Raw genomic sequence first — 109,343 nt, 5'->3', positions numbered from 1 at the left:
CCCCAGAGACGATGGGGTTGATAGGCCGGAGGTGGAAGCACGGTAACGTGTGGAGCTGACCGGTACTAATAGGCCGAGGACTTGACCACAAAGCATCAGCAACGCCTGAATGTGGCGGGGTTTCTTTGCAGCGCTCTGTTACTCTTCGCCGGGTCCAGAGCAGCGCAGAAACCCTCTATCGGGTCAGGTGTTGTGTTGCTCGCGTCCACTACGCAATTCTGAGACAGCAAACAGTCTCAAGAGGTTGCGGCGGTTATGGCGGGAAGGAAACACCCGGTTACATTCCGAACCCGGAAGTTAAGCTTCTCAGCGCCGATGGTACTGCACTCGGGAGGGTGTGGGAGAGTAGGTCACCGCCGCACAAACACATGATCGAGGAGGGGTCCGACCACTGGTCGGACCCCTTTTTCGCGTTCCGAAGGGGCTGCCCCGGCCATCGCGCGGGACGGCCCCTCTTTTGCGTTGCGGGCTTGCCCAGCCTCTGCCGCACGGCCCGGGCGGGGTGTCCCCTTCCGCGCACACCCATGCTTGTCGCCGGTACGGCGAGAACCTGGACGGGCGTGAACGGCGCAACGCGCACGGTGGCCCCGGCGGAGTGCTCTGCCTCCCGGCGCACACACCCACGCTCGTCTGCGCACACCACGCTTGTCTGGCGCCGGTGCGGCGAGAACCCGGGCGGGCGTGAACGGCGCAACGCGCACGGCGGCCCATACGGCGGCTCAGGCGGGGTGCTCCGCCTCCCGGCGCACACACCCACGCTCGTCTGCGCACACCACGCTTGTCTGGCGCCGGTGCGGCGAGAACCCGGGCGGGCGTGAACGGCGCAACGCGCACGGCGGCCCATACGGCGGCTCAGGCGGGGTGCTCCGCCTCCCGGCGCACACACCCACGCTCGTCTGCGCACACCACGCTTGTCTGGCGCCGGTGCGGCGAGAACCTGGGCGGGCGTTAACGGCGCAACGCGTACGGTGGCCCAGGCTCGGGCCCCGCGTGTTCTGGGCGGGGACGAAGCTGGGCCACCGTGGGGGGAGCGGGTGGGGGTGGGGCGTTCCGGCCGGGGTGGTCGGGCGGCCCCTTGTTTGGTTACTTGGGGAGGACTAGCAGGGCGTCGCCTACGGCGCGTTCGGCGCCGTCCGAGGGCTTGTTGACTACCTTGTTCTTGACGACCATCGCCGTAGAACCGCCTCCGTCCAGGTTGATTGCCTGGACGGCGCCCAGCCAGCGCATCAGCTGGGCCGCCTCCACCATGTTGGCGCCCACGGTCTCGCCGGGCTTGCGGCCGTCGACGGTGGCGAGGATGAGGCTGCCGTTCCTGGTGACTCCGGCGAGGGTACGCGGGTGCCGGCGGAGGATCATGTTGACCGAGTCGTGGCCGTCACGCTTGGCCATGACCTTGACCCGGCCGTTGCGGACCAGGCCGACGCCACCGGCCACGACGTTCAGGTTGGGGGTGAGGGCCAGGCGCTTGCCGGTGCGCAGGTCCACCAGCTTGGTGTCGATCTTGACCGTCCACGCCTCCAGGGCGTGCTGGCCCAGCCACTCGGCCGCCACGCCCGCACCGTGCAAGACTCGGTGGCCGGCCGGGACTGCCGCACCTGCGGCCCTTACCGTGACGACCTTGCCGTTGGCGTCCAGGACTACGTCGGCGCCGCCGTCGGCGGGGGTCTTGGCGCCCCACTCCTCGGTGTAGAGGACCAGTTCGTCGACGGCGGTGGGGCGGTTGATGCCGTTGACGTTGAGGTTCTGGCCGTCCTGGGACACCGCGGTGATGGTGGACTTCAGTTCGGTGATGCTGGCCTTGCGGCCTCGCAGGACGATGGCGGCGCGGCCGGGGACGGGTTCGCTCAGGAGCTTGCCAGCGACCACCGAGGCGCCGAGGGGGTCTCCGCGCAGTGCCTTCGAGGCGTGGATGTTGAAGAAGCCGCCGTTGACCGCGGCGAGAGCGCCGGCCGCCTTGGCCATGGCGGAGGTGGTCTCGCGCTTGGCGACGCTGGTGCCGAGGCTGGCGCCGTACGAGCCGCGGAACTTCTTGGCGTCGATCATGAGGACGTTCATGTTCCACGGGCCGGTCGTGTCGACGCCGTCGTCGCCGAGGTAGTCGACCTTGGACTTGATGCCCGCGTCCTTCAGGGCCTTGACGGTCTCCTCGGCCTTCTTCTTGTCCTGCAGGGACCAGAGGCCGACCCGGACCATGAAGATCTCCTGGGCCGGGGCGTCGGCCACGGCGGGGCGGGTGAACTGCTGGACGCTGGGGATCTGGCCGGCGGCCTCGACCTCGGCGGCTTTGGCGTCGGCGGTCGCGCGGGTGCCGTAGTCGCGGCCGCTGGGCATGAGCACGCTCACGCTGTAGCCCTGGGTGGCGCTGCCGGCCCGGACTTTGTACATGTCGATGCCGCCGGCGACCGCTTTCTGTGTCTTGGTCGGTACGGCGGCCGCTCCCAACGGGAACTTGGAGGAGGGGAACGTCACCGCCAGCTCCTTGGCGGCGACTGGCACGGTGGCAGCCGTGATCGCGGTGGCCAGGGACAGGCCGACGACGAGGGTGCGTCGAGACATCAAAAGACTCCAGGGTGCCGATAACAATCCGGACTATCCTGGCGCTCCCGCTTGGCCGGGGTGTGGGAACACGCCCGTGGTTACGAGATTGACATCAGCAACTAGCGAAAAGGCCCATGCCCGCAGCGATTGAATGGTCAAAATGGGGGAGTACATGGGATTCTGCTGCGCCAAGGGACCGGCCGGGGTTACCTTTCGGTAGGCCGTATTTCGAGCGGCACGAACTTTCCCCGAGAGGCAGCCGTTATGGGGCTGAGCATCCTCCTTGTGATCTTCGCGAGCGTCGTTCTGGGGTTCATCCTGGGCGCGTTCGTGGCGCGTCCCCGTCGGTGGGATCTGTACATCTGCGCAGACGACACCATCCACGCCGACATGTCGCACGATCACCGCACGTAGTCACGAGCCGGCGCAAGCCGTACAGAATCTGGGTCCTGTACGGCTTGCGCCTACAATGGAGCCATGACCCGAATCAGCATGTGGTGGCGGCCGCCAGACGGCCACTGACCTTCGCATGCGAAAAAGGCCGTCCCTCGGACGGCCTTTCGTGGTGTCTGGGGACGTCCGGAAAGGAAACCCAGAATGAACCACGTCGTGTTGACCGGCGATCGGCCGACCGGTCCGCTCCATCTCGGCCACTACTTCGGCTCGCTCGCCAATCGGGTGGAGCTGCAGCATCGGCACCGGATGTACGTGCTCGTCGCCGACTATCAGGTGATCACCGACCGTGACCTGCCGGGGGAGATCCAGCGCAACATCACGGAGCTGCTGCTCGACTATCTCGCGATCGGGCTCGACCCGGGCAAGGTGACGATCTTCCAGCACAGCGCGGTGCCGGAGCTGAACCAGTTGCTGCTGCCGTTCCTGAGCCTGGTGTCGATGGCCGAACTGCAGCGGAACCCGACCGTCAAGGACGAGATCCTGCACAGTTCGCAGAGCGCGGTGAGTGGGCTGATGTTCACCTATCCGGTGCATCAGGCGGCCGACATCCTGTTCTGCAAGGGCACGCTGGTGCCGGTCGGGCGGGACCAGTTGCCGCACGTGGAGGTGACGCGGCTGGTGGCGCGGCGCTTCAACGAGCGTTATGGGATGGTCTTTCCCATTCCGGAGGCGATGATGGGCGCGCAGCCCAGCCTCAGTGGCCTCGACGGCGGCAAGATGAGCAAGAGCCGGGGCAACGCCATCCCGCTCAAGGCCACCGAGGACGAGACGGCCGCGCTGATCCGCCGCGCGGTCACCGACTCCGACCGGCACATCACCTTCGACGAGGAACTGCGGCCGGGGGTGGCTGGGCTGCTCACGCTGGCCGGGCTGTGCCTGGACCGGCCGCCGCGGGAGCTCGCCGAGGAGATCGGGGACGGCGGCGCCGCCCGCCTCAAGTCCGTCACCACTGATGCGGTCAACGACTTCCTGCGCCCGATAAGGAAGCGCCGTGCCGACCTGGACGAGGGGGCCGTGCGTTCGGTCCTGCGCGAGGGCAACGCTGTGGCCCGGGAGCGCGCCGCCCTCACCCTTGAGGAGGTACGGCGGGCCATGGGCTTCTGAACTGTCCGAAACCCCGAGGGCAGACGCCTCCTAGTGACCGGCGGTGAAGGCCGCCGGGCACCCCTCAAGCCGGTGGTGAAAGGCGGCGAAGAGCTCAAGGTGGGGCCAAGGGCGGCTAAGCGGTGGCGGACGGGACGGGGCCAGGTCCTGGGACGGCTAGGGGAACCGGGCCCGGGGTGGCAAGGGGGCTAGGAGGTGGGGGTTAGCGGGATTGGTAGACCTTGCGGAGGGTTTCGTGGACGATCCAGGTCGTCTTCGCGCCGTCCGCCAGCAAGGCCACGTCTCCCGGCCCCACCTCGATCGTGGTGCCGCCTTCGACCGCGATCGTCGCCCGTCCCGACAGCACCACGAACATCTCGTCCGTCTCCACGTCGGTGACCACGCCAGGGGTGATCTCCCAGATGCCGCGTCCGTTGCCGAGGTCCATGGAGGAGGTGGCGGGGTCGCCGGCGACGATCTGGTCGGGGTGGAGTTCGTCGGGCGTCAGCCGTACCTCGTGGACGGGGACGGCGAACGCGCCCGCGGTGGCGAGCATGGGGCCCAGTGCGGCGGGCTCGGGCACGAAGAGGTCAGGCATGAACGTCCTTGGTCCGGTTTGCTTCAGCGATTCTCGCGACGGAACGACTCCAGCGCCAGCAACGCCACGTGCAGCGACAGGCACGACTCGACATCGTCCAGGTCGGTATCCAGGATGCGCTCCAGGCGGCGCAGCCGATCGTAGAACGCGGGCCTGGACAGGTGGGCCTTCTGGGCGGCGACCGCCTTGTTGCGGCCGGAGTCCAGGTAGACGCGCAGGATCCTGGTGAGGTCGCCGCCGCGCTGGGCGTCGTGGGCCAGGAGCGCGCCGAGTTCGCGTTCGGCGAAGGTCTGCATTCTGGCGTCGTCGCGCAGCAGGTGGAGCAGGCCGCGCAGGCGCAGGTCGGGCAGCCGGTAGTAGGCGCGGCCGTCGGGCTGGCGCACGGCGACGTCGGCCACCTGTTCGGCCTCTAAAAAGCTGCGCCGCACGTCGCGGATCGACTCGACGACGGAACCCGCCGCGAGGACGAAGGCGGAGCCGGGCTTCCACAGCATGCGCAGCCGGTCGGCCAGGGTGGTCAGCGCGGGTTCCGCGTGGGTACGCGGCGGCAGCGGCAGCAGGACGCCGACCCGGTCCTGGTCGAGGGCGCCGACCAGCGCGGGCAGCCGGGCGTCGCGGCAGGCGGCGGCGGTGGCCTCGGCGAGTTCGCCGAGCTGGGCCTGGCCGTCGAGTGCCTGGTCGACGGGTTCGGTGGGCCGGATGACGACGCTGATCAGCTTGCGGCCGGTGAGCGGGACGCCGACGGCGCGGGCGCGGGCGGCGGCCTCGTCGGGGTCGGAGTAGGCGTGGGTGAGGATGCCGGTGATGATCGTGCCGTGGGCCTGGCGTTCCAGGGATTCCTGGTGGCGTTCGAGGAGGCGGCCGAGGGCGAGGGTGGTGGCGGCGCGTTCGGCCAGCACCATGTCGCGCGGTCCCGGAGGCACGTCGCAGAGCAGGATGAGCCGGCCCCAGTCCTGGCCGCGGGCGCCGACGGTGGTGACCAGCCAGCCGGAGGCGGGGTCGTAGGCGGTCCGGTCGGCGGGGGCCACGGCGCGTGACCTGGTCTCCCAACCGGCGAGCAGCGCGCCGATGTCGCGGCCGGCCGATTCGCAGGCCAGCACCTGGTGGGCGAGGTTCTCCAGGAGGACGGGGCGGTTGGACAGCCGGGCGACCTGGGCGAGGACGTCGGCCGGCGAGGCGCCTTCGACCGACAGTTCGGTGAACACCTCGTGCAGTTGCTCGGAGGCGCGCAGCTCCTCCAACTGGTTGTCGATGATCCAGGCGTGCACCGACTCGGTGATCTGCACGAACGGCGTCTCGCGGGTCAGCACGATCACCGGCAGCCCGTGCTCCTCGGCGGACTTGATCACGGCCCGGGGCAGTTCGCGGACGAACCGGCGGCCGAGCTCGACGACCAGCCCCGACGCGCCGACCTGGGCGAGCTCGCCGACATAGTCGGCCAGCTTCTCGGGGTCGTCGGGCAGGGCCACGCCCGTGGTGAGGACGAGTTCGCCGCCGCGCAGCAGGTGCGCGATATCGGCGATCTCCCCGACGTGCACCCACCGCACCTTGGTGTCGAGCCGATCGGCCCCGGCGACCACACGCGGGTTCCCCCGGCGTACGGTCTCCAAGGCCAGGACATCGGCGATAGTGGGTAGCACGGGCCGAGCCTATCCGATCAGCCTGTAATTATGGACACCTGACCCCTTACAAGTTGTTATTGGGTAAATGGCGCTCTTCCTGGGATTTGTCCGTCAGGCGGCTAGCGGAAGGACTCCTCGGTGAACTCCCGATCCGCCGCCTGCTCGCGCAGCTCGACCCGGCGGATCTTGCCGGAGATCGTCTTGGGCAGCTCGCCGAACTCCAGCCGCCTGATCCGCTTGTAGGGCGCCAGTTCCCGCCGCGAGTGCTCGAAGATCGCCCGCGCGGTCTCCTCGGTCGGCTCGTAGCCGGGCGCGAGGGTCACATATGCCTTGGGTACGGCCAGCCGTACCGGATCGGGGGCGGGCACCACCGCGGCCTCCGCGACCGCTTCGTGCTCCAGCAGCACGCTCTCCAGCTCGAACGGCGAGATGCGATAGTCCGAGGCCTTGAACACGTCGTCGGTGCGCCCGACATAGGTGATGTAGCCGTCGGCGTCCCGGGTGGCCACGTCGCCGGTGTGGTAGTAGCCGTCGGCGGTGCCCGAGTCCTGGCCGACGTAGCGGGCCATCAGGCCGAGCGGGCGGCGCTCGTCCAGGGGCAGGCAGATCTCGCCGTCAGGGCCGGGCTCGCCGGTCACCGGGTCGAGCAGGACCACGTCGTAGCCGGGCAGCGGGCGGCCCATCGATCCGGGCTTGACCGGTACGCCGGGTACGTTGCCGATCTGGGCGGTGGTCTCGGTCTGGCCGTATCCGTCGCGGATCGTCAGGCCCCACGCCTTGGCGACCTGGTCGATGATCTCCGGGTTGAGCGGCTCACCCGCGGCCACGGCCGTACGCAGGGAGAGCTGCCACGCGGCGAGGTCCTCCTGGATGAGCATGCGCCACACCGTCGGCGGCGCGCAGAACGTCGTCACCCGCTCGTCGCGCAGCACTTCGAGCAGGGCCTGCGCGGAGAAGCGCTGGTAGTCGTGGACCAGCACGGTCGCCCCCGCGTTCCACGGCGCGAAGACGTTGCTCCAGGCGTGCTTGGCCCAGCCCGGCGAGGAGATGTTGAGGTGCACGTCACCGGGCTTCAGCCCGATCCAGAACATCGTGGACAGGTGCCCGGCCGGGTAGGAGGCGTGGGTGTGCTCGACCAGCTTGGGCTGCGAGGTCGTGCCCGAGGTGAAGTAGAGCAGCATGGTGTCGCTCGCGAGCGTCGGCCCGTCGGGGGTGAAGTCGGGCTCGCCGTAGGAGTAGGTGTGCCAGCCGTCGGCCGCGCCGACGGAGATCTTCGTGTACGCCCCGCCGGTGAACTTCTCCGCGTCCGCGGCATTGGCGATGACATGCGCCACGCCGCCCCGGGCGACCCGTTCCTCGATGTCCTTGGCGGTCAGCAACGTGGTGGCCGGGATGACGACCGCGCCCAGCTTGATCGCGGCCAGCATCGACTCCCACAGCTCCGCCTGGTTGCCCAGCATGAGCAGGATCCGGTCGCCGCGGCGTACCCCGGCCGAGCGCAGCCCGTTGGCCACCCGGTTGGAGCGTTCTGACAGCTCGGCGAAGGTGTAGGAGACCTTGCCGACGATGTTCAGGGCGACCGCGTCCGGCGACTCGGCAGCCAGCACGCCGTCGAACCAGTCCAGCGCCCAGTTGAACTCCGGAAGGTCGGGCCAGCGGAAGTCGCGGCGGGCGGTGTCGTAGTCGGACTGGAGCAGCAGGTCGCGCGCGGCTCGGAAATCGCTCATGACCGGAATCCTGCTACGTGACCAGGCGCGCCTCAAGACCGTCGAGCACCGTGTACAGGCCGAAGTCGAAACTCATCGCGCGGATCTCCTGGGGGTCGTGGGCGTGCATCTCCTCGACGCGTGCCTGCATCTCCGGATAGCCGGCCACCGCGGCCACCACGGCCTGGCGCATGCCGTCCATGTCGGGCTGCCGCTCGTTGATGTACTCGTTCCAGACCGCCTCGGGGATCGTCATCCCGAAGACGTAGGCGGTGAGGGTGCTCGCCGCGTAGTCGATCTCCAGGCCTCTGAAGCCCGCCTGGGTGAAGGCCTTGCGCAGCAGGTCGGTGGCGTGCAGCGCGTTGGGCCCGATGGCCGGCAGGCGGCCGATGAGCCGGGCCGCCCAGGGGTGCCTGAGGATGGCCTGCCGCATGCCCTTGCCGAAGGTGGCGGCGGAGTAGCGCCAGCTGATCTGGTCCGGGTCGGCCACCTCCATGTCCGCCCAGATCTCGTCGTAGGCGAGCTCCATGAGCTCGTCCTTGTTGGCGACGTACCAGTAGATGCTGGTCGCCCCGGCGTCGAGCTTGGCGCCCAGCTTGCGCATGCTGAGCCCTTCGGTGCCTTCGGAGTCGAGGAGCTCCAGGGCGGCGTGGACGATCTGCTCGCGGCTCAGGCCGGGCGAGGACCTCGGCGAGCGTGGTTCGCGGGTCCAGACGGAGGTGAACTGCTTGGTCACCACTCCAGGATAAATGCTCTCGCACACTGTGCGAGAAGTGTCGTACAGTGTGCGAGTGGAATCGAACACCGTGCGAGATCCCCGCCGCTGGTGGACGCTCGCCGTACTGTGCCTGGCCACGCTCGTGCTGGCCGTCGACGGGACCGTGCTGAACCTGGCCATCCCGACCCTCGTGCGGGATCTGGGCGCGACGCCCTCCGAGATCCAGTGGATCCTGGACGCCTACGTGCTGGTCTTCGCTGGGCTGCTGCTCACTGCGGGCAGCCTCTCCGACCGCTTCGGCCGCAGGAAGATGCTGGTCATCGGCCTCGCGCTGTTCGGCGGCGCCTCCGCCCTCGCGGTCCTGGTGAGCGAGCCGTGGCACCTCATCGCCATGCGCACGCTCATGGGCGTCGGCGGATCGGTGCTCATGCCCTCGACCCTGTCCATCCTCATCACCGTCTTCGACGAGGAAGAACGCCGCAAGGCCATGGCCGCGTGGGGCGCCACGTCGATGATCGGCGTCGTGGCCGGGCCCACGCTGGGCGGCCTCATGCTGGAGAACTGGGGCTGGTCCTCGGTCTTCCTCATCAACGTGCCGATCGCGCTGCTGGCGATCGTCGCCGCACTCGTTCTCATGCCCGAGTCGAAGGCTCCGGCCCGCAGGATCGACCCGGTCGGCGTGATCCTGTCCATCGTCGGCCTCACCTCGGCCGTCTACGTCATCATCGAGCGGGAGTGGAACGTCGTCGCGATCGCCCTGGCGGTGCTCGCGCTCGCCGCGTTCCTCGTCTGGGAGCGGCGCTCCGAGCATCCGATGATGCCGCTGGAGCTGTTCAGGCAGCGCAACTTCAGCGGCGCTTCCTTCTCGATCCTGCTCATGTCCTTCGGGGCGGGCGCGCTGATGCTCATGCTCACGCAGTACCTGCAGTTCGTCCTCGGGTACGGGGCCATGCAGGCGGGGCTGGCGCTGGTGCCGTACGTGATCGCGGCGGCCGTCTTCAACGGGGCCGGCGCGGCTCTGGGGCAGCGGGTGAGCAACCGGGCGCTCATCGCCTCGGGGATGTTCGTGCTCGCCGTGGGGTTCGTCATCCTCGCGGTCACCACCGGGTACGGGCCCATGCTGGCCGGTCTCGTGGTCATGGGAATCGGCGGCGGCCTGGCCGGTCCGGCGGCCTACGCGACGCTCATGGGCGCGATCCCGGTGGAGCACGCCGGTGTCGGCTCGGCCATGAACGACACCGTCCAGCAGGTCGGCATGGCCCTCAGCATCGCCGTGCTCGGCAGCGTCCTGGCCGGGGTGTACACCTCCGCGATGCCGGAGAGCGCCCCCGCCCAGGCCAGGGCGTCGATCGGGGAGGCGCTCAGGCTGGGCGGCTGGGAGGGCCCCGCCCGCGAGGCCTTCACCACCGCGATGCACGTCGGATCCTGGATCGGTGCGGTCTTCTGCCTCCTGGCCGCCGTGCTCGCGCTCGCGGTGCTGCGCACGCCCGCTCCCAAGCGGGCGGAGCAGTCCGTCGAGGCGGCCATCGGTTAGGCCGCCACGCGCGGGTCGCGCATGTTCTCCAGGCTGCCGAGCTTGTGCACCCGCTCGTCGTGGCCGATCTGGCGCATCAGGTCGGCCACCGAGCGGTAGCGGCCGTACTCGTCGGCGTAGGTGCCGGGGTCGGGCACGAACTCCAGGTCCGGGTTCTCGGCCACGAACGTCATGTACTCGTGCTCGGCGTGGTCCTCGAACTCGGCGTTCAGCCGGTAGCTCCAGTCGGGCTTGACCAGGAACAGCACCCACGAGACGTGGTAGTAGAACAGCGCGATCAGCCACGGCGCCGCGCGGTGCAGCAGCCAGTTGCGCTTGAGCCCCTGCCGGTCGATCAGGTCTTCCATGATCAGCAGGTGGAACTGCTCGTTGTCCTGGTCGGAGCGGGCCTCGACGATCCGCTCGAAGACCCGTCTGGCCAGCCCCGAGCTGGTGCGGTGACGGTGGACCGCCCAGTAGCCCATGCGCTCCCACGCCTGGTACGGCACGCGGGCGATGATCTCCAGCATGGCGAACTTGGTGAACGAGCCTTCCTTGCCGTACATGATGTCGACCGGCTTGAACATCATCTTCGCCAGCAGGCTGTACTTCATGCGCGGGGTGTCCAGCGTCTCCTGCTGGGCGCGGCGCAACTGGTCGCGGTCGAGCTTCGGCGGGCCGGGGTGGACATCGGGGCGGGGAAGTGTGGCGGTGTTCGTCATCGGATCTCCTTGTTCGTGGTGATGATCCGATAGTGGGTGATCGGCCCCCCTCCGGTCGTCGGCCCGCAGGCGGCACTTGCCGTGCCTCCGCCGCGGTAGTGGGTGGCGGCGGCGTACACCGACAGGTGCACGGGTTTCCCCCTAGGGGCTGGGAAAAATCTTGCTCGGAAATTGAACCGCCGGATGGGCCCGGTGCGTACAACGGGGCAGCCGAATTCCGTTCTGGGGGGATGGTCCATGGGTGTGCGGGAGGCGGTCGCATCGGGGGCTGGATCGGACCGCGCGTCCGCACACGCCGGACCGATCCACTACGCGACCGGCACGGTGATCCTGCCGCAACACGACCTCGACCTGCCCGGACCGCCCGCGCTGGAACTACGGCGCGTCCACCGGTCCGGCCACCGGGACGGGCGATGGTTCGGCCCGGCGTGGACCTCCACCTTCGACCAGCGGGCGGAGGTTCACGCCGACGGCGTGCACGTGTTCGCCGCCGACGGCGCCGCGAGCGTGTTCCCGCATCCGGGCGACGGCTCCGTGGCCGCCTGCCCGCCGCCGGGCGAGCGCGCCGGGCGCGTCCGCCTGCGCAGCATCCGGTACGGCTACGCCGTCACCGACCCCGGCACCGGCCTGACCGCGCACTACACCGGCGCCGGCGACCGTCTCCCGCTGACGTCGGTGGACGGGCCGGGCGGCGGCCGGATCGAGCTGCGCCACGGCCCGGACGGCGCGCCGGCCGAGGTGGTGAACGCCGTAGGCCGCGCCCTGGACGTCGAGACCGCCTCGGGCCGCGTCGTCGCGATCCGGCGGCGCAACGACCTCCTTGCCGCCTACACCTACGACCGGGCGGGCAACCTGGTCGAGGCCGCCTGCCAAGGACGGGTGCGGCGCTTCGCGTACGACAGGGCCGGCCGCGTCACCGAGTGGGACGACGGCGACCGGCACGCCTACGCCTACGACGCCCTCGGCCGGTGCGTACACGCGTCCGGCCCGCGGGAGCTCACGCTGGAGTACGAGTCGCGCGGCACCTCGGTCAGGGACGCCGACGGCAACCACACCGTCTACCTGTATGACGGCCTGTCGCAGCTGGTCGAGTGCATCGACTACGCCCTCGACCCCCGCGCCAGCTGAACCAGCACGGTACGCCCGGACACCGACAGATAGCCGCGCCCCGGCGGACCCGAGACGTGCTCGTCGTTCTCCAGCACGAGCCCGTGGATCAGCGCTGCGGCCCGGTCGCGGGGGTTCAGCACGACGCGGGCGCCGGACCTGAACACCTCGGTCACGACGGCGGCCAGCGGGTGCGGCCGTCCCTCCAGGATCTGCGTGGCGTCTCCCGCCAGGACCAGGACGTGCGCGCCGAGGCTGGAGGCGGCCTCGTCGAGGAGCGTGGGCCGGTCGGCTGCGGTGACGGCCACCTGCTCGAAGTCGTCCACTACCACGGCGAACCGCTGCCGCCCCGCCACCGCCGCGCGCAGCTCCTCGTCGGAGAAGGCCGTGCCGGTGAGGACGCGCGCCCCGGCCAGCGCCGCGACGGGCGAGCCCGGCGGGGCGATCACCAGGACGTCCACGCCCCGCTCCAGCAGGGCCCCGGCGATCAGGAGCGCGGCGGCGCTGCGGCCGGAGCCCGGCGGACCGGAGACCAGGACGGCGTGCGGCCCGGCGCCGAGCGGGTCCAGGCCGATCGTGGTCACGTCCTGGCCGCCCATGCCGATCGCGAGTCCCGTGACCCGGCCGAGCTCGCCCGGCTCCACGCTGCCGGGCATCGGCGGGAACGGCCGCGCGGCCGTCAACGGCGTGCGCGGCTCCGCCGGGACGGCGATCTGGACCGCCTGGCCGGTGGCCGCGTCCGCCGCCCGGCCCGGCGGCCCGTGCCCGAGCAGCAGCCGGCGGGAGAACAGCACGTTGTCGCGCCGGCCCGCGGCGACCGTGTGGATGCCGACCGACGGGCCCCTGGTGACCAGGCGGCGCAGGATCCTCATCAGCGAGCGCGCGTCGGGCCGCTCGAAGCGCTCCCAGCCGTCGACCACCAGGACGATCAGCGGGTCGCCCGGGCCGGCGGCCAGGCGGCGCTCGGCCTCGCCCGCGAGCCAGGTGAACACGCGGCGGATCCGGTCCGGCTCGCCGGGGGAGACGACGGCTCCGCAGTGGGTGGTGTAGGCGGCCAGCTCGCCGGGCTTGTCCTCGATCGCGTAGATCCAGGCGGGGTGCCGGGTGAGGGCGCTGATGAGGGTGCGGGCGAAGGTGGTGCGGCCGGATCCGGTGCGGCCCGCGACCAGCAGCCGGTCCGTGCCGCGCAGGTCCAGCGCCGCCACGGGCTGGGCCTGGTGCGCGGGGTCGTCGGCCAGGCCGTAGGGCACCAGCAGGCCCTTCCGCACCTCTGGGGTCAGCCCATATGGCGCCGCGAGGGGAGGGATTCGTCCGTAGGGCGCCGCGTACGGGAAGGTGGGCGGTAGCCGTACCGGATCGTGGAGGACGTCGGGGAGCGGCGGCGGGATGGGGCGGAACGGCGGCCGGGCGCCGCGGCGCTCGGCCGCGCTGACGATCTCGGCGACGGTGGACTCCAGGTCGGTGGGCATCGCGACGGGCGGGTCGGCGGGGCGGGGATCGCCGAGCTCAGCCCACGACACCACGCGCACCCGGGCGGGAGCGCCCCACGACGGCGGGGGGTGGCCGAGCCCGGCGGTCCTGAACAGGCGCGGCTCGCCGCCCGTCCGCATGATCATGCCGAGGCCGCGGCTGCGCGAGGTGAGCGCCGTCACCAGCACCAGGTGCATGCCGAGCTGGGCGGACTCCACCGGTTGCGGCGGCGCGTGCTCCTCCTCGGCGATCACCACCAGGCGGGGCGGCAGGTCGGCGTGCGCGGCGAGGAGCGCGGTGCGCCGCTGCGCCTCGGCGTTCAGGGCCGTGCCCATGCGCGTCTCCCAGGCCGGGAACCACCCGGTCACGTGCGGGCACGGCGCGAACGGGCGCAGGCTCTCGCCGACCAGGACGAGGGCGAGCGCGTCCGGCGGGTTGGCGAGGAGCAGCGCGGCCACGAGGGCGCGCGCGAGGTCCGGCCCGGCCCCGCCCAGGCGCAGACGGGAGTCGGCGGCGACGTCCACGCTGACGGTCCCGGACACCGCGGTGCCGACGACCACCTTGGTCACCGGCGCGTCCGGCCAGCGCACGGCGGGCGTCTCCATGCCGAGCAGGTCCAGCAGCCGCGCGGGCGTGTCGGGCTCGGCGCGGTCGCGCAGCGGCGCCAGCGCGCGGGCGATGCGCTCGGCCGCCTCCGCGTCCACGTACTCGGGCCGGATCGGCGCGGGCAGGCCGTCGCCGGCCCGGGTGAGCAGCAGGTCGGTGCCGTCGAGTTCGCAGACGGCCAGACACTCGCTCATGCCGCGGCGGTCGGCGCAGATCGTGTACACGCCGGCGGCGGGGCCGTCGCGCAGCACCTCGCGCAGGCCGGGCAGCTCCCGCAGCGAGCGCGCGCCGTCGAGCAGCACGACCACCTCCTCGCCCTCCGGCGGGTCGGCGATCAGCGCCAGGAGCTCGGCCACGCGTTCGGCCCGCGTCTCCTCGGTGGTGCCGATCAGGCACGGCACCCGCTCGCCGCCGCGCAGGTGCGGCAGCCAGCGCGTCCAGGCGAGATGCTCGCCGCCCTCCTCGGCCAGGATCACCAGCCGCAGCTCGGCGGGGGCGCGCAGGGTGGCGAGCTGCACCAGCAGCCAGCGCACCAGCCCGTCGACCGGCGGACGCGGCCCCACGACGCCGAGCACACCGGCCTCCCGCAGGTCCACGACAGCCGGTACGGCCGGCTCACCCGTCACCCCCACCCGCAGCACGAGCCCATCGGGGGAGGCGGCGTCGCGCGACCACAGCCCCGGCCCCTCCCGCAGCGCGGCCAGCGTCAGGTCCAGCTCGTCGGGAACCTGGTCGGACGGCGTCCCGGCCTCGCGGCGGGCGAGCCCGCGGTCGAAGGCGATCATGCCGTCGCTCCCGCGTACGGCATGCGGCCGGGCGGCCGGCAACGGCACCCAGCGCAGCAGATCGTCGCCCACCTGAAGAATCTCCCCGGGCGGCAGCCGGACCGAGCCGGACACCGGTTCCCCGCCCACCAGCGTGCCGTTGGTCGAGCCCAGGTCGGTGACGGTGAGCTCGCCGGTCACGCTCACCTCAAGCCGGACGTGCAGCCGGGAGACCCGGTGGTCGCGCACGAGCCGGACGGCGGCGTCGTGATCCCTGCCCACGACGTGCGCGCCGGGAGCCAGCCAGACGAGCCGCCCGGCGTCGGGCCCGCCGACCACCCGTAGGCCGCCGGTGGTGCCCGCCGGTCTGGCCCGCTCGTCGCGGGCCGGCTCGCCCACGCCGAGGACCATCCCGGACACCAGCGGCCCGTCGGCGAAGGTGGCCTCGGGATCGAGCTTGGCGGAACCGGCGTAGCAGGGGCGCGGCGGCAGCGCGCCGAGCAGCGTGGCGAGCTTGGTGCCCGGCTCGGCCGCCACTTCGAGGTCGTGGGCGGCGGCCAGTTCGGGGTCGCGGACGGTCAGTCGTATGATCATCGAACCCTCGCAGGGCGGGGACCTCCAGCGTGCCTCGCGAAGTGCCTTTCTGTCCTGCCTTCCGAGGGGTTACGACATGTAAGGCATCCGGCCCGCACTCCGACACATTGAATGTGTAAGGTGCTCCGGAATGCGGCGATACTCGGAACATGTCGGAGCTTCTCGCGCGCCACCGGGCAGTGATGCCCAACTGGTTGGCCCTCAATTACAACGAGCCCATCGAGATCGTCAGCGGCAAGGGCAGCCGCGTCGTCGACAGCGAAGGCAAAAGCTACCTGGACTTCTTCGTCGGCATCCTGACCAACATGATCGGATACGACGTCCCCGAGGTGCGCGAGGCCGTCGAGCGCCAACTGGCCACCGGTGTCGTTCACACGAGCACCGTCTACCTGCTGCGCGGCCAGGTCGAACTGGCCGAGAAGATCGCCCGGCTCTCCGGCATCCCCGACGCGAAGGTCTTCTTCACCAACTCCGGCACCGAGGCCAACGAGACCGCCCTCCTGCTGGCCACCTACGCCCGCAAGAGCGACCAGGTCCTGGCCATGCGGCAGAGCTACCACGGCCGCAGCTTCGGCGCGGTCAGCGTCACCAGCAACCGCGCCTGGAAGAACAACTCGCTCTCGCCGCTCAACGTGCACTTCCTGCACGGCGCCGACCGGCACCTGTCGCAGTTCAAGGGCCTGTCGGACGCCGACTACATCAAGGCGTGCGTCGAGGACCTGCGCCACGTGCTGGCCACCAGCGTCTCCAAGGACGTCGCCGCGCTGATCGCCGAGCCCATCCAGGGCGTCGGCGGCTTCACGATGGCGCCCGACGGGCTGTTCGCCGCCTACAAGGAGGTGCTCGACGAGGAGGGCATCCTCTTCATCTCCGACGAGGTGCAGACCGGCTGGGGGCGTACCGGCAGCGCGTTCTTCGGCATCCAGAACCACGGCGTGACGCCCGACATGATGACGTTCGCCAAAGGACTCGGCAACGGCTTCGCCGTCGGCGGCCTGGTCGCCCGCGGCGACCTGATGGACGGACTGCACGCGGTCGGCCTGTCCACCTTCGGCGGCAACCCGATCTCCATGGCCGCCGCCAACGCCACGCTCGACTACGTTCTCGACCATGACCTGCAGGCCAACGCCGCCCGCACCGGCGCGCACATCATCGACGGCCTGCGCGCGGCCGCCGAGCGGCTGCCGATCGTCACCGGCGTGCGCGGCAAGGGCCTGATGTTCGCCATCGAACTGGCCGAGCCCGCGATGACCGGCCGCTTCATGGAGCTCACCAAGCAGGCCGGCCTGCTCGCCGGCAAGGGCGGCCTGTACGGCACCGCGATCCGCATGGCACCGCCGCTCACCCTGACGATGGACGAGGCCGCCGAAGGCCTGGGGATCATCGTCGACGCTCTGGAGACCATCAACGATGAAGTCCGTTAAGCACTGGATCAACGGCGCGCTCGCCGACGGCGGCAGCCGTACGCAGGAGATCTACAACCCGGCGACCGGCGAGGTCAGCGGGGCCGTGGCGATGGCCACGGCCGCGGACGTGGACGCGGCGGTCGCCGCGGCCCTCGCGGCCTTCCCGGCCTGGCGTGACTCCTCGCTGGTCAAGCGGTCGCAGGTGCTGTTCCGCTTCCGCGAGCTGATGTACGCCCACCGCGACGAGCTCGCGGCGCTCATCTCCGCCGAGCACGGCAAGGTGCACTCCGACGCGCTCGGCGAGGTGTCGCGCGGCCTGGAGGTCGTGGAGTTCGCCTGCGGCATCCCGCACCTGCTCAAGGGCGGCTTCTCCGAGGGCGTCTCGACGCGGGTCGACTCCTACTCGATCCGGCAGCCGCTCGGCGTCGTGGCGGGGATCACGCCGTTCAACTTCCCGGCGATGGTGCCGATGTGGATGTACCCGATCGCGATCGCGTGCGGGAACGCCTTCATCCTCAAGCCGTCGGAGAAGGACCCGTCGGCATCGCTGCTGATGGCCAGGCTGTGGCAGGAGGCCGGGCTGCCCGACGGCGTCTTCAACGTCGTCCAGGGCGACAAGGCCGCCGTCGACCGGCTGCTGGAGCACCCGGACGTGAAGGCGGTCTCGTTCGTCGGCTCCACGCCGATCGCCCGCTACGTCTACGAGACCGGCACCGCGCACGGCAAGCGCGTCCAGGCGCTCGGCGGGGCCAAGAACCACATGCTGGTGCTGCCCGACGCCGACCTCGACCTGGTGGCCGACTCGGCGGTCTCGGCCGGGTTCGGCTCGGCGGGCGAGCGCTGCATGGCGATCTCGGTCGTGCTGGCCGTGGACCCCGTCGGCGACGACCTGGTCAAGAAGATCGTCGAGCGGGTGGACAAGCTCGTGATCGGCCCCGGCGACGACCCGCGCTCGGAGATGGGCCCGCTGGTGACCGGTCCGCATCGCGACAAGGTCGCCTCCTACCTGGATCTCGGCGTCTCCGAGGGCGCCACCTTGGTCGTGGACGGGCGGCGGACCGAGGTGCTCGGCGGCGCCCCGGCGGCCGAGACGCCCGGATTCTGGCTCGGCCCGACCGTGCTCGACCACGTCCCGGCCGGTTCGCGGGTGCACACCGAGGAGATCTTCGGCCCGGTGTTGTCGATCGTGCGCGTGTCCTCCTATGAGGAGGGGCTGAAGCTGATCAACGGGCTGGAGTTCGGCAACGGCACCGCGGTCTTCACCAACGACGGCGGCGCCGCGCGGCGCTTCCAGAACGAGGTGGAGGTCGGCATGATCGGCATCAACGTGCCGATCCCGGTGCCGATGGCGTTCTACAGCTTCGGCGGCTGGAAGTCGTCGTTGTTCGGCGACACGCACGTGCACGGCACCGAGGGCGTGCACTTCTACACCCGCGGCAAGGTCGTCACCTCACGCTGGCTCGACCCGTCCCACGGCGGCGTGAACCTGGGCTTCCCGACGAACGGCTGACACCCTCCCGTTGCGGTCTGCCCGGGTAAACTCCAGCGCAGACCGCAACGAGAAGGGGGCATCCTGTTGAACCGCCGCGCACCCGCCCTGGCGCTGGCCGCCCTGGCCGTGGTGGTGTCCTCGGCAGGTGCCGCACAGGCGACCCCCACCCCCAAACCCACCCCGGCCACCGCCAAGCCGACGCCCACTCCCACGCAGAGCGACGGCACGCTCCAGATCCTCACCTACCGCGGCTACGCCGAGTACGGCGGCACCAGCCCCAAGGTCAACTGGACCGGCACCTTCGAGAAGGCCACCGGCTGCCGCATCGCCAGGCTCGACCAGGTCCAGACCCCCGCGGAGATGGCCACGCGGCTCAAGGAACGCGCTTACGACGTGGTCTCGGCCGGTCCCGGGCTGGCCGGGAGCCTCATCGCGGACAAGCAGGTGCTGCCGATCGAGCTGGCCAAGGTCGACGGCTACACGGAGGTGGCCAAGCCGCTGCGCGACCTCACCACCTCCGGCGGCAAGGTCTACGGCGTGCCGTACCTGTGGGGCTCGCACGAGTTCCTCTACGACGCGAGCCGGATCAAGGCGCCCGGCATGGAGCAGGTCTTCGCCTCGCCCAAGGCGGCGCTCAAGAACGACCCGCTGACGATCGCCGACGCGGCCCTGGCGGCCGGGAAGTCCGGCAGCCCGTACTCGCTGACGGCGGCGGAGCTGGGCAAGGCCGTGGAGATGCTCGGGCGGCAGGACGAGCGTGTCTACTGGGACGATCCGCTGGACGTGGTGACCGGGTTCGCGACGGGGCGGCTGGACTTCGCGCAGGCGACGCCGTACCTGCGGCTGCTGTTGCAGACGGCGGGCAAGCCGGTGAAGACGGTGCCGTCCGCGCGGACCACGGGGTGGGTGGACTCGTGGATGCTGGGCGCGTCCGGGGCCAATCTCGACTGCGCCTACCGGTGGCTGAGCTGGACGGCGTCGGCGGACACGCAGCGTGCGGCGGCGGCGTGGGTGGGGCTGGCTCCGGCCAACGACGAGGCGTGCAAGGGCAAGGCCAGGAGGGTCTGCGAGGCGTACGGGGTGGGCAAGAAGTCGCGGTTTGACCGGATCGACTTTGCCGTTCGCCCACCGGGGGATTGCCGGCCGCAGGAGCGGGAATGCACTGAATACGACACCTGGGAAGACAGGTGGACCGATCTTGTGAGCTGAGCGGGTGAGGTCGGGGCCCCGCTCGCACATGCTGCGGGCGTGCCCGTCCCCCCGCTGGGCAACGCCTGCCTGAGGCGTCCCGGGCGTTCCCCCCGACCCGGGACGCCTCCCTTTTGCCCCTCCGATTGACTGAATGGCCAGTCAGTGAAAGAGTTCGGGCATGAGAATCCTCCTTGTCGGCGCCGGCGGCGTCGGATCGGCTGTCGTGCCCATCGCGGCCCGCCGAGATTTCTTCGAACACATCGTGGTGGCCGACTCCAAACAGGACCGGGCCGCGCGAGCGGTCGCCCAGGTCGACGACCCCCGGTTCAGCGCCATCCAGCTCGACGCCGCCGACCGGGCCCAGGTCGCCGAGGCGCTGCGGGCCCACGACTGCGACGTGCTGTTCAACGCCGTCGATCCGCGCTTCACCATGCCGCTGTTCGAGGCGGCGCTGGAGGCCGGGGCGCACTACCTCGACATGGCGATGTCGCTGTCGCAGCCGCATCCGCGCGAGCCGTACAGCAAGACGGGGGTGAAGCTCGGCGACCGGCAGTTCGAGCTCGACCCGCAGTGGCGCGAGGGCGGGCAGCTCGCGCTGGTCGGGATGGGGGTGGAGCCGGGGCTGGCCGACGTGTTCGCCCGGTATGCCGCCGACCACCTGTTCGCGCGCATCGACGAGATCGGCGTGCGCGACGGCTCCAACCTGGTCGTGGACGGCTACGACTTCGCGCCGACGTTCTCGATCTGGACCACGATCGAGGAGTGCCTCAATCCGCCCGTCGTCTGGGAGGACGGCGAGTGGCGCACGACCGAGCCGTTCAGCGAGCCGGAGGTGTTCGACTTCCCCGAGGGCATCGGGCCGGTCGAGTGCGTCAACGTCGAGCACGAAGAGGTGCTGCTCGTGCCGCGCTGGATCGACGCGCGGCGGGTGACGTTCAAGTACGGGCTCGGCGAGGAGTTCATCGGCGTGCTCAAGACCCTGCACAAGCTGGGGCTCGACAGCGCCGACAAGGTCAAGGTGGGCGGGGCCGAGGTCGCGCCGCGCGACCTGGTGGCCGCGAGCCTGCCCGACCCGGCCACGCTGGGCTCGCGCATGCGCGGCAAGACCTGCGCGGGAACCTGGGTGAAGGGCACCGGCAAGGACGGCGCGCCGCGCGAGGTGTACCTCTACCACGTGGTGGACAACGAGTGGTCGATGCGCGAGTACGGCTCGCAGGCCGTCGTCTGGCAGACCGCGATCCACCCGGTCGTCGCGCTGGAACTGCTGGCCGGCGGGGCCTGGAAGGGGACGGGCGTGCTCGGTCCCGAGGCGTTCGACGCGGTGCCGTTCCTCGACCTGCTCAAGGAGTACGGCTCGCCGTGGGGGATGCGCCAGGCGGCCTGAGGCCTATCGGGCGCGGAAGGCCACCACGGTGGCCAGCGGCGCGGGCCGCAGCGCCTCCGCGCAGTCGTGGCAGGCCAGCACGGCGGTGTCGTCGGGGAAGCGGCCCACCCGCACCCGGGGGCGCGGCCACCGCTTGTGGCAGACCACGCAGGCGTCCCCGTCACGCTGGGCCCAGCTCAGGCCGTCAGGGTCGAACGTCAGCATCGAACCCCAGTCCATCACTCTCCCCAAGGCGTTCGGCCACCCCTATACCGGATCCGTTATAGCCCTGCCCGCGCCGCCGATCGGCTAGCGCAGCGTCAAGCTCAGGTGAAATCACGGCCGGGTGGCGTGCGGTACACCAACAAAACAGGGCCATCCCCACCAAGGTGGATGGCCCGTTCTGTGGGGGTTCTTCTAGGAGAACGCCTTTTCCAGGATGCCGAGGCCCTCCTCCAGCAGGTGCTCGGGCATGACCAGCGGCGGCAGGAAACGCAGCACGTTGCCGTAGGTCCCGGCCGTGAGGACGACCAGGCCCTCGGCGTGGCAGCGCTTGACGATCTCCTGGAGGGCGGCCGGGTTCGGGTTCTTCGTCCCGGGCTCGACGAGTTCGATGGCGATCATGGCGCCGCGTCCGCGTACGTCGCCGATGATCGGGAAGCGCTCCTGCAGCGCCCTGAGGCGGGGGAGCATGATCTCGCCGATCCGGCGGGCCTTGGCGACCAGGTCGTCCTGCTCGATGGTCTCCAGCACGGCGAGCGCCGCCTCGCAGGCCAGCGGGTTGCCGCCGTAGGTGCCGCCGAGGCCGCCCGCGTGCACCTTGTCCATGAGCTCGGCGCGGCCGGTGACCGCGGCCAGCGGCAGGCCGCCCGCGATGCCCTTGGCGGTGCAGATGATGTCGGGCACCACGCCCTCGTCCTCGCAGGCGAACAGGTCCCCGGTACGCGCGAAGCCCGTCTGCACCTCGTCGGCGACGAAGACGATGCCGTTGGCGCGGCAGTACTCGGCGATCCTCGGCAGGAAGCCCTTGGCGGGCTCGATGAAGCCGCCCTCTCCGGCGATCGGCTCGATGACCACGGCGGCCACGTTCTGCGCGCCCACCTGCTTCTCGATCATGTCCACGGCCTGGGCGTACGCCTCGTCGGCCGGGTTCTCGCCGGGCCAGCGGAACGGGTAGGCCAGCGGCACCCGGTAGACCTCGGGCGCGTAGGGGCCGAAGCCCTGCTTGTACGGCATGTTCTTGGCCGTCAGGGTCATCGTCAGCAGGGTGCGGCCGTGGTAGCCGTGGTCGAACACCACGACGGCCTGGCGGCCGGTGGCGTAGCGGGCGACCTTGATGGCGTTCTCGACCGCCTCGGCGCCGGAGTTGACGAGGAACGTGCGCTTCTCGTGCTCGCCGGGAGTGACCTGGTTGAGCTTCTCGCAGACCTCCACGTACGACTCGTACGGCGTGACCATGAAACAGGTATGGGTGAAGTCGGCCACCTGCTTCCGCACCCGCTCGACCACCCGCGGAGCGGCGTTGCCGACGCTGGTCACGGCGATGCCGGAGCCGAAGTCGATGAGCGAGTTGCCGTCGGCGTCCTCGACCACGCCCCCGCCCGCGCGCGTCACGAAGACGGGCAGTGTGGTGCCGATGCCGGGGGGCACGGCGGCCTGCTTGCGGGCCAGCAGTTCCTGGGACTTCGGCCCCGGGATGGCGGTGACGAGACGACGCTCCTGCGGAATGCTCATGCTCCTGACGGTACGGCGGCTGGTGACCTGCGCCGATACGTCGATATGTCACACTTGAGGGGTCTTAATCTGCCGGACTGGACAAAATGCCGCCTTCTCTGGGAACCGTGGTGCGACGGATGGGCCTTCGGCCCCTTGCCGGGTCGCTGGACTCGGACGTGCGGTGGGTCGCGGTCAGCGAACTCGAGGACCCCACGCCGTTCCTGGAGGGCGCCGAGCTGGTGCTCACCACGGGGATGCGCTTGGGTGGGGCCGCCGACTTTTCCGGATATGTCGGGCGGCTGGTGGAGCGGGGCGTCGCCGGGCTGGGGTTCGGGGTCGGGCTGACCCACGACGAGGTGCCTGCCGAACTCGTGGCCGCCGCTGCCGCCGCCGGGCTGCCCTTGCTGGAGGTGCCGCGCGAGACGCCGTTCATCGCCATCGGCAAGGTCGTCAGCGAACTGCTCGCCGCCGAGCAATATGAGGAGATCACCCGTGCCTTCGCCGCCCAGGGGCGCCTGACCAGGGCGGCGCTCCGGCCCGAGGGGATGCACGCGGTGATCGACCGCCTGGCCAGGGAGGTGGGCGGGTGGGCGGCGCTGGTGTCGGAGACGGGGGAGATCCTGCACGCCACCGCCGGAACCCGGACGGACCTGGTGGAGTCTGCGCTCCAGCGCAGGAGCGGGCGGTTCCCGGCGAGCGTGGCCATGTCGGGGCCCGACGGGCAGGTGGTCGTACAGCCGCTCGGCGGCGGGGCCCGGCCGCGCGGGTTCTTCGCCGTGGGGGCCGGGCAGGCGTTCTCCCCGGTCACGCATACCGTGATCAACGCGGCAGGATCCCTGCTGACGCTGGCCGTCGAGCAAGGGGGCGCGCAGCGGGAGGCCGAGCGGCGGGTGCGCGGAGCCGTACTGGAACTGCTGCTCGCGGGGATGGAGGGCGCGGCCCGCGCGGTGCTGGCCCCGATCGGCGCCCACCTGCCGGACGAGCCGGTCGTGGTCGTCGCCGCCGACCCCGACGCCCTGGACCTCCTCGAACCCCACGGCTTCACCGCCCTCCACGATGGCGGCGCGGTCGCGGTGGTCTCCGCCGAGACGGCCGACCAGGTCGCCGGGCGCGTGGGGGTGAGCGGGCCGGGCCCGTACCGTGACCTGCGCGGCGGGCTCGACCAGGCACGACGCGCGCTACAGGCCAGCACGGGCACGCCGGTCCGCTTCGCCGACCTCGCCGGGCAGGGGCTGCTCGCCCTGCTGGATCCCGCCGCCGCCCAGGCGTTCTCCGCGGCACTGCTGGCCCCCCTCAGCCAGTACGGCTCCCGCGCCGACCTCATCGCGTCCCTGCGCGCCTACCTGGCCAGCAACGGCCACTGGGACGCGGCCGCCCAGCGCCTGGGCATCCACCGCCACACCCTGCGCTACCGGATGAAACGCGTCGCCGAACTCCTCGGCCGCGACCTGGACGACCCGGGGGTGCGCGCGGAGCTGTGGATCGCCCTGGAAGCTACTTGTTGACCAGGTAACAGCAGATCGTGGCCGTGGTGACCGCCTCGTAGGTGCGGCCGTCGCGCAGGTGGCCCGCCCGCTCCAGGCTGATGGCGCCCTGGGCGGCGGCCCACAGCGCGTCGGCGATCTTCCTGGGCTGGGTCGGGATGAGGTAGCCCTGGGCGATGCAGTCGGAGATCACCCGGTCGAGGATGTTGAGCGCCGCGCGGGCCAGCGTGCGGGCGCGTTCGCTGGGCTCGAAGCCGGGGATGGCCCGCTCGAACATCAGCGAGTAGTAGCCGGGCTCGGCATGGCACGCCTGGCGGTAGGCGGGGCCGAGCGCGGTGAGGTACTCGAAGGGGTCGCGCCGGTGCGGCACCGCGTCCAGGAAGCGGCGGAACCGTTCGAACCCCTCCAGGTAAAGCGCCTCGGCCAGGCCCTCGCGGTTGCCGAACATCGTGTAGATGACGGTGGTGGTGCAGCCCGCCTCGGTGGCGATCCTGCGCATGTTCAGGCTCTCCGGGCCGTCGCTGGCGAGCAGGGCCACGGCCACGTCGAGCAGGCGCGAACGCAGCTCGTCCTGCCCGGCCCGCTCGCCCAGAAGGTAGGCACCCTGAAGCCCGAGCGGAGCCGAAGCATGCTGCTCGGTCACGGGGCCCACGCCTTTCTAGCTCGGGGGCCCGCCGCGCTGGAGACCCGCACACGATGACTTAGCCATGGCGGCGATCGTTCAAACCGCTCCACACGGTAAACATCCCGATTTAGTACTACTTCTGTTACACAGCGGGTAAACATGAGGGCCACGTGGCAACAGTGGCCCCAAGCGGGAGGAGTCAATCCGGGACCAGGTCTTACGCGGACTTGAGGTTAGGGATCCTACCCAGGGCCTGATCCGCGCATGTTTCACACCGCGCCGCCGACGGGTTGTACTTAACGGCGGGAGCCGGAGGGGGTCTTGTGCACCCCGGTGTAAATCCCTGATCTTTCTCGTGGCATAACGTCATGGGTATGGACGTGCGTACCTTCTGGCTCGCAGGGCGCCCCGCCACCGGGGACGCCGAGCTCACCGTGACCAATCCCCACGACGGTCGCGAGGTCGGGCGATATTCGGTGCCGACCGCCGCGCAGGTCGAGGAGGCCGTGGCGGCCGCCGCCGCGGTGGCCGGGCAGGCCGCCGCGCTGCCCGTCCACGTGCGTGCGGAAGCCCTGGCCCATGTCTCGCGCCGCCTGGCCGAGCGGGCCGACGAGATCGCCCATCTGATCATGTCGGAGAACGGCAAGCCGATCATGTGGGCCCGCGGCGAGGTCAACCGGGCCGTCGCCACCTTCCGCTTCGCCGCCGAGGAGACCCGCCGCTGGTCCGGCACCACGCAGCGGCTCGACACCGAGCCCGCCGCCGCCGGCCGGCTCGCCTACGTCACCCGCGTGCCCAAGGGCCCCGTGCTGGCGATCACCCCGTTCAACTTCCCGCTGAACCTCGTCGCCCACAAGGTCGCCCCGGCCATCGCGGTCGGCGCGCCGGTCATCGTCAAGCCCGCCCCCGCCACCCCGCTGTCCTCGCTCGTGCTCGGCGACATCCTGGCCGAGACCGACCTGCCCGCGGGCATGTTCTCCGTGCTCCCCATCGAGAACGAGCGCGCCTCGTCCCTGGTCGACGACCCGCGCCTGCCCGTGGTGTCGTTCACCGGCTCCGCCCCGGTCGGCTACTCCATCGCCGACCAGATCCCGCGCAAGCACGTCACGCTGGAGCTGGGCGGCAACGCGGCCGCCGTCGTGCTGGCCGACGCCGACCTCGACTGGGCCGCCCAGCGCATCGCCCTGTTCTCCAACTACCAGGCCGGCCAGAGCTGCATCGCCGTCCAGCGGGTGATCGTCGAGCAGCCCGTGTACGACGCCTTCGTCGAGCGCCTCCTGCCCGCCGTCGGCGACCTGGTGACCGGTGACCCGGCCGACGAGAAGACCCAGGTGGGGCCGCTGGTCTCGGTGGCCGCCGCCGAACGCGTCGAGCAGTGGGTCCAGGAGGCCGTCACGAGCGGCGCCCGGCTGCTGGCCGGCGGCACGCGCGACGGCGCCACGGTCACGCCGACCGTGCTGGCCGACGTCCCGCACGACGCCAAGGTCAACGTCGAAGAGGTCTTCGGCCCGGTCATGATCCTGCAGCGCGCCGCCTCCATCGACGAGGCGTACGCGCTGGTCAACGACTCCAAGTACGGCCTGCAGGCCGGCGTGTTCACCCGGTCGCTGGACGCCGCCTTCCGGGCCAACCGGGAGCTGGAGGTCGGTGGCGTCATCATCGGGGACGTCCCGTCCTACCGGGCCGACCAGATGCCGTACGGCGGGGTGAAGGACTCGGGCATCGGCCGCGAGGGCCTGCACTCGGCGATGAACGATTACACCTACGAGAAGGTGATGGTTCTGACCGGGCTGACCCTCTAAATCCCGCAATAATCGGCGGCATGGCGAGGGAGTACCGGTACGCCGACGCCGTGCGGTTACTGGGCGGCGACGACCCGGCGGTCAGAGCGCTCGACACGGTTCTCGGAGCCGCCACCCTGGGGCTCTGGGACCTGATCGACGCCAAGGGCGAGCTGATCCGGGTCGGCAACGACCTGCTCGGGCGGTGGCGCGACTGGCGGGCGGGCAAGGAGTGGCGCGGCCGTACGGACCGCATCGAGGCCGCGCACACTATTCTGGTGCTCACCGCGTTCTTCGAGGCGCTCGACGGGATCGCGCTGCCGTTCAGCGCCGGTGAGCTGCGGATGAGCAAGTCGGAGCAGGTCACGCTGCTGCGCGGGGTGGATCTGGGCAGCCCGGTCTGTCCCTCGCCGCAACTGCCGTTCGAGGAGGCCAAGAGCGTCATCCTCGTGCGCTACGAACGGCTGCGCGGCGCGCTGCGGAGCTTCGCCGAAGGGCTGAGCCTCTGGGAACGGCTGCAGGAGCACCAGCGGGAGTGGGTCTTCGACAGCTCACTCGCCACCGCGGCCATCCGCAGATACGAGGACGGCTACCGTCGGCTGGCCATGGATGTGCCGGAGTTCGGGTTCTGGTCGGCGATGGTCGAGCACCAGGCCACCCGGGCGCGGCTGACCGACCTCGAACGGCTGCTCGACGGACTGGCCCCCGCCCGCGCGCAGGACGCCAAGCTGGCCGCGTTGAGCAAGTTGCACCAGGCGGCGCTGCGCCGCCCGGTCGCCGAGACCGGAGACGTGCCCGCCGGACTGGCACTGCCCAGCCTGGGCGACGCCTACGTCACCCCGCGCTTCCGCTCGGGCCGCCCGGAACGCGCGGAAGACCCCAGCCAGGAGGCCTGGTGGAGCGAGCGCGAGGTGCGCGACGGCCTGCCGCGCTTCCTCGCCGGCTACCTCACCTCGCCGGAGGCGGGCAGGACGCCGCTCATGGTCCTGGGCCAGCCGGGGGCGGGCAAGTCGGTGCTCACCAAGGTGCTCGCCGCCCGCCTGCCCGCCGACTTCGTGCCCGTCCGGGTGCCGCTGCGCGACGTGGCGGCCGGCGCGGACGTACAGGAACAGATCGAACAGGCCGTCTACCAGCTCAGCGGCGAGCGGCTGCAGTGGCCCGACCTGGCGCGGGCGGCCGACGGCGCGCTGCCCGTCGTGATACTCGACGGCTTCGACGAACTGCTGCAGGCCACCGGCGTGCGCCAGTCCGACTACCTGGTCAGGGTGGCCCGCTTCCAGCAGCGCGAGCTCGACGCGGGGCGCGCCGTCGCGGTGATCGTGACTTCGCGTACGGCGGTGGCCGACCGTGTCGACTACCCCGAGGGCTCGCTGGTGACCAGGCTGGAGCCGTTCGACCTGGAGGAGATCGAGCAGTGGCTCGAGGTGTGGAACCACGCCAACGCCGCCTACTTCGACGAGGCCGGGCTCCGGCCGCTGTCCATGGAGGTCGCCCGCGCGCAGCGCAACCTGGCCGAGCAGCCGCTGCTCCTGCTCATGCTCGCCCTCTACGACGCCTACGGCAACGCCCTGCGCAGGAACCTCGCCGACCGCATCGGCGAGGCCGAGCTCTACGAGCGCCTCATGCGCGCCTTCGCCGAGCGGGAGCTGGAGAAGAGCCACCCGCGTGAGCGGATCCCGGCCCTGGTGGAGAAGGAACTGCTGCTGCTGGGTATCGTCGCGTTCGCGATGTTCAACCGGGGCCGCCAGTGGGCGACCGCCGCCGAGGTGGACGCCGACCTGGAGGCGCTGCGCCTGTCCGCCCGCCGCCCCACCTCATTGGCCACCCCGCTGACCTCGGGCGAGCAGGCGTTCGGCCGCTTCTTCTTCGTCCACCAGGCCCAGGCCACCCGCGACGGCGGCGAGATCCTGCAGACCTACGAGTTCCTGCACGCCACGTTCGGCGAGTTCCTCATCGCCCGGCTGATCGGCAGGCTCCTGGACGACATGCTGGTCCAGGAGTCGCGCCTGGTCGTGGAGGAGGTCAGCGACGGCCTGCTCGGCACGCTGCTGTCCTGGTCGACGCTCTCCACGCGACCGCCCGTGATCACGTTTCTGCGGGAGTCGGCCGACCCGGCCTGGCGCGGCCTCGCCACCCGCCTGTTCGCGCTGGCCGACCTGCGCGACCAGCTCGCCCACCCCGCCTACCGCCCGTGGACCGCCGGACCCGCCCGCCGCAACGCCTACTACTCGGCCAACCTGCTGAAGGTCGCCCTCGCCTGCGACCCCGCCCGTCTCCTCTGGTCGCGGGTACGGCCCGGCCACGAGGACGCCTTCACCGAGTGGCGGCGCTTCGCGCTGCTGTGGCGTTCCCAGCTGGCCAACGAGGAGTGGGACAGCCTGACCAGGGTGGTGCGGGTCATGTCCGTCGCCGGGTCCGCCGACCTGGAGCTCGCCCTGGACACCGGCTCCACCTGGGACGTCACGCCGATGGACACCTCCTGGATCCCGCCGCCCGACGCCGGCGCGTACCTGCGGGCCCGCCAGGGTGTGCTGTTTTCGTTCCTGCCGCACGAGACGCTCTTCCTGCACGCGCTGGAACCCGTGCTCGGCGCCGCCCTGTCCTGGAACGGCGGCAGGTCGCTGCTGCGCGAGATCCTGGAGATCCTCGTCCTGCGCGGCCCGAACGCGGACGGCCGCGCCCGCTCCTACCTGGCGCTGGCCGAGTACGTGCACTACCTCAGCGACCACGTGATCACCGATGCCGTCATCAGGGCGATCGCCGGGGACATGGCCACGCTGCGGGAGAACGAGGCGGCCGAGGTGGTCGACGAGGTGTCGCGTGGCTCGATCGCCGGACAGCGGCTGATGAGCCGGATCCTGCGCCTGAATTCCCGCTAATACACCCCGGATAGATGGGATGTCAATAGCGGCTGACTCCTGTCAACTCTATCTGTCCGGAGCATTGAGCCTGCCCGCGATCGTGGGCGACAGTGGGCCCATGGAGCCGTCGTGGCCGGTCAGCCACGCGCTCTGGCCTGGGGGAAGCCGTTGACCGTGTGACACGGTCCGGCCTCGATGTGTGTGCCCGCGGGGTTGCCTGCCCGTACTGGCTGGACCGGCACGTCGGCCTGGAACCCGCTGAGAGGTACTCGATGACCAAGAAGGTGCAGAGTGTCCTGCTCGTCAACGCCGGCAGCGACGCTGACGTCTCCTCGATCGCGAACGACGGCACGTTCCCCGCTCTCGGCGTCGTCTCGCTGGCGACGGTGCTGCGACGCGACCATCCCGACCTGGAGGTGATCGCCGTCGACGGCCAGATCACGCCCATGGCGGAGATCGAACAACTCGTCAGGGACCTCGACCCCGACATCCTCGGCGTGGGCGTGCTGGCCACGTCCTACGGAAACGCGCTGCGGCTGGCCGAACTCGGCAAGAACGCCGGGGCCGTCACGGTCTTCGGCAACGACCAGGCCACCGCCATGGCCGAGCGGATCCTGCGGCACCGCGAGGTCGTCGACTACGTGTGCGCCGCCGACGTCGGCGAGTTCGCGCTGTCCGCCCTGGTGAGCGCGGTGAAGGGGGAGCGCCCGATCGAGACCGTGCCCGAGCTCATCTACCGCACGCCCGACGGGCTCGCCCACAACCGCCTGCCGGAGATTCCTCCTGACGTGATCAAGGGCAGCGGAGGCGCGTTCAAGACCATGATCCTGGACGCCATTCCCGTGCCCGACCGCACGTTGATGCCGGACAACAACTGGGAGCGCTATCTGGACAACTACCTGAACCGGTACGGCGGATTCCACGACGATGAGGAGATCACCGGCGTCACCACCATGAACCGCGCCCGCGGTTGCGCACGGGTGAAGGCGCCCTGCCATTTCTGCGGCATCATGGATCTGAGCCTGCGCTTCTCCTCCCCTGAGATGTTCTGGAACGACGTGCGCACCGCTCAGGAGCAGATCTCGGCCTCGATCTTCTACGAGGCGTTCGACAGCATGAGCAGCTCACCGCGCTGGATCAAGGCCGTGGTCGACGCCAAGCCGGACGACATCGGCGACCCCAAGTTCTTCGTCTACACGCAGGCCGCCGAGACCACGCCGCGCCTGGTCGAGCTCTACCAGAAGCTCGGCGTCTACCGGGTGAACATGGGCCTGGAGGCGGGCGACACCAGAATGCTCAAGGTGCTCAAGGGGCCGCGCGACAGTCTGGAGAACAACCAGCGGGCCTGCCACCTGTTCCAGGACGCCGGAATCCTGATCCACGGCTCGCTGGTCCTGGGCGGACCCGGCGAGAACCAGGAAAGCCTGGAGAACACGGTCGAGTTCGGGCGCTGGCTGATCGACAACGAGATGATGGCCTCGCTGGAAGCCCAGCCGCTCTATCCCGACTTCGGCGCGCTGACCGGCAAATGGATGATGAACCCCGACCTGGCCCGGCAGGTCGCCAAGGAGCGGGGTTTCGAGATCTACGACGAGGAGCTGCTCGACCTCATGCCCGCCAAGTACGGCACGAGCGACATCGTGGACTTCGACGAGGTCTCCAAGGACTGGTGCAAGATCTTCAGCCACTCGACCTGGGACGAGCTCATCGACGCCACCCACTCCATCCGCTCCTACGCGGAACGGGTCGGCACCGTCACCGGTTCCGGCCGCATCACCCAGGCCACCCTCGGATCGTTCTAGTGCTCTCACTGCTGGCCGCCACTGTCCTGTCCTGCGCCCTCGTCGTCCTGACCCCCGGTCCCGGCGTGCTGATGGTGCTTCACCTCGGGGCCAGTGGCGGCCGCCGCTCCAGCTTCGTCTTCGTGCTGGGTCACCTGGCCGGTGACCTGATGTGGTCGCTGCTGGCGCTGGTGGCGTTGCGATGGGTGCGGCTCATCTCGCCCGTCTTCTTCACCGCCCTGACCGTGGCCAGCGCCCTCTACCTGATCTACCTGGGTGTGCGGGCCCTGACCTCCGCCGGCGCCCCGCAGCGGGCGACGACCTTGGGCGGCAGGCAGGCGATGCTGCAGGGCGCCGCCTTCGGCATGACCAACCCCAAGAGCTACCCGGTGACACTCGCCGTCTTCACCGCCGTGCTCGGCGACCGCATCGAACTGCTCACCGTCGCCACGATCCCGCTCTTCCTCGCCGCCGGTCTGCTCGGCTGCCTGGCCTCGGGCGCGCTGCTGTCCTGGATCTCCGGCCTTCCGGCCTTGCGGCACGCGTACGGCAGAGCGGCCCCGACGATCAGCCGCCTGGTGGCCCTGGTCTTCTTCGGCTTCGCCGCCTGGTCCCTCGTCCACCTGTGGCTCCGGTGACGAGCCGGCTTCTACTTGCTCCGCAGCGTGCCCAGCGGGCTGGGGTCCTGCTCCAGGGCGGTGGCCGCCGCCTTCCACGCGGTGTCCTCCGGGAAAAGGGCACTGCGGAGGAAGGCCGTGGTGAGGTGCTGGATCAGCGCGACGCGTGCGGGGTTCTCGTCCGTCGTCTCGGCCGCCTCGTAGCCGGAGACGCCGCCGAGCGAGTGCTCCGCCCCGAACAGCGTCAGGAGGCTCTTGTCCGCCGGGCTGTACAGGAAGGGGTCGACGAACCAGTCCGGTCCGCGGGTGGACAGGTGGGACTGGTCGTTGTCGCCGGCGACGATGAGGGCGGGTGTGGTCATGCCGGCGAAGGACGGCCGCATGAAGGGGAAGTTCTCGGCGGCGAACGGGACCAGGGCGTCGCCCAGGCCGGTCAGCGCGAGCAATACTCCCGCCTTGACGCGGGGGTCGGACAGGTCCTCGCCGGGGAGGCCCGCGGAGTCCAGGACCCGCGCGCCCAGCAGCGCGCTGGCCGACTGCGCTCCCCAGGAGTGCCCGGCCACGGCGACGCGGTCGCGGTCGACGCGCCCGGCCAGGCCCGGCACCGCCGCTTCGAGGACGTCGAGCCCGTCCAGGACGCGGGTCAGGTCCTGGACGCGGATGCGCCAGATGTCCGGTGTCCTGGGGTCGTCGGCCGGGAGCCCGAGCGTTCTGGAGTCGAGGTGGGTGGGCTGCAGGACGACGAATCCACTGGCGGCCCAGAAGTCGGCCAGCGGGGCGTAGCCGTTCATCGACGAGCCGAAGCCGTGCGAGAGGACGATGACCGGCAGGCCGCCGCCGGTGGCGGGGGCCGAGACGCGGACCCGCAGGTGCTCGCCGCGGCCGGGGGCCGGCAGGACGACCGGGTGCGCGGATAGCACCGTGGGGTTGGAGTGGGACATGGAAGTGCTCTCCATTCGGGTTGGCCGGCAGGCCGCTGATCTGCCATCATGAGCAAAACGGAACACTGCTCCGCTAAAGATACGGAACACGGTTCCGCTTTGCAAGTGCCCCTTCGGGAAGGAGTCCGCCGTGAGCGACAGCGCGACCGGGTCCAAGCGCAAGGACGCCCGCCGCAACCAGCAGGCCCTGCTGGACGCCGCCGCCGCGGTCTTCGTCACCGCCGGCGTGGAAGCACCGGTACGCGACATCGCGGCCAAGGCCGGGGTCGGAATCGGCACCATCTACCGCCACTTCCCCACCCGGGCCGACCTCGTCATCGCCGTCTACCGGCACCAGGTCGAGGCCTGCGCCGAAGCCGGACCGGCCCTGCTGGCCTCCAGCCCGACCCCGTACGCCGCCCTCGAAAGCTGGGCCGACCTCTTCGTCGACTTCCTGGTGACCAAGCACGGCCTCGCGACCGCGATGCGCAACGACAGCACCGGCTTCGAGACCCTGCACGCGTACTTCCTCGACCGGCTCCTGCCGGTGTGCGCCCAGCTTCTCGAAGCCGCCGCCGCCTCCGGTGAGATCCGGGCCGACCTCGACGCGTACCAGCTCATGCGCGGCATCGGAAACCTCTGCGTCGGCGCCGAGACCGACACCCGCTACGACGCCCGCCGCCTGGTCGCGCTCCTCGTCGCAGGACTGCGCCGGCGCGTAGGCTGAGTCCCGCACGTGAGGAACAGGAGGCGGGAGTGGCCGAGACCGCGGTGGCCGAGGTGATGGCCGAGCTGGCCGAACTCGAGGACCCGAAGATCCGCGAGGTGAACGAGAGGCACGGCGACGACCACGGCGTGAACCTCACCAAGCTGCGCGCGGTCGCCAAGCGGCTGAAGACACAGCAGGAGCTCGCCCGTCAGCTATGGAAGACGGGCGACACCGCGGCGCGACTGCTGGCCCTGCTGATCTGCCGCCCCAAGGCGTTCGAACGCGACGAACTGGACGGCATGCTCCGCGACGCGGGCACGCCGAAGGTGCACGACTGGCTCGTGAACTACGTGGTGAAGAAGAACCCGCACGCCGAAGAGCTGCGCGTGGCCTGGTTCGCCGATCCGGATCCGGCCGTGGCGAGCGCGGGCTGGGCGCTGACCACCGAACGCGTGGCGAAGCAGCCCGGGCTCCTCGACCTGGCGGGCCTGCTCGACGTCATCGAGACGGAGATGAAGGGCGCCCCCGAGCGCCTGCAGTGGGCGATGAACCACTGCCTGGCGCAGATCGGCATCGAGCACGCCGAGCACCGCGCCCGTGCCGTCGGCATCGGCGAACGCCTGGAGGTGCTCAAGGACTACCCGACCTCGCCGGGCTGCACGTCTCCGTTCGCGCCCATCTGGATCGCCGAGATGGTGCGCCGCCAGAACGCCTAGCCGTCAGGAGTTCTGGGCGGTGGTGAAGAGGGCCCGCGCGGAGTCGCCGAAGTAGGGGCCGTACATGGTGCCCTGGTCGTCGGAGTATTTGAAGCTGCTCACCGAGGTCACGATGCCCTTGCCGGTCGCCGCGTCGAAGCGGGTCAGCCACGGGCCGCCGCTCGATCCCGCGGTCATGTCGCAGCCCAGGCCCTGGTCGCGGGTCTGGCCGTAGGGGTCGTTGCGCAGGCGGCCCGCGCAGTAGAACAGCCGCTCGCCGTCATAGGGCGGGTCCGCCGGGTAGCCGAAGCCATAGGCCTGGCCGCCTCTGCTGCCGTTGAAGGCGATCTCCTGGGTGCCGACCACGTCGGCCACGTGCTTGCCTCGCGAGGTGTTCAGCGCGACCATGCCCACGTCGTAGCTGTCGTCGCCGCTGCGCGACCACGGACCGGCGACGAACATCCGCCTGGCCGTGTACGCCCCGTAAGGCTGCCCGCCGCCCTCCTGATATCCGGGCACGAACGTCCAGTTGTCAGCCCATTCCCCGGCCCCGTCCTTCACGCAGTGGCCCGCGGTGACGACGACGTCGCGGTTGGCGCTCTTGACGGTGCCGGCCGAGCAGACGAAGTCGACGCCGCCCACGGTGAGGAAGACCCGGCCGGTGGTCTTGGACACCAGGCCGCCGGTCACCCAGCGGGAGCCGGAGGTCGTGGCCTGGGGCCTGGCCGACTGGTGCAGGGGAACAGCGCCGCCGGTCAGCCCGTGCTTCCCGGCCGCGCCGCCGGTCAGGCCGTGCACGAGGGGCGCGCCTCCCAGCCCGGGGACCGCCGCCTTGCCGGGCAGCTCAGGGGTGACGATCTTGGCGGCGCCCCCGGCCACCTCGGGCGCCGTGCCGACGCCGGACTTGCTGGACAGCCCGCTGAGCAGCCCGCCGTCCTTCATGACGATGCCGAGCAGGTCGATCGGCAGCGCTCCGGCCATTCGCTGAGGTGTCCAGTAGCCGAGCACGCGCCGCTGGTCCGCGGGTGTGCGGGCGGCGACGTGCTCGACAACCTCGGCGCGGGTCGCCGCGCGCTCGACGCTGGTGACGGACGGGCGGTCGGCTGGCTGCTGGGCGGGCGTCGCGCCGATGAGTGCCGGTCCCACCAGTCCCGCGACGAGCGGTGCCGCCGCAAGCAGGGGGGTGCTCAGGGTCATGAACCTCGAGTGTGCACTACGACGGGTGTTCTTGTGACTACTTTCGGTAAATGCGTCAGAGGGCGTCGCTGCTCTGGGCGGAGTTGTAGACGGCTTGGGCATCTGTCCCGAAGTATGGGCCGAACATCCAGTTGGGGGCGAAGTTGTATTTGAAGCTGTTGACCGAGTTGAGCGTGCCCAGCCCGGAGCTCTCGTTGAAACTCTGGAACCATGGACCACCGCTCGAACCACCGGTCATGTTACATGTCAGACCGTGGTCGCGGGAGAGCAGGAAGTCGTCGAAGGTCCGCCCGGCGCAGTAGATCAGCTTCGACCCGTCGTACGGCGCCGCCGCCGGGTAGCCGAACGCGTGCATCTGCACCCTGCGGCCCTGGTTGAAGGAGACGCCCTGCCCGCCCACCACGTCCGTCAGGGTCTTGCCGGACAGGGGCGCGACGACCGCCGCGGCCATGTCGAAGTTGATGTCCTCGCGGGCGTTCCACTGCGGTGTGGTGAGCAGCTTGGTGGCCGCCCAGGTGCCGTGGGGCCGCTGTCCGGCGTTGTAGCCGGGCACGAAGACCCAGTTGGTGTGGAAGGCGCCGCCCATCTTGACGCAGTGCCCGGCGGTGATGACGACGCTCTCGTTGGCGCTGGTCACGGCCGACCCCGAGCAGGAGGCGTTGCGGCCCTGGTAGGTGAAGAAGACCCGGCCGGTGGTCGCCACCACGGCGCCGCCGCCCGTCCACGGCGCGCCGCCGCTGGCCTGGGCCTGCTGCTGGGGGCCGCCGGTGGGCGGGACGCCCCAGGGGTTGCCGGTGGTGGGCTCGCCGGGGGTGCCGGGGCCGTGCTTGGCGCCGGCCTTGGGCGCGGGGGGCGTGAGCGGCTGCGCGTCCTCCATCTTCTGCGGGGTCCAGTAGGACAGGACCTCGCGCTGCTCGGACTTGCTGTCTGCGGCGGCCTTGGCGGCGGGCTTGGGGCCCGCCGCGGCTTGCGCCGCCCCGGCCGGGAGCAGGAAGCTCCCGGCCGCGAGGGTGACGAGGGAAAGCAGAGCGACTCTGCGGTGCATTACGTACCTCCCGAAACCGGACCTGGGGTTGGAAGGTAGCGGTGCCAATATCCCGATTTCTCAAGATTTACGCGAACAGATATAGCGATATTCGGGCATTAATATCGCTGATTATCTGGTGTCACATCTGTAGCCGGTATTCGGCGGTGAAACCCAGCAGCCGCTCCGCCTTCGACAGGTCCACCGGGACCGTCCGGCCGGGCAGCGGAGCGCGTACCTCCGTGCCGGGGTGGTAGCGGCGCAGCAGTTCCTCGGTCGGCTCCTTCGCCATCGTCTCGGGCGCGCAGACGTTCACCACCTCCACGCCGGGCCCCGGCACCCCGAGGGCCAGACGCACGCGCGGGCGGCGTCGCGGGTCTCCAGGTAGGCCCAGTAGCCGCGGGCGTGCTCGCCGGGATCGGCGGCGCAGCGCGCGGCGAACGCGTCGAGCCGCTCCTCGAACCCGCCCACGTACGGCAGGCGCAACGCCACGATCCCCATCCCGTGCCGCCGCGCCATCGTCGCCGAGGTCAGCTCGTCCACCTGCTTGGACAGCGCGTAGGGGTCCTCGGACTGCGACGGCAGCAGCTCGTCCACCGGCACGTAGGCCGGATGCAGCTCCCGCGCCGCGAACGGCACCCCGTCGGCCGCCATCGAGCTGGCCAGGCAGACCCGGCGCACCCCCGCCAGCCCGGCCTGCTCCAGCACGGTGAAGGTGGCCAGCGTGTTCAGCCCGAACACCTGCTCGGCGGGCAGCCACTCCGGCGTGGCGATGGCGGCGAGGTGGATCACCGCGTCCACGCCGTCCAGCGCCGCCCCGACCGTCGCGGGATCGGTCGCGTCGCCGGTCACCACCCGCGAGGCGGGCAGGCCGCCGGGGTCCGAACGTTCCAGCGCGACCGCCTCGACGCCCCGCGCGGCCAGCAGGCCGAGCACCGACCGCCCGATCCGCCCAGCGGCGCCGGTCACCAGCACGCGCTTCATCAGTAGGCCCTGACCGCGATCAGGTGCGCCGACGGCGCCCCGTTCGCCGACTCGACGACGATCCGCAGCCCCTCCGCCGTCACGGGTTCGGCGAGCGGGTGCGCGATCCGCCTGCGCCGGTTGTCGCGGGTCTCGGCGATCTGCCGCCACCGCCCGCCGGCGAGCGCCTCGACGCGGTAGTCGCGCACGAGCGTCGGGATGATCTCGAACGGCGTGCGGTGGTGATGCAGGTTGATCAGGTCCTCGTTGACGTCGTCGTCGGCGATGACCTCCACCCGCCCGATCGTCACCGGCTCCGGCCAGCGCAGCTCCAGCTCGGCCGGGAGCGTGGCCGAGACCCACATGTGCGGCCCGGCGTAGGGGCGCTGGTAGCCGTCGAGCGCCTTGTCCGGCGCGAAGGCCGTCGTCGTCCCGGTCTCCAGGCAGAAGGTACGGCGCAGCAGCCCGCGATCACTCCACTCCCGCAGCGGCTGCGGCGACTCGGCCTGGGGCGGCAGCGGCACCCGCGTGAAGCACAGCACGCCGGGGGTGGCCTGGTCAGCCACGTGCAGGGACACCAGCGGATTGGCCTTGACCAGCACGAAGGCGTTGCGCGCCGTCTCCGGGCGCCAGTCCAGGTCCAGCTCGGCCCACTGCTTCTCGCCCGCGGCCAGCGCGATCTCCCGGGTGGCGACCAGCTCACGCGGCACGTAGTTCTGGCCGAGCACCGGGTCGTGCAGCTCGACGGTGAGCGTGGTGTCGCCGGCGGCGTCGAGCAGCAGCCGCACCCCGGTGAGCGACGGGTCCACCGGCAGCACGATCCCGGCGTCGGCGTCCAGCCGCCACGCCTCCTGGGGCGTGTCGGCCACGAGCCTGGTCAGGGTGCTGGACGCGGTGGCGGTAGCCGTACCGCAGAGGTCGGCCGGATCGTCGTAGCGCAGGCCGACGACGGAGGCGTCCTCGCGCAGCAGGGTGCGCTGCAGGTCGGCGACCGGCAGGTCGCGCGGTCGCGCGCCGGTCGCGGCGCACAGGGCGGCGGCGGTTCCGGCGGCCTGGCCGATCGTCGCGCAGGTGGCCATGACGCGGGTGGAGCCGAAGGCCACGTGCGAGGCGGAGATGTTGCGGCCGGCCATGAGCAGGTTGGGCACGTCTACCGAGTAGAGCGAGCGGTAGGGGATGTGGTAGATCCCGTCGGCATATTGCTGCTTGGCCCCGGCCTCGGTGGCGTACATGCCCCGCGGCGGGTGCAGGTCGATGGACCAGCCGCCGAAGGCGACACGGTCCTCGAACGGCGTCTGGCCGAGCACGTCGTGCTGGGTGAGCACGTAGTCGCCGAGCAGGCGGCGGTACTCGCGCTTGCCGGGCAGCGCGCCCACCCATTCGAGTGTCATCGTGTCGGCGTCGAACCGGCCCGAGTTCTTGATGTGGTCCCAGATGCCGTAGATGACCGACCAGAGCTCGTCGCGGATGCGGTCGTTGTCGTGGACGGTGTCCAGTTCGCCGCCGAACTCGATCCACCAGTAGGCGCAGCCGTTGTCGCCGGCCTTGATGATGCGGCGCTCGGGGATGGAGGTCTGGGTGATGTCCTTGGCGAAGTCCGGCGGCACGTAGCGGACGGGCTCGCCCGCGTCCTTGGTGTAGAACAGCAGCGTGCTGCCGAGCGTGATGTCGTCGGGGACCTCCGGCGCCCACGGCTCGCCGTACTCCTCGCGGCCCTCGCGCCCGACGCGGTGGCTCGCGCCGGCGAGGTGGCCGACCAGGCCGTCGCCGGTGCAGTCGAGGAAGAGCCCGGACTCGAAGGTGATCTCCCGCTCCGAGCCCATCATCCAGCCGGTGACCGACGCGATGCCGCCGGGGCCGGCGGCGACGTGGCGGACGTCGGTGTTGAGGAAGACCGAGAGGTTCGGCTCGGCGCGCACGGCGTCGAGGATCGTGGTGTCCCAGAAGTAGGGGTTGCCGTGCGGGTTGCGGTACTGGTTCTCGACGAACAGCTCGCCCATGATGCCGCCCTCGCGGGCGTGGTGGTTCTTGCCGTGGCCGGTGGCGCCGCAGACCCAGACGCGGACCTCGCTGCTGGAGTTGCCGCCGAGCACCGGCCGGTTGTTGACCAGGGCGACGGTGCGGCCGAGGCGGGCGGCGGCGATGGCGGCGCAGGTTCCGGCCAGGCCGCCGCCGATCACCGTGATGTCAGCTTTTATGGTTTCTTGTCGCATTAGCACAATCCGTAGTAGATGCGGGGCGCGCCGTCCAGAGTCAGCGCGGCCTTGCCGTTCTTCACCGGGACCCAGGTCTCGCGGCCGATGCAGTCCACGACGTGCACGTTCGTGCCCTTGGCCGCCACCGTGAGGCGCGTCTTGGTCGGCCAGTGGTCCACCCACGCCTCCTTGTGCGGGTACCACTGGTCGGGGCCGTGGTCGGCGTTCTGGTGGTAGCCGTCCTTGCGGGTCCACAAGATGGCGAACTTGTCGAACCGCAGACCCTTGACCTGGTTGTCCTGGAAGGTCATCCACTTGACGAACCTGGCGCCCTCCAGCGTCCTGGTGGCGGTGGCGAAGGCCAGCAGGGCCGCCTTGACGCTGGTGTCGCGGTTCATCAGGCCGAAGTGGTACTCGGCGTTGTTCGGGTCGGCCTCCTGCGGGTGGTGGATGGTGCTGTCGTGCGGCTGGTACCAGTTCACGCCGTCCACCCCCTCCGACAGCGCCAGGGCCAGCGTGAGCAGCACGTTCTCCGCCGCCTGCCGGTGGTTGTCGTTCCACCAGCGGTTGGGGCGGGTGCAGGCGTAGGCCTCGGTCAGCCAGAGCTCCTTGCCGCCGCCGTGCGCGTCGACGGTCCTGCGCGCCTCGCGCAGCGCGCCGAGGAAGTTCCAGTACGTGCCGTTCTCGCCCTGCTGCCACTCCGACGGCGGCGGCGCGTAGTCCGGGGTGAAGTTGCCGCGCCCCGGGTGGAAGGCGAAGACGTCGATGAGCGGCCAGCCGCCCGCCTTGTGGAAGTTCGCGGTCCAGTTGACGTCCATGCCGCCGAGGCCGCAGTTCATGAGCTTGATGCCGGAGCCGCTCAGGCGGTCGTGGATCGGCTTGAGCCCGTCGCGCACGTACTCGGCCGCCTTCTGGCCGGACATCCACGGCTGGTTGAGCTCGTTGGCCACCTCGAAGTAGCGGGCGCCCGACGCGCGGGCGATCGCCGCCTTCTCATCGGCCCACGTGGCGATCTGCTCGGGCGTGCCGTTGAAGATGACGCCGCCGAGCTGCACGTTGTGCGGGATGCCGAGGGCGTCGAGCTCGGCGGGGGACAGGCCGGGCGCGCCGTCGTAGGCGATGCGCACCGACTTGACGCCGATCTTCTTCATCAGCTGCCCGACCGCCGCCTTGTCGGGGACGAGCATCCACGTGTAGTTCGCGATGCCGAAGCGGCCCTCGGACTGATAGGCGTGGTCCTTGAGCGTGGCCAGGTTGGTGCGGGCGAACACCTCGTCGGTCCCGGCGACCGCCTTGACCTCGGTGAAGACGATGCCCTGCGGGGCTCCGGCGACGGTGAACGACTCGTCCCAGACGGCGCCGGGCGCGAGGGTCTTGTTCAGCGTGCCGCCGCCGACCTGCTTGCCGTCGAAGTCGCGGGCCCACCAGGTCAGCGTCACCTGCCGTTGTACGGCGGCGCCGTTCACGACCTGGGCCTTCAACGCCATGGGGGCGGCGGTGCCGTAAAGGCCGAAAGGCTGCTCGCTCCAGACGTCGACGCTGAGCGGCGCGCCGGCGCCCAGCGCGTTGGCGGCGGCCGGGCGCATCGCGCCGAGCACCAGCTCGACCTCGGTGGCGCCGTCGGCGCCGGCGGGGGCGTGGATCCAGCTCGCGTTCGTGAAGCCGGGGGTGGTCTTGGCCAGCCGGAAGTAGGCCTGCGTGTCGCTCCACGTCTCCTGGTAGAGCGCGCCGTCATTGATCTCGTACGGCACGCCGCCCCGGGCATCGCGCGTCCACTTGGTCGCGGGCACGTAGCGCTCGGGCGCGGAGGGCGCCAGCAGCGTCCTGGCGAACATGTAGCCGCTCGGGGTGAGCGTCGTGGTGCCGGAGACCTCCCAGCGCAGGCGGGCCCGGCGGGCGGCGACCGTGAAGATCCCGCGCACCGTGACCGCCTGGGCCGAGGCGGACATGACGTAGGCGATCTGGATGGCCTGCCGCCCGTCCACGGTGATCAGGGAGGGCGTGCCGCCGAAGGTGCGCTGCTGCCCTAAGACGCTGTCCTTGATCATGAAGTGGGTGAGCTTGATCCGGTCGGCGCCGTCGCCGACCGTGATCGAGCCGTCGGTCCCGGCGGTGAGCACGATGCCGTCGGCCTCGATGGTGATCGGCGCGGTGATGGTCTGTGCGGCGGTGGTCTGCGCGGTGGTGGTCTGCGCGGTGCTCGCCCGCGCGGGTGAGGACGCGAGGGCGGGTGCGACGGCCGCGGCGGGTGCGATGGCGGCGGCGCCCGCGATCTGCAGGGCGTTGCGTCGTGAGATTTCCGGCAGGGGTGAAATTTCCGGCATGGGGGTGCCTTTCGCGAGTTGTCAGCCCTTGACGCCGGTGAATCCCAGACCGGCGACGATGTACTTCTGGAAGACCAGGAAGACCAGCACCGGCGGGGCCAGCGCCATCGCCATGGCGGCGATCAGCTCGTCCTGCGGCGCCTGCTCGGCCAGGTTGGCCAGCGCGACGCTGATCGGCTGCTTCTCCGGGTCGGTGATGGCCACGAGCGGCCAGATGAAGTCCTTCCAGCTGTGCATGACGGCCAGCAGGCTGATGACCGCCACGATCGGCCGGCTCATCGGCAGCACGATCTTGGTGAGCAGCTGCCAGGTCGTCGCCCCGTCGATGCGCGCCGCCGCGAACAGCTCCGCGGGCAGCGCGTCGAAGAAGCGCTTGGCCAGCAGCACGTTGAACGCGCTCGCCCCCGCCGGCAGCCAGATCGACCAGTAGGTGTCGACCAGCCCCAGGTCGATGACGGTCATGAACAGGCTGACCATCGAGACCGTGTAGGGGACGAACATCGTGGCCAGGATCGCCCCGTAGACGTAGCGGCCGAACCGGGGCCGCAGCACCGACAGCGCGAACCCGGCGGTCACCGCCACGAACAGCTGCACCGCCCACGCCCCGCCCACGACCTGCAGCGTGTTGAGCAGGTACCCGCCGACGCCCAGATCGGCCCAGGCGGTGGCGAAGTTCTCCGGGCGCGGGTCGGCCGGCAACAGCGCCAGCGGCTTGGCGATCAGGTCGGCCGAGGGCGAGACCGCGCCCTTGACCGTCATGTAGAGCGGCCCGATCCCCAGCGCCACCAGCAGCCCGAGCGTGACCCACTGGATCGAGCGCAGCGCGGCCCGTACGGCCGGCCGCCGCTCCTCCACCGGCGAGATCATCATGAGGCGCTCCAGCTCCGGGTGGCCCGCAGATAGACCGCGGACAGGATGCCCAGGACGATCGCCAGCAGCAGCGACAGCGCGGCGGCCTGGCCGTAGGCGCCGTCCTGGAAGGCGTAGCGGAAGATCAGCAGCAGCACGGTCAGGGTGGCGTTCTCCGGGCCGCCGCCGGTGAAGACGTACGGCTCGGTGAACACCTGCATGGTGGTGATGAGCTGCATGAGCAGCAGCAGCCCGATGACCGGGCGCAGCTGCGGCAGCGTGATGTGCCAGATCCGGGCGCGGATGGAGGCGCCGTCCATCTGGGCGGCCTCGTACAGCTCCGAGGGGATGCCGACGATGGCCGCCAGGTAGATGAGGACGGCCCCGCCCATCCCGGCCCACGTCGACTGGAGCACCAGGCTGAGCATCGCGCTGCCCGGCGAGTCCAGCCACGGGAACGGTCCCAGGCCGACCAGGCCGAACAGCTCGTTGAACAGGCCGTGCCCGGGGTCGTAGAACCACTTCCACAGCAGGATCGCCACCACCGGGGGGATGACGACCGGCAGGTAGACGAGGAACCGGTAGAGGCCGGCCGCCCGCCGTACCGTGGCCATGACCGTGGCCAGGACCAGCGGGGCCGGGAAGCCGATCAGCAGCGCCAGCCCGACGAACAGCAGGGTGTTGCGGATCGAGACGCCGAGCAGCGGGTCGGTGAACAGGGCGGTGAAGTTGGCCGGCCCCACCCACTCGGCGGGATCGACCAGGTTGGTGCTCTGGAAGCTGATCAGCAGCCCGCGCACGATCGGCCACCAGGAGAAGGCGCCGAAGACGATGAGCGCGGGCACCAGGAAGACCAGTGCCGTGAGCGTGTTCTTGCGGATCATCGCTGGGCGGCGGCGAGCTTGGCGTTCACGTCGGTCTCCGCCTTGGCCAGCAGCGCGTCGACGTCGGCGTCCTCGTCGGTGAGCACCGCCTGCACGACCGTGTCGAGCACCGCGTAGACCTGCTGGGCCTGCACGGGCGGCTCGGGCTTGAGCGTGAGCGCGGGCGTGCCCTCCAGCCAGGGCGCGAAGTGCTCGAGCTTGACGTTCACGTGCGGCTTGACCGCCTCGTCGATCTTGGCCTGCTGGGCGGCGTCGAACATCGGCAGCGTCGGCACCCCGACCGCCGACTCGGGATCGGCGGCGAGCTGCTTGGCCCGCTCGGCCGCCGCGGCCGGGTCGTAGGCGGGCTGGGCGTAGGCGAACAGCAGCCACTTCACCGCAGCCGCGGCCTTCTCCTTGCTCACCGACTTGGGCACCAGAAAGACGTCGCCGCCGGTCAGCGTGGCCTTGCCGCCGGCCTGGGGGAGCGGGCCGATGCCGAACGCGTCGGTGTTCTCCATGCCGTAGGTCATCTTGGCCAGCCGGTAGGTGCCCGGCGTGCCCATGTACATGCCGATCTCGCCGGCGGCGAAGCGCTTGATGACGTCGTTCTGGTCGTTGAGCTGATTGCTGCCCATCGAGTCGTCGCTCCAGCGCATCTCCTTGAGCAGGGTCAGCGCCTTCTTCGTGGGCTCGGCGTTGAAGGCGGCGACGTACTTGCCGCCGCTGTCCTTCTCGATCTCGCCGCCGTGGGTGTAGGTGAGCATGGTGAGCTGCCAGCCGCCCTGGTTGCTCTTCGACTCGTGGACGAACCCGGCCTTGCCCGTCTTCTCGGCGATCCGCTTGGCGGCCGCGCGTACGTCCTCCCAGGTGGCGGGGGGCTTGTCCGGGTCCAGCCCGGCCTTGGTGAACAGCTCGCGGTTGTAGACCAGGCCCTGGGCGAAGGGGGCCTGCGGCACGCCGTACACCTGGCCGGAGCCGTCGCTGAGCGGCTGCAGGACCTGCGGGTTGAACTCCTTGTAGTGCGCCCACTTGCCGAGCTCGCCGGTCAGCGGCTGCACCTGCTTGCGCGCGATGAGACCCTGCGGCTCGGTCAGCGGGACCTTGATGACCTCCTCGGCCCGCCCACCCGCCAGCTTGGCGGAGAACGTCAGCGGGTCGAAGGCGGTCGTCGAGCCCTGGACCTTGATGCCGGGGTTCTGCCGCTCGAAGTCCGAGACCATCGTCTTGAACTGGGCCAGGCCGGGCTTGTCCGTGGCGGGCGGCATGCCCTGCACGCGGATCACGACCGCGCCGTCGTCGGCGCTGGGTGATCCGCACGCCGCGAGCGCCGTGGCGAGGACGGCGCAGCCGAGAAGGGCGGCGGTGTGTTTCATGATGACTCTCCCGCGTTGGGGCAGGTGGGGATAGAGGTACGGCGAACGCCGTACCTCCAGGAGGGTGGGTTCAGCGCGGGGCGGGCCCCGTGGAGGCGCGCGGGATCAGGCGCGAGCCGATCTCCACCACGCGCCCCCCGCCCCGGCCCGCGATCGTGTCGATGAGCAGGTCGGCGGCCTGGGTGGCGACCTCGTCGGCGGAGATCCTGATCGTGGTCAGCGAGGGGGTGGACGTGGCGGCCAGCAGCGTGTCGTCGATGCCGATCACGCTGACGGCGCCGGGGACCTTGACGTCGAGCTTGGCGAGCTGGTGGAGCACGCCGAGGGCGACCAGGTCGTTGTGCGCGATGACGGCGGTGGCGTCGCCGGAGGCGACCAGGGTCGCGGCGTGCACGCCGGTCTCGAAGCGGGGCTCGTAGGGGCCGAGCTCGGCGAGCGAGAGCTCGTGCGCCTCGAACGACTCCCTTATGGACTTGCCGCGTTCGAGCTCGGGTCGCGAGCCGTTGACGAACACGCAGCGGGTGTGGCCGTAGGCCTTGAGGTGCTCGGCGGCCTGCGAGATGCCGGCCGTAAGCGAGATGCGCAGCTCGGGGATGCCCTCGACGTGCCGGTTGACCAGCACGAGCGGGATCTCCGCGGCCAGCTCGCGGAGCCTGTCCTCGCCGAGCATGGACGCCCAGAGCACCAGGCCGTCGACCCTTTTGGAGACGGTGGCGATGGTCTCGAGCTCGTCGAACTCCCGCTCGTCGGTGTCGGCGGCCAGGATCGTGTACCCCTGGCGCCGGGCCCTGGCCTGCATGGCCTTGAAGATCGGCGGGAAGAACGGGTTGTTTATGTCGGGGATGATCAGCCCGAGCGAGCCGGTCCTGCCACCGCGCAGGGAGCGGGCGGCCGGGTTGGGCGCGTAGCCGAGCTTGGCGGCGGCGTCGAGTATGCGCTGCAGCGTCTGCGGCTGCACCTGGTCGGGCGCGGTGAAGGCCCGCGAGACGGTCGAGACGGAGACCCCGGCGGCGCTCGCCACTTCCTTGATGGTTACCGCCACTCCGGCCTCCTCTTCGTTGGTAGGCAGGATGCTTGCAAACGTTACCGCCATGCGTCAAGAGTGATAAATCCAGATCTTTTGCAGATTACGCAGAGATGTCATGATGCGTTCTTGAGATTCTCGGGAACGTTTTCATAGGAGCACGCGTGAAGATCACCGGCTGGGAAGTGCTGACCCTGCCCGACCACGGCGACAGCATGATGCTGCTGGTCCTGGATACCGACGAGGGCCTGCACGGCATCGGCGAGGTGGGCATCCGCTCCCGCCAGAAGGCCGCGGCCGGCGCCATCGACCACCTCGGCGAACTGCTCGTCGGCGAGGACCCGGCCAGGATCGAGCACCTCTGGCAGGTCATGTTCCGCCGCGGCTTCTTCCCCGCCGACCGCTTCGTGTCGGCCGCCATCGCCGCGGTGGACGTCGCGCTCTGGGACATCAAGGGCAAGGCCCTCGGCGTGCCCGTCTACGAACTGCTCGGCGGCCGGGTCCGCGACCACGTGCCCGCCTACATCCACCTGGGCGACGGCTATGACGACCGCGAGCGCTTCCTCGCCAAGGCGCGTGACCTGGTCGCCGAAGGCTGGGGACACCTGCGCTTCGCCGTGCCCCACGCGCCGGACGGCGTCCTGGACCAGCGCGCCTCCATGCGGGCAGGAATCGAGCTGTTCCACCAGGTCAGAGCGGCCGTCGGGGATGAGGTCGAGCTCATCCTGGACGTCCACACCCGGCTCGACCCGCCGGAGGCGCTCACCCTGTGCAGAGAGATCGAGGCGGCGCGGCCGTACTTCGTGGAGGACCCGCTGCGCAGCGAGGGCCTGGACGCCTACCGCATGCTCCGCTCCCGTACGGCGGCGCCGCTCGCGGCCGGCGAGCAGTTCGGCTCCAAGTGGGAGTTCCAGCGCCTGGTGGAGGCCGACCTGATCGACTACGCCCGGGTCGACGTGGGCGTGGCCGCCGGGCTGACCGAGGCCAAGAAGATCGCGGCCATGTGCGAGGCCCACTACGTCAAGCTCGCCACCCACAACCCGCTCGGCCCCGTCACCGCCGCCTCCTCCCTCCACCTCAACCTCGCCTGCCCGAACGTGGCCATCCAGGAGCACCAGGAACAGCCGGAGCCCGAGATCGACGCGCTGTTCACCGCCCGGCCGAAGATCCACGCCGGCCGGGTGGAGATATCCGAGATTCCCGGCATCGGGGTGGACATCGACCGGGACGCCGCCCGCCGCTACCGGGCCGTCGCCGCCGAGCGGCCCCATCTGCGAAGCTCGGACGGCGCTTTCACCAACTGGTGAACGGGGCGGCGCCTCCTGGCGGGAGAATGGGGCCGTGCATGCAGACATCTCCCGCCCCGTCGTCGTCCTCGGCTCCACCGGCTCGATCGGCACCCAAGCGCTCGACGTGATCGCCGCCCACCCGGCCGGCTTCCACGTGGTGGCGCTGGCGGCCGGGGGCGGCAGAGCCGACCTGCTCGCCGAGCAGGCCGCCCGGTTCGAGGTCGAGGCGGTCGCGGTGGCCGACGCGGCAGCCGTACCGGCGCTGAAGGAGGCGCTGGTGGCGCGCGGCGCCCGGCCCGAGGTGCTGGCCGGGCCCGAGGGCGTCGCCGAGGTCGCCACCTGGACGCCCGGCGGGTCCGGCGACCTGCCCGGGGCCGCCTGGGCGCCGGGCGCCACGCCGCTGGTGCTCAACGGCATCACCGGGGCGCTCGGCCTGACCTCCACGCTGGCCGCCCTCGACGCCGGGCGTACGCTCGCCCTGGCCAACAAGGAATCCCTGATCATCGGCGGCCCCCTGGTCAAGCGGCGGGCCAAGCCCGGCCAGATCGTGCCGGTCGACTCCGAGCACTCGGCGCTCCAGCAGTCGCTGTGGGCCTCGGGACCCTCCGGCTACGACCCCGAGGCGGTGCGCAAGCTCATCGTCACCGCGTCCGGCGGGCCGTTCCGCGGCAGGCGGCGCGCCGAGCTCATCGATGTCACCCCCGAGATGGCCCTGGCCCACCCCACCTGGTCGATGGGGCCGGTCATCACCATCAACTCCGCGACGCTGGTCAACAAGGGCCTGGAGGTCATCGAGGCGCACCTGCTGTTCGACATCGGCTTCGAGCGCATCGAGGTCGTCGTCCACCCGCAGTCGATCATCCACTCCATGGTCGAGTACGTGGACGGCTCCACCATCGCCCAGGCCAGCCCGCCTGACATGCGGCTGCCGATAGCGCTGGCGCTCGGCCACCCCCATCGCATCGACGGCGCAGCCCGGCCGGTCGACTGGACCACCGCCCACACCTGGACGTTCGAGCCGCTCGACAACGACGCCTTCCCCAGCGTCGAGCTGGCCAGGCACGTCGGCACCGAGGGCGGCACCGCCCCGGCCGTCTACAACGCGGCCAACGAGGTCTGCGTGGACGCCTTCATGCGCGGGGCCCTGCCGTTCCTCGCGATCGTGGATACCGTGGCCGAAGTCGTCGCCGAACACCAGGTCACCCCGGCCGACTCGGTCGAAGAAGTGCTCGCGGCCGACGCCTGGGCCCGCACTCGTGCCGGTGAGCTCACCGGCGTTGCCTAGACTGGGTCCCGTGACTTCTGTAGCACTCGGCATTCCGACGGTCCGCCCGAAGCCGCTCGCCGAACGCCGGCACTCCCGCCAGATCATGGTCGGCAACGTGCCGGTGGGCGGCGACGCGCCGGTATCCGTGCAGTCGATGACGACCACGGTCACCGCCGACATCAACGCGACCCTGCAGCAGATCGCCGAGCTGACCGCCTCGGGCTGCCAGATCGTCCGCGTCGCGGTGCCGTCCCAGGACGACGCCGAGGCCCTGCCCATCATCGCCAAGAAGTCGCAGATCCCGGTCATCGCCGACATCCACTTCCAGCCGAAGTACGTCTTCGCCGCCATCGACGCCGGCTGCGCGGCGGTGCGGGTCAACCCCGGCAACATCAAGAAGTTCGACGACAAGGTCGGCGAGATCGCCAAGGCCGCCGCCGACGCGGGCACCCCGATCCGCATCGGCGTCAACGCCGGCTCGCTCGACCCCCGCCTCCTGCAGAAGTACGGCAAGGCCACCCCCGAGGCGCTGGTCGAGTCCGCGCTGTGGGAGTGCTCGCTGTTCGAGGAGCACGGTTTCCGCGACATCAAGATCTCGGTCAAGCACAACGACCCGGTCGTGATGATCAACGCCTACCGGCTGCTCGCCCAGCGGTGCGACTACCCGCTCCACCTCGGCGTCACCGAGGCCGGCCCCGCCTTCCAGGGCACGATCAAGTCGGCGGTCGCCTTCGGCGCGCTGCTGGCCGAGGGCATCGGCGACACCATCCGCGTCTCGCTGTCGGCCCCTCCGGTCGAGGAGGTCAAGGTCGGCGCCCAGATCCTGGAGTCGCTCGGGCTGCGCGAGCGCGGCCTGGAGATCGTCTCCTGCCCGTCCTGCGGCCGCGCCCAGGTCGACGTCTACACGCTGGCCGAGCAGGTCCAGGCCGGGCTTGAGGGCATGAAGGTGCCGCTGCGCGTGGCCGTCATGGGCTGCGTCGTCAACGGCCCCGGCGAGGCCCGCGAGGCCGACCTCGGCGTCGCCTCCGGCAACGGCAAGGGCCAGATCTTCGTCAAGGGCGAGGTCATCAAGACCGTCCCCGAGTCGCAGATCGTGGAGACCCTCATCAAGGAGGCCATGCGCATCGCCGACGAGATGGGCGTCGAGATCGACCTCGACGACGACGCGCCCGGCCCGCAGGTCACCGTGGCGCGCTGAGCCAGCCCCACACCACCTCGGGCGTCATCGGGGTGCGCGTCACCCGCTCGGCGACCTCGGGCAGCGCCGCGGCGACCGCGTTGGCGATCGCCGCGGGCGGACCGATCGTGCCCGACTCCCCGGCGCCCTTCATGCCGCCCGGCGTGATCGGCGACGGGGAACTCCACAGCACCACCGTGATATCCGGCACGTCGCGCACCGTCGGCGTCAGATACATGGCGTCCGGCTGCCCGTCAGCCGAGTAGACGATCTCCTCGGTCAGCGCCATCCCGATGCTTTGGGCGATGCCGCCGACCAGCTGTCCCTCGACGATGGCCGGGTTGACGACCACGCCGGAGTCGGCGACCGCCCAGTAGCCCTCCACCTCGACCTTCCCGGTCTCCGGATCGACGGCCACCGCCGCCGCGTGCGCGCCGTAGGCGTAGGTGGAGTCCGGCGGGTCGTAGGACACCCGCTCCTCCAGGCCGGGCGCGAAGCCCTCGGGCAGGTCCCAGCCGCGCCAGGCGTGCGTGGCGATCTCCCGCAGCGTCAGCGCCGCGTGCGGGTCGCCCTTCACCCGCACCGTCTCGTCGACCAGCTCCAAATCCTCCGGCGCCGCCTCCAGCCGGTGCGCGGCCAGCGCGAGCACCCGCTCCTTGAGCCGGTCGGCCGCCTGCCGCAGCGCGCCGCCGCCGACGACCAGCGACCGGCTCGCGATCGAGCCGATCCCCGAGTACGGCGTGGCCGCCGTGTCACCCAGCACCACCCGCACACCTTCCAGCGGCACCCCGACCCGCTCGGCGGCGATCTGCGCCAGCGTCGTCTCGATGCCCTGCCCCATCCCGGCCACGCCCGCGGACACGACCACCGAGGCGTCCGCCTCCATGCGCACCACCGCGGTCTCGAACCCGCCAGCCCGCATGCCCATCCGCCGCATCACCTCAGACGGGCCGAGACCGGTGCCCTCGACCTGGCAGGAGTAACCGACGCCGCGCCGCCGCCCGTCGTCCTTGGCGGGCGCGTCGACCAGCTCGCACAGGGCGCGGAGCGCGCCCGGGTAGTCGCCCGAGTCGTAGGCCTGGCCCATCCGGCTGGTGTAGGGCAGCTCCTCCGGGCCGATCAGGTTGCGCAGCCGCAGCTCGACGGGGTCCAGGCCGAGCCGCCTGGCCGCCTCGTCGATCAGCCGTTCCCTAGTCATCGCCGCCTCCGGCATGCCGAAGCCGCGGTAGGAGCCGGTCGGCACGGTGTTGGTGAGCACGCACCGCAGCCGCGCCCCCGCGCGCTCGAACCGGTACGGACCCGGCAGCATCGAAGCGGTCACCGCGAACGGCGAGGTGCCCACGTTGGACGGGTGCGCGCCCAGGTCGCCGAGCACGTCCGCGTGGATTGCCACGAACCGCCCGTCCGCGTCCAGCGCCAGCCGGGCCCGGTGCGCCGCCGCCCGCGCCGGCAGCGACGCCACCAGGCGGTCGCCCGGAGTCTCCGCCCACGCCACCGGACGGCCCAGCCGCATCGCCGCCAGGCACACCAGCGCCTCGTCCGGATACAGGTGCTCCTTGGAACCGAAGCCGCCGCCGGTGTCGCCGGCGACCACCCGGATCCGGTCGAGCGTGAGGCCGAGCGCGTGCGCCGCGTGGTCGCGTACGTGGTGGGGGGCCTGGGTGGCGGTCCACAGCGTGAGGTTGCCGTCGCTGTGGTGGGCGACGACGCCGCGGGGCTCCATCGCGTACGGCGCGGCCCTGCCGTAGCGGAAGGACATCTCCACGACGTGGGCCGCCTCGACCTCCAGCGCGTCGGCGTCGCCCAGCGTGAAGTCCGTGACCACCTCGCCCTCGGCGAGGTCCACGACGGGAGGCAGTTCGGCGAGGTCCAGGTCGATGAGGTCGGCGGCGTCGCGGGCGAGTTCGGGGGTGCGGGCCACGACCAGGGCCACCGGCTGGCCGACGTAGCGGAGCGTGTCGTCGAGCACCGGGTAGCTGGTCTGTGCCTGGCCGGGGGCGACGGTGACGCAGGGGAGGGCGGCGCCGGGGGCCTCGCGGGCGGTGATCACGTCCAGCACGCCGTCAAGGGCGCGCACCGCGTCAGCCGCGCAGCCGAGCAGGCGGCCGTGCGCGATCGGACTCCTGACCACGAACGCGTGGACCATGCCGGGCAGGCGCACCGCGCCCACGAACCGGCCCGTGCCCGTCAGAAGTCGCGCGTCTTCCCTGCGGGGTGTCCTGGAACCGATGACCATGTCGTGATTCTGGGCCGATTACAGAAGGCAATCAAGCGATTACAACATGGTAAGAGTTTCTCCATACCGAATGTAGTGGATCCGCCGCGGGCGGCACCATCGCAGTGCCGTACGACTAGAGCGGGGGAACAGCCGGGTGAAGCGGGTTGTCGGGATTGTCGCCGGACTGGCGGTGCTGGCCATGGGGGCCGTGGGGATGGGCAGCGCGGTGGCCGCGCCCTCCGAGGCGTCCTCCGGGCGCGCGGACGTCGTCTGGGAGAAGTGCGCGAACAAGAAGCAGGGGTCGGTCACCGGGAACGTGCTCGGCGGCACCGGGCTGGTCGACGAGGAGCCCGCGGGGCCGGGCGTCGAGTGCGCCACGGTGCGGGTGCCGCTCGACTACCGCGAGCCCATGGGACAGACCATCAAGATCGCCCTCAACCGGGTCAAGGGCAGCGTCTCGCGTGACCACAACCACCTCGGCACGCTTCTGGTGAACCCGGGCGGGCCCGGGGCCTCCGGGCGGGAACTGGCCGAGTACGTCGCCGCCGCGCTGCCGGGCAAGCTCGCCGAGCGCTTCGACGTGATCGGCTTCGACCCGCGCGGCGTCGGGGCCAGCGAGCCCGCGCTGCGCTGCGTCGACCCGGCCAAGTTCTACGCGCCGCCGCGGCCCGACGCCGTGCCGCGTACCGGCCGCGACCAGACCGTGCTGCAGGCCCGCGCCCGCGACTACGCCGAGCGCTGCGGCAACCTGTGGGCCTGGATGCTGCCGCACATGACCACCGAGAACGTCGCCCGCGACATGGACACGATCCGCGCCGCGCTCGACGAGCAGGAGATCAGCTACCTCGGCTACTCCTACGGCACCTACCTCGGCGCCGCCTACGCCACGCTCTACCCCGAGCGGGTCAAGCGCCTGGTGCTCGACAGCAGCGTCGACCCCGACGGCGTCTGGTACAAGGCCAACCTGGCCCAGGACCGCGGCTTCGAGCGCAGGCACCGCGACTTCCTCGCCTGGACGGCCAAGAACAACAAGGTGTACAAGCTGGGCCGTACCGCCAAGCAGGCGAGCTTCGCCTGGTACCAGATGCGCTCGCGCCTGCGGGAGCGGCCCGCCGGGGGAGTGGTCGGCCCGAGCGAGCTCGACGACATCTTCACCGTCGGCGGCTACACCGACACCATCTGGCCCTCGCTGGCGCAGGCGTGGGCGAGCTACGTCCGCAAGGGCGAGACGAAGGACCTGGTCGCGGCGTTCAGGCGGCACGGCGAGAAGGACGCGGAGGACGAGAACGGCTACGCCGTCTACCTGGGCGTCCAGTGCCGCGACGCCGCCTGGCCGCGCGACTGGAAGGTGTGGCAGTCCGACATGAGCCAGCTGCACCGCAAGGCGCCCTTCCTCACCTGGCCCAACGCCTGGTACAACGCGCCGTGCGCCTACTGGCCGGTGCCCGGCGGCAAGCCGCCCAGGATCCAGGGGGCCAAGGAACTGCCGCCGGTGCTCATGCTGCAGTCGAAGGGGGACGCGGCCACGCCGTACGTGGGGGCGTTGAACATGCGCAAGCTCTTCCCCACCGCCCGCATGCTCACCGAGTCCGGCGGCAACCACGGCATCTCGCTGGCGGGCAACCGTTGCGTGGACAAGGCCCTGGCCGCCTATCTCGCCGACACCACCGTGCCCAAGTTTGGCGCTACTTGCCCGAGCCTGCCCGCTCCGCGGCCGGCTGCTCGTATGTCGTCTGGTTTGCCCCAGGGTCACGAAAGGCTCACCGAGGTCATAGCGAGATGAGCCAATCGGGGGGCGTTCGCGTAGTCTGACCGTGTGATGCTGCGTACATCGGCGTCGCGCGTGCTCGATGACAGCGATCGCGATGAGGTGCTCGACCTCCTGGACACCGATCCGGTCGCCAACGTCTTCGTCGCCTCCCGGGTGCGGACCGTCGGACTCAATCCGGCACGGCTGGGTGGTCAGATGTGGGGCTTCGGGCCGCGCGGCGGTCTCGTCTCGCTCTGTTATGCCGGTGCCAACCTGGTGCCCGTCAACGCCGGCCCCGAAGCCGTGCACGCCTTCGCGGACCGTGCCCGCAAACAGGGCCGGCGGTGCTCGTCCATCGTGGGCCCGCAGGGCGCGGTGTCGCAACTGTGGGAGCGCCTGGAGCCGCACTGGGGGCGGGCTCGGGCGATCCGGTGGGCGCAGCCGGTGATGGCGACCGCGCAGAAGCCGCTCGTCCCGGCCGATCCGCTGGTACGGCGGGTGCGGCCGGAGCAGTTCGAGCGGCTGCTGCCGGCCTGCGTGGCGATGTTCACCGAGGAGGTGGGCGTCTCGCCCAACGCCGGTGACGGCGGCGCCCTCTACCGGACCCGGGTGGCCGAGCTCATCCGGATCGGGCGCTCCTACGCCCGGATCGACGACGGGCGGGTCGTCTTCAAGGCGGAGGTCGGGGCGGTGACGCCGCAGGCCTGCCAGATCCAGGGCGTGTGGGTGGATCCGCAGCTCAGGGGGCAGGGGCACGCGGTGGCCGGGATGGCGGCCGTGGTGGAGGCGGCGCTGGCCTGCTTCGCGCCGGTGGTGACGCTGTACGTCAACGACTTCAACCGCTCGGCGCGGGCGGTGTACCGGAAGGTCGGGTTCCACGAAGTAGACACCTTCATGTCGGTACTTTTCTAGCTATGTTGGTGTCCTTTTGGTTTGATCCGACGTGTCCGTATACGTGGATCGTCTCCCGGTGGCTCGTCGAGGCAGCCGACGTGCGCCCGCTCGACATCCGGTGGCGGCTGCTCAGCCTGGCCGCCCTGAACGAGCACCTGGAGGTGGACCCGGAAGGCGACACCGAGGGCTACCTGTGGCTCCCGGCCCGGATCTGCGCCGCCGTGGAACTCGCCCACGGCCCGGCCGCGCTCGGCCGCTTCTACGAGGAGACGCAGAAGCTCGACGGCTGGGACTGGACGCCGGCCCTGGAAGCCGCCGGGCTCCCGCCCGAACTGGCCGCGGCAGCGGAGAGCACCGACTACGACGACCACCTGCGCGCCTCGACCGCCGAGGGCGTGGCGAAGGTCGGCCCGCACGTGGGCACCCCCATCATCGCCGTCGAGAACGGCCCCGCCTGGTTCGGCCCGGTCATCTCCCAGATCCCGCGCGGCGAGGCCGCCGGAGCCCTGTGGGACGCCACGCTGGTCGTGGCCGCGACGCCCGGCTTCCACGAGCTCAAGGGCGTTCCGCACGCCGAGATCTAGGCGCGTAGTCCTGGAGGCCCCGGGCCAGGAGGGTGAAGGCGCGCTCGCCGTACCGGCGCACGTCGCCCGCGAGCTCCCGCACCCGATCGTCGGACAGCAGCCGCACGCGGGCCAGATCCACCATCGCCCGGTGCACCCCGACCAGCGCCCCCGCCGCCACCCGCGCCGTGGTCTCGTCACCGGTGTCCGCGGCGATCACGCGGCCCAGGTCGGCGGTGAGCCGGGTGAAAGCCTGGGCCTCCCTCGCCTGCAAGGCGGTGCTCTCCGATATCACCCGATGAACGGCGCGGGCCCGGGAGAGCGCCTCCTCATCACCCTCGGCGACCGCCTCCAGCAGGCCGCCGGCCTCCAGCAGGAACCGCCGCACCGCCGCGATCACCGGCTCGCCCACGGCCCGCTCGGAGACGGCCGCGACCAGGCGAGCCCCGAACTCGTCCAGGCCCGAGTAGAACAGGTCCTCCTTGGCCGGGAAGTAGTTGAACACGGTGGCCGGCCCCACCTGCGCCTCCCGGGCGACCTCCGCGACCGTCACCCGGTCGAAGCCGCGCTCGGAGAACAGCCGCCAGGCCGTCTCCATGATCTGCTGACGCGTCAGCTCCTTCTTGCGCTCCCGCAGCCCCACCCGGACACCTCGCTCCAAACTTAGAGTTGCTATAAATCAATAGTAACTCTAGATTGAGAGCAAGTACACGATTCTCGCCGAGGAGGAACACCATGTCCGCGGAAGTACTCGATCTGGTGACCCGCTGGGCCGCCGCCGAACAAGCCAACGACGCCCAAGCCCTCGACGCCCTCCTGGCCGACGGCTTCGTCGGAGTGGGCCCGCTGGGGTTCGTGCTCACGCGTGAGCAGTGGCTGGTCCGCTTCGACAACGGCCTGGTCAACAACGCCTTCGTGGTGGAGGAGCCGCAGGTGCACGAACACGGCGCCGCCGCGGTCGTCGTCGGCGTGGACGCGCAGCAGACCACGTTCGGCGGCCGCGACAACTCCGGCCGCTTCCGCCTCACCCTGTCCGCCGTCCGTCAGGAGACCGCCTGGAAGATCGCCAGCATCCACCTCGGCCCCCTCCAGCAATTGGCCGGCTAACCATCACGGCCGTGCACGCGCTTGGCGGCTCAGCCTGACCCGATCGCGCGGTTGATCGGTACCCGGGTCAGAAAGCTGTCCGGCGACGACAGGCTGGCGGCCTTCGCCGACACCGTGGCCCGCGCGCGCTCCAGCCAGTGCCCGGCCTCGTCCTTGCCGCACGCTTGGAGGACCTGGTGGTGCACGTAATACACCTCCTCGGTCCGCAGTGCGGGCATGGTTCCGGCCTCCTCCAGAAGTGTCACCGCGAGCGTGCTGGAGCTGAGCGCCGCGTCGATCTCGCCGCGCCGCAACTCCACGAGCGCCTGCAACGAGAGCGCTCCGACCTGGCTGCGGCGGAACCCGGTCCGGCGGCACTCCTGAACGGTCTCGGCGCACAGCCGGTGGGCCCGTTCAAGGTCGCGGTGCCCGGGCGCCATCAGCAACTCGGCCAGGTAGGTGCGCAGGATGGGGGCGATGGAGGCGTGCCCGGCGCGCAGGACACGCTCGTACCCGGTGTCGATCATCGGCCGGGCCTCGTCCGGCCTGCCCCACTCCAGGTAGAGCTTGCCGAGCAGTCCCTGGTTGTACCCCTGGTGCACGCTGAGATCGGCGTCCGCGCGCAGGACACTCAGCGCCTCCTCGAGGACCTGCTCGGCCTCCTCGAACCGGCCGGTCGCGGTGAGCAACTGCCCCAGGTAATTAGAGATCATCGCGAACTGGTCGCGGGCGTGGGCCGCTTTCAGACCCCCGATGGAGCGGCGCAGACCCTCTTCCGCCTCGTCGAACCGGCCGTCGTCGAAGGCGGCGACCCCGATGTGGCCGTGCAGTCGTGCGGTCTGCACGCGGAACAGCGGCCGGTCCGCAGGCGGGATCTCGGTCTCCGCGCACTGCTCGGCGATCCTGCGAGCCTTCTCGAGCGTGGCGATGCCGTCGGCCATGTCGAGCCCCACCAGATGGTGGCCCAGAGAGGACAGCGCCTCCACCCGGGCGAGAGGCAGGCCGGACTTCTCCGCATGGCCTGCCGCCTCGCGGAAGCAGGAGACTCCCGCGTGCAGCCCCTCGGCGGCCAGGCGGTAGGCGCCGGCGCTGACGCCGGCCATGGCTTGGAGCGCGGGATCGCCGGTACGAGCCGCCGCCTCGACCGCCGCCTCGACCTGAGCGCGGATGGTGTCGGAAGGGCTGGTGGCCCACCACAGCTCGGTGGCGGTGAGCTGGAGATGGCTGAGCCGTACCGTGAGTTCGTCGTCCGGTGCTCCGGCGGCCAGGCCCTCCTGGCATTGTTCGGCGACGCGGTGGTAGTCGCCCCGCGCGTAGGCGGAGAGGGCGGCGCGAAGGAACCGGTCAGTCATCCTGGTGCTCCTCCTGCGACAGCCGTGCGGCCTCTGCCGCCAGCCAGGCCGACGGGATGAGGTCGGTGTTGCCGCGGGCGTGCTCGGCCGCCTCGCGCAGGAAGCCGCTCGCGGTGTCGGGCCGGCCCGTCGCGCGGGCTTCGACGGCCAGGAGCAAGGCCCGCGCCGCCTTGCCATCGCCGCCTTCGCCGGGCGGGAACGCGGCGACCGAGAGCTCGGCGGCCGTGCGGGCCTCACCGATCCGGTCCAGCGTCCAGTGGGCCCACGCCAAGTTGTATTGGGTCATCCCCAGGATGCGGGGGATCTCCACCTGCCTGCCCTCGTCGTTGGCCTGGCGGAGCGACTCCAGAGCCGCCTCGGTCTGGCCGAGACCCAACTGCGCGATGCCCAGGACGTTGCGCGCGTAGCCGAGCGCCTCCGGCACGCGGGAGGACTGGTAGTCGGCGATGCCGGCCGCCGCGCTTTCGGCGGCTTCGGCCCACCTGCCGGCCACGACGTACGCGGCGCTGCGGGCGTCGTGCGCGCGCGCCCGTGTCATGGGATCGCCGGTCGCGGCGGCCAGGGCGTCGAGACGGTCGGCGACCTCCAGCGCGGGCTCGATCTCCTCCAGGTAGGAGTAGGTCAGGCTCAGGCAGAGCAGGGCATGGTCCTCGTGGAAGCGTTCGCCGATCTCGTGGGCGACGTCGACGGCACGCTCCAGGAGTCTGGTGGCATCGCGCAGCCGCCGTGACTGCCGGAAGAGGTCACCTAGGGCGAACAGCGCGCGGGTGAGCTGCAGCCTGCGGCCGGGAGAGAGCTCGGCCAGCCGGATCGCGGTCTCCAGGATGGCCACGCTGTCGTCGGTGGGACCGCCGACGTGATGGGCGAGCCCCTTGCCGACCAGATGGGCGAGCAGCGCCTCCTCGTTGTCGAGCCGGCCGTCGATGGCCTCGTGCATGCCGAGGACCTCGCGCACCGAACCCTGCCAGAGCAAGAACTCGCCGATCTCGTCCAGAAGGAACGCCGCCGCGTCGTAGTCCTCCGCACGGACGCGGTGCTCGAACTCCAGACGGTGCTGGACCAGATCGTCGGCTGAGGTCCAGGGCTGGGGGACACGTTGTGTGGCGTACCAGCTGGCCACGCGGCGCTCCAGCACACGGCGGCCCCAGGGGTTCTGGTCGTCCAGCGCCGCGTAGGCGATGTCGGCGTCCAGCGGGTGGAGGGTGAAGGTCCGCGATCGGGGGTGGCGGGTGACCATGTAGATGTCGGCCAGTCTGGCCAGCGCTCGCGAAGGGTCCAGGCCGGGAGAGAGCGGCCGCATCACCCACTGCACGGCCTCGGGTGGCACCGGGCTGCGGAAGACCGCGAGCACGTCGAGGGTCAGGCGCTCCTCCTCGCTCAGCTCGTTGAGGTTGCGCTGGGCGAGCTGCTCCACGATGTTGCCCCGCGCGGAGTAGTCGCTGATGACGTCCTCAAGCGTGGGCAGTGTCAGGTGGTCGTTGACGATCGCGCCGATCGCCAGCTCCAGCGCCCGGGGGACGCCGTGCAGGCGCTCCGCCGCGGCTTCGAGCTCGGCGCGCGAGGCCGAGGAAAGGCCGGCCGCGCCGTCGTGGTCGAGTTCGAGCAGCAGGTCGGCGCTGTCGGAGACCGGCAGCCCCTCCTGGAGGTGGACGCGGGACTCGAAGCGCAGCAGCGCGGGATCGAGACCCAGCGGGATCTGGGAGGTGAGGAGGACCCGAGGCGCGTTGGGCACGCGGAACACGGTCTCGAAGAAGGGCACCAGATCGTCGTCGCGCAGTTGCCCGTCGCTGCGCAGGTGGTCCTCGAAGTTGTCGAGCACGACGAGCACGCGTCGTTCGTGCCCGAGAACCTCGAACAGGTCGATCAGCCTGTCGTACGCCGACTGCTGCCGTCCCCAGAGCGCCTGTAGCGCCTCCCGTTCGCCGGCCGGGACCAGCCGGCAGCATGCGAAGAAGATGCGCTCGACGGTGATCGCGCCGTCTACCCTGCTGCTGAGGTTGACGAACCCGTGGAAGGTCGTCGTCCGCGCTGACAGGGTGTCGACCACCTTCGCGCCGAGGGCGCTCTTTCCGATGCCCCGGCGGCCGAGGATGCTCACCATCCGGATACCCGGTCTGGCCAGTGCCTCGCACAGCCGGTCGAGTTGCTCGGTGCGGTCTTTGAACAAGTCCAGCCCATATCCGATGGGCGGTCCCACGACCGTGGGCGAAGGGGCCATAGATCCTTTTACCATGTCCTTGAACATTCCCGCGGAAAAGGAGTTCGGGTTGGCCGAAAAGGAAATTCCGACCCGGCAAGAACGTGTTCTGACGACCGTTCGCGACAGAAGCGTACAGGTTCTCACGTGGGTGACCTTGTGCGGTGTGATATTCGTCGGCACTGGCTGGATCATGGACGGCGCGGCATACGTGCCGGGGCTTCTCCTGGAGCTCGGAGTTTCGCTCATGTTGCTGGTTCCGTTGGCGCTTCTCGGCCTCATGCTGGAGAAACGGCTACGCAAGACCGAAGAGCACATTCGCGATGCCACCGCGCGCCTCGACGCACTGAGCGCGGTGACCAGGGAGCGGCTGATCGAGCACCGTCGCCAGCGTGCCGACCTCTACCAGGACGCGGAGCGCAACCCCACGCAGGCTCTGCTGCGCGAGCTGCTCCAGGACGCCATAGCGGTCGGCGCGGTCGCGCGGGAAGGTCCGCGCGTGCGTATCGCGGGCACCACGTTACGGCTGCGCCTGCGCATGCCGGCGCCGGACCAGAACACGCTCGAAGCCATTGTGGAAGAAGCCGGCGGCGGCGCCAGAAAACATCTCTCCTGGCCGGAGGACGAAAGCGCCGAGGGGTTCGCCGAACGGCTGGCCGAGATATTGAGAACGGATCACCTATATCCGGGTGACCAGGCCTACGACCCGTCCGACCTGCTCCTGCGATTCGTAGAACTTCTGCACACCGCGGTCGAGGCGAGGACCGGGGAAAGCGAGCACGACCTGGGAACGGTCCTCGAAATACCCAATACGCAATGGGTGGTCAGTCGTGAGGGGCTTTACTGCCTGGACCGGCATTACCACATTCCGGTGGCGCGACTGACGGGCTTCACCGACTGGCCCACCTACATGGCAGGACAGGAATGGGCCGATCGTACGCGGTTCGGCGAAGCGTACCACCTGGCCCGCTCACTGCTGAAGTGAGCGGGAGATGTGGACGAGGGTGGTGAGGAGGCGGTCGAGTTCGGCGTCGGGGTCGTCGGTGAGGCCGGCGTGGACGGGGCCGGTTTGGACGATGGTGCTTCTGGGGGCGGTCAGCCAGCGGAAGCGGGCGCCCAATGGCTGGCTGGACAGGGGGCCGGAGGAGGCGTCGCAGGTGAGCTGGTAGGCGGCCAGCGCCTGGCGGAGGGCGGGGACGTCGGCGGACGGGTCCAGGGCGTGCAGGCGGGATTCGTCCAGGTCTACCCGGGCGCAGAGGTAGGAGCGGGGCTGGCAGTACAGGAGTACGCCGACGTTGATCTGCTCGCCGCGCTCCACGCGGGGGATCACGCGGATGACGGCGTATTCGTAGGCGTCCCTGCTCATCGTTCGCTTCCTCGCCAGAACTCGCCGACCGAGGCCGGGCCGGGCTTCGCCTGGGGTTCCTCGCCGCGGACCAGCCAGGCGCCGGGGCCGTGGGCGCGCTGGAGGAGGTGGTCGACGTAGGCCTGGCGGACGTCGGCGGCCGAGTCGAAGCCGGGCTCGCCGTCCAGCCACTCGTCGGGGACCAGGTCGGTGACCTCGTGGAGGAGCTCGGGGGTGATGCGGGCCGACAAATCGGTGGCTGCCGCGTTCAGCTGGGTGGCGTAGGTGGCCAGGACGTGGTCGCTCGCGTCGAAGGGCCGCTGGGGGTCGGCGGTGCGCCAGTTGTGGTGGAACCAGAGCGCGGCGCCGTGGTCGATCAGCCAGACGGTGTTGTGCCAGACCAGGAGGTTGGGGTTGCGCCAGCTGCGGTCGATGTTGTGGATCAGGCCGTCGAACCAGACCACGCGCGAGGCGAACCCGGGGTCCGGCGGCCATGCCAGCGGCTCGAAGCCCAGCGCGCCGGGCAGGAAGTCGACGGCGAGGTTGAGCCCGGCGCTCTTGCGCAGCAGCTCCTGGACCTCCTCGTCGGGCTCGCGGTCGCCGAACTGCGGGTCGAGGTCGATGAGCTTCAGCTCGGGGGTGCGCAGCCCGAGCCGCCTGGCCAGCTCGGCGCAGATGATCTCCGCCACCAGCACCCGCCTGCCCTGACCGGCCTCGCGGAACTTGACGGCATAGGTGCCGAGATCGTCGGCCTCCACCACCCCGGGCAGCGACCCGCCCTCCCTGAGCGGCGTCACATACCTCGTCGCCCCCACTCTCTCCAGCACATGATCGAGGCTACCGTGCTTCTTCTCCGTTGCGGTTTCTGTCTCTTTCCATCCGTTACGGCTCGCGCCCGCCCACCCGCCCCGCCGCACCCGGCGCGCGTCCGTCGAGCGATGGTCGTGAGGGCTCACGGCCCGCTCGCCGTAACAACTCCGCCCCTGGCACGCGCTGGCGAAACCCCTTACTCGCCCAGTAGTTCCGCCAGTGCCAGGTTGACCAGGGCTGCCGTGTCCTCGTGCATGATGCCCAGGCGGCGTAGTGCCGCCACGCCCAGGTAGCTCGCGTATCCGGCCAGCACGCGGCGTTCCGCCGCTTCGTCGCCGATTCCGGTTTCGGCGACTGTTGCCGTCATGAATGCCAGGCGGCGTTCGTTCACCCGTCTGGCCACTTCGGCCACGGACGGGTCGTCGGCCTCGCTGATCAGGCGGAACGACACCGCCGCCTCCATCGCGTCGGCGAACGCCAGCTCCAGCAGGGTTCGGAGCCGTTCCCTCGGATCGGGGATCTTCTCCAGGTTCTGGATGATCTGTTCGGTTTCGCGTTCCCAGAAGGCCAGGGCCGCCTCGACCAGGGCCCGCCTGTTGGCGAAGTGCCAGTAGAAGCTGCCTTTGGAGACGCCCAGCCGTACCGCCACAGGTTCCACGGCGACGGCGGCGAGGCCGCCCTCGGCCAGGGCGGCGAGCGCGGCGCGCGCCCAGTCGTCGGCGTTCAACTTAACCACTGGCACAGCCTGCCATACGGTGGCGTATAGTCGGACCATACGCAGCCGTATGGAGGTCGTGACATGGTCTACAACGTGCATGAACGGGTCATCGCCGGCTCGGTCGAGGAGGTGTGGGCGAAGCTCGCGGACGTCGGGCGGATCTATCCGGCGAGCAGCGGGACGTTCGAGTTGCCCGAGGGGCTCTTCGAGGGCGCGCCGGTGCGGCACGACCGGGCCCGCTACCGGGTCGCGGTCGTCGAGCCCGGCCGCAAGCTCTGGTTCGACCTCGGCAAGACGATCAGCGGCGGGCACGGGTTCGAGCTGTTCCCCGTGGAGGGCGGCACGCTGGTGCGCCATCACCTCAAGGGACGGCTGTCGGGGGTGTTCGCGCTGCTGTGGCCGCTGATCATCCGGCGCCATCACGACAGGGCGCTCGAAGGGCTTCTCGACAACCTTGAGCGCGAGGTCGCACATGCCGACGCTGGCTGAGGGGTTCATCCCGGTTCCGGACGCGTCCGAACGGCACTCGATCGTGATCACCGCGCCCCGCGAGCGGGTGTGGGAGGCGGTCAGGCGGCCGGACCCCTCCGACGCCCGCCTGGTGAAGCCGCTGTTCGCGCTCCGGAACATGATCTCCAGGCTGCTGAACGGGCACGCGCAGCGGGACATGCCCACGTTCACGGCGCTGGCCGAGGAGCCGGGCCGCGAGGTCGTGCTCGGCACCGTCGGCCAGTGGTGGCGGCTGGGCCGGTCGAAAGGGGTCGGCTCGGTCGGCACCGCCGAGGAGTTCACCGCCTTCGACCGCCCCGGCTACGCCAAGGGCACCTTCAGCTTCGTGCTGGAAGAGGCCGGGCCGGGGCGGATCAGGCTGGTGACCGAGACCAGGGTGGCGGCCACCAGCCCGGACGCTCGCCGCGCCTTCCTGCGCTACTGGGCGGTGATCCGGCTGGGCAGCGGGCTGGTGCGCTGGGCCATCCTGTCGTCGATCAAGGCTAGAACTTCGCGATGACCTCCTCGGCGAAGCGCTCCATGGTGGCGATCTTGAGCTCCAGGGTGCCTTCGCCGTGCTCGGCCTTCTCCTCGGGCGTGGCCAGCCACCACGGGGCGGCCATGGTGGCGGTGACGCCCTTCGCGGCGAAGCGCCGGTAGACGGCGGCGTCCGGCATCACCGCCAGCGGCGCGACGACCTCGAACGGGCGGTCCTTCGGCAGCTTGGCCAGGACGGGGTCGAGCTGCTCCTCGGTGTAGATCCGGTTGCCGATCCATCCGTCGCCGAGCCGGGAGGCGCGGGTGAGCGCGGCCTCGCTGTCGCCGCCGACGTAGATCGGGATGTTCCCGGCCGGCGTCGGGCAGATGGACAACTCGGGCAGGCCGTCCAGCTTGACCGTCGAGCCCGTCCACAGCTCCCGCAGGGCCGGGATCATCTCGTCCAGCCGCCGTCCCCGGGTGTGAAAGTCCTGGCCGGTCGCCTGGAACTCCTCCTTGCACCAGCCCACCCCGACCCCGAACGTCACCCGCTCGCCCGACAGCACCGCCGCCGTCGAGACCTGCTTGGCCACGGTGAACAGGTCGCGGGCCGGCGCGATGTAGACGTTGGGGGAGAAGCGCAGCGTGCTGGTCGCCGCCGCCATCGCGCCGATCGTGACCCACGTGTCCGGCCAGTGGGTGCCGGCGTTCCAGCGCGGCCTGCCGCTCTTGGAATAGGGGTACGGCGAGGCGAAGTCGGCGTAGAAGATGTGGTCGGAGAGCGTCAGCGTGTCGAACCCGCAGCGTTCGGCGGCCCGCGCCAGCTCCACGAACTGGTCGGTGGGGACGAACGAGGCCCCCAGCCAGAACCTCACTGGAACTCCGGGATGACCTTGGTGGCGAACAGCTCCAGGTTGCGCTTGACCGTGTCGAGCGGCAGCACGCCCTGCTGGCCCTGCATGTACAGGCCGAACCACTCCAGGTCGGGCATCCGGTCGAGCATGCGCTGGATGCCGCGCTTGACGTCGTCGGGGGTGCCGAACAAGGCCATCTCGACGTCGTTCATGCGCTTGGCGTCGCCCTTCTCCGGGGAGATGGGCTTGTGCTTCTCGTCCTCCTTCTTGCGCAGCACCTCCAGGTAGCCGAAGGGGCCGAAGAAGGCGGCGAAGTCCTTGGGGATGCTGCGGCCGAAGGTGTTGATGGCCTCCTCGGTCGTGTCCGCGATGCCGACGATCTTGAGGATGCCGGTGTGCTCGCCCAGCTTGTAGTCGCGGCCCTGCCGGGCCGACTCCTCCTGGTAGAGCTTGGCCTTGGCGGCGTGGTCGTCGGGGTTGGGGGTGAACATCCAGGGCAGGATGTTCTCCTGCGCGGCGCGGATGACCGAACGGTCGGAGATCGTGAACGGCTGCCACAGTTCGGGGTGGGGGTTCTGGTACGGCCGCGGGCAGACCGAGACGGCCTGGACCTTCCCGTCGTCGTCCAGTTCCCCGGGTGCGCCGAACGTCTTCGTCCACTCCTGCGCCGGCCAGCCCTCGATGCCGTCGAAGGGGAAGGGCACCTCGTAGTCCAGCACGTCGGACTTGTAGCGCAGCGTCTCCTGGGTCCAGGCCATCTTCATGATCTTCAGGACCTCGCCGAACACGTCGAAGTTGCGCGTGTCCGAGGCCGAGCCGTCCGAGCGGGCCGCGGCGGCGTGCCAGCGCTGGCCCAGGACGTTCATCCAGCGGTTCTGGTAGCCGCGGGCCACGCCCAGGCGCAGCCGTCCCTTGGAGAACTGGTCGAGCAGCGCCACGTCCTCCGCGGCCCTGATCGGGTCCCAGGCGGGAAGGACCATGCCGAGCGGGGCCAGCAGGATGCGTTCGGTGCGGGCCGCGAGGTCGGTGAGGAACATCAGCGGGTTGACCGAGAACTCCATCCCCTCCGAATGGAAGTGATGCTCGGTCATCATGAGCGCGTCGAAGCCGATCTGGTCGGCGTGCACGGCGATCTCCCGCACTTCGTGCAGCAGTCGCTGGTATGACTCGGTGTCCCGTCCGATGGGCCGCTTGGCTTTGGCGTTCTCCTCGGCGGCATATCCGGAGCCTGGAATCTGCGGGTTCAGGAAGATGGAAAACTTCACCGGGAGTCCTCTTTCCGCGGGGCGTTTCTCTGACCGGCAAGCTACTCTAAGAATCTTAGCCGAGCAATCGCTTGGTTGACATGGGAGGTCGGCAATGCGGCTGGGCGTCACGATGTTCTCCACCGATCTGGCGATGCCGGTGCCGGAGCTGGCGCGGGCCGCCGAGGAGCGCGGCTTCTCCTCGCTGCTCTTTCCCGAGCACACGCACATCCCCGTCTCCCGCCGTACGCCGCCGGCTGGCGGGCAGGCCGAGCTGCCGGAGGAGTACAAGCGCACCGTGGACCCGCTCGTCGCCCTCGGCGCGGCGGCCGCGGTGACCACGCGGATCCGGCTCGGCACCGCCATCCTGCTCGCCGCCCAGCGCGAGCCGATCGTCACCGCCAAGGCCGTGGCCACGCTCGACCACCTGTCCGGCGGGCGGGTGATGCTCGGGATCGGGTTCGGGTGGAACGTCGAGGAGATCGAGAACCACGGCGTGCCGTACCGGGAAAGGCGGGAGGTCGCGCGGCGCAACGTGCTGGCGATGCGCGCGCTGTGGAGCGAGGAGGTGGCCTCCTTCGAGGGGGTCGAGCCGTCGTGGTCGTGGCCCAAGCCCGTCTCCGGGCCGCCCGTGTACGTGGGCGGCGCGGCGGGGCCCAAGATGTTCGCGCACGTCGCCGAGTACGCCGAGGGGTGGATGCCGATCGGCGGCAAGGGCATCAAGGCGGCCCTGCCCGCGCTGCGCGAGGCCTGCGAGCAGGCCGGGCGCCCCATGGCCGAGGTCATCCCCATCGGAACCCTGCCCACCCAGGACAAGCTCGACTACTTCGCCGAACTGGGCATCGAGGAGGTCGTGGCCAACCTGCCGAGCGGCCCGGCCGACCGGGTGCTGCCGGTGCTCGACTCCTACGCGGAACGCTTCCTGTCATAATTACGCGCTATGTCGCGATTGGCGGAGCTTCGGGCGGGCGATCCGCGCCGGCTGGGCTCCTACCTGCTGGCGGGCCGGCTCGGCCAGGGCGGGCAGGGCGTCGTCTTCCTCGGCCAGACCCCGGCGGGCGCGCAGGTCGCGATCAAGCTGCTGCACGCCAGCGTCGCCGCCGACCCCGAGGCGCGCCGGCGCTTCCTCGGCGAGGTGGAGGCGGTGCGCCGGGTGGCGCCGTTCTGCACGGCGCAGGTGCTCGACGCCTCCCTTGAGGACGACCGCCCGTACATCGTCAGCGAGTACGTGGACGGCGTCTCCCTGCGCGACCACGTCGTGGCCAAAGGGCCGAGGGCCGGCGGCTCGCTCGACCGGCTGGCCATCGGGACCGCCACCGCGCTGAGCGCCATCCACCGCGCCGGGGTCGTGCACCGCGACTTCAAGCCGGGCAACGTCCTGCTCAGCCTGGACGGGCCCAGGGTCATCGACTTCGGCGTCTCCCGCCTCATGGACAGCGCCGCCACCACCAACCAGATGCCCGTCGGCACGCCCGCGTACCTGGCGCCCGAGCGCATCGAGGGCGAGTCCGCCGGCCCGCCGGCCGACATGTACGCCTGGGCCCTCACCCTCGCCTACACCGCCAACGGCCGCCACGCCTACCGCGCCGACACCTACCAGGAGATCCTCGCCCGCATCCTGTACGGCCGGCCCGACCTGGGCACGCTGACCGGGCGGCTGCGCGAGATCGTGGAGGCGTGCCTGGCCCGGTCGCCCGGCGAGCGGCCCCGGGCGGAGGAGGCCCTGAGCCTGCTGCTCGGCCAGGAGGGGCTGGACGTCCGGGACGTCCTGACCTCGGGAGCCAGAGCCGCCGTCGACGCCACCGACCCACGGGCCGGCATGCCCGCCGACACCCTCCCGACCGGGCCAGACGACTCCACCCCGACAACCTCCGGACCAGGCGACCCACCCCAGCCCAGCATTGGGGGGAGCCACCCGGGCGCGGGTCTGACGGGTGCGGGTCTGCCGGGGCGGGGTGGGCGGAGGGCGGTGAAGTGGCAGGTCGCCGTGGCTGTGCTGGGGGTCCTGGCGGGGGTCGCGGGGTTCGGGTTGTGGTTGCGTGGGGCGCAGAGTCCGGGGCTGGCGGGGACCTGGACCGGGTCGGCGGATCACCCCAGCGCGGGCCGCGTGTTCCCGGTGGAGATCAAGCTGGTGGGGGAGGGCGACTCGGCCATGCGGTGGGGCGCCGACCTGCACTGCTCCGGCCGCCTGGCCAAGACCTCCAGCGCGATGGTCTACACCCTCGACGACGTACGCGGCGAGGAGTGCTACCCCGGCACCCTCCGGATGTTCCCCAGCGGCGGCGACGCCGACCAGGCGGTGATCCGGGTGACCCGCCAAGGTGACACCGATGTCACCTACTCGGGCAAGGTAAGCCGCCCGTCCTGACCTGATGTGTCACGGTCGTGTGCCGATTGGGCGGCCCGCGTTGACTGTCCGGCATTGGTTGCTTTCAGTGGAATGAGTACCGGGTGGCGGCGAGGGGAGGCCCTTGTGCCTGACACGCAGCCGCTCAAATCGGGGGACCCGCGGCAACTGGGCGACTACACACTGTCCGGCCGGCTGGGCGAAGGCGGCCAGGGCGTGGTGTTCCTCGGGATGAGGGGCGAGGAACGATACGCGATCAAACTGCTCCACGGGCCAGTGGGGGACGAGCAGGCGGCGTTCTTACGCGAGGTGGAGCTGGCCAAGCACGTCGCGCGATTCTGCACCGCCCAGGTGGCGGACGCCGGGTTCGACGACGGCCGGCCGTACATCGTGAGTGAGTTCGTCGACGGGCCTTCGCTGTATCGGGAGGTCGCGCTCACCGGGCCCAAGAGCGGCGGCGCGCTGGAGCGGCTCGCGGTGGGGACCGCGACGGCGCTGGCGGCCATCCACCGCGCCGGGATCGTGCACCGCGACTTCAAGCCGCAGAACGTGCTGCTCGGTCCGGACGGGCCCCGGGTGATCGACTTCGGGCTGGCGCGGGTGCTGGACGCGGCGGCGACGCAGAGCGGGCGCGGGGTGGGCACGCCCGCCTACATGGCGCCCGAGCAGATCACCGCCGCGCTGGTCACCGGCGCGGCCGACGTGTTCTCATGGGGCGCCACCATGTGCTTCGCGGCAAACGCCAGCGCGCCGTTCGGGCAGGACTCCGTGGCGCCGGTGCTGCACCGCATCCTCACCGCGCCACCGGAGCTGGGGTGGCTGGACGGGTACCTGCGCGACCTGGTGGCTGCCTGCCTCGACAAGGACGCGCGCAACCGGCCGTCCAGCCGCGACCTGTTGTATGCGCTGCTGGGCGACTCCGACGGGGTGCCGGCGGAGGTGCTGCGCTCACCTCCGCCGCACCTGCTGCGCCTGGCGGCGGCCCCGATGGCCGAGCCCGAGACCACGGGAGCGGCTCCGGACGTCTATCACCTGCCCGCCGCGAGCGGCCCGGCGACGGTGAGCCAGGACACGCAGGACGTGCGCGCCCATCAGCGGGCCAGCGCCGCCAACCGCGCGGGCCTCGCGGTCTCCTGCGCGCTGCTGGTGAGCGCGGCGGTGCTGGTGACGCTGCTGGTTCCGGCCTTCCGCTCCGGCGACGGCCCGGCGCCCCAGGCGGCCGCCCAGCCCAGCGGCTCCGCGCCCGCGCTGCTGCTGCCGCAGCTCACCGAGCCCTCCCCGTCACGCGAGCGGCAGGAGTCGAAGGTACGAGGGGGCGCCACCGAACCGGCTCCGCCACCGCCGAGGGTGGAGCCGGTGGGGGTGGGGGTGCCGAGCCTGGTGGGGCTGGATCGTTCCGCGGCGGTGAAGGCGCTGCGGCGGGCCGGGCTCAGCGCGGGGACGCTCAACGAGGTGGACTCCAGGCAGCGGATCGGCCGGGTGCTGGCCAGCCGGCCCGCCGCCGGGGCGCTGCTGGCCAAGGGCACGGAGGTCGATCTGGACGTGTCGGCCGGGCTGGCCGTACCGGAGCTGAAGGGGTTGAGCAGGAAGGCGGCGGAGCTCGCGCTCGCACGGACCGGGCTGGCGACCGGCGTGGTGAGCAGGGCGTGCTCGGCGCAGCCGGGCGGGCGGGTGCTGTCATCGTCGCCCGCGGCGGGCGGCCGGGTGGCGGGCGGGAGCGCGGTGGCGCTGGTCGTCGCGCAGCACGGGGCCGAGGTTCCCGCGGTGGTCGGCAAGGGCAGGGAGAGCGCGGTCGCGGGGCTGAAGGCGGCGGGGTTCGCGGTGGAGCAGCGGGTGCAGATCGTGACCGAGCCCGGCGAGGTGGACACGGTGCTCGCGCAGAGCGTGCCGGCGGGCCGGTGTGCCCAGCCCGGCCGGACGGTCGTCATCACCGTGGGCGTCGAGGGACAGACCGGCCCGGACCCCGGTGAACCCGAGCCGGATCCCACCCCCACCCCGTCATAGCGCCCGCTCCTCACGCGGCGGGCGCCTCGACGGCGGGGTGCTCGGTGTTGCCGCCGCGTACGCGCGCGGCGTTGACGAACACGGCGACGAAGGAGTAGAGGCGGTCGGCGTAGACCTGCCGCATGGCGCTGAGCTGGAGTCCGGCCTCGTCCGCGCGGGCGCCGACGGCGAGCGGCGGGACGGCCCTGGTGCGGAGGCCGACCTTGGCGCCGGTGGTGGACGTGGCCTGGTAGAGCGGGTGGGCCTCGGTGTAGCCGGGGTCGATGTCGCAGACGATCAGCGTGCCGCCCGGCGCGAGCAGACCGGCCAGCCGCCCGAAGTCCGGCATCTCCGGCATCGAGGACAGGACGAGGTTGAGCAGGATCACGTCCTGCGACCGGGGCGCGATGCGGTCGCGGACCCGGTTGATGTCCTCGACGAGGATCTTCGTGCGCTCGTAGAGCGGCTGACCCGCCAGATGACGCTGGAACTGCTCGGCCATGCCCGGGCAGAAGTCCACGTAGGTCCAGCGCATCGAGGTGTCGAGGAAGAAGTGCGTCGCGACGTTCTTGCCGGAACCGCCGCCCAGGTCGAGGACGCGCAGGCTGGGCTTGTCGTCGCGGAGCCCGACCAGCAGCCTGATGACCGCCCGGTGGGTCTCCAGCAGGTTGGCGGAGTTGCGCTGGTCGTAGTTGGGGGCGATCGCCTGGTAGAAGTCGCGCGCCTGCGTGGTCTCGAAGAGCTCGACGTCCTCGTCGTCGTTCACCGCCTGGACGATCGCCTCCTCGCGCGGCCCCACCCGCGGCGGCCAGAACTCGATCGACCTCCCCTGCCGGTACGCGCCGACGAGGACGACCAGAACGATGGCGGCGACCCCTGCCACCACATATCCCGAGCTGCTGCCCAGGGCGTCGAACACGTGCTTCAGATCCATCCGGAACCTCCTTACCTGCGTCCATGAACGCTCGCGCGCGACTGTCCCGCCAGAGCGGTGGACAAGATCGTGCTGGATCCGCGCCACTCGCGGATGGGACAGGACACGCGGGGACGCGACCCCGGAAAATAGGTCAGCCCTTTCCGCGCGATAGCGGTCACATAAATGCGCAATAGCTGCTAACGAGCGGACAATTCGCGTACTGTTGCGGACAAGCTTGGACAATCGCGGACAGCTCAATGAGGCGTTATGGGAGAAGAGTCGGCTGACCTTGCCTCTGTCGCGACAAAGGAAGACTTGGCGCGACTTTTGCGGATACTTCGTGCGCGCGCGGATAGGCCGGCCTATCGCGATCTGGAGAAACGCGCGGTCTCCGCCGGAGGCTCGCTGCCCCGCACAACGCTGGGCGAAGTTCTCAACGGGCGTAAGTTCCCAACGAAGGCCTTTCTGATTACCTTTCTCAACGTCTGTGAGGTTCCGGCCGCCGAGCAGGTGATCTGGCTACAGGTGTGGAATCGCCTGGCCGCCGAGTACAACGCCGGCGCCGTCGCGGACGGCGCCCGCACGGCCGACGCGGAGCCGCCGCTGAGGGAGGCCAGGGAGCTGGCCGACCGCCTGGGCGAGGAACTCGTCCGGGAGCGCCGCCGGCTGTCCGAGCACGGCACGCGACTGGAGGAGATTGTCCCGATCTTGCATCAGGCGGTGACCGTCCTCGCCGAATCCGGACAGCACGAGCTGGCCGAGCAGATCTCCACCGGAGTCGTCGAGCTGTGCCGGGGCGCCGCCTGCGACAAGTCGCCCGCGTGCCTGAGCCTGCGCCACGAGCGGGCGATGATCCTGGCCCAGCGCGGCGTACCCTCCGCCCCGTCGCTGCTGGGAGAGCTGCTGGCCGACTGCAGGGAGACGCTCGGCGACGCCGACCCGCTGACCGCCACCGTGGAGGTGGCGCTGGCCCGCTACGCCACCGGTGCTCCGCCCGCGACCGGCGTGCTGCCCACCGTCTGGAACGTCGAGCCGCGCAACCCCGAGTTCACCGGCAGGCAAGAGGTCATCGCCGAACTGGGCCGCCGCTTCCGCACCGGCGGCCTGGCCAAGGTCCAGGTGCTGCGCGGATGGGGCGGCGTGGGCAAGACACAGATCGCCATCGAGTACGCGCACCAGTTCGCCGCCGACTACTCCGTCGTGTGGTGGATCGACGCCGAGGACCCGATGCTGATCGGCAAGCAGCTGGCGGAGCTCGCCGTCCAGTTACGGCTGGCCATCCCCGACGTCGACTCGGGCAGCGCGGTGGCCCTGCTCAAGGCGCATCTGCGCCAGCACTCAGGCTGGCTGCTGCTGATCGACAACGCCGAGGATCCCGGGCTGGTACGCCGGTGGCTGCCCGGCGGCCCCGGCCACGTGGTGATCACCTCCCGGGTCGGCGGCTGGGAACACCTGGCCGTCACCGTCCCGGTGAACGTCATGGAGCGGGCCGAGTCGGTCCAGCTGATCCGCAGCCACGGCCCGGACCTGCGCGGTTCGGAGGCGGCGGCGCTGGCCGCCGAGCTCGGCGACCTCCCGCTCGCGCTGGTGCAGGCCGGCACCTTCCTCGCCGAGACCGCGACCGCCCCGGGCGACTACCTGGGGCTGCTGCGCTCACGGCCGAAGGAGGTGCTGAGCGAGGGCGCGGCGGGCGAGTACCCGCACTCGCTGGCCGCGGCCGTGGGCCTGACCATCGAACGGCTGGCCAGGCACGAACCGGTCGGCCTGGCGCTGGCCCGGATCTGCTCGTTCCTCGCCCCTGACACGATCCCCGTGGAGTGGCTGGTCGGCGCACACCCGGCCGCGGCCGGGAAGGGCCCGCTGGACGGCCTGACGGCGGCCGAGGACGACGCGCTCGCCCTGCGCAGGGGCGTCGGCTCGCTGAGCCGCTTCGGCCTGGCGGTCAGCGCGCGCGGCGGGCTCCGGCTGCACCGGCTCACCCAGAGCATCATCCGCGACCATCTGCCGCCGGCCGAGCAGGAGATCGTCCTGGAGCACGCCAGGGCGCTGCTGGCCCAGTACTGGCCCGACGACCCGGAGGACCCCGCCGGCTGGCCCGCCTGGTCACGCATGGTCCCGCACCTGTTCGCCGTCGCCCCTGACTCCTCCGGCGACCGCGACCTGCGGGAGATGGCCTGCGAAGCGGGCTGGTACCTGATCGAGCGGGGCGAGGCCCAGGCCAGCGCCAGGTTCTCGGCCCAGCTCTACGAGCAATGGCAGAAGACCCTGGGGCCGCAGCACGCGCACACCCTCGCCGCCGCCCGCGACCTGGCCAGGGCGCTGCGCGAACAGGGCGAGTACGCGCAGGCGGCCCGGCTCTACGAGCGGGCGGCGGCCGAGGCGGAGGCGGGACTGGGCGCCGACGACCCCCTGACCCTGCGGATCAAGCACGGGTCCGCGATCAATCTGCACCTGCTCGGCCGCGACCGGGAGGCGTACGCGTTACAGAAGGACGCCTTCGAGCGCTACGCACGCGTGCTCGGCCCGACGCACCCGCACACCCTTCACTCCGCCAACCACCTGGCCGTGGCGCTCCACGCGCTCGGCCGCTTCGAGGAGGCCTGCGACCTGCACGAAGAGACCTACACCCGCTACCGGGACGTCCTCGGCGACGATCACCCCGACACGCTCCGCTCGGCCAACAACCTCGCGGTCGACCTGCGGACCCTGGGCGACCACGGCCGGGCCCACACCCTCCAGATCGAGGCGCTGAGCCGCCGCAGACGCACCCTCGGCGAAGATCATCCGCACACGCTGCAGTCGGCCACGAGCCTGGCCGAGACCCTGCACACGATGGGCCGTTCCGAGGAGGCCTTCCGCCTGCAGAAGGAAACCCGCGACCGCAGCATCAAGGTTTTGGGCGCGCATCATCCGGACTCCCTGCACGCGAGCCGAAACCTTACTAACATCCAGGAGTCCCTCCGCCATTCCTCATAGACATCTGCCCTAGAGAATCGTTGCCCGCGCCCAACTGTCATGGTTCTATAAGGGCGGCCGATTTCCAAAGGACGGATGCACATGGCTCATGCGCGCATTGCCTTGGTGACCGCCAGACCGCGACCAGAAGTCAATCCGGATTTGGATATGCCGCTGCTGCACGCGGCCTTCGACGAGGTCGAAGCCGAAGCGGAAATCACCCATTGGGACGATCCCGAAATCGACTGGGCCTGTTTCGACCTCGCCGTCGTCCGCTCCCCGTGGGACTACTCCTGGCGCTCGGCCGAGTTCCTGGCGTGGGTCGACCGCTGCGCGGAGCGCACCCGGGTGGCCAACCCTCCGGAGATCATCCACTGGAACGCGCGCAAGGAGTACCTGCTCGAACTCCGCGATCAGAAGGTGCCCGTGGTGCCGACCAGCTACCTGGTGCCCGGCTCGGCCGTCGACCTGCCCGCCGGGCACGACTTCGTCGTCAAGCCGGCCGTGGGGGCGGGGGCGCGCTTCGCCGCCCGCTACACCCCGGCCGATCGCGACCAGGCCGCCGCCCACGTCGAACGCATCCATGCCGACGGGGTCACCGCGATGGTCCAGCCGTACCTCTCGCGCATCGACGTGAGCGGGGAGCGCGCGCTGGTCTTCGTCCGCAACCGCTTCCTGCACGCCATCCGCAAGCGGGCCGTTCTCGCCCCCGGCCTGCGCTACGACCAGCCCAGGGACGCGCACCCCGGCACCGAGCCCTGGCAGCCGACCGCCGCGGAACGCGACCTCGCCGAACGGGTGCTGAGCACCGTGCCCGACGTCGACAGGCTCCTTTACGCCCGGGTCGACATGGCCGACGACCCGGCGGGAAACCCCATCCTGACCGAGCTCGAACTGGTCGAGCCCGGCCTGTACCTGCGCTTCCACAAGGACTCGATTCCCGCGTTCGTCGAGGCGATCGTGGACATGGCCGAGGCGCTCCGGCCGGCCGGGAGCGGCCGTACGGGCTGAGCGGCACCGCAAGAGGAATCTTCCAGCCAGGGGGACCGCGCCGTGTCAGAGGAGTTCGGGCCGATGCCCTTCACGGCGCCCACCCCCTTCGCCGAGCCTCCCGAGTTCGCGCGCCTTCGCGCTCGGGAGGGTCCCGTCCGCGTGCGCACCGCGGCGGGGGACTGCGGCTGGCTGGTGACCCGCTACTCCGACGTGCGCGCCCTCTGCGCCGACCGGCGCATCGGCCGCTCCCACCCCGATCCCGCGTCTGCTCCGCGTCTGTGGCCGGCGCGGTTGTTCGATCCGCCGGGTGACGTTCACGGGGAGCTGGCCGGCCATCGGCGTCTGCGCGCGCTCCTGGTTCCGGCGTACGGCAGGCGCCGGGTGGCCGGGGAACGGGCGCGGGCCCAGGCGGTGCTCGACGAGATCCTTTCGACGCTCGTCGCCGGAGGCTCGGCCGCCGACCTGCACGCGGAGCTGGCGTTGCCGTATTCCATGCGGGCGGTCTTCGGCTTCGTGGGCGTGCCGGAGGCGGAGTGGGAGCTCTACCGGTGGCGCTCCCACTGGCTGCGCGAGCCGGGGCGGATGGCTGAGCAGCCGGGCGGCATGCGCGCGGCGATGAGCCGCATGGTCGAGCGGGAGCGGGGCAGGGCGGGCGAGGACGTGATCACCCGGCTGGCCGGGCTCGGCACCGAGGCGGCCACCGAGGTCCTGTGCGGCCCCGTCGGGCTGGTGGAGTACGAGACGGTCGCGGCGCGGATCTGCTACGGGCTGCTGCACCTGCTGGCCGACCAGGCTCAGCTGCGGCGGCTGGTCGCCGACCCCGGCCTGGCTCCCGCCGCGGTCGAGGAGATCATGCGGGTGGCGGTGCCGGGCGGAAGCTGGATCCCCCGGTACGCGCTGGCGCGCATCGACCTGGGCGAGGCCAGGATCCGCGCGGGCGACCTGGTGGTCCTCTCGATGCAGGCCGCCAACCGGGACGCGCGCTGGTTCCCCGATCCCGGCGCGTTCCTGATCGACCGGGTGCCCAACCCGCACCTCGGATTCGGGCACGGCAAGTTCTACTGCCTGGGCGCCCACCTGACCAGGCTGCTGCTGCACCAGGTGCTCACGACGGCCCTCGCGCGCCTGCCGGGGTTGCGGCTGGCCGTACCGGTGGAGGAGGTCGAGTGTGATCGTTCGTCGGTGACCGGCGGGCTGCGGGCGTTGCCGGTCACCTGGTGAGCGCTACTTCAGGGCGCCCGCCGTGAGTCCCGCGACGATCCGGCGCTGGAAGAACAGGACCAGCAGCACCAGCGGGATCGTCACCAGGACGCCGGCGGCCATCTGCGTGCCGAACGGGGTGTCGAACTTGGCCGCCCCGGTGAACTGCGCGATGCGGACCGTGGCCGTCTGCGTCGCCTGGTCGTTGACCATGGTCACCGCGATGATGAACTCGTTCCACGTGCAGATGAACGCGATGATCGCGGTGGTGAAGACGCCGGGCGCGGCCAGGGGGAGCAGGACGCGGCGGAAGGCGGCGAAGGCCGAGCAGCCGTCGATCATGGCGGCCTGCTCCAGCTCCAGGGGGAGCTGGCGGAAGAAGACGGTCAGGTTCCACACGGTCAGCGGCAGCGCGAACGACATCGACGGGACGATCATCGCCTGGTAGGTGTTGATCCAGCCGATCGTGGTGAACAGCTTCAGCAGCGGCACGATCAGCAGCGCCCCGGGGAACATGGACACGGCGATGATCAGGGCGAGGACGAGGTTCTTGCCGCGGAAGGTCAGCCGGGCCAGCGCGTACGCGGTCATGGTGCCCACCAGCAGCGTCACCAGGGTCGTGACGGAGGCGACCAGCAGGCTGTTGCCCAGCGCGCGCCCGAAGCCCATGCCGTCGGCGAAGACGGCGGCGTAGTTCTCCAGCGACCACGGCATCGGCACCGGCGACTTGTCGTAGATGTCGGAGGTACGGCGGAAGCTGGAGACCACCATCCAGGAGAAGGGCACCAGGCAGTACAACGCGATGCCGACCAGGCCCGCTCTACGCAGCAGCATCGCGCGACTCCTTCTTGCGGGCCCGGACGTCGCTCAGCAGGTCGGCGCCCAGCAGCTTCACGAACACGAACGCGATCACCGCGATGTAGACGAACAGGGCGGTGCCGTAGGCGGAGGCGGGGCCGTAGTGGACGCGGGTGGCCTCGTCCCAGATCAGCCCGGACAACGTCTCGACCGACGCCTTGCGGGGTCCGATGAGCACGTACGGCAGGTCGAAGACGCGCAGGGCGTCCATGAGCCGGAACAGCACCGCCACCAGCAGCGCCGGTTTCACCAGCGGGAGCGTGATCCGCCAGAAGCGCTGCCAGGCCGAGGCGCCGTCCACGCGGGCCGCCTCGTACACCTCGGCGGGGATGATCTGCAGCCCGGCCAGCACGAGCAGGCCGACGAACGGCGACGTCTTCCACACGTCGGCGACGATCACGGCCAGCTTGGCCCAGACGCCGTCGGCGGTCCACAGGATCTGGGTGCCGAGGATCGCGTTGGCGACGCCGTCCGCCTGGAAGATCCACTTCCACATGAGGCCGGAGACCGCGGTCGGCACCGCCCACGGCACCAGGATGCTGGCCCGCAGGAACGCGCGCCCGCGGAAGGCGCGGTGCATGACCAGCGCCATCGCGACGCCGAGCACGACCTCCATCGCCACCGTCACCACGGTGAACAGCGTGGTGTTGAACGTCGCGTTGAGGAAACGCTCGCCGAGGACACCCGCGTAGTTGGCCGCGCCGGCGAACCGCTCGCCCTCGACCACGAAGCCGTCGGCGTCGAGCGTCTGACCGCTGGTGTAGAAGGATTCGCGCATCGCCGCGACCAGGGGATAGAAGACCACCAGCGCCAGTACGACCAGCGTCGGCGAGACCATCCCCCAGCCGAGGAGATTCTGCCTGGTGCGGATCACTTGAGCAGGGGGCCCAGCGCGGACTGCATCTCGGCGAGCGCCTGGTCGACCGGCTTGGTCCCGGAGACGATCGCGTACGCCGACTCCTGGATGGCCGCGGTGACGTCGCCGTACTTGACCGCCGAAGGCCGCGGCTTGGCCGCCAGGATGCCCTCCTTGAGCGCGGGCAGGTACGGATACTTCTTGATCAGCTCGGGATCCTCATACAGCGAGGCCCTGGCCATGGGCGTGGAGTTGATGAGCGCGAACGCCTTCTCCTGCTCGGCCGAGGTGACGAAGGCGATGAAGTCCTTGGCCGTCTCCTTGTGCTTGGAGAACGCCGACAGGGCCAGGTTGTTGCCGCCGAGCGTGCCGGCTCCCGGCCCGTTCAGCCCGGGGATCGGCGCCACGTCGAACTTGCCGGCGACCTTGCTGGAGCCGTCGGTCTTGTTGGCGGCCTCGTACATGTAGGCCCAGTTGCGGTAGAAGAGCAGCTTGCCCTCCTGGAAGGCGACGCGCCCCTCTTCCTCCTTGTACGTGACCGCCTCCTTGGGGATCATCCCGGAGGTGAAGCCGTCGGCCAGGAACCGCGCGGCCTGCTTGGCCGACTCGCTGCTGACCTCGGGGAACTGGCCGCCTGCCGAGTTGACCGCCTCGGCGAAGTTGACGGTCAGGCCCTCGTACTTGTCGAACTGCCCGCCGTAGCAGGACATGCCCTTCTGCTTCGGCAGCACCTCGGCGCAGATCTTCTTCATCTCGTCCCAGGTCTTGGGCGGCTGCTTGACCAGGTCCTCGCGGTAGTAGAGCAGCCCGGTGCCGGTGAACAGCGGCATCGCGTAGAGCTTGCCCCGGTACTTGCCGGTCTCGACGGACGGGGGCAGGAAGCCGGCGACGTCGAAGCGCGGCCCGGTCAGCTCGTCGGCCCAGCGGTTGGCGGCGAACTCGCCGGTCCACACGGCGTCGATGAGCAGGACGTCGAAGGCGTCGGACTTGGTCTGGGCGTTCTGGATGAGCTTGCGGCGCTGCTCGTCGGCGCTCTCCGGCAGCAGGACCGAGGTGACCTTCTCGTTCGGGTGGGCGGCGTTCCAGGTGTCGACGATCTTCTGCGTGGCCTCGGCCTCGAACTTGCCGCTGGCGAAGGTGAGCGGGCCGCGCCCGCCGTCCGCCGGCTTCTGCGTGCTGGTGGATCCGGCGCCCTGCCCGCAGGCCGCCAGGCCGAGGCCCAGCAGTCCCGCGACCACGGCGGCCGTGATCTTCTTACCGTGCATTATCGGGGGGTTCCTTCCAAGGTGACGGTGATGCCGTCGAGGCGGGATCTCTCGGCCGCCCAGGCGATCAGGTGGCTGTGCAGGCTCTCGCCGGGCGAGGACAGCACGGCCGAGCGGTCTCCGGTCTCGACCGCGCTCAGGAACGCCGCCATCAGGCCCTCGTCGCCGCCGCCGTGGCCGCCGCCGGCCGTGGCGTCGCCGGTGGCCGAGCTGTCGACGACGGACGTCTCGCCGGTGACGAAGTCGGTCACCTTCAGCAGCACGCCGTCGCCCTCGATGGAGCCGTGCGTGCCGAAGATCCGGGTCTGGCGGTGTTGCTGGGGGGTGAAGGCGGTCATGGTGAACGCCGCGCTCGCGCCGCCCTCGAACTCCATGTTCACGACCTGGTGGTCGACGACGTCGTTGTCGCAGGCGTAGACGCATCTGCCGTACGGGCCGGTGCGCAGCGCCGCGCGTACCCCCGCCTCGGAGACGTCGTCGGTGATCACGGTCAGCGGCCAGCTCTCCCGCCCGGCGAGCGGCAGGTAGAGGCGGGGCGCCGAGTAGGGGCAGGTGCTCTCGACCGCGCAGTCCAGGCAGCGGTCGGCGGCGCCCTCGGGACGGTTCTCCGGGCGGAAGTGCTTGAGCCCGCCGAAGGAGGAGACCCGGGTGACCTGCCTGCCCATGATGTGCACGAGCCAGTCGAGGTCGTGGCAGGACTTGGCGAGCAGCATGAAGGTCGACTCGTCGGTACGCCGCCAGTTGCCGCGCACGTAGGAGTGGGCCTGGTGCCACCAGCCGACCGGCTCCAGGTGCTGCACGCTGACGATCTCGCCAATGGCGCCCGCGTCGAGCAGGCTCTTGAGCGCCCGGGTGTAGGGCGTGTAGCGCATCACGTGGCAGACGGCGAAGACGGTGCCGGCCTTCTCGGCGGCGGCCACGATCGTGCGGCAGTCCTGCTCGGAGACCGCCATCGGCTTCTCCAGCAGGATGTGGTAGCCGAGCTCGGCGAAACGGACGGCCGGCTCGACGTGGTCGGCGTCCATGGTGGCGATGATCACGGCGTCGGCCTGGCGGGGGAGGGCGGCCAGCTCGCGCCAGTCGGCGTAGTGGGCGGCCTCGGGGAAACGTTCCCGGCGGGCCGCCAGCGGGTCGGCGACGGCCACCACGCGGGCCCTGCCCTCGGCGCGGCGGGCGTACCCTGATCCGCGCGAACCCGCGCCGACGACGGCGAGAGTGACCATCAGTCCTCCAGATATGTAACCAATTCACGTATGTCGGCCGATGCTAGGATTCGAGGTCAAACAGGTCAATAGGTGGAGTCGGTCACAGTTATGAAACGGAGTCACATAAGTGGCGGGTGACGCTTCGCTCCTGCGACGGGTGAACACCCAGGTCACGCTGAATGCGCTGCGCCGCGAAGGCGTGGCCACGCTCACCCGGCTCGGCCGGATCACCGGGCTGTCCCGGCAGACCGTCGAGACGGTCCTGGACGAACTGGCCGAGCGCGGCTGGGTCAGGGAGATCCCGCCGGACGAAGGCGTCATGGGCCGGCCCGCCCGCAGGTTCGGCTTCCGTGCCGACGCCGGATACGTGCTCGGCGTCGACATCGGCGCCAACAAGATCCTCGCCGCGCTCGCCGACCTCAACGGCGAGGTCGTCAGCTGGCACCGCGTGCCCGTCTCCGACGGCGCCCCGGCTCCGGAACGCCTGGAGGCCGCCCGCCAGGCCGCTCTGGCCTGTGTGGACGTCGCGGGTGTGGCCCGTACCCGGGTGTGGGCGGTCTGCGCGGGCACCTCGGGCGTCGTGGACCGCTCAGGCCGCGTCTCCCTGTCGACCGTGCTGCCCGGCTGGACGGGCGTCGACCTCGCGGGGCTGGCCGGGGGCTGGTTCGGGTGCAAGGGCCTGGCCGCCAACGACGCCAACCTCGCCGCCCTGACCGAGCACTGGCGCGGCAGCGCGCAGCACGCGGCCGACGTCGTCTACGTCCTGGTCGGCCATCGGGTCGGCGCGGGCATGCTGATCGGCGGCCGGCTCCACGGCGGCAGGACCGGCGCGGCCGGCGAGATCGGCGCGCTACGCCAGGTCGGCTGGGAGGACGCCGCCGCCGAACTCGACACGCACGGCGAGGCGGCCGCCGTCTTCAAGGCCGCAGGCGACGGCGACCCCGCCGCCGCCCGCGCCGTCGAGCGCTTCGCGGAGAAGCTCGCGATCGGGGCCGCGGCCCTCGTGCTGGCCGTCGACCCCGACCTGCTGGTGGTCGGCGGCGGCTACTCCCGCGCGGGCGACGTCCTGCTCACGCCGTTCCGCCGCCACCTGACCGATCTGTGCCTCGGCGTGCCCGAGGTGGTCACCTCCACGTTCGGCGACGAGAGCGTCGCCCTGGGCGGGGTACGGCTCGCCCTCGACCACGTGGAACGGGAGATCCTCGGGCTCTAGACCATGTATTGGTCGTGCCGGTGATAGAGCTCGGTCCACTCCTCGTCGCTCAGCTTGCGGCCGGAGGTGGCGATCTCGGCCAGCGCCTCGAAGTACGCCTCCCGCGGCGCGCCCGGCGTGAACAGGATCAGCATGGTCACCCGCTCGCCCGACTCGTTGCGGAAGCCGTGGTGACCGCCGGGCGGGACGTACAGGAAGTCGCCGGGCCGGCCGTCCACCCACGTGTCGCCGCTGTAGAGCTTGACCGAGCCCGAGATGACATAGAACGACTCGGAGATCGTCCGGTGGAAGTGCGGGGTGGCGCCGCCCGGCCTGACACCCATCTCCCACCGATATAGCCCGAACTGCCCGTCGGTGGTGGCGCCGGTGCCGAGGTAGTGCACCTCGGTGCCACCGGCGCCCATGACCAGGTCGGGGGCTTGATCACCCGGGCGGAGCACGCCACTGTGCTCTCCCGAGTCGTCTTTGTATCTAACTTCGGGATACGACATGGGGCTCACTCTTCCAGACCTGCGGCTCCTCGTCGTCCTCGTGACCTTCGACGGAGAGGTTGGGCAGCAGCCGGTCCAGCCAGCGCGGGCACCACCAGTTGAGGCGGCCGAGCAGCACCATCGTGGCGGGGACGAGGAAGCCGCGGATGATCGTGGCGTCCACGGCGATGGCCACCGCCAGCCCCACGCCGAACGTCTTCACCAGCGGGTCCGGGTAGGCGATGAAGGCGACGAACACCGCGACCATGATCAGGGCGGCGGAGGTGATGACCCGGCCGGTCGAGCCCAGCCCCTCCGCCACCGCCCTCCGGTTGTCACTGTGTCCATGGTCGCGCCCGCTTCGCTCCTCGTTGGCTCCTTCGTCGCTCTCTCGTCGCGAGCTCCTGCGCTCCGTCTGCTTGAGGTACGCCTGCCGTACCGCCGTGAGAAGGAACACCTCGTAGTCCATCGAGAGCCCGAACAGCACCGCGAACAGCATCAACGGCACATACGGCTCGATCGGCACGGTGAAGAAGAGCGTCTGCAGGTAGGAGGCGTCGGCCGGCGGGTCCATGCCGACCAGCTGGCTGCCCACGCCGTAGGAGAAGACGATCGCGAGCGCGCCGAACGCGGCGCCCAGCGACACCAGGTTCATCAGCGCCGCCTTGAGCGCGACCACCGGCGCGCGGAACGCCAGCAGCAGGAGCATCGCGCTGAGCAGCACCACCACGCCGATGACCAGCGGCGTGTTGCCCGAGATCCGGTCGGCGGCGTCGGCGAGCGCGGCCACCTCCCCGCCGACGTGCACGTTCACGCCCGGCCGGTCCAGCGCCCTCACCGCCTCCACGACCGCGGGCGCGCGCTCGTCGCTGGGCGCGTAGTCGGGGATCGCCTGGATCATCACGGTACGGCCGGCGTCGTTGAGCTTGGGCGGGCTCACATGGGCGATGCCGTCGATGTCGCCCACGTCCCTGGCCAGGCCTTCGACGATCGGGTCGGTGGCCTTGGCCACCTTGTTGCCCAGCTCCGCCACGACGACCAGCGGGCCGTTGCTGCCGGGGCCGAAGCCGGTGGCCATCAGCTCGTAGGCGCGGCGGGGGGCCGACCCCTGCGTGCCGTACCCGTCGTCGAGCGGCCCGAGCTTCAGCGCGAGCGCGGGCGCGGCGAGCGCGCCGAGCGCCAGAACGCTGGCGAGGAGTACGCTCCACGGCCGCTTGGCGACCCACGCGCCGAGCCCGGCCCAGCCGCCGGAACCTTCCCTGCGGCGGCCCAGGAACGGCACCTTGAGCGCGTTGACCTTCTCGCCCAGCACGCCGAGCAGCGCCGGGGCCAGCGTGATCGAGGTGAGCACGGCGAAGACGACCGAGATGCCGGTGATCCAGCCGAGCGTGCGCAGCAGCGGGAAGCCGCCGAGCACGAGCGCGCTGAGCGCGATGATGACCGTGCCGCCCGCGAACACGACCGCGCCGCCCGAGCTGGAGACCGTGCGCCGCACCGACTCCAGCACCGGCACCCCGTCGGCCAGCAGCTTGCGGTGCCGCGAGAGCAGGAACAACGCGTAGTCGATGCCCACGCCGAGCCCGATCATCGTGGCCATGATGCCCGCCTGCTTCGGCACGTCGACCACGTGCCCGAGCAGCCCGATCACACCCAGGCCCGCGGCCACGCTGACCAGCGCCGTGAAGATCGGGATCAGCGCGGCCACGAGCGTGCCGAAGGCCAGCACCAGCACGAGCAACGCGCACAGGACGCCGATGATCTCGCTGGGGCCGGTCTTGATCTCCTTGTCGGCCGGCGTCGAACTGTCCGCCGGAACCACCTCGATGCCCAGCGCCCGCGCCGGATCGGCGGCCTTCGACAGCGCCTGCGTGGTCTCGGCGATCTTGGCGTTGTCGTGGCCCTCCATGCGGACCACGATCAGGCCGATCTGCAGGTTGGAGGCGATGCCGCCGCGCCGGTAGGGCGACTCGACCTGCTTGACGTGGGGGAGGTCGCGGAGCTTGTCCATGGACCGTTCGACGGCCTGTTTCCTCGGCTCGTCGGTGAGCGGTCCCTTGTCCGAGTAAAGCACCAGCTGCACCGTGCCGCCCGGCGCGTATCCCGGGCCGAACCCGTCGCGCATCAGGTCGTGCGCGCGCTGCGCGTCGGTGCCGGGGATGGTCACGTCATTGCTGACCGGCCGGCCGGAGACCAGGCTGCCCGCCATGAGGCCGGCGGCCGCGATCACCCATAAGGCCAGTACCAGCCGCCCGTGCCGTGCACACCAGCTACCGATCCGCCCGAGAAACCTCGTCATTGTTTACGCCCGTCCTGTACGCTCGTACAGCGTCTACGATGCCGAGATTAGATGGGAAATTTCCGGAAATCCCGTGCTAGGGCGGAAATGAGATGATGACCACAGTCGACCCCGGGAACGACACCCGCAGCCGCATCCTCGCCGCCGCCCAGCGCCTGTTCGCCGAGCGCGGCTACGCGGCCACCTCACTGGCCGACATCGCCGCCGAAGTGGGCCTGACCAAGACCGCGGTCGCCTACCACTTCCACCCGAAAGACCGTCTTGCGGCGGAGCTCCTCGCACCCGCAGCCGACGACGTCTTCGCCCTGCTCGGCACCCGCGACGACTTCGTCCCCGCACTGGTGGACTGCGTGGTGCGCAACCGTGCGGTGATCCGGCTGCTCATGGAAGACTTCGGCACCGCCGACTCCGCCCCACCCGGCACCCCCGGCGAGGCCATCCGCACCTTCCGCGACGCCATCCACGAACGCCTGGTCGGCCCCAACCCCTCAGAACGTGACCGGATCCGTGGGTGGGCTGTGCTGGGAGCGTTGCAGTGGGGCGTCGTCCACACCATGGACCTGCCAGAAGACCTCGTCCGCACCGAACTCCTCCACCTGGCCCAACCCCCAACCCCCTAACCCTCCCGAGCTCTCGCTCCTCCCGAGCTCTCGCTCCTCCCGAGCTCTCGCTCCTCCCGAGCTCTCGCTCCTCCCGAGCTCTCGCTCCTCCCGAGCTCTCGCTCCTCCTGAGTCCCCACTCCTCCTGAGCCCCCACACCTTCCCAGCCCCCGCGCCTCCCCAGCCCCCACCCCTCCCGAGCCTTTACGCTTCCCGAGCTTTTGCTCTTCCCGAGCCCCCGCTCCTCTTGAGCCCCCGCCCCTTCTGAGCCCACAGCCCTCCTGGGCCCCAACGCGCTGAGCCCTCAGCCTTGAGACCACAGCTCTTGAGCTTTCGAAGTCTGGGCCACCGACGGCCTTGGCCGCTGACCCGGGCCGCGCCACGGTCGATGGACCGGCGCTTGTCCACAAGGTCTCGCCCGAGCGCAGTTATCCCCAGAACCCCGTTCTGCCGCCCAGCCCCCACCCCGGCCAGGCGATGCTAGGCACTCCAATCCGCAGCACCCCTTGGAGCCGCCACATGCTCGCCCACCTCCACCGCCTCAGCGCCCTCGCCGGTGCCCTCGCCGGAGTAGTCGCCCTCACCACCACGCTCGCCGCCCCGGCCGCTGCGAGCCCCGCACCCGCCACCCCACCCACGCCTGCCTTCCAGGTCGCGGCACATGCCAAGCCGGCGTCCCGACCCACGCCTGCCCGTCAGCTCGCGGCGAGCGCCACACCAGCTCCCGAGCATGCGGCACCCCAGGGAACCCCCGAGCCACCCATCGACGGCCACACTCCCCGCGACGCCGACCCTGACGAATACCGCCACTCGGCCTGAACAACCCTCGCCACGCCCAACCCCGGCACGGCAGGGGACGAGGTCAGCCCAGGTAGGCCGCTCGGACCACCGGGTTCTCCCGGATCTGCGCCGGAGTGCCGCGGGCGATGACCTTGCCCAGGTCGAGGACGACCAGCCGGTCACAGGTGCCCATGACGAAGCCCATGTCGTGCTCCACCAGCAGGACCGTGGTGTCCAGCGCGGCGACGACCTGGCGCAGCCGTACCGTCTGGTCGTGGTCGAGACCCGAGGTGGGCTCGTCGAGCAGCAGGAGGCGCGGCCGGTCGGCGATCGCCCGCGCCAGCTCGACCAGCCGCCGCTGCCCGACGGGGAGGGAGGCGGCGTAAGCGTCCCGAAGCTCAGTGAGCCCGCACAACTCCAGAACCTCAGCCACCCGCCCGGCCCGCTCGCGCTCCAGCCGCCGCCGAGCAGGCCACCCGACCAGATCGGCGGGCAGCCCGCCGCCACCCCCACGCCAGTCGAGGGCGGCCAGCACATTCCCCGCGACAGTGAGCCGACCGAACACCTGCGTACGCTGAAAAGTACGCCGCAACCCCGCCCTTGCCCGCAGAAGTGGCGACAGCGCGGTCACATCCGCTCCATCCACCCCGACCCGCCCACGGAGCGGCCTGCGCAGACCACACACCACATCGAACAACGTCGTCTTACCCGCACCGTTGGGCCCGATGACACCGCAGATCTGGCCCTCCGGAACCTCGAACGTCACCTCCGACAACGCCCGCACCCCGCCGAAGGCAACCGACACATCCTCGATCGCGAGCATCACAACACCCCCGAGCAGACGCCGGCGAACCAGTCGTGGCGCGCTCCGGCCGTGGTGATGAGCGGCAGATCAGTGGTTGTGGACATCAACACCTCCAGGGCGGCTGGGCATCAGGGCACCCCCAGGTAGGTGGCGGTGAGCCGGGTCGGGTCCACCTCGGAGCGGGGGCCGGTCCAGGTGATGCGGCCCAGGCGCATGAACGCGACCCTGTCGGCCACCGCCAGGACCTCGGTCGCCTTCTCCTCGACCAGGAGCAGGGCCACGCCGCGTTCGCTGAGTTCGGCGAAGATCTCGAAGACCTGCTGCACGATCAGCGGTGCCAGGCCGAGCGAGGGTTCGTCGGCGATCAGCACCGCGGGGGGTCTGATGAGGGCGGGGGCGAGCGTGAGCAGTTGCTGTTCGCCGCCGGAAAGCGCTCCCGCGGCCAGGGTACGGCGGGCCGCGAGCTGCGGCATCCGGTCGTAGACCGCTTCCGTGTCGGAGAGCCAGGTGCGCAGGTTCTCCTCAACGGTGAGGCCGGGGAAGACTCCGCGTCCCTCGGGCGCGAGCAGGATGCCCTCGCCGACCCGCCGGTGCGCGGGCCAGCGGGTGACGTCGATGCCGTTGAGCAGGACGCGGCCCGTGCTGACGGGCAGGTCTCCGGCCGCCACGGCGCAGGCGGTGGACTTGCCGGCCCCGTTCGCGCCGAGCAGGGCGACCACCTCGCCCTCGTGCACCTCCAGGTCCACCCCGCGCAGCACGGTCGTGTCGCCATACCCGGCCACCACGTTGTCCAGCCGGAACAATGGCGTGGCATCCAACTCCCCGACCCCGCCGACCGCTCCCTCTGAACCTCCGGAACCCCCCGAACCTCCGGAACCCCCCGAACCTCCGGAACCCCCCGAACCCCCCGAACCTCCGGAACCCCCCGAACCCCCCGAACCTCCGGAACCCCCCGAACCTCCGGAACCCCCGGAACCCCCGGAACCCCCGGAACCCCCCGAACCCCCGGAACCCCCCGAACCCCGCGGCCTCGGCACCACCACAGCCCCGGCCATAGCGGGTCCGGGCCCGGCCGTAGACGCTTCCGCATCGGCCGCGCTGGAAGGGGGTGTGGTCGTGCCGGGCTGGCCTGAGTCAGGCGTGGACGTTCCTGCCGAGCTGCGCGCCGACGCCGGTGGTGTGCCGGTGGTCGTGCTTTGCGTGCCTGTGCTGGGCTTCGCAGGTGCAGGTGCAGGTGCGGGTGCGGGTGCGGGTGCGGGTGCGGGTGGGGTGGTTGTGCCGGGCGTAGGGGTGGTGGGGTGGGGGGTGTGGCGTTGGCGGTGGTGGTGGCGGTGTTGGGCTAGTTGGGTGAGGACGCCGTCTGGGTGTTTGGCGAGGATTACGCCGCCTGCTCCGAACAAGATGGCGCCTACATGGGCGGAGATTTCCCAGGCTGAGAGGATTTCTGGGAAGGCGGCGGCTATCAGGCCGCCCAGTACGGCACCGCCGATCCGGCGGACGCCCTGGAGGACGACCACGGCCAGCCAGACGAACCCGGCGAACGCCGGCAGATCGGTGGCGGTGATTGAGCCCTTGGAGATGGCGAACAGTACGCCGCCCAGGCCGGCGATTCCGGAGGCCCGGGCGAAGAGCATGATCTTGGTTCGGGGGCCGGAGATGCCCGAGGTGGTGGCGGCGGCGGGGGCGGAGCGGACGGCGAGGATGGCGCGGCCGGAGGCGGAGCGTTCGAGGTTGCGCACCAGCAAGGCGACCAGGCCGATGAGGAGCAGGAGGACGACGACGCGCACACGGGGGTCGGAGGTGTCGGCGAAGCCGAAGCCCAGGGCGGGCAGTTGCCAGCCGATGGTGCCGTTGCTGAACGTGTCCACCTGGAAGAGCACCTGGTCGGCCAGCAAAGCCAGGGCGAGGGTGGCCAATGTCAGAATGCGGCCGCCCAGGCGCAGGGCGGGCAGCGCCACCAGCATGCCCACGGCTGTCGCCGCCAGCACGCCGAGCACGATCGCCACCGCCAGGGGCAGGCCGGAGGCGAAGGCCCAGCCGCAGGTCAGCGCGGCCATCGAGGCGAACGCGGCCTGGGCCAGGTTGACCATGCCGCCGATTCCGGTCACCACGACGAAGGAGCAGAAGATCAGCGCCAGGACGAGCCCGTGGGCGGCGATGCCGACGTAGTACTCCTGGGCGGTGAAGGTGAAGACGACCAGTACGGCCAGCGCCACGGCCCAGGGCAGGCGGCGCCGCCAGGGTGGGATGCCCGCGAGGTAGTCGGGCGGCGGCGCGTCTTCGGCCGCGCTGCCGGCGACGCGTTCGCGGGATCGGTTCAGCAGGATCAGGCCGGCGAACAGCAGCAGGACCGGCACCGCCGTACGCAGGCCGGTGATCTCTGAAAGGAAGTCGGTGTATCCGGCGACCAGGTTCTGCACGACGCCCAGCCCGAGCCCGGCCGCGAACGTCCAGGGGATCGAGCGCAGCCGCCCGAAGACGGCGGCGGTCGCCGAGGCGAACAGCAGGACGGTGTACGCGGTCGCGTCCAGCCCGATGATCGAGACGGCCAGGACTCCGGCCAGCCCGGCGAGGCCGGAGCCGAGCATCCAGGCCAGGCCGGAGGTGGCGTCGGCGTCGATGCCGCGCAGGGTGGCCAGGCGCCGCCGGTCGACGCTGGCGCGCATCCGCAGGCCGTACGGCGTGTGCCGCATGAACGCCCACAGCCCGAGCGCGGCGACGGCGGCGAAGGCGAACGTGATGAGTTGCCCGGAGTCGAGCGGCACGCCGAGCACGGTGAAGGTGGTGGCCGGGAAGGGGCCGAGGCCGCGGGGGAGGGAGGTGGCGTCGGCGCTGGGGAGTTCGAGGAGGTCGACGAGGAGCAGTCCGGCGGCGGGTAGCGCGATCGTCAGCCCGATCGTGCCGACAATCTGCGCGGTTTCCCCCGCCTGCGCCAATCCCCGAAACATCACCCGGTGCAGGAAATATCCCAGTAAAGGCGCAAAAATCGCAACAGCCACCACCGCACACACCCACGTCGGCAGCCCCAACGCCACATTGAGCTCGTAGTACACCAGAGCCGTCAGAAAGCCGACCGCCCCGTGCGCGAAGTTGAAGACCCCGGTCGCGGCATAGGACAGCGTCAGGCCCGAGCCCATCACCGCGAAGATCGCGCCCGTGACCAGGCCGCTGAGAATGTAGCCCAGGATCATTTGAGCGGCACGTTGTCGAAGCACTTCATGTTCTTGGCCACCTGGAACGCGCCGCCCTCAAGCTTGACCAGCGCGCCGCAGCCGTTCGGCTCGGCATGGTCCTTGGGGTACTGGACCCTGCCGAAGCCCGCGTTCTCGTAGCTGTAGGAGCCGTTGCCCACGTCGAGCACCTTCTGCCGGGTGAGGTCCTTGCCGGCTTTGCCGGCCATGTCGAGGAAGATGTCGGCCGACCAATATCCGATGGCCAGGTGCTGGGTGAGCGGGGTGCCGGGGGCGACCTTCTCCACGTCCTGCCGCAACTGGGCGATCTCCGGCGCTGTCGACTCGAAGGGCTCGAACATGGGCGCGGCGATCACGCCCTCCATCGCCTGCGCGGTGGCCGGGTCCTTGAGGATGGCCACGTCGTAGCTGGTGGCGTCGCTGAGCGCGCCCTTGTAGCCGGCCTTCTTCAGCGCCGTGTAGAGCCCGACGTTGAACTTGGTCCCGGCGATGATCGAGACCACGATGTCGGGCGCCTGGCCGCCGTCGGAGGTCATGATCTTGTTGACGTACGGCAGCCAGTCGGGTGGCGGCGCGGCGGCGGGCAGCGCCGAGTTGAGGCCGACGAGCGTGAACCCGGCCGCCTCGAAGGACTGGGAGATGGTCTTGCCGCCGTACTTGCTGCCGCTGGAGTCGGAGGTCTGCACGTAGACGGTCTTGCCTTCGGCGCCGCCGAGCAGGTCGGCCATCTGCCGTCCCCACCAGGTCTGGGAGCCCGCGCCCGGTTTGGGGGCCAGGCAGCCGCTGTAGCCGAAGCCGGTCTTGGTGCCGCACCACTGGGGACCGGTGGCCCAGCCGTACCAGGGGACGCCCTGTTGTTCCAGGAAGGCGGCGCCGCCGAAGTTGGGCGCGTGCACCGGCAACACGGCGAAGACCTGGTCCTTCTGGACGAGCTTCTTGGCCGCGGCGTCGCCCTTGGCCGCGTCCTGGCCGTCGTCCTCGGCGCCGACGAACTCGATCTTCCGGCCGTGCACGCCGCCCGCGGCGTTGGCGCGCTCGAAGCGCGCCTTCGCGCCGATCTCGGCGTCCTTGGTGGAGTAGCCGCTGGCACTGGTTTTGGTCAGCACGCCGCCGATTCTGATCGTCGTGTCCGTCACTCCGGGTACGGCGCCGCCCGCCGCACCGGGGGCCTTCTGCTGGGCGGCGCACCCCGCGAGCGCCACCAGCACGGCCACCATGATCCCGAGTTCCCGCCGCAACATGGCCATCACCGCTCCATTTGGCCTAGCGCTCGCTTGGTTTCGGACAGCGTAAGCAGCGGTTTCCTGCACGTCAATGTTCAACCAAGCAATTGCTTGATACGGTCGGCGCATGCTGATGCGCGCGGCCGTCCTGACCGAGTACGGCAAGCCCATGGAGATCCACGAGGCGGACATCTCCGACCCCGGACCAGGCGAGGTGCGCGTCCAGGTCAAGGCCTCCGGCGTCTGCGGCTCCGACCTCAAGGCCATCGACGGGAAGAGCCCGGTCGTCTCGCGCCTGCCGTTCATCCTCGGTCACGAGAGCGCCGGAATCGTGGAGAGCGTGGGCGCGGGCGTGAGCGCGGTGAAGCCCGGCGACCACGTGGTCGTCTCGATGAGCGGCCCGTGCGGCAGATGCCCGGCCTGCGGCGCCGGCCGCTTCCACCTGTGCTCGGGCCCGGACCGCATCGCCACGATCATGGGCGGCCCGCCCCGCGTGCACCTGGACGGCGTGGAGACCCGCCGCTTCATCGGCATCGGCTCCTTCGCCGAGTACGCGGTCGTGCGCGAGGCCGCCTGCGTGAAGATCGCAAAAGACGCCCCCTTCGACGCGATGTGCCTGCTGGCCTGCGGCGTCATCACCGGCGTCGGCGCCGTCCTCAACGTCGCCCGGGTGGAGCACGGCGCCGCCGTCCTCGTCGTCGGCTGCGGCGGCGTCGGCCTGAACGTCATCCAGGGCGCCGTCCTCGCCGGAGCCACCACGATCATCGCCGCCGACGTGGCCGAGCAGAAGCTCAAGCTCGCCGAGCGCTTCGGCGCGACCCACACGCTGATCCCCGCGGATCTGCCCGCGCAGGTCGCCGAGATCGTCCGCGGCGGCGTGGACCACGCTTTCGACGTCACCGGCGTCCCCGGCGTCCTGGCCTCGGCCTTCGCCGCCACCGCACCCGGCGGGACCACCGTGATGGTCGGCAGCCCGCCCCAGGGTCGGCCCGCGCAGATCGAGCCCGGCCTGCTCTTCGCCTCCCGCCGCCTCATGGGCACCCAGGGCGGGGACAGCGCGCCCCACCGCGACCTGCCCATGCTCGCCGCCCTCGCCCAGCAGGGCCGCCTCGACCTGTCCGGACTGATCAGCGAACGGCTCCCGCTGGAGCGGATCAACGAGGCCGTCGAGCACACCCGTCAGGGCGCCGTGGCCCGCACGGTGATCACCTTCTAGAGCACTTTGCCCGGGTTGAAGATGCCCGCCGGGTCGAGCGCCGCCTTGACGGAGCGGTGCAGGGCCAGCACCTCGGGGCCGAGTTCCGCGTGCATGCCGCGCATCTTGAGCAGCCCGACGCCGTGCTCGCCGGTGACCGTGCCGCCCAGCGCGATCGCGTCGTCGAGGATCGACTCGAACGCCCGCTGCGCGCGGTCCCGCGCGTCGTCGTCACCGGCGGGCACCACGATCAGCGGGTGCAGGTTGCCGTCGCCGGCGTGGGCGATGTTGGCGATGTGCACGTCGTGCGCCTTCGCGTGGCCCTCGATCCTGGCCAGCATCTCGGGCACCAGGCCGCGGGGGACGCAGACGTCCTCGGTGAGCACCGGGCCGAGCCGTTCCAGCGCGGGGTAGGCGAGCCGGCGCGCGGCGAACAGCGCCTCGGCCTCCTCCGCGTCGGTCGAGCGGGTGCTCCAGCCCGCGCCGGCGGTGTCGAAGCAGCGCTGCAGCTCGGCGGCCTCACGCTCGTTGCCGCTGTCGATCCGGCCCAGCAGCAGCACGTCGCCGAGGTCGGCCAGGCCCATGTTCTTCCAGTCGTCCACCGCGCGCAGGCAGTAGCGGTCCACCAGCTCCAGCGCGGCGGGCGTGACGCCGCTCGCGGCCACGGCGGCGACCGCCCGGCCCGCGGCGACCAGCGAGTCGAACGCGCCCACGACCGTCGTCGGCGCGCCGGACGGCAGGCGCAGCAGCCTGACGGTGATCTCGGTGATGACGCCGAGCGTGCCCTCCGACCCCACGAACAGCGCCGTCAGGTCGTAGCCGGCCACGCCCTTCCTGGTCCTGCGGCCGAGCCTGACCAACTCGCCGGTGCCGGTCACGACCTGGAGGCCGAGCACGTAGTCGCGGGTCACGCCGTACTTGACGCAGCAGACGCCGCCCGCGTTGGTCGCGGCGTTGCCGCCGATCGTGGACCACGGGGAGCTGGCCGGGTCCGGCGGGTACCACAGGCCGTGCTCGGCCACCGCAGCGCGCAGCCGGTCGTTGACCACGCCGGGCTGCACGACCGCGATCTGCTCGGCGGCGTCGATCTCCAGGATGCGGTCCATGCCCTCCATGGCCAGGATCACGCAGCCGTCGACGGCGTTGGCGCCGCCGGACAGGCCGGTGCCGGCGCCGCGGGGCACCACCGGGACCCGGTGCTCGGCGCAGACGGCCACCACCGCGCGTACCTGCTCGGGGTTCTGGGGTCGCACGAGCGCGGCGGCGCGCCCCTGCGGCGCCCAGGCGGCCTGGTCGCGGGAGGAGGCGGCGATGACGTCGGGGTCGCGGACGATCCGGCCGGGAGGCAGCACGGCGGACAGGGCATCGAAGAACGGCACGTCCGCACGTTACGTGAACAGTTGCCCCGAGTTCACGTCGACCGTGGCGCCGGTGATGGCGCCGGCCTGGTCGGAGGCGAGGAAGATGACGGCCCGCGCCACGTCCTCCTCCGTCGCGATGCGGCGCAGGGCCATGGCCCGCAGGTCCCGCTCGCGGATCTCCTCGAAGGTCACACCCTCGGATTCGGCTCTGGTACGCATCCAGTCGTCCAGCACGTCACTGGCGATCCAGCCCGGAGCCACGCAGTTGACCCGGACCCCGGAGGGCCCGAGCTCGTCGGCCAGGCAATGGGATAAGAGATGGGCGCCCGCCTTGCCCACGGCGAAGTCGGAACGGCCGGCGTAACCCTTGCGGGAGGACATGGAGGTGACGTTGACGATCGAGCCCGACCCCTGGGCCACCATGTGCGGAGCGATGTAGCGACAAGCCACTAAAGTCCCATAAGTCCCGATATCAACGGCTTCGCGCCACGATCTGAGGTCATCTGGGGACATGTCGAGGACATTGCGGCGATGCGTGCCCGGGAAGGCCGCGTTCACCAGCACGTCGATGCGCCCGAACCGGGCCAGCGTCCTGGCCGCCAGCCCGCGCATGTCGGCGGGCACGGTGACGTCGGCGGCCACCGCGATCGCGCCGGGGACCGGCCGCCCGGTCCTGGCCGCCGCGACGACCTCGGCGCCCTCCTCCCTCATCAGTCCGGCGAGCGTGGCGCCCAGGCCGGGGCCGGCGCCGGTGATGATCGCGATCTTGCCGTCGAGCAGCATGGCCGGATCGTAACAAGCGCTTGGCTCCGTGTCGTGCCCTCCTGGCCGCAGAACCAAGCGTGCGCTAGGTTGGGCAGTGTGGATCTCGACTTCACCCGGGCCGAGCAGGACTTCCGCACCGAGATACGCGGCTGGCTGGCCGATCACGTGCCCGCCGCGCTGCCGTCCATGGACACCAGCGACGGCTTCGCGGCCCACCGCGCGTGGGAGGCCGAGCTGGCCGCCGCACGGCTGTCGGTCGTCTCCTGGCCCATCGAGTACGGCGGGCGCGCCGCCTCACTGATCGAATGGCTGATCTTCGAGGAAGAGTACTGGGCCGCCGGCGCCCCGGGCCGCGTCACCCAGAACGGAATCTTCCTCCTCGCCCCCACCCTGATGCGCTTCGGCACCGAAGACCAGCGCACCCGCTGGCTCCCCGGCATGGCCACCGCCGAACACGTCTGGGCCCAGGCCTGGTCCGAACCCGAGGCGGGCAGCGACCTGGCCGCCCTGACCTCCCGGGCCGAACGCGTAGACGGCGGCTGGCGCCTGCACGGCCACAAGACCTGGAGCTCCCGCGCCGCCTACGCCTCCCACGGCTTCGGCCTCTTCCGCACCTCCGGCGAACGGCACCGCGGCCTCACCTACTTCCTCTTCCCCCTCGACGAGGTCGAGGTCCGCCCGATCGCCCAGCTCGACGGCGAGCACGGCTTCGCCGAACTCCACTTCGACGGCGTGTTCGTCCCCGACGACATGGTCCTCGGTGAACCCGGCGAGGGCTGGCGCATCGCCATGGCCACCACCTCCTCCGAACGCGGCCTCGCCCTGCGCAGCCCCGGCCGCTTCCTGGCCACCGCCGACCGCCTCCTGCGGCTCGCCGCGCCCGACCCCGTCCTCGCCGACCGGGCCGCCCGCTGCTGGATCGACGCCGAGGCCTACCGACTGCACACCTTCGCCACCGCCCGCCGCCTGACCGAGGGCGCGGAGATCGGCTCGGCCACCAGCATGGGCAAGGTCTTCTGGTCCGAGCTCGACCTGCGCATGCACACGCTCGCCATGGAACTGCTCGGCGAACGAGCCGCCGCCACCTCCTGGCACGACGGCTTCCTGTTCGCCCTGGCCGGGCCCATCTACGCCGGCACCAACGAGATCCAGCGCTCCATCATCGCCGAACGAGTCCTGGGGCTGCCCCGATGAACTTCGCCTTCACCGACGACCAGCTCGCCCTGGCCGCCACGGTCAGGGACGTCCTTCGCGCCCACTGCCCGCCCCAAGCCCTCCGCACCGAGCGCGTCCCCGGCTGGGCCGAACTGGCCGCCACCGGCTTCTTCACCGCGCTGGTGCCCGACGCGGCCGGCGGACTCGGTCTGGAACTCATCGACCTGGTCCCGGCGCTGGAGGAGACCGGGCGCGCGTGCCTGCCCGGCCCGGTGGTGGAGACCGCCGTGGCGGTGCCGTACCTGCTGAAGGGGCTGCCCGAGCTGACCAAGCTCGGCGCGCTCACCGTGAGCGCCGCCCACGACGGACTCGCGCCCGACGCCGACCTCGCCGACCTCGTCGTGATGGGTCCGCGCGTGACCACCCGTGATCGGGTACGGCTGGCGCCCGCCCCCGGCGCCGACCCCTGCCGCAGGATGTTCGAGGTGAGCCTGACCGGCTCCGACGAACTGCCCGGATCCTGGGCCGCCGCCCTGCCCAGGGCCACCGTCGCGACCGCCGCCCAGCTCATCGGGGTGGCCCGCCACCTGCTGGACACCTCGGTCGGCTACGCCCGCGCCCGCACCCAGTTCGGCGGCCCGATCGGCGGCTTCCAGGCGGTCAAGCACATGCTGGCCGACGTGGCGATCGCGATCGAGTTCGCCGCGCCGCTGGTGAGCCGGGCGGCCCTCACGCTGGAGCGGCCCAGCGCCGTCCGCGACGTCAGCGCGGCCAAGGCGGCGGCAAGCGAGGCCGCCGCGCTCGCCGCACGCACCGCCCTGCAGGTCCACGGCGCCATCGGCTACACCTATGAGCTGGACCTGCGCTTCTGGCTCGCGCGGGCCTGGTCGCTGTCGGCCGCGTACGGCGGCGCGGCCGAGCACCGCGCGATCGTCCGCGCCGAACTGCCCGGGGCTGCGAGGTTCCCATGAAGTACGGCGTGCCGCTCGGCCTCATCCACCCCGCCGCCTGGAAGGACGTGGCGGTGGCCGCCGACGAGCTCGGGTTCGAGTCGGTGTGGCTGCCCGAGCACCTCGTCTTCACCACCGACCTGTCCACGGCCACCTACCCGGGCGGCGCGAACCCCGGGATCAGGCCGGCGACACCGCTGTTCGACGCGCCCGCCTATCTGTGCTTCCTGGCCGCCTGCACGCGGCACGTGCTGCTGGGGACGGCGGTGCACCTGTTCGCGCTGCGGCACCCCTTCGTGTCGGCGCGCGCCTTCGCCACGCTCGACGTGGTGTCGGGCGGGCGGGCCGTGTGCGGGGTGGGCGCCGGGTGGTACCGGGGGGAGTGGGAGGCGGCCGGGGTGCCGTTCGCCGAGCGCGGCGCCCGGCTGGACGAAGCCCTCGCGGTGGCGCGGCGGCTGTGGAGCGAGCCGGTCGTCAGCTACTCCGGGCGTTTCTACGACTTTCCCGAGGTGGCCTTCGAGCCCAAGCCCGTGCAGGCGCGACTGCCGGTGTTGTGCGGCGGCGAGTCGGCTGCGGCGCTGCGGCGGGCGCGGACGCTGGGGGACGGGTGGATCAGCATGCCGCACACCCTGGAGTCGGTCCGGCCCCAGCTCAAGGCGTTGCGGCCGCCTGCTGACCGGGACTTCTCCGTGACCGTGCACGCCTACCAACTGGCGTCACCCGAGGAGGTCCCCGACTGGGCCGCCCTGGGTGTGGACCGGCTGATCGTGCGGCCGTGGTCGCGTACGCGGGACGCCGTGAGCGGGCTGACCGCCTTCGCCGCCGCCTACGGCCTGCTTCCCCGCTGAGGCGTCACGCGTTGACGCGGCGGGATGCTTCCGTACGGCGGTGACGGCGGCCGCGGAGCGGGGCCTCCTGGGTGAACGCCTCCGGGGTGTCCAGGATGTCGCCGACGAACGTCGCGTGGGCGGTGGCGCGGTGGCGTCGTCCACGGGCCGGAGCGTACTGGGCGTTCTGGGCGAAGGCCGTGTCGAGCTCGGTGGGGAGCTCGGAGCGGCGGCGCCGGCCGTGGTAGGAGCCGGTCTTCTTCGGCGCGGGTGCGCGTGGGGTGAAGGGGTCGAACGGTTCGACGGCGCGGGCGGTGGCGGCGTCGAGGTTCTCCAGGGCCTTGGCGGTGAGCCGGTCGAGGTCGAGGTTGGGCTCGGGCTTGTCGAAGATGCGGGGGAGCGCGCCGGTGTCCTCGGAGAACACGTAGTGCGAGGTGTCCACGGCGGGCTGCCGCGTGTCCAGGGGGAGCTGCGGGGTGTCCACCGCCGGGTGCCGTGTTTCCAGGGCGTTGGCCGTGGCCTCCATCTGGGCGCTGACCTCGTCGATCGGGCGGTCCAGGATCGCGCCGGCGCGCAGGGGCAGCTCGGCGCCCAGCTTGGCCGGGGCGGTTTCCAGGCCGGCGAACGTCAGGTCCAGCGGCTTTTCCGCGACCGGGGCCGCCTCGGTCGCCAGGGTGACCTCGGAGGTGGTTACCAGGGCGATCTGGCCGCGGCGGGGGCGGCGGCGCCTGCCGCGCTTGGGGGCGGGCTTGGCCGGGGTGGCTGCGGCGGGCCGTACACGGAGCTGGCGGGTTTTGGCGACGGCGAGCACGGCGAGGGCGGCGATCAGGGCCGAGCCGATGAACGCGGGCGTGCCCAGGGCGGTGGTCGAGTCGGCGGGCTTGGGGTCCACGATCACGGGCAGCGGCGCGGTGGTGGCGGCGTTCGTGTCGGCGGTGGCGGGCTTGGCGTGCTTGCCCTTCTTGACTGCTTTGCCGGATTCCGGGGCCGTGCTGGCGACGCCGGGCTTGGCGGTCTCGGGCCGCGCCTCAGTGGGCCGGTTCGCGCCGGATTTGGGCGCTGCGGGGCTTTCTGCGGTCTTCTGGGGTGAAGGGGCGGACAGGGGGGCGTGCGCCTGTTCTGGGGCCGTCTGGGGGATCAGTGCGGTCAGTCCCTGATCCGGGATGCCGTCGCCGTCGGTCGGCTGGCCGGTCGAGGCCTTGACCTCCTGGGCCTCCTGCTCCTCGCGCTTGCGCGCGGCCTCCTTGTCGAGGCGGGCCTTGATCTTCTCCGGATAGCCGTAGCCGACGACCTTGCTGGTGTCGCGTTCCTTGCGCTTGGCGACACCGCCGTCGATGTTGCCCTCGATCGTGTAGATCGTGTCGCCCTCGACCCGGGTCACGATGCCCACGTGGTCGATGCCGTCGACGTCGTTGCCGCCGCGCCAGTCGTAGAAGACGAACGCGCCCGGCTTGGGCGTCTTCCCCCACGCGCCCTGCTCCTGGAACCACTCGGCGTGCGCCACGGTCCAGGCGAACTGCCCTACCCAGTCCTCGTAGCCCAGCTTGGCCGCCGCCCAGGAGAGGTACATGTCGCACCAAGGTGCCGAACTGTAGTCGGCGTCGAACTCGATGTTCTTGCCGTACCAGTCGCCGAACTTGGTGTACGCATCGGCCTTCTCGGAGTACCCGAGTTCCTTCTCCAGCAGGTCGATGAACTTCTTCATCTCTGGCGTCATGTACGTGCTGCGGACCTTCCGGGCAGCCCGGGTACGAGGGAGCAACCCGGGACGCTAGTGACGACAGTGGGGGGCTGTTGTCTTCCGTGAGGAGTGAGGCTACCTCGCCAAAAGGCCAGGTCAAGCATGAGCCAAGAAAGCGCCAAGTGCAGCTCGACGGCAAAACCGCAGGTCAGGAGGCTGCCAGAAATTTCCCGAAATCGCCGGGAAAGGGGGAAAAGATCTACCGAATATAGTTCGGTATGCTGCTGGTCATGACGATCGAGGCGGCCCCCGTCGAAGCCCGGCTCCAGGCGCTCTGCGAGCTGTCCGCGCAGGTCCGCGACCTGATGGACGCCACCGCCCTGACCGATGTCCAGGAACCCGAGCTCACCGCCGTCACCGCGATGCTCGCCGAGGCCACCGCCCGCCTGCGCGCCGTCACCCGCGACACGCCGCGGCCGTTCGAGATCGGGCCCGACGGCAGCCTGCGCCACCTGGGCAACGCCGTCACCGGCGGCGCCAACCCGCACGCCCTGCCCCTGGTCGTCGAACGCGACGGCGCCGCCGTACACGCGCGGCTGTCCTTCCGGCCCATGCACGAAGGCCCGCCCGGATCCGTGCACGGCGGGATCAGCGCGATGATCCTCGACCACCTGCTCGGCCAGGCCGCCGCCGCTGCGGGCGCGGCCGGGATGACGGCCTCCCTGACCGTCCATTACCGCAAGCCGGTCCCGTACGGCACGCCCCTGCTGGCCAGGGCCGAACACGTCCGGGCCGAAGGCCGCAAGTCCTGGTCGGAAGGCCAGATCACCGCCCTGGACGGCACCCCGCTGGTCGAGGCCACCGGCCTCTTCATCACCCCCACAGGCTGGACCACCCACCCAGCCCCCCTCCCCTAACCTGCCCCGCCCCCGCACACCTCGCCATCCCGGACACTCGACCCCCCAGACACCCCACCCCGGGGACACCCCGGCATCCTGGACACTCTGGGCTCCCGGACACTCTGGGCTCCCGCCCTTCGGCACGCCGGTGGCCTCTAGCGCCCGTTGGGTGGTTGCTCTGCGCGAAGCCGCCCCGCCCTCGGACCCCCACGGCGCCCACGGGTCCCCGCCCTTCGGCCCCCCGCCCTCGGACCCCAACCCCCACGGCGCCCACGGGTCCCCGCTCTCGGGTCCCCGTCCTCGGCCCCGCGCCCTGGGGTCCTCGGCCCGCGCCCCCGGCTCCCGCACTCGGGTCGGGGTCCTCGGGCCTGCGCCCTTGGGTCCGCGCCCTCGGCCCCCCGCCCACGGGTCAGGGCCCACGTGCTTGTGCCCTTGGGTCTGCGCCCTTGGGCTGTCGCCCTGCCAAGGGGCTTGGGGTGTCGCCTTGCGGGCTTGGGTTGTCGGCCGTCGGGGTGTTCTTGGGGGCTGGTCTGTCCGGGGAGGGTGGGCAGGGGGAGACCGTAGGGTTGGGGCATGTCCACGGCCAGGGAGACCGTCTACGCCACGCTCAAAGAGCGCATCATCGAGGGTGACCTGCACCCCGGGCAGCGCCTCATCGAGCGGGACCTGGCCGCCGAGCTCGAGGTGTCCAGGGTGCCGGTGCGGGAGGCGCTCGGGCGGCTGGAGGCGGAGCGGCTCGTGGTGCTGGTGCCGCGGCAGGGGGTGCTGGTCAGCCCGTTCACCCCGCAGGACGTGGCGGACTTCTTCGACGTGCGGGAGAGCCTGGAGGTCCTGGCCGCCCGGCTCACGGCTCAGCGGGCTGACGGGAACGGGCTGGCGGCGCTGCGGGCCGTACTGGATCAGGCGGACGAGGCCACCCGGAGGCGGGACGCGCGGGCGATCGCGCTGGCCAACGCCGCGTTCCACACCGCGGTGGTGGCGTTGTCGGGCAACGCGCTCCTGGTCGACATGATGCGCCCGTTGGAGGCACGGCTGAGGTGGTTGTTCCGGCTCACGCACTATGACCCGGAACAGCAGTGCGCCGAGCACCACGAGCTGTATCAGGCCATCGCGGCGCACGACTCCGACGCCGCCGCCGACCAGGTGTTGCGGCACATCCACGCGGGGCGCGCCCGTTCGGTCGAGCTGGCCGCCACGTGGACCGCGGTCGATCCGGTGGCGGCCACCCGGACGCGGCGCCGCCGTACCTGATCGTGGTTCAGTAGCCGGCGCCGGTGGTGAGCCCGCCGTCGACGGTGAATTCGCTGCCCGTGCAGTACGACGCCTTGTCCGAGGCCAGGAACGCCACCAGGTGCGACACTTCCACGGGCTTGGCGAAACGCTTGATGACCATGGATTTCACGAAGGAATCGGCGTCGACCTCGTTCATCATGTCCGGGTCCAGCGCCATGGGTGTGTTGATCGCTCCCGGGTGGACGGAGTTGACGCGAATCTTGTACGGCGCCAGCTCCCGGGCCGCCGATTTCGTCACTCCCCGGATGGCGAATTTCGAGGCGGCGTAAGCGGAAAGCCCGGCCGCCCCGATGAATCCTTCGATCGAGGAGATGTTGACGATCGCCCCCCGGCCCGCTGCGCGCATCGGCTCGATGACGGTTTTGATTCCGAGCCAGGTGCCTTTGAGATTGACGTCGACCACCCGGTCGAATTCTTCGGGCGCCATGTCCGCGATCCGCCGGAACTTGAGAATCCCGGCGTTGTTGACCAGCACGTCCAGCTTCCCGTAGGCCTCCACGGCGGCGTCGGCGGCCCGCGCCCATTCCTCGGGCTTGGTCACGTCGTGCCGGACGTAAATCGCCCCGGTCTCCTCCGCGAGCGCCTTTCCCTCGTCGTCGAGCACGTCCCCGAACACCACCCGCGCGCCCTCTTCCAGAAACAGGCGCACATGAGAGGCGCCCATTCCGCGGGCGCCGCCGGTGATCAGCGCCACTTTCCCGTCAAGCAGTCCCATGACGCCCTCCAGCCGCGACGGCCACGGCCGCCGCCTCCATCGACCGATAAACCGGGATCCCCGCGACGGCGACGATCCGCCTGACCTCTTCTTCGACCCCGTCCGGCGCGCATTCCGCGTTCCGCACGACCAAAGTCACCCGCGCCCGCACGTCTTCCTGAGCCGCCGCCAAAGCCCGCGCGTATTCGAGCAAGGGCTCCGCCCGCGTGCCGTAGGTGAAAAAGCTCTGCGCGTTCACGTGCGCGACCACGTCCAGGTACGGCTGCCGCCCCACGATCGCCCCCACCACCTCACGCACCAGCTCGGCCCGCCCTCGCGGCCCCACCGGGATCTCCAGCGGATTGGCCAGTGAACTGCCGACCCCGACCCCGAGAGCGCGCAGTTCGTCGGTGACGTTGTCGGCCAGCGGATCCAGCCGCAGCCCCGCCCGATCGAGCACGTCAGCGGCCAGCACGCTCGCCCCGCCGCTCGGCCCCACCACCAGCACCCCGCCCGCGTCACCGAACAGCAGGCGGCGCGCGTGCGACTGGAAGTAGGACAGTACGCCGATCAGGTCGTCCTGACTGGAGACGAGCGTGGTGCCGGTCTGGTCGGCGAGCGCCTGCCAGATGCGGCCGTCGCCGACCAGGCCGCCGGTGTGGGACGCGGCGGCCCGCCGTCCCTGCGCGCTGCGCCCGCCCACCAGCATGACCAGGGGCTTCGGGCAACCGGCCACCGCCTCGAAGAGGGCGCGCCCGTCGCGCGGATCCTCCAGATACAAGCCCACGGCCGCGGTCTCCGGATCGGCCGACAGCCAGCGCAGAATCTCCGCCGGGGTCACGTCGGCCGCGTTGCCGACGGTGGCCACGCGGCTGAACCGCAGCCCCCGGCGCTCACCGACCTTGATCACCTCTCCGGCCAGCCCGCCGCTCTGCGAGATCAGCGCGATGCCGCCGGGCTCGCCCAGCCCGCCGCCCACGAACGTCTGGCGGCCCCGCGGACTGTAAACGCCCATGCAGTTCGGCCCGAGCAGCCGCGTCCCGGCCGCGCGGGCCGCCGACACCAGCTCCGCCTCCAGGTCGTGCGCGCCGGTCTCGCCGAAGCCGCCGCTCATCACCTGCACGTACGGCACGCGGCCCGCCTGCCGTACCACGTCGGGACATCGTGCGGCGGGCACGGCGACGAGGGCGTAGTCGACGTCGGCGGCGTCCAGCGACGGCACGGCGGGCACCCCGGCGATCTCCTCGGCCGTGGGGTGGACGGCCACGACGGGTGTCCCGGCGGCCTTGTAGAACTCCAGGAACATGTTCCCGAAGTTCGGTCGGGTGGTGGAGGCGCCGACCACGGCGACCGCGTTGGGCTCGAACAGCGGCAGAAGGTCGGGTACGGGGCGACTCGGGAGAGAGGCGTGACGGCCGAGGATGTAGCGGGCGTCCACGGCGACGGCGCCGCCGGGCGTGGCGATGATCGGGTTCAGCTCGAACTCGCCCAGGTCCAGACGTTCCCAGAGGCCGCCCGCTCCGCCCAGCGCCAGCAGGATCTTGACCACCGCGTCCACGTCCACCGGGTCCGCGCCGCGATAGCCGTACAGGAGGGGCGATCCGCGCAAAGAGGCCAGCATGCGGCGCGCGTCGGACTCCGTGATCGGGCAGAGGCGCAGGGCGGTGTCGCGGAGTGCCTCGGTGAAGACGCCGCCCAGGCCGGTCAGCAGGACCGGGCCGAACCCTGGGTCGTGGACGAGGCCGGCGATCAGTTCGATGCCGGGGGCGGCCTGTTCCTCGACGAGGTAGGCGTCGAGGTCGGCTCGGGCGGTCATGGCGGTCGCTTCGGCGGGCAGGTCGGCGTGGGTGAGGCCGAGGCGGACCGCGCCGACGTCGGACTTGTGGAGCGGACCGACGCCCTTCAGGACCAGGGGCGCCGCCAGCCCGGTGGCGGCGGAGAAGTCACCGTCCCGCACCACGACGCCCCGCGGCACCGCCACGCCGGCTGCCGCCAGAAGAGCCTTGGCCTCGAACTCTGAAACCGCGGGGTCAGGCTGGGTCACCGTGCTCCACCAGGTGTCCGTAGGTCTCGCGGATCTCGCGGCGCAGCAGCTTGCCGGGTCCGCCGGAGGCGTCCTGGAAGTGCGGCAGCGTGTCGGCGACCACGATCGTGTCCGGCCGCTGGTGCGGGGCGAGCGTGTCGGCCAGGGCGAGCGCGATCTTCGCCGGTTCCAGCGAATGCCCGGCCCGCGCCACGACCGCCAGCAGGACGCGCTGCTCGGAGGCACCTTCGGGAACGCCGACGGCCCCGGCCTCGGCCACCCCGTCGAGTGCGGCGGCCGCCTCCTCGACGGTGGCGGGCTGGGTCCACTGGCCCGACTTCAGGATCGCGTCCTCGCGCCGCCCGAGCACCTGCAGCACGCCCTCGGCGGAGAGGGAGCCGAGGTCGCCGCCCACGTACCAGTCGCCGCGCAGCACGTCGGCCGTCTGACCTGGCTCGCCGTCGTAGCCCGCCATGCGGTGCGGTCCGGCCAGGTTGATCTCGCCGGTCTGCCCGACGAGCCGCTCGCCGGCCGGGCCGGTGATCTTCACGGCGTTGCCGGTGCGGGCCCGGCCGGAGGCGCCGAGCGGGGTGGAGCCGTCGTCGACGCGGCCCATGCAGGTGTAGGGGGCCTCGGTCTGGCCGTAGTAGGAGTAGACCCCGGCCTCCGGAAGGCGTTCCTTGATCTTCTGGAGCATGGGCGCGGTCAGCGGCTCGCCGCCCAGCATGATCACCCGAAGGGAGGACAGGTCGACGCCGGTGTGGTCGTCGCCGCCGAGCAGCGCCGCGTAGAAGGAGGGGATCTGGGAGACGTGGGTGACCTTCTCGCGGGGGACGACCTTGAGGAAGTTGGCCGGGCCCCAGTCCTGTTCGAGGACGAGGCGCATCCCGGCGTACAGGGCCGGGCCGACGATCGCGGGGAAGCCGATGCCCCAGATGATCGCGCCGGTGCCGAAGACGGAGTCGTCGGCGCGCGGGACGTCGAGCCAGATCTGGGCGGTGGCCAGCGACGAGGCGTGCGTGTGGACGACCGCCTTGGGCAGGCCGGTGGTGCCCGAGGTGTAGTAGAGCGCGAGCGGGTCGTCGTGGTGGCCGCCGAGCGGGGGTTCGCTCTCGTCGTCGTGCTGGAGGTCGGTCGCGCTGATCCAGGTGGTGACGGCGGGCAGGTCAGGGCGGATCCTTTCGACGACCTCCGCGACGGTGGAGTCGTAGACGAAGGCGGTGCAGCCGGAGCGCTCGACGACGGCCTGGAGGGTCTCGACGGGCCAGTAGGGGTTGAGCGCGGCGGTGATCGCGCCGATCTTGGCCTGGGCGAGGTAGACCTCGGCCACCTGGAGCGTCTCGTTGAGCAGGGCGGCGACTCGCTGGCCCGGCTCGATGCCGGCGGCCAGCAGGGCGTGGGCGCGGCGGTTGACGATCCGGTTCAGCTGGTCGTAGGTGAAGCTCTGCTCGCCGCAGTAGGTGAGCGCGACCCGGTCGGGGGTGCGCAGCGCGCCGGCGGTCAGGATCGCGTGGCCGTAGTTTCCGTAGGGTGATCGCGCCATGGGGGGAGGCCTCCGGTTCAGAGGGACGTGTACAGCACGAAGACGTTGCCCGAGGGGTCGCGCAGGACCGCCCTGATCTCGTGGGGACCGGCCGCGGGCGGCGCGATGACGGTCGCGCCGCGGGCTTCCAGATCCTGTACGGCCCGCCGTACGTCATCGACCTTGTAGGACGGCGCGCAGGCGTCGGTGACGTGCTCGGCCGGAGCGGCGAGTGCCAGCGTGACCCCGCCGCCGTCGAGGGCGGCGAAGCGGTCGCCGTCGCGGAACTTGACCGGCAGCCCGTAGAAGGCGATCGCCGCGTCGAGGTCCTTGACGGGGATGAACACGTTGCCGAGCTTCACGCTGGCCTCCACTGGGGTAGGTCGTCGACGAGGGTCATCCGGACGGGCATCCCGACCCGCACGCTGTCCGGCGGACAGTCGATGACCTGGCCGAACGCGCGGGTCCCGTCGGGCAGGTCAACCCAGGCCAGCACGTACGGCTCGCGCCCCCGGAACTCGGGCACGAACGAGCGGTACACCACGGTGAACGTGCAGACGGTGGCATGCTTCATCGCTTGCCAAGCTAGCGCACGCTTGGTTAGTCAACAAGAGCCTCGGACGGCGACGGCGAGGAAGAGGGGGTGGGGGGCGAGGCCGCGCCGCGAGACGGCGACGAGGACGACTGTGAGGCCGACGGCGAGGCCGGCGGGCAGGCCGGGCCGTCCATGGCGACCTCGCTCACCTGCGGCCCGTTCGCGGCGGCCGGCGTCGTCAGGACCACCACGCCGAAGTACGCGCGTTCGCCGCAGCCCACGTCCCCGAGGTCGCGGGTGAAGCCCGAGGTGTAGGAGGTCTGCCCGCTGAGCGTGGTCGTCTCCTTGTGCACGACGCGGGAGCTCTCGCCGTCGTCGCGCCGCGTGTAGGAGACCGTCAGCCGCACCGGCCCGGCTCCGGAGGCCGCCACCCGCACCGCTCCGGCCGACCCGCTCCAGCCCATGATGCTGGCCGACCGCACGGACGTGCGCGGCAGCCCTCCGCCGGTCGCCGTCGCCGTGGGCGTCGGGACGGCGGTCGGCGTCGGCGGCGGGGTGGACGCGGGCGGGGTGGGCGGCGGCGCGTCGGTCGGCACGCCGGGCGGGCTGACGCCGCGGGTGGCGGTCCGCGCCGGCCGGCCGGTCGGCGAGGTCTTCGGGGAGGCCGGGGGAGGGGAGGCCGCGGGGGTGGAGCCGGGCTTCCTGGCGGAGGTCGCGGGGCTCTGCGCCACGCCCTGCGGGGCGTCGTCCGGGGGTACGAGCAGCATGCCCGGACCCGGCGGCAGCCGTCCGCCCGACAGCATGAGCCCGATCAGCACCGCGACCACGGCTCCGCCCGCCACCCACAGGTGCGGGGGCAGCCGGGGCAGCGTCACCTTGCGGCGCTCGCGGCGGGCCTCCGGCGCGCCCGAGGGGGAGGCGTCGGCGTCCGGCTTGGCCAGCGGGAAGCGCAGCGCCAGCAGCGTGGCCAGTTCGGCCAGGTGGCGGCGGCCCCGCTGCTCCCAGCCGGGCCCGTACCCGGCGACCGCGTCCTCCTCCAGTTCGGCCGCGAACTGCCGGGCCGAGGCGTAGCGCACCGCCGGGTCCTTGGCCAGCCCGCGCCGCAGCAGATCCCGCAGCGTGTCCGGGACGACCTCCACCGGCACCGGCTCCACCAGGTGCTTGTCACGCAGGGCCGCGATGTCGTCGGCACGGAAGGGCGGCCGCCCCTTCACGCACTCGAAAAGCAGGCAGGCCGCGGCGTACAGGTCGGCGGGGATGCCGGCCGTACCGTGGGTCCAGAGCTCGGGCGACATGTACGGCGGGCTGCCCGCGGGCACGCCGGGCTCCTCGGCGTGCACCACGACGCCGAAGTCGGCCAGCTTGGCGGCGCCGTCGGCCTGCACGAGCACGTTCTCCGGCTTGACGTCGCGGTGCGCCACGCCCTTCTCGTGGGCCGCGGCCAGCCCCAGCAGCGTGCCCTTGAGCAGCACGAGCGCCGCCTCGGGGCTGGTACGCCCGTGCTCGGTCAGCAGCGTGCGCAGCGAGACGCCGTCGACCACCTCCATGACCACCGCGGCCCTGGTGCCGGTCTCGACATACTCGTAAAAGGTGACCACGTTCGGATCGTCGATCTCGACGAGCCTGGGTGACTCCGCGCGGAAGCGGGTCATGAACTCGTCGTCCCTGCGCAGGGTGGCGTTCAGGTACTTGATCGCCACATAGGCGCCGGTGGCCTGGTAGGTGGCGAGGAACACACGGCCGGTGCGGCCGGCGCCGAGCTGGCGAACTTCGCGGTAACCAGGGACCAAAACGAACCCCCATAACACAGCCGTCTCCGGTTCGACGGTCTCACCCACCGTTCCGGTTGTCACGCGACGCGATATTTCGCCCTCCGTTATTGGGGTATGACGCTGCGTAATGAGAACGCACAAGCCCGATGTCCCGTTGTTCACGATCGCCGTGGTCCTGCTGCTCGGCGTCGTGATCTGGGGCGCCGTCTCCGCAGGGTCGCTGAACGCCGTCGGCGAGAGCGCCCTGGGCTGGGTCCTGGCCAACTGCGGCTGGGTGTTCGTGGTGGCCGCCGACTTCTTCCTGGTGCTCGCGCTCGTGCTCGCCGCCGGCCGCTATGGCAAGGTACGGCTCGGCCGCGACGACGACACCCCCGAGTTCACCACGCTGGCCTGGATGGCGATGATGTTCGCCGCCGGCATGGGCATCGGCCTCATGTTCTACGGCGTCGCCGAGCCGCTGACCCACTACTTCAAGCCGCCGCCCGGCATCGGCGTCCAGACGGGCACCGCCGACGCCGCGCGCACGGCCATGGAGTACACGCTCTTCCACTGGACCCTGCACCCCTGGGCCATCTACGCGATCACCGGCCTGGCGCTGGCGTACTCGACGTTCCGCAAGGGGCGCGGCAACCAGTTCAGCGCCGCGTTCGAGCCGCTGTTCGGCCGGCGCAAGGGCATCGGCCGGGTCCTGGACCTGCTGGCCATCCTCGCCACCGTCTTCGGCACCGCCACCAGCCTCGGACTCGGCGCCCTGCAGGTGGAGTACGGGCTCAACGAGCTCTTCGACTTCAGCGGCCGGCGCGCCGAGGTGATCATCATCGTGGTGCTGACCCTGTGCTTCGTGATCTCGGCCGCGACCGGGGTGCACGGGGGCGTGCAGTGGCTGAGCACCGTGAACGTGTACCTGGCGCTGGCGCTGGCCCTCGTCATCTTCGTCTTCGGCCCCACGGTCGCCATCCTCGACCTGGTTCCCGCCTCGATCGGCGGCTACCTGTCCGACCTCATCGCCATGTCCACCCGGACCGGCGCGTTCACCAGCAAGGAGTGGCTGGGCACCTGGACGATCTTCTACTGGGCGTGGTGGCTGTCGTGGGCGCCGTTCGTCGGCGCGTTCATCGCGCGCATCTCGCGCGGGCGCACGATCAGGGAGTTCATCGTGGGCGTCATGCTGGTGCCGAGCGCGGTCAGCGTCCTGTGGTTCTGCGTGAGCGGCGGCAGCGCGCTGACCATGCAGCGCGCCGGGACCGCCGACTTCGCCCCCGCCATCGCGAAGGGCTCGGAGGCCGCGCTGTTCGCCCTGCTGGACGACCTGCCGCTGGCCGCCGTCACCACCGTCGTGGCCGTGGTCCTCATCGCGCTCTACTTCGTCAGCGGCGCCGACTCGGCCTCGCTCGTGCTCGGCTCGCTGTCCACCCGCGGCTCCCTGCATCCGCCGCGGCCCCTGGTGATCGTGTGGGGCGTGCTGATCGGGGCGGTGGCGGTGGTCCTGCTGATCTCCGGCGGCCTGACCGGGCTGCAGCAGGCCACGATCATCATCGCGCTGCCGTTCGTGGTGGTGATGATGCTGATGTGCGTGGCCCTGGTGAAGGAGCTGCGGTCGGACCCGGGCGCCGGGCCGCTGCCGGTGCGGGGGCATCCCTACGGTCTGTGGGTGGCGATCAAGCGCGTGGTGGGCGACGAGGACGCCCCGTCCTCCCCGCTGCCGCGGGACTGACGTTCCCCGCGCGCGTGATGTTAGGCTCCGAGACAAGCAAGCGCTTGGCTGGAGGTCTGGATGGGCGGAACGGCTGTGCTGGTGATGGAGATGCAGCGGGGTGTCATCGGCGATCTCAC

Annotated in this window: 91 protein-coding genes and 2 rRNA genes (1 of these 93 cut by a window edge); 44 read left to right on the top strand and 49 right to left on the bottom strand. The window is 71.1% G+C overall.

Annotation, left to right across the window (positions count from 1 at the left end; translation table 11 throughout):
• Both HNR40_RS30435 and rrf read left to right on the top strand, forming a co-directional pair.
• Positions 1-89, top strand: a 23S ribosomal RNA gene (locus HNR40_RS30435); the annotation flags it as partial.
• A gap of 156 nt (positions 90-245) precedes the next feature.
• A 5S ribosomal RNA gene (gene rrf / locus HNR40_RS30430) occupies positions 246-362 on the top strand.
• Between the two features lie 721 nt (positions 363-1,083).
• On the opposite strand, the gene HNR40_RS30425 is transcribed toward rrf, so the two are convergent.
• Entirely contained in the window at positions 1,084-2,556 is a 1,473-nt protein-coding gene (locus HNR40_RS30425; protein WP_184967312.1) for a phosphodiester glycosidase family protein, read from the bottom strand.
• Between the two features lie 246 nt (positions 2,557-2,802).
• Between HNR40_RS30425 and HNR40_RS30420 the strand changes: the two genes are divergently transcribed.
• Complete coding sequence (locus HNR40_RS30420) at positions 2,803-2,952, top strand: hypothetical protein (protein ID WP_184967311.1); 150 nt, start codon at positions 2,803-2,805, stop codon at positions 2,950-2,952.
• Between the two features lie 183 nt (positions 2,953-3,135).
• Positions 3,136-4,098 (top strand): tryptophan--tRNA ligase, encoded by a 963-nt coding sequence (gene trpS / locus HNR40_RS30415; protein ID WP_184967309.1) that lies wholly within the window; start codon positions 3,136-3,138, stop codon positions 4,096-4,098.
• A gap of 202 nt (positions 4,099-4,300) precedes the next feature.
• On the opposite strand, the gene HNR40_RS30410 is transcribed toward trpS, so the two are convergent.
• The 4 genes from HNR40_RS30410 to HNR40_RS30395 all read right to left on the bottom strand — a co-directional run bounded on the left by HNR40_RS30410 (position 4,301) and on the right by HNR40_RS30395 (position 8,739).
• Complete coding sequence (locus HNR40_RS30410) at positions 4,301-4,675, bottom strand: cupin domain-containing protein (protein ID WP_184967307.1); 375 nt, start codon at positions 4,673-4,675, stop codon at positions 4,301-4,303.
• 23 nt (positions 4,676-4,698) lie between these two features.
• Positions 4,699-6,315: a PucR family transcriptional regulator gene (locus HNR40_RS30405; RefSeq protein ID WP_184967305.1), complete on the bottom strand. Its 1,617-nt coding sequence runs from the start codon at positions 6,313-6,315 to the stop codon at positions 4,699-4,701.
• Between the two features lie 101 nt (positions 6,316-6,416).
• Positions 6,417-8,024: an AMP-binding protein gene (locus HNR40_RS30400; RefSeq protein ID WP_184967303.1), complete on the bottom strand. Its 1,608-nt coding sequence runs from the start codon at positions 8,022-8,024 to the stop codon at positions 6,417-6,419.
• A gap of 13 nt (positions 8,025-8,037) precedes the next feature.
• The gene (locus HNR40_RS30395; RefSeq protein ID WP_184967301.1) at positions 8,038-8,739 is read right to left on the bottom strand and encodes a TetR/AcrR family transcriptional regulator C-terminal domain-containing protein; all 702 of its coding nucleotides are present in this window, start codon (positions 8,737-8,739) and stop codon (positions 8,038-8,040) included.
• Positions 8,740-8,794: 55 nt separating this feature from the next.
• On the opposite strand from HNR40_RS30395, the gene HNR40_RS30390 reads away from it, so the two are divergent.
• Entirely contained in the window at positions 8,795-10,255 is a 1,461-nt protein-coding gene (locus tag HNR40_RS30390) for an MFS transporter (protein ID WP_221341044.1), read from the top strand.
• Here the strand turns inward: HNR40_RS30390 and HNR40_RS30385 are convergent.
• Complete coding sequence (locus HNR40_RS30385; RefSeq protein WP_184967297.1) at positions 10,252-10,956, bottom strand: alternative oxidase; 705 nt, start codon at positions 10,954-10,956, stop codon at positions 10,252-10,254. The genes HNR40_RS30390 and HNR40_RS30385 overlap by 4 nt on opposite strands.
• A 237-nt stretch (positions 10,957-11,193) precedes the next feature.
• Here HNR40_RS30385 and HNR40_RS30380 point away from each other — a divergent pair, with 237 nt between their 5' ends.
• On the top strand, positions 11,194-12,084 hold the full coding sequence (locus HNR40_RS30380; protein WP_184967295.1) for an RHS repeat domain-containing protein: 891 nt from the start codon (positions 11,194-11,196) through the stop codon (positions 12,082-12,084).
• Here HNR40_RS30380 and HNR40_RS30375 read toward each other — a convergent pair.
• Positions 12,057-15,497: an FHA domain-containing protein gene (locus tag HNR40_RS30375; RefSeq protein ID WP_184967293.1), complete on the bottom strand. Its 3,441-nt coding sequence runs from the start codon at positions 15,495-15,497 to the stop codon at positions 12,057-12,059. The two genes, HNR40_RS30380 and HNR40_RS30375, sit on opposite strands and share 28 nt — an antisense overlap.
• A gap of 149 nt (positions 15,498-15,646) precedes the next feature.
• Between HNR40_RS30375 and HNR40_RS30370 the strand changes: the two genes are divergently transcribed.
• The 4 genes from HNR40_RS30370 (at position 15,647) to HNR40_RS30355 (ending at position 20,970) form a co-directional block, all read left to right on the top strand.
• On the top strand, positions 15,647-16,921 hold the full coding sequence (locus tag HNR40_RS30370; protein WP_184967291.1) for an aspartate aminotransferase family protein: 1,275 nt from the start codon (positions 15,647-15,649) through the stop codon (positions 16,919-16,921).
• Positions 16,908-18,413 (top strand): CoA-acylating methylmalonate-semialdehyde dehydrogenase, encoded by a 1,506-nt coding sequence (locus HNR40_RS30365; RefSeq protein WP_184967289.1) that lies wholly within the window; start codon positions 16,908-16,910, stop codon positions 18,411-18,413. The genes HNR40_RS30370 and HNR40_RS30365 overlap by 14 nt, the downstream gene beginning before the upstream one ends.
• Before the next feature lie 66 nt (positions 18,414-18,479).
• Positions 18,480-19,604 carry an extracellular solute-binding protein gene (locus tag HNR40_RS30360; RefSeq protein WP_184967287.1) on the top strand — a complete coding sequence of 375 codons (1,125 nt, stop codon included), beginning with the start codon at positions 18,480-18,482 and terminating at the stop codon, positions 19,602-19,604.
• Positions 19,605-19,764: 160 nt separating this feature from the next.
• Positions 19,765-20,970: a saccharopine dehydrogenase family protein gene (locus HNR40_RS30355; RefSeq protein WP_184967285.1), complete on the top strand. Its 1,206-nt coding sequence runs from the start codon at positions 19,765-19,767 to the stop codon at positions 20,968-20,970.
• Positions 20,971-20,973: 3 nt separating this feature from the next.
• On the opposite strand, the gene HNR40_RS30350 is transcribed toward HNR40_RS30355, so the two are convergent.
• Together HNR40_RS30350 and gabT are read right to left on the bottom strand one after the other, a co-directional pair.
• Entirely contained in the window at positions 20,974-21,189 is a 216-nt protein-coding gene (locus HNR40_RS30350; protein WP_246509588.1) for a hypothetical protein, read from the bottom strand.
• 177 nt (positions 21,190-21,366) lie between these two features.
• Positions 21,367-22,683, bottom strand: a complete 1,317-nt coding sequence (gene gabT / locus HNR40_RS30345) for a 4-aminobutyrate--2-oxoglutarate transaminase (protein ID WP_184967283.1) — start codon at positions 22,681-22,683, stop codon at positions 21,367-21,369.
• A gap of 119 nt (positions 22,684-22,802) precedes the next feature.
• Between gabT and HNR40_RS30340 the strand changes: the two genes are divergently transcribed.
• Positions 22,803-24,170: a helix-turn-helix domain-containing protein gene (locus HNR40_RS30340; RefSeq protein ID WP_312896563.1), complete on the top strand. Its 1,368-nt coding sequence runs from the start codon at positions 22,803-22,805 to the stop codon at positions 24,168-24,170.
• Here the strand turns inward: HNR40_RS30340 and HNR40_RS30335 are convergent.
• Positions 24,160-24,792 carry a TetR/AcrR family transcriptional regulator gene (locus HNR40_RS30335; RefSeq protein WP_184967280.1) on the bottom strand — a complete coding sequence of 211 codons (633 nt, stop codon included), beginning with the start codon at positions 24,790-24,792 and terminating at the stop codon, positions 24,160-24,162. The genes HNR40_RS30340 and HNR40_RS30335 overlap by 11 nt on opposite strands.
• Before the next feature lie 356 nt (positions 24,793-25,148).
• Between HNR40_RS30335 and HNR40_RS30330 the strand changes: the two genes are divergently transcribed.
• The 4 genes from HNR40_RS30330 (at position 25,149) to HNR40_RS30315 (ending at position 31,835) form a co-directional block, all read left to right on the top strand.
• The gene (locus tag HNR40_RS30330) at positions 25,149-26,576 is read left to right on the top strand and encodes an aldehyde dehydrogenase family protein (RefSeq protein ID WP_184967278.1); all 1,428 of its coding nucleotides are present in this window, start codon (positions 25,149-25,151) and stop codon (positions 26,574-26,576) included.
• Positions 26,577-26,596: 20 nt separating this feature from the next.
• On the top strand, positions 26,597-29,434 hold the full coding sequence (locus HNR40_RS30325; protein WP_184967276.1) for an NACHT domain-containing protein: 2,838 nt from the start codon (positions 26,597-26,599) through the stop codon (positions 29,432-29,434).
• Between the two features lie 254 nt (positions 29,435-29,688).
• Entirely contained in the window at positions 29,689-31,218 is a 1,530-nt protein-coding gene (locus tag HNR40_RS30320) for a B12-binding domain-containing radical SAM protein (RefSeq protein ID WP_184967274.1), read from the top strand.
• Positions 31,218-31,835 (top strand): LysE family translocator, encoded by a 618-nt coding sequence (locus tag HNR40_RS30315; RefSeq protein WP_184967272.1) that lies wholly within the window; start codon positions 31,218-31,220, stop codon positions 31,833-31,835. Before HNR40_RS30320 ends, HNR40_RS30315 begins: the two co-directional genes overlap by 1 nt.
• An 11-nt stretch (positions 31,836-31,846) precedes the next feature.
• Here the strand turns inward: HNR40_RS30315 and HNR40_RS30310 are convergent, their stop codons facing one another.
• A complete protein-coding gene (locus HNR40_RS30310) occupies positions 31,847-32,755 on the bottom strand; it encodes an alpha/beta hydrolase family protein (protein WP_184967270.1) in 909 nt (302 codons plus the stop codon).
• Positions 32,756-32,885: 130 nt separating this feature from the next.
• Between HNR40_RS30310 and HNR40_RS30305 the strand changes: the two genes are divergently transcribed.
• Both HNR40_RS30305 and HNR40_RS30300 read left to right on the top strand, forming a co-directional pair.
• Positions 32,886-33,461, top strand: coding sequence for a TetR/AcrR family transcriptional regulator (locus HNR40_RS30305; RefSeq protein ID WP_184967269.1), 576 nt, complete (start codon positions 32,886-32,888; stop codon positions 33,459-33,461).
• Between the two features lie 29 nt (positions 33,462-33,490).
• Positions 33,491-34,159, top strand: a complete 669-nt coding sequence (locus tag HNR40_RS30300) for a DNA alkylation repair protein (RefSeq protein WP_312896562.1) — start codon at positions 33,491-33,493, stop codon at positions 34,157-34,159.
• 3 nt (positions 34,160-34,162) lie between these two features.
• Here HNR40_RS30300 and HNR40_RS30295 read toward each other — a convergent pair whose 3' ends face one another.
• The 10 genes from HNR40_RS30295 to HNR40_RS30255 form a co-directional block, all read right to left on the bottom strand.
• Complete coding sequence (locus HNR40_RS30295; protein WP_221340969.1) at positions 34,163-35,335, bottom strand: trypsin-like serine peptidase; 1,173 nt, start codon at positions 35,333-35,335, stop codon at positions 34,163-34,165.
• 55 nt (positions 35,336-35,390) lie between these two features.
• Positions 35,391-36,380 carry a trypsin-like serine peptidase gene (locus tag HNR40_RS30290; protein WP_184967267.1) on the bottom strand — a complete coding sequence of 330 codons (990 nt, stop codon included), beginning with the start codon at positions 36,378-36,380 and terminating at the stop codon, positions 35,391-35,393.
• Between the two features lie 121 nt (positions 36,381-36,501).
• Positions 36,502-36,684 carry a hypothetical protein gene (locus tag HNR40_RS53760; RefSeq protein WP_221340968.1) on the bottom strand — a complete coding sequence of 61 codons (183 nt, stop codon included), beginning with the start codon at positions 36,682-36,684 and terminating at the stop codon, positions 36,502-36,504.
• Positions 36,672-37,343 (bottom strand): NAD-dependent epimerase/dehydratase family protein, encoded by a 672-nt coding sequence (locus tag HNR40_RS30285; RefSeq protein ID WP_221340967.1) that lies wholly within the window; start codon positions 37,341-37,343, stop codon positions 36,672-36,674. Before HNR40_RS30285 ends, HNR40_RS53760 begins: the two co-directional genes overlap by 13 nt.
• Entirely contained in the window at positions 37,343-39,535 is a 2,193-nt protein-coding gene (locus HNR40_RS30280) for an FAD-dependent oxidoreductase (protein ID WP_184967265.1), read from the bottom strand. The genes HNR40_RS30285 and HNR40_RS30280 overlap by 1 nt, the downstream gene beginning before the upstream one ends.
• The gene (locus HNR40_RS30275) at positions 39,535-41,841 is read right to left on the bottom strand and encodes a hypothetical protein (protein ID WP_221340966.1); all 2,307 of its coding nucleotides are present in this window, start codon (positions 41,839-41,841) and stop codon (positions 39,535-39,537) included. Before HNR40_RS30275 ends, HNR40_RS30280 begins: the two co-directional genes overlap by 1 nt.
• 21 nt (positions 41,842-41,862) lie before the next feature.
• Positions 41,863-42,711: a carbohydrate ABC transporter permease gene (locus HNR40_RS30270; RefSeq protein WP_184967263.1), complete on the bottom strand. Its 849-nt coding sequence runs from the start codon at positions 42,709-42,711 to the stop codon at positions 41,863-41,865.
• Entirely contained in the window at positions 42,708-43,574 is an 867-nt protein-coding gene (locus HNR40_RS30265) for a carbohydrate ABC transporter permease (protein WP_184967261.1), read from the bottom strand. The genes HNR40_RS30270 and HNR40_RS30265 overlap by 4 nt, the downstream gene beginning before the upstream one ends.
• The gene (locus HNR40_RS30260) at positions 43,571-44,929 is read right to left on the bottom strand and encodes an ABC transporter substrate-binding protein (RefSeq protein ID WP_184967259.1); all 1,359 of its coding nucleotides are present in this window, start codon (positions 44,927-44,929) and stop codon (positions 43,571-43,573) included. The genes HNR40_RS30265 and HNR40_RS30260 overlap by 4 nt, the downstream gene beginning before the upstream one ends.
• Positions 44,930-44,999: 70 nt before the next feature.
• Positions 45,000-45,971: a LacI family DNA-binding transcriptional regulator gene (locus HNR40_RS30255; protein WP_221340965.1), complete on the bottom strand. Its 972-nt coding sequence runs from the start codon at positions 45,969-45,971 to the stop codon at positions 45,000-45,002.
• A gap of 146 nt (positions 45,972-46,117) precedes the next feature.
• Between HNR40_RS30255 and HNR40_RS30250 the strand changes: the two genes are divergently transcribed.
• Genes HNR40_RS30250 through ispG form a run of 3 tightly spaced genes read left to right on the top strand, consistent with a single transcriptional unit; the run spans position 46,118 to position 49,707 of the window.
• Positions 46,118-47,260, top strand: a complete 1,143-nt coding sequence (locus HNR40_RS30250) for a mandelate racemase/muconate lactonizing enzyme family protein (RefSeq protein WP_184967255.1) — start codon at positions 46,118-46,120, stop codon at positions 47,258-47,260.
• A 34-nt stretch (positions 47,261-47,294) separates the two neighbouring features.
• Positions 47,295-48,527 carry a 1-deoxy-D-xylulose-5-phosphate reductoisomerase gene (gene dxr / locus HNR40_RS30245; RefSeq protein ID WP_184967253.1) on the top strand — a complete coding sequence of 411 codons (1,233 nt, stop codon included), beginning with the start codon at positions 47,295-47,297 and terminating at the stop codon, positions 48,525-48,527.
• Positions 48,528-48,537: 10 nt separating this feature from the next.
• Positions 48,538-49,707, top strand: coding sequence for a flavodoxin-dependent (E)-4-hydroxy-3-methylbut-2-enyl-diphosphate synthase (gene ispG / locus HNR40_RS30240; protein ID WP_184967252.1), 1,170 nt, complete (start codon positions 48,538-48,540; stop codon positions 49,705-49,707).
• Here the strand turns inward: ispG and HNR40_RS30235 are convergent.
• Positions 49,691-51,922, bottom strand: a complete 2,232-nt coding sequence (locus HNR40_RS30235; protein WP_184967251.1) for a xanthine dehydrogenase family protein molybdopterin-binding subunit — start codon at positions 51,920-51,922, stop codon at positions 49,691-49,693. The two genes, ispG and HNR40_RS30235, sit on opposite strands and share 17 nt — an antisense overlap.
• A 136-nt stretch (positions 51,923-52,058) precedes the next feature.
• Here HNR40_RS30235 and HNR40_RS30230 point away from each other — a divergent pair, with 136 nt between their 5' ends.
• The 3 genes from HNR40_RS30230 to HNR40_RS30220 all read left to right on the top strand — a co-directional run bounded on the left by HNR40_RS30230 (position 52,059) and on the right by HNR40_RS30220 (position 55,132).
• Positions 52,059-53,687, top strand: a complete 1,629-nt coding sequence (locus HNR40_RS30230; protein WP_312896561.1) for an alpha/beta hydrolase — start codon at positions 52,059-52,061, stop codon at positions 53,685-53,687.
• Positions 53,688-53,723: 36 nt separating this feature from the next.
• Positions 53,724-54,566 carry a GNAT family N-acetyltransferase gene (locus tag HNR40_RS30225; protein ID WP_184967370.1) on the top strand — a complete coding sequence of 281 codons (843 nt, stop codon included), beginning with the start codon at positions 53,724-53,726 and terminating at the stop codon, positions 54,564-54,566.
• An 80-nt stretch (positions 54,567-54,646) separates the two neighbouring features.
• A complete protein-coding gene (locus tag HNR40_RS30220) occupies positions 54,647-55,132 on the top strand; it encodes a mycothiol-dependent nitroreductase Rv2466c family protein (RefSeq protein WP_376773524.1) in 486 nt (161 codons plus the stop codon).
• On the opposite strand, the gene HNR40_RS30215 is transcribed toward HNR40_RS30220, so the two are convergent.
• Positions 55,104-55,754, bottom strand: coding sequence for a TetR/AcrR family transcriptional regulator (locus tag HNR40_RS30215; RefSeq protein WP_184967247.1), 651 nt, complete (start codon positions 55,752-55,754; stop codon positions 55,104-55,106). The two genes, HNR40_RS30220 and HNR40_RS30215, sit on opposite strands and share 29 nt — an antisense overlap.
• A 92-nt stretch (positions 55,755-55,846) precedes the next feature.
• Here HNR40_RS30215 and HNR40_RS30210 point away from each other — a divergent pair, with 92 nt between their 5' ends.
• Positions 55,847-56,218 (top strand): nuclear transport factor 2 family protein, encoded by a 372-nt coding sequence (locus HNR40_RS30210; protein ID WP_184967245.1) that lies wholly within the window; start codon positions 55,847-55,849, stop codon positions 56,216-56,218.
• Between the two features lie 29 nt (positions 56,219-56,247).
• Here HNR40_RS30210 and HNR40_RS30205 read toward each other — a convergent pair whose 3' ends face one another.
• Positions 56,248-57,549: a tetratricopeptide repeat protein gene (locus HNR40_RS30205; RefSeq protein WP_184967243.1), complete on the bottom strand. Its 1,302-nt coding sequence runs from the start codon at positions 57,547-57,549 to the stop codon at positions 56,248-56,250.
• Positions 57,542-59,716, bottom strand: a complete 2,175-nt coding sequence (locus HNR40_RS30200; RefSeq protein ID WP_221340964.1) for an AAA family ATPase — start codon at positions 59,714-59,716, stop codon at positions 57,542-57,544. The genes HNR40_RS30205 and HNR40_RS30200 overlap by 8 nt, the downstream gene beginning before the upstream one ends.
• Before the next feature lie 64 nt (positions 59,717-59,780).
• Between HNR40_RS30200 and HNR40_RS30195 the strand changes: the two genes are divergently transcribed.
• Positions 59,781-60,731 carry a hypothetical protein gene (locus tag HNR40_RS30195; protein WP_184967239.1) on the top strand — a complete coding sequence of 317 codons (951 nt, stop codon included), beginning with the start codon at positions 59,781-59,783 and terminating at the stop codon, positions 60,729-60,731.
• Here the strand turns inward: HNR40_RS30195 and HNR40_RS30190 are convergent.
• From HNR40_RS30190 to HNR40_RS30180, 3 genes are all read right to left on the bottom strand, one after another.
• Positions 60,717-61,112: a DUF3037 domain-containing protein gene (locus HNR40_RS30190; RefSeq protein ID WP_184967237.1), complete on the bottom strand. Its 396-nt coding sequence runs from the start codon at positions 61,110-61,112 to the stop codon at positions 60,717-60,719. The two genes, HNR40_RS30195 and HNR40_RS30190, sit on opposite strands and share 15 nt — an antisense overlap.
• Positions 61,109-61,918, bottom strand: a complete 810-nt coding sequence (locus HNR40_RS30185; protein ID WP_184967235.1) for a HipA family kinase — start codon at positions 61,916-61,918, stop codon at positions 61,109-61,111. The genes HNR40_RS30190 and HNR40_RS30185 overlap by 4 nt, the downstream gene beginning before the upstream one ends.
• Before the next feature lie 179 nt (positions 61,919-62,097).
• Positions 62,098-62,637: a TetR/AcrR family transcriptional regulator gene (locus HNR40_RS30180; RefSeq protein WP_184967233.1), complete on the bottom strand. Its 540-nt coding sequence runs from the start codon at positions 62,635-62,637 to the stop codon at positions 62,098-62,100.
• Positions 62,638-62,700: 63 nt separating this feature from the next.
• On the opposite strand from HNR40_RS30180, the gene HNR40_RS30175 reads away from it, so the two are divergent.
• On the top strand, positions 62,701-63,108 hold the full coding sequence (locus HNR40_RS30175; RefSeq protein WP_184967231.1) for an SRPBCC family protein: 408 nt from the start codon (positions 62,701-62,703) through the stop codon (positions 63,106-63,108).
• Positions 63,092-63,628 (top strand): hypothetical protein, encoded by a 537-nt coding sequence (locus HNR40_RS30170; protein ID WP_184967229.1) that lies wholly within the window; start codon positions 63,092-63,094, stop codon positions 63,626-63,628. The genes HNR40_RS30175 and HNR40_RS30170 overlap by 17 nt, the downstream gene beginning before the upstream one ends.
• Here the strand turns inward: HNR40_RS30170 and HNR40_RS30165 are convergent.
• Complete coding sequence (locus tag HNR40_RS30165; protein ID WP_184967227.1) at positions 63,612-64,460, bottom strand: TIGR03619 family F420-dependent LLM class oxidoreductase; 849 nt, start codon at positions 64,458-64,460, stop codon at positions 63,612-63,614. The two genes, HNR40_RS30170 and HNR40_RS30165, sit on opposite strands and share 17 nt — an antisense overlap.
• Positions 64,457-65,704, bottom strand: coding sequence for an LLM class flavin-dependent oxidoreductase (locus tag HNR40_RS30160; protein ID WP_184967226.1), 1,248 nt, complete (start codon positions 65,702-65,704; stop codon positions 64,457-64,459). Before HNR40_RS30160 ends, HNR40_RS30165 begins: the two co-directional genes overlap by 4 nt.
• 94 nt (positions 65,705-65,798) lie before the next feature.
• On the opposite strand from HNR40_RS30160, the gene HNR40_RS30155 reads away from it, so the two are divergent.
• From HNR40_RS30155 to HNR40_RS30145, 3 genes are all read left to right on the top strand, one after another.
• Complete coding sequence (locus HNR40_RS30155) at positions 65,799-66,614, top strand: TIGR03619 family F420-dependent LLM class oxidoreductase (RefSeq protein ID WP_184967224.1); 816 nt, start codon at positions 65,799-65,801, stop codon at positions 66,612-66,614.
• 9 nt (positions 66,615-66,623) lie between these two features.
• On the top strand, positions 66,624-68,051 hold the full coding sequence (locus HNR40_RS30150; protein WP_184967222.1) for a serine/threonine-protein kinase: 1,428 nt from the start codon (positions 66,624-66,626) through the stop codon (positions 68,049-68,051).
• A 105-nt stretch (positions 68,052-68,156) separates the two neighbouring features.
• A complete protein-coding gene (locus HNR40_RS30145) occupies positions 68,157-70,034 on the top strand; it encodes a protein kinase domain-containing protein (RefSeq protein ID WP_184967220.1) in 1,878 nt (625 codons plus the stop codon).
• A 10-nt stretch (positions 70,035-70,044) separates the two neighbouring features.
• Here HNR40_RS30145 and HNR40_RS30140 read toward each other — a convergent pair whose 3' ends face one another.
• Complete coding sequence (locus HNR40_RS30140) at positions 70,045-70,947, bottom strand: class I SAM-dependent methyltransferase (protein ID WP_184967219.1); 903 nt, start codon at positions 70,945-70,947, stop codon at positions 70,045-70,047.
• Between the two features lie 492 nt (positions 70,948-71,439).
• On the opposite strand from HNR40_RS30140, the gene fxsT reads away from it, so the two are divergent.
• From fxsT to HNR40_RS30125, 3 genes are all read left to right on the top strand, one after another.
• Positions 71,440-73,905 (top strand): FxSxx-COOH system tetratricopeptide repeat protein, encoded by a 2,466-nt coding sequence (gene fxsT, locus HNR40_RS30135; RefSeq protein ID WP_221340963.1) that lies wholly within the window; start codon positions 71,440-71,442, stop codon positions 73,903-73,905.
• Positions 73,906-73,980: 75 nt separating this feature from the next.
• Entirely contained in the window at positions 73,981-74,895 is a 915-nt protein-coding gene (locus HNR40_RS30130) for an ATP-grasp domain-containing protein (RefSeq protein WP_512699317.1), read from the top strand.
• A gap of 63 nt (positions 74,896-74,958) precedes the next feature.
• A complete protein-coding gene (locus HNR40_RS30125; protein ID WP_184967213.1) occupies positions 74,959-76,098 on the top strand; it encodes a cytochrome P450 in 1,140 nt (379 codons plus the stop codon).
• A gap of 3 nt (positions 76,099-76,101) precedes the next feature.
• On the opposite strand, the gene HNR40_RS30120 is transcribed toward HNR40_RS30125, so the two are convergent.
• From HNR40_RS30120 to HNR40_RS30105, 4 genes are read right to left on the bottom strand one after another with little or no spacing between them, the layout of a single operon-like run.
• Complete coding sequence (locus HNR40_RS30120; protein ID WP_184967211.1) at positions 76,102-76,911, bottom strand: carbohydrate ABC transporter permease; 810 nt, start codon at positions 76,909-76,911, stop codon at positions 76,102-76,104.
• Entirely contained in the window at positions 76,898-77,809 is a 912-nt protein-coding gene (locus HNR40_RS30115) for a carbohydrate ABC transporter permease (protein ID WP_221340961.1), read from the bottom strand. Before HNR40_RS30115 ends, HNR40_RS30120 begins: the two co-directional genes overlap by 14 nt.
• Entirely contained in the window at positions 77,806-79,056 is a 1,251-nt protein-coding gene (locus tag HNR40_RS30110; RefSeq protein WP_184967210.1) for an ABC transporter substrate-binding protein, read from the bottom strand. Before HNR40_RS30110 ends, HNR40_RS30115 begins: the two co-directional genes overlap by 4 nt.
• Entirely contained in the window at positions 79,056-80,279 is a 1,224-nt protein-coding gene (locus HNR40_RS30105) for a Gfo/Idh/MocA family protein (protein WP_184967208.1), read from the bottom strand. Before HNR40_RS30105 ends, HNR40_RS30110 begins: the two co-directional genes overlap by 1 nt.
• A gap of 109 nt (positions 80,280-80,388) precedes the next feature.
• Between HNR40_RS30105 and HNR40_RS30100 the strand changes: the two genes are divergently transcribed.
• Positions 80,389-81,474, top strand: a complete 1,086-nt coding sequence (locus HNR40_RS30100) for an ROK family transcriptional regulator (RefSeq protein ID WP_184967207.1) — start codon at positions 80,389-80,391, stop codon at positions 81,472-81,474.
• Here HNR40_RS30100 and HNR40_RS30095 read toward each other — a convergent pair.
• Together HNR40_RS30095 and HNR40_RS30090 are read right to left on the bottom strand one after the other, a co-directional pair.
• Positions 81,471-81,914 (bottom strand): cupin domain-containing protein, encoded by a 444-nt coding sequence (locus HNR40_RS30095; RefSeq protein ID WP_312896560.1) that lies wholly within the window; start codon positions 81,912-81,914, stop codon positions 81,471-81,473. The genes HNR40_RS30100 and HNR40_RS30095 overlap by 4 nt on opposite strands.
• A 31-nt stretch (positions 81,915-81,945) precedes the next feature.
• Positions 81,946-84,171: an MMPL family transporter gene (locus HNR40_RS30090; protein ID WP_312896559.1), complete on the bottom strand. Its 2,226-nt coding sequence runs from the start codon at positions 84,169-84,171 to the stop codon at positions 81,946-81,948.
• Between the two features lie 161 nt (positions 84,172-84,332).
• Here HNR40_RS30090 and HNR40_RS30085 point away from each other — a divergent pair, with 161 nt between their 5' ends.
• Both HNR40_RS30085 and HNR40_RS30080 read left to right on the top strand, forming a co-directional pair.
• Positions 84,333-84,860 carry a TetR/AcrR family transcriptional regulator gene (locus HNR40_RS30085; protein WP_246509587.1) on the top strand — a complete coding sequence of 176 codons (528 nt, stop codon included), beginning with the start codon at positions 84,333-84,335 and terminating at the stop codon, positions 84,858-84,860.
• 498 nt (positions 84,861-85,358) lie between these two features.
• Positions 85,359-85,658: a hypothetical protein gene (locus tag HNR40_RS30080; RefSeq protein ID WP_184967201.1), complete on the top strand. Its 300-nt coding sequence runs from the start codon at positions 85,359-85,361 to the stop codon at positions 85,656-85,658.
• A gap of 43 nt (positions 85,659-85,701) precedes the next feature.
• On the opposite strand, the gene HNR40_RS30075 is transcribed toward HNR40_RS30080, so the two are convergent.
• The 3 genes from HNR40_RS30075 to HNR40_RS30060 form a co-directional block, all read right to left on the bottom strand.
• Complete coding sequence (locus HNR40_RS30075) at positions 85,702-86,442, bottom strand: ABC transporter ATP-binding protein (RefSeq protein ID WP_184967199.1); 741 nt, start codon at positions 86,440-86,442, stop codon at positions 85,702-85,704.
• A 110-nt stretch (positions 86,443-86,552) separates the two neighbouring features.
• Positions 86,553-89,615: an ABC transporter permease subunit gene (locus HNR40_RS55150; protein ID WP_246509586.1), complete on the bottom strand. Its 3,063-nt coding sequence runs from the start codon at positions 89,613-89,615 to the stop codon at positions 86,553-86,555.
• Positions 89,612-90,862, bottom strand: a complete 1,251-nt coding sequence (locus tag HNR40_RS30060; RefSeq protein ID WP_184967197.1) for an ABC transporter substrate-binding protein — start codon at positions 90,860-90,862, stop codon at positions 89,612-89,614. The genes HNR40_RS55150 and HNR40_RS30060 overlap by 4 nt, the downstream gene beginning before the upstream one ends.
• 103 nt (positions 90,863-90,965) lie before the next feature.
• Here HNR40_RS30060 and HNR40_RS30055 point away from each other — a divergent pair, with 103 nt between their 5' ends.
• Positions 90,966-92,054, top strand: a complete 1,089-nt coding sequence (locus HNR40_RS30055; protein ID WP_184967195.1) for an alcohol dehydrogenase catalytic domain-containing protein — start codon at positions 90,966-90,968, stop codon at positions 92,052-92,054.
• Here HNR40_RS30055 and HNR40_RS30050 read toward each other — a convergent pair.
• Together HNR40_RS30050 and HNR40_RS30045 are read right to left on the bottom strand one after the other, a co-directional pair.
• On the bottom strand, positions 92,051-93,412 hold the full coding sequence (locus HNR40_RS30050; RefSeq protein ID WP_184967193.1) for an FAD-binding oxidoreductase: 1,362 nt from the start codon (positions 93,410-93,412) through the stop codon (positions 92,051-92,053). The genes HNR40_RS30055 and HNR40_RS30050 overlap by 4 nt on opposite strands.
• 9 nt (positions 93,413-93,421) lie before the next feature.
• Positions 93,422-94,177: an SDR family oxidoreductase gene (locus HNR40_RS30045; RefSeq protein WP_184967191.1), complete on the bottom strand. Its 756-nt coding sequence runs from the start codon at positions 94,175-94,177 to the stop codon at positions 93,422-93,424.
• Positions 94,178-94,255: 78 nt separating this feature from the next.
• Here HNR40_RS30045 and HNR40_RS30040 point away from each other — a divergent pair, with 78 nt between their 5' ends.
• The 3 genes from HNR40_RS30040 to HNR40_RS30030 are packed head-to-tail and all read left to right on the top strand — an operon-like array spanning position 94,256 to position 97,112.
• Positions 94,256-95,353: an acyl-CoA dehydrogenase family protein gene (locus HNR40_RS30040; protein WP_184967189.1), complete on the top strand. Its 1,098-nt coding sequence runs from the start codon at positions 94,256-94,258 to the stop codon at positions 95,351-95,353.
• Complete coding sequence (locus tag HNR40_RS30035; RefSeq protein ID WP_184967187.1) at positions 95,350-96,285, top strand: acyl-CoA dehydrogenase family protein; 936 nt, start codon at positions 95,350-95,352, stop codon at positions 96,283-96,285. The genes HNR40_RS30040 and HNR40_RS30035 overlap by 4 nt, the downstream gene beginning before the upstream one ends.
• The gene (locus HNR40_RS30030) at positions 96,282-97,112 is read left to right on the top strand and encodes a TIGR03619 family F420-dependent LLM class oxidoreductase (RefSeq protein WP_184967185.1); all 831 of its coding nucleotides are present in this window, start codon (positions 96,282-96,284) and stop codon (positions 97,110-97,112) included. Before HNR40_RS30035 ends, HNR40_RS30030 begins: the two co-directional genes overlap by 4 nt.
• Positions 97,113-97,116: 4 nt before the next feature.
• Here HNR40_RS30030 and HNR40_RS56590 read toward each other — a convergent pair whose 3' ends face one another.
• Complete coding sequence (locus HNR40_RS56590) at positions 97,117-98,796, bottom strand: CHAP domain-containing protein (RefSeq protein ID WP_184967183.1); 1,680 nt, start codon at positions 98,794-98,796, stop codon at positions 97,117-97,119.
• Between the two features lie 266 nt (positions 98,797-99,062).
• Here HNR40_RS56590 and HNR40_RS30020 point away from each other — a divergent pair, with 266 nt between their 5' ends.
• Together HNR40_RS30020 and HNR40_RS30015 are read left to right on the top strand one after the other, a co-directional pair.
• Positions 99,063-99,689, top strand: coding sequence for a PaaI family thioesterase (locus tag HNR40_RS30020; RefSeq protein ID WP_184967181.1), 627 nt, complete (start codon positions 99,063-99,065; stop codon positions 99,687-99,689).
• A gap of 555 nt (positions 99,690-100,244) precedes the next feature.
• Entirely contained in the window at positions 100,245-100,922 is a 678-nt protein-coding gene (locus HNR40_RS30015; RefSeq protein ID WP_184967179.1) for a GntR family transcriptional regulator, read from the top strand.
• Positions 100,923-100,929: 7 nt separating this feature from the next.
• On the opposite strand, the gene HNR40_RS30010 is transcribed toward HNR40_RS30015, so the two are convergent.
• The 6 genes from HNR40_RS30010 to HNR40_RS29985 are packed head-to-tail and all read right to left on the bottom strand — an operon-like array spanning position 100,930 to position 107,528.
• Positions 100,930-101,679, bottom strand: coding sequence for a glucose 1-dehydrogenase (locus HNR40_RS30010; protein WP_184967177.1), 750 nt, complete (start codon positions 101,677-101,679; stop codon positions 100,930-100,932).
• Entirely contained in the window at positions 101,666-103,702 is a 2,037-nt protein-coding gene (locus tag HNR40_RS30005) for an acetate--CoA ligase family protein (protein ID WP_184967175.1), read from the bottom strand. The genes HNR40_RS30010 and HNR40_RS30005 overlap by 14 nt, the downstream gene beginning before the upstream one ends.
• Positions 103,689-105,224: a class I adenylate-forming enzyme family protein gene (locus tag HNR40_RS30000; protein ID WP_184967173.1), complete on the bottom strand. Its 1,536-nt coding sequence runs from the start codon at positions 105,222-105,224 to the stop codon at positions 103,689-103,691. The genes HNR40_RS30005 and HNR40_RS30000 overlap by 14 nt, the downstream gene beginning before the upstream one ends.
• Positions 105,225-105,241: 17 nt before the next feature.
• Positions 105,242-105,565: a VOC family protein gene (locus tag HNR40_RS55140; RefSeq protein ID WP_312896558.1), complete on the bottom strand. Its 324-nt coding sequence runs from the start codon at positions 105,563-105,565 to the stop codon at positions 105,242-105,244.
• Complete coding sequence (locus HNR40_RS29990) at positions 105,562-105,777, bottom strand: Zn-ribbon domain-containing OB-fold protein (protein ID WP_184967169.1); 216 nt, start codon at positions 105,775-105,777, stop codon at positions 105,562-105,564. Before HNR40_RS29990 ends, HNR40_RS55140 begins: the two co-directional genes overlap by 4 nt.
• A 26-nt stretch (positions 105,778-105,803) precedes the next feature.
• Positions 105,804-107,528: a serine/threonine-protein kinase gene (locus tag HNR40_RS29985; protein WP_184967167.1), complete on the bottom strand. Its 1,725-nt coding sequence runs from the start codon at positions 107,526-107,528 to the stop codon at positions 105,804-105,806.
• A gap of 109 nt (positions 107,529-107,637) precedes the next feature.
• Here HNR40_RS29985 and HNR40_RS29980 point away from each other — a divergent pair, with 109 nt between their 5' ends.
• Both HNR40_RS29980 and HNR40_RS29975 read left to right on the top strand, forming a co-directional pair.
• Complete coding sequence (locus tag HNR40_RS29980; RefSeq protein ID WP_184967165.1) at positions 107,638-109,224, top strand: BCCT family transporter; 1,587 nt, start codon at positions 107,638-107,640, stop codon at positions 109,222-109,224.
• Positions 109,225-109,284: 60 nt separating this feature from the next.
• Positions 109,285-109,343 carry the 5' end (the start) of a cysteine hydrolase family protein gene (locus HNR40_RS29975; protein WP_184967163.1) on the top strand. 553 nt of this gene lie beyond the right edge of the window, so 59 of the gene's 612 nt are visible here — the first part of the coding sequence; the start codon lies at positions 109,285-109,287; the stop codon falls past the right edge of the window.

It is taken from the genome of Nonomuraea endophytica (genome assembly GCF_014203235.1).
GTDB lineage: Bacteria > Actinomycetota > Actinomycetes > Streptosporangiales > Streptosporangiaceae > Nonomuraea > Nonomuraea endophytica.
Note: the sequence above shows the minus strand (reverse complement) of the source record. Positions and strands in the feature narration are given on the sequence as shown.

Coding starts and splice junctions, on each gene's coding strand:
- HNR40_RS30015 (WP_184967179.1), top strand. CDS start 100,245: ATGTCCACGGCCAGGGAGACCGTCTACGCCACGCTCAAAGAGCGCATC.
- HNR40_RS30195 (WP_184967239.1), top strand. CDS start 59,781: ATGTCCTTGAACATTCCCGCGGAAAAGGAGTTCGGGTTGGCCGAAAAG.
- HNR40_RS30190 (WP_184967237.1), bottom strand. CDS start 61,112: ATGAGCAGGGACGCCTACGAATACGCCGTCATCCGCGTGATCCCCCGC.
- HNR40_RS30290 (WP_184967267.1), bottom strand. CDS start 36,380: ATGCACCGCAGAGTCGCTCTGCTTTCCCTCGTCACCCTCGCGGCCGGG.
- HNR40_RS30080 (WP_184967201.1), top strand. CDS start 85,359: ATGCTCGCCCACCTCCACCGCCTCAGCGCCCTCGCCGGTGCCCTCGCC.
- HNR40_RS30260 (WP_184967259.1), bottom strand. CDS start 44,929: ATGAAACACACCGCCGCCCTTCTCGGCTGCGCCGTCCTCGCCACGGCG.
- HNR40_RS30120 (WP_184967211.1), bottom strand. CDS start 76,911: ATGCTGCTGCGTAGAGCGGGCCTGGTCGGCATCGCGTTGTACTGCCTG.
- HNR40_RS30270 (WP_184967263.1), bottom strand. CDS start 42,711: ATGATGATCTCGCCGGTGGAGGAGCGGCGGCCGGCCGTACGGGCCGCG.
- HNR40_RS30225 (WP_184967370.1), top strand. CDS start 53,724: ATGCTGCGTACATCGGCGTCGCGCGTGCTCGATGACAGCGATCGCGAT.
- HNR40_RS30325 (WP_184967276.1), top strand. CDS start 26,597: ATGGCGAGGGAGTACCGGTACGCCGACGCCGTGCGGTTACTGGGCGGC.
- trpS (WP_184967309.1), top strand. CDS start 3,136: ATGAACCACGTCGTGTTGACCGGCGATCGGCCGACCGGTCCGCTCCAT.
- HNR40_RS29980 (WP_184967165.1), top strand. CDS start 107,638: ATGAGAACGCACAAGCCCGATGTCCCGTTGTTCACGATCGCCGTGGTC.
- HNR40_RS30370 (WP_184967291.1), top strand. CDS start 15,647: ATGTCGGAGCTTCTCGCGCGCCACCGGGCAGTGATGCCCAACTGGTTG.
- HNR40_RS30105 (WP_184967208.1), bottom strand. CDS start 80,279: ATGGTCACTCTCGCCGTCGTCGGCGCGGGTTCGCGCGGATCAGGGTAC.
- HNR40_RS30035 (WP_184967187.1), top strand. CDS start 95,350: ATGAACTTCGCCTTCACCGACGACCAGCTCGCCCTGGCCGCCACGGTC.
- HNR40_RS30175 (WP_184967231.1), top strand. CDS start 62,701: ATGGTCTACAACGTGCATGAACGGGTCATCGCCGGCTCGGTCGAGGAG.
- HNR40_RS30155 (WP_184967224.1), top strand. CDS start 65,799: ATGCGGCTGGGCGTCACGATGTTCTCCACCGATCTGGCGATGCCGGTG.
- HNR40_RS30210 (WP_184967245.1), top strand. CDS start 55,847: ATGTCCGCGGAAGTACTCGATCTGGTGACCCGCTGGGCCGCCGCCGAA.
- HNR40_RS30125 (WP_184967213.1), top strand. CDS start 74,959: ATGCCCTTCACGGCGCCCACCCCCTTCGCCGAGCCTCCCGAGTTCGCG.
- HNR40_RS30030 (WP_184967185.1), top strand. CDS start 96,282: ATGAAGTACGGCGTGCCGCTCGGCCTCATCCACCCCGCCGCCTGGAAG.
- HNR40_RS30045 (WP_184967191.1), bottom strand. CDS start 94,177: ATGCTGCTCGACGGCAAGATCGCGATCATCACCGGCGCCGGCCCCGGC.
- HNR40_RS30000 (WP_184967173.1), bottom strand. CDS start 105,224: ATGGCGCGATCACCCTACGGAAACTACGGCCACGCGATCCTGACCGCC.
- HNR40_RS30385 (WP_184967297.1), bottom strand. CDS start 10,956: ATGACGAACACCGCCACACTTCCCCGCCCCGATGTCCACCCCGGCCCG.
- gabT (WP_184967283.1), bottom strand. CDS start 22,683: ATGAGCATTCCGCAGGAGCGTCGTCTCGTCACCGCCATCCCGGGGCCG.
- HNR40_RS30075 (WP_184967199.1), bottom strand. CDS start 86,442: ATGCTCGCGATCGAGGATGTGTCGGTTGCCTTCGGCGGGGTGCGGGCG.
- HNR40_RS30355 (WP_184967285.1), top strand. CDS start 19,765: ATGAGAATCCTCCTTGTCGGCGCCGGCGGCGTCGGATCGGCTGTCGTG.
- HNR40_RS30425 (WP_184967312.1), bottom strand. CDS start 2,556: ATGTCTCGACGCACCCTCGTCGTCGGCCTGTCCCTGGCCACCGCGATC.
- HNR40_RS30420 (WP_184967311.1), top strand. CDS start 2,803: ATGGGGCTGAGCATCCTCCTTGTGATCTTCGCGAGCGTCGTTCTGGGG.
- HNR40_RS30285 (WP_221340967.1), bottom strand. CDS start 37,343: ATGAAGCGCGTGCTGGTGACCGGCGCCGCTGGGCGGATCGGGCGGTCG.
- HNR40_RS29990 (WP_184967169.1), bottom strand. CDS start 105,777: ATGAAGCATGCCACCGTCTGCACGTTCACCGTGGTGTACCGCTCGTTC.
- HNR40_RS30375 (WP_184967293.1), bottom strand. CDS start 15,497: ATGATCATACGACTGACCGTCCGCGACCCCGAACTGGCCGCCGCCCAC.
- HNR40_RS30020 (WP_184967181.1), top strand. CDS start 99,063: ATGACGATCGAGGCGGCCCCCGTCGAAGCCCGGCTCCAGGCGCTCTGC.
- HNR40_RS30310 (WP_184967270.1), bottom strand. CDS start 32,755: ATGTCCCACTCCAACCCCACGGTGCTATCCGCGCACCCGGTCGTCCTG.
- HNR40_RS30265 (WP_184967261.1), bottom strand. CDS start 43,574: ATGATCCGCAAGAACACGCTCACGGCACTGGTCTTCCTGGTGCCCGCG.
- HNR40_RS30130 (WP_512699317.1), top strand. CDS start 73,981: ATGCACATGGCTCATGCGCGCATTGCCTTGGTGACCGCCAGACCGCGA.
- HNR40_RS30110 (WP_184967210.1), bottom strand. CDS start 79,056: ATGCACGGTAAGAAGATCACGGCCGCCGTGGTCGCGGGACTGCTGGGC.
- HNR40_RS30060 (WP_184967197.1), bottom strand. CDS start 90,862: ATGGCCATGTTGCGGCGGGAACTCGGGATCATGGTGGCCGTGCTGGTG.
- HNR40_RS30055 (WP_184967195.1), top strand. CDS start 90,966: ATGCTGATGCGCGCGGCCGTCCTGACCGAGTACGGCAAGCCCATGGAG.
- HNR40_RS30330 (WP_184967278.1), top strand. CDS start 25,149: ATGGACGTGCGTACCTTCTGGCTCGCAGGGCGCCCCGCCACCGGGGAC.
- HNR40_RS30235 (WP_184967251.1), bottom strand. CDS start 51,922: ATGGTCATCGGTTCCAGGACACCCCGCAGGGAAGACGCGCGACTTCTG.
- HNR40_RS30350 (WP_246509588.1), bottom strand. CDS start 21,189: ATGGACTGGGGTTCGATGCTGACGTTCGACCCTGACGGCCTGAGCTGG.
- HNR40_RS30380 (WP_184967295.1), top strand. CDS start 11,194: ATGGGTGTGCGGGAGGCGGTCGCATCGGGGGCTGGATCGGACCGCGCG.
- HNR40_RS30170 (WP_184967229.1), top strand. CDS start 63,092: ATGCCGACGCTGGCTGAGGGGTTCATCCCGGTTCCGGACGCGTCCGAA.
- HNR40_RS30140 (WP_184967219.1), bottom strand. CDS start 70,947: ATGGATCTGAAGCACGTGTTCGACGCCCTGGGCAGCAGCTCGGGATAT.
- HNR40_RS30205 (WP_184967243.1), bottom strand. CDS start 57,549: ATGACTGACCGGTTCCTTCGCGCCGCCCTCTCCGCCTACGCGCGGGGC.
- HNR40_RS30295 (WP_221340969.1), bottom strand. CDS start 35,335: ATGACCCTGAGCACCCCCCTGCTTGCGGCGGCACCGCTCGTCGCGGGA.
- HNR40_RS56590 (WP_184967183.1), bottom strand. CDS start 98,796: ATGAAGAAGTTCATCGACCTGCTGGAGAAGGAACTCGGGTACTCCGAG.
- HNR40_RS30340 (WP_312896563.1), top strand. CDS start 22,803: ATGGGCCTTCGGCCCCTTGCCGGGTCGCTGGACTCGGACGTGCGGTGG.
- HNR40_RS30150 (WP_184967222.1), top strand. CDS start 66,624: ATGTCGCGATTGGCGGAGCTTCGGGCGGGCGATCCGCGCCGGCTGGGC.
- HNR40_RS30010 (WP_184967177.1), bottom strand. CDS start 101,679: ATGGGACTGCTTGACGGGAAAGTGGCGCTGATCACCGGCGGCGCCCGC.
- HNR40_RS30085 (WP_246509587.1), top strand. CDS start 84,333: ATGATGACCACAGTCGACCCCGGGAACGACACCCGCAGCCGCATCCTC.
- HNR40_RS30280 (WP_184967265.1), bottom strand. CDS start 39,535: ATGCGACAAGAAACCATAAAAGCTGACATCACGGTGATCGGCGGCGGC.
- HNR40_RS30275 (WP_221340966.1), bottom strand. CDS start 41,841: ATGCCGGAAATTTCACCCCTGCCGGAAATCTCACGACGCAACGCCCTG.
- HNR40_RS30410 (WP_184967307.1), bottom strand. CDS start 4,675: ATGCCTGACCTCTTCGTGCCCGAGCCCGCCGCACTGGGCCCCATGCTC.
- HNR40_RS55150 (WP_246509586.1), bottom strand. CDS start 89,615: ATGATCCTGGGCTACATTCTCAGCGGCCTGGTCACGGGCGCGATCTTC.
- HNR40_RS30400 (WP_184967303.1), bottom strand. CDS start 8,024: ATGAGCGATTTCCGAGCCGCGCGCGACCTGCTGCTCCAGTCCGACTAC.
- HNR40_RS30365 (WP_184967289.1), top strand. CDS start 16,908: ATGAAGTCCGTTAAGCACTGGATCAACGGCGCGCTCGCCGACGGCGGC.
- HNR40_RS30320 (WP_184967274.1), top strand. CDS start 29,689: ATGACCAAGAAGGTGCAGAGTGTCCTGCTCGTCAACGCCGGCAGCGAC.